Below are 111,435 nucleotides of genomic sequence, written 5' to 3'. Positions count from 1 at the left end.
CGAGCGCCCGGACCCCCATGCGCGCATGGAAGTGAGGCCCTGTGGTGTAGCGCCGGTCCGCGAGCGTCGCTTAGCCTGCCCCGATGCGTACCACGGGGGAACAGCGGGACGTGCGCCGCCGCCAGGTGGTGAAGTGGGTGGCCGGTGCCGGGATCGGGATCGGCCTCGCCAACGCCGCCGCCTGTGACATCCCCGGCGGTGCGCCGAAGGAGGCCAAGCCGCCGGTTCGCAAGCCACTGTGGACCTTCGCCCTGCTGGACGAGGACGGCGGCGGCAAGGGCGTCGCGCATGCGCCGGTGGTGCATCAGGACGGCGTGCTCTACGTCAGGTCGAAGAAGGACGGGCTGTACGCGGTCGACGCGGCCACCGGACGCGAGCGCTGGCACGCGCCTTTGACCGGCGCCCGTACCGGCGCACCGGCCGTGACGCCGGGCGCCGTGTTCATCGCGGCGGACGGCGGCGCCGTGCACGCGCTGCGCTCCGCGGACGGCGAGCCGGTGTGGCGCCAGGCCCCGGGAAGCCGCCTGCGTACACCCACCGCGGGGGACGTGTGGACCAGTGGTGCCGTCGCCCTGGTCAGTTTCCATCCGTACACCTACGACGAAGATCCCCACCCGCCGCCCAGTGTCCTGTACGCACTCGACACGAGGAAGGGGGAGCTGCTGTGGCAGACCGAAGCCTCGCTCCTGGAGGTGCGCGACGGCCTCGCGTACGTCAACACGCCTGACGCGAGCCTGACCGCGCTCGACCCACGCACCGGCACCGTCCGCTGGACGGCGCCGCCGGAGAAGTCGGGCGGCCGGCGCACCCTGGACGCCTTCGCCGCGGGGTTGCTCCTCGGGCGCAACGGCAACGTCGGCATCGGCTCGGAGCTGGTGGCGTACGACCCGCGCACCGGCAACGTCCGCTGGACGGCACCTGCGGCGCACACCTCGGTGCCCGTGGCGCATGGAGACGCCGTCTACATCAGCGCGCCCGGCCGCAGCAAGCGCGACGAACAGCGGCTACAGGCCCTCGACGTCACATCGGGCAGGCTCCGCTGGACCGCGCCCGCCTTCTCGACCAGGCTCTACGAAAGCCCCGTCATCGCCGCTGACGGGGACTGTGCCTATCTGTGCTGGAGCGAGGACGGCCTCGACGAGGATCGCACCACGCTGCGAGCCCATGACGCGGCCACCGGGCGTGAACGCTGGCGGAGCACCCGCCATGTCTCCTCCTACGCGGCGGACGCGGCCCCCGGGAACCGTCTGTTCATCTGCTACTTGTCGGACTGGTACTGCCATGACACCCGCACCGGCAAGGCCCTGTGGCGAGTGAGTGCGGGAGAGGCCACCACGGGACCGCCGCCACTCTCCGTCGACGGGATGCTGTACTTCGCCAGCGACGAGGGCATACACGCGCTACGCCCATGACATCGCAGCGCCGCAACCAGGCCGCCCACCCCTGCGATCGAGCCGACGAGCGCGCGGTGAACGACGCACAGGTAGCCGGTGCGCCCAGATCCTTACGCCCCGCGCCAACGCCCCCCACCCCAAACTTGTTCAGGCAGGGTTTCGTCGTACGGCCAGTGGCTACCTGATTGTCGCTCTCCGTATTCAGCTGAGCAGGCGGTCCAGTGTGTAGATGAGGAGGCCGATCAGGAACAGCACGGCTCCGACGGATGCCACGATCACCCCTGTGCGCCCGTTCATGAGGACCCGCAGTCATCGATCATGCCCATACCTCCGCCGATAGCGCCCAGGCCCGCTCCAGCGATCCCCAGCGATGCCGGGACGCCCAGGCCGCCCGTTCCCAGGGCCGAGCCGATCCCCCCGGCGACACCGAGGATGCCTCCCGAGGGTTGTACTCGTAGATGCCGGACTGGACGGTGGACTGGTTGATGAACTGCACCGGGCTTCCAAGGCCGGTGGTGGGGTCGTGCTCGGTGTAGGCGCTGCCCGTGGAGAGGGTGACCTGCTCGATGATGGGAAGCCGTTGGTCGGTTCGGCCGTGGACGTAGTCGACGCTCTCGCCCTTGTCGGTGGTCTGGTGGATCAGTTCGTCGGCGGTTGTGCCGGCGTAGATGTAGGTGCCGGTGCCATTGCTCGTCTTGGCGCCGGCCATGCGGCCAGCCGCGTCGTAGGTCACCGTTGGCAGGGCGGGGGTGGTCGTCAGGTTGCCCTGGCCGTCGTAGCCGTAACCGGGGGTGGCGATCTGGTTGGCGGCGTCGTAGGCCAGGTGCTGGGTTGTGGCGCCGTCCGATGCGGTCTTGCGGTTGCCGCGGGCGTCGTAGGTGTAGGTGTACGTCTTGCCACCTCCCGAGGTCGCGACTTTCGTCAGCCGGTTGCCTGTGTCGTAGCTGTAGCTGGTCGTCTTACCCGTCAGGTTGTCCTTACTCCACTGCAAGAGGCTGCGGTCGTCGCCCGCGGCGTTGGAGCAGGTGCCCGGGGTGCCGATCGCGCGGCAGTAGGTCGTGTCGAACTGGCGGGTCGGGGAGGTCGCAGGTCCCTGGTCGGCCCAGACGCGGCTGATGCGGCCGGTCGTGTCGTAGTCCTGGTGGACGCGGGCCTTGAAGGTCGAGGGTGCGTTCGTTGTCAGCTGGGTGAGCTCGTCGCCGTCGTCGTAGGCATAGGTGGTGGTGCCGCGGGCGTCGGTGGGGGTGGCCTGGTTGCCGTTCCTGTCGTAGCGGTAGGCCAGGGTGCCGCCACCGGAGGTCGCGGTGCGGGACGTCAGCCGGCCCAGATCGTCGTAGCCGTACGTGGTGGTCTCTGTCGCATCGGTGCGGGTTGGCGGTGGCCAGGCGGCCGAACGTGTCGTAGGTGTACGACGTGGCCTTCAGCGAGCCGCCGGCCGGGCTGATCGAGGTCGCCTGGTGGGTGGCGGCCTCGTAGCCGTAGGTGGTGCTGGTGGTGTTGCCCGGGTCGGTGGAGGTCTTCACCGTGCCGTCGGCGTTGTAGTCAACCTTCGCGGTGGAGGCGGTCGCGTCGGTGGTTGCGGTGAGGTTGCCGGCTTCGTTGTAGGTATAAGTCGACCTGTTCGACTGGGTGTCCGTCGACTCGGAGGGCAGGTATTTTGAGCCGGCCGCCGTGTTGCCGTAGGCCGCGGAGAACGACGCCCCGGTCGGTGACTCGGACTTCGTCAGGGACTCGCCGGTGTTCGCACCGAAGGTGTTGGTCGTGGTGCCCGCACCCGCTCCGGTGCCGTCGGTGGCCGTGGCCGTGTCGAAGTTCGCCGTGTACGTCTTGGAGCGCTCGCGGCCCTCGGCGCCGGTGGCCTTCTTCACCCGGCCCGACTTGTCGTCGGTCAGCTCGTAGCTGGTGTGCCGGACGGCGGTGATGGCCTGTGCTTGGTCGGTGTTGGGTGACGCCACCAGCGTCTTGGCCGGATCGGCGTACGACAGGCGGGTGACGGAGTCCCCCGGGGAGCCGACCGCTTTGTTCTCTTGCGTGATGGAGGTGACGCCGACCGAGCCGTAGGCGAAGCGGGTCACGCCTCCTCCTGGGTTGGTGATCGAGGTCAGCTTGTGAGCGGAGTAGCCGAACGACGTGGTGCGGCCGAGGGCGTCCTTGACGGAGGCGAGGTCGCCGGCAGTGTTGACGGTGTAGGTGACCGTGCGCTTCTCATGCGGTGGGTGCTCCCTTTCGTCAGGTCGCTCAGGAGAGATCGGCGGGGCGCTGAGAGGCCGGTCCGTAGAGGGCCGTCGGCTGACCGGTCATCAGGGCCCAGTACCTGTCGCCGAAGGACCAGTGCCACCACTCCGTGCCGTAGTTGACGAGCCCTGCGGCCGTGAGGGCACGGCTCAGGGTGGCGCGGTGCAGCCGGGCCTGGCGGGGGAGGCCGTCGGCGAGGGTGTAACAGGCACCCGCGCTCTCCTCCGGGCTGGCGTTGACCCGGGTACCCATGTCCAGCTCAGTACCGTCCGCATCGACGAGGGTCAGGTCAACGGCAGCGCCGGCGCTGTGGGGGGCGATCTCCGGTGGTGACACGTACCGGCTCGCCTGCGCCCGCAGCTCCTCCGCGCTCCACCCGGAGTTGGCGGCACGCAGCTCGGCCGCGTACTCCTCAAAGTACCGCTGCTGCAGGGCCGTTGGCCGGAACCCTTCGACGACGAGCAGGCGAAGGCCGTCGGGCAGGAGCGACTGAGCGTGCAGCAGCCGGTCGAGGACGCCGGAGCGGAGGTGCGCGAAGGCGTAGGCGGGATCGGAGCGACGGTCATCGAGGAGCAGTTGGCCGCCGGCGCGGACGTCGGCGAGGGGCTGGCCGTTGTCGGCGACGGGGATCGCGGTTACCCGCGGGTCGGACATCAAGACGATGGTCATTCAGGTCTCCCAGTCCCAGGTGTCGAAGTACGCCGGGATCCCGGCGTGGCATGCGGCCGCGACGGCCTCGAGCCGTGCGTGGTCCCGTCCCGGCATCAGCTCCTGCCACTCGGGCACTGCCAGGGCGCGCACGTGATCGTGCTCGTCCGGGTCCAGCACGATCCCGGCGAGCTGCCTGGCGGAGAGCCGGCCGCCGTCGAACACGAACCCGACCGTGGCCAGCGGCCAGTCCTTGCCGGGCAGCCCGAATACCGTGGCCAGGAGCTTCGGAGTCCCGCTACGCGAAGTCCGGTCTCCTCCCGGCACTCGCGCACTGCGGTCTCCCAAGGGCGCTCCCCGGCCTCGGCGACACCGCCGGGCCACTGCCAGGGGTGGGCGCTGGAGTATGTGGCGCGCAGCTGGACGGGACGGTCGTCTTCGTCGGTGAAGAACACCGCTCCGAAGACCGTCGCCTTCGGCAGGGTCGCGGCGAACTCCTCGGGAGGAAGCCACTTCCTGCTCACGATGTGCTCCGATGGGCGGGGAAGCGGGTCATGCGCATGAGCGCGGGGTCGGCCGCGAAGCCGAGTCCCTCGTACAGCGGGGCAGATCCGGCGCTGGCGTACAGCTCGTAGAGGGTGACGCCGTCGCGCTCGAGGTGGTCGAGGAGGGCGGCGAGCGCGGCCCGGGCGTGACCGCGGCGCCGGTGGGCGGGATCGGTGGCCACCGTGTGGATCCGTACGGCCAGCCCCTTGGGGTATTTCGGGGCCGGAAGGACGGCGTGCACCAGGCCGAGGGCGCAGGTCGAGAGCCCGCCGCCGGGCGCGTCGATGACGTAGGCGCGGGCGTCGCCGCCGTCCTGGAGGCGTAAGGCGAGCTGATCGGCGCAGGCGGCCAGCCAAGCTTCGTCGAGGGGTTCGCTGAGGATGTTCTCCGACCGCAGTCGGGTGATCTCGGCGGCATCCACGGGGGTGGCGAGGCGGGGCTCAGTCACGAGAACTTCCTTTCTCGGAAGGGTTGATGGAGTCGACGGGTTACAGGTCACGGGCGGCGTGGAGGCGGCGCCAGGTGCGGTGGCCGCGCTCGGTCACCTCGGGGTCGTGGTGGCGGGTGCGCCGTGCGGAGTCCGCCCCGTACCGGGCGGCATCGAGGAGCCGGTGGAACTCATCGTCCTCGATCGCGGCGAGCTCCACCCGGTGTACCAGAGCCAGGTACTGCTCGGTCGCCACCCGCTGCACCTTCGGCTCAAGCGCCCCTGTGGCGGCCGTCGACGCAGACCGCAGCAGGGACCCGAGTAACGCCGTGATCGCCACGACCATGAGTGCGGGCACCGCCTGGGTGAGACGCCCGTTGGTGCTGCCGCTCGCGAGGATGTGCCCGAGCATGCTGTTGATCGGACCGGGCCGACGGCCTGGGCGATGCCGCGGCCGGCCTCGGCGGCCAGGACCACGCGTAGAACCCGGGCATCGGCCAAGTGGGCCAGCCGCAGGCCGGTGCCCACCAGGCGCGGCAGCTGCCGTGCCCTCGCCGAGAGCCCGAGCGGGCCGTGCAGCGCGCCCACAGCACAGGCGGCTGTCAACACGGCGCTCGGCGGCCTGGAGGAGGTGGTGGCCGGACGTGGAATGTTCGAATATCGCGGGGGCTGCGGCCTGGTTCGGCATCGGACTCACGGGGTCGTGCTCTAAGAACGGCTCCCGGTCCGCCGTGTTGGGCTTGGCGTGCCTGCGATGGCGGTGCTGAAACTCGCTCGAACAGGGCCCTGTCACCCTGGCGGGGGATTGAGGGCGTCAGCCCTGTCGCCGGGCATGAGCTTCCGCGGGCATGGCGGGGAGGCCGGCGGCAAGGGGCGCCGAGCCATCGACGGTCCGCTGGAGAGCCGGGGGACAAGGGCCTCTGTCCCGAACTCCCCGGATTCTCCCCAGGGCTGATCGGTGGTCTGCCGAGCCGAGCAGTCGTTCGGGGAAATCCTTGGATCGTGAAGCGCGTTCGCCCGCTAGCCTGGGAAAATGCTCACAGAAGTGATCGCGACCCGCTACGTCACGCCCTTGCGTGAGGGCGGCTCGCTTCCGGGGATCGTCGAAGCCGACGACCTCGGAACCTACGTCATGAAATTCACCGGAGCCGGCCAGGGCCGCAAGACCCTGGTCGCCGAAGTCGTCTGCGGGCGCCTCGCCCAGCGGCTGGGCCTGCGGGTCCCGCGGCTGGTGCAGATGCAGCTCGACCCCGTCATCGGGCTCGCCGAGCCCGACCAGGAGGTCCAGGAGCTGCTCAAGGCCAGCGGCGGGCTCAACCTCGGCATGGACTACCTGCCCGGCTCGATCGGCTTCGACCCCCTCGCGTACCGGGCCGACCCGGTGGAGGCGGGGCGCGTGGTCTGGTTCGACGCACTGATCAACAACGTCGACCGGTCCTGGCGCAATCCGAACATGCTGGTCTGGCACGGGGACCTGTGGCTCATCGACCACGGCGCCACGATGATCTGGCACCACAACTGGCCCACCGCCCAGGCCGCGGCAGCCAAGCCGTACAACGCCTCCGACCACGTCCTGGCCCCCGTCGGCCCGGACATCGCGGCGGCCGCCGCCGAGCTGGCGCCGCGGGTGACCGAGGAGCTGCTCACCGAGGTCACCGCCGACGTGCCCGACGAGTGGCTGGTCGACGAGCCCGGCTTCGACTCCGCCGGCGCGGTGCGCCGCGCCTACGTGGAGGCGCTGCTGCCGCGCGCGGCCACGATCCACGAGAGGATCACCATGGAGGCGGAGGTCAGGCAGCGGTCCGGTCCGCCGGGCTGGCTCGCCGAGCGCCTCCCTCCCCAGTCGGACGAGAACAAGCAGAAGAGCGGCGACGAGTGACCAAGCGGGACGTGTTCGAATACGCGCTGGTGCGCGTGGTGCCCCGGATGGAGCGCGGTGAGTGCTTCAACGCCGGTGTCATCGTCTACTGCCGGGCGCACTCCTACGTCGCCGCCCGCACCCACCTGGACGAGGCGAAGCTCCTCGCGCTGGACCCCGGCGCCGACGTGGCGGGGGTCCGGGCAGCGCTGCGCGGGGTCGAGGGGCTCTGCGCCGGCGGCGAGGAGGCCGGACAGGCGGCGGGCGACGACGCGGGGCGCAGGTTCCGCTGGCTGATCGCCCCGCGCAGCACGGTGGTGCAGCCGGGGCCGGTGCACACCGGCCTCACGGCCGATCCCGCCGCCGAGCTGGAGCGCCTGCTGGACCTGCTGGTCCGCTGATTTCCGGGTGGGCCCGCGGCGCCGCCGCCGGGGGCCGTTGACACGGGGTGCCAGGGCTCCTAGCGTCTCCTCAGCTGAAGCTACTAAGCGGTTGCTCACCTCCGGGCGGCCGTTTCTCGAGGGCGAGGAGAACCAGCATGTCCACCACCGAGCAGCGCGTCGCGATCGTGACCGGGGCGGCCCGGGGCATCGGCGCGGCCACCGCCGTCCGTCTGGCGGCCGAGGGCCGCGCGGTCGCCGTACTCGACCTGGACGAAGCGGCGTGCAAGGACACCGTCGAGGCGATCACCGCGGCCGGCGGCAGGGCCCTGGCGGTCGGCTGCGACGTCTCCGACGCCGCCCAGGTGGAGGCGGCCGTCGAGCGGGTCGCGAGCACGCTCGGGGCTCCGACCGTCCTGGTCAACAACGCGGGCGTGCTCCGCGACAACCTGCTCTTCAAGATGAGCGACACCGACTGGGATACCGTCATGAACGTGCACCTGCGCGGTGCGTTCCTGATGGCGAGGGCCTGTCAGAAGCACATGGTCGAGGCCAAGTTCGGCCGCATCGTGAACCTCTCCAGCAGCTCGGCGCTCGGCAACCGGGGCCAGGCCAACTACGCGGCCGCCAAGGCCGGCCTCCAGGGCTTCACCAAGACCCTGGCGATCGAGCTCGGCAAGTTCGGCGTCACCGCCAACGCCGTCGCCCCCGGTTTCATCGTGACCGAGATGACCGCGCAGACCGCGGCCCGCGTCGGCATGGGCTTCGAGGAGTTCCAGGTGGCCGCCGCCTCCCAGATCCCGGTGCAGCGCGTGGGCCGTCCGGAGGACATCGCGAACGCCATCGCCTTCTTCACGGGCGAGGACGCCGGCTTCGTCTCCGGCCAGGTCCTGTACGTGGCCGGCGGCCCGCTCAACTGACGGTTCCACGAGAGGCGGGCGTACGTCATGACGGACAGCGACATCGACAGCAGCAGCAACAGCAGCAACGACGGCAGCAGCGCTGACAGCGGCAAGGTCGCGCTGGTCACCGGGGCGAGCCGGGGCATCGGCTACGGGATCGCCGAGGCGCTCGTCGCCCGGGGCGACCGGGTCGTGATCACCGGGCGCAACGAGGACGCGCTCAAGGAGGCCGTGGAGCGGCTCGGCGCGGACCGGGTGGTCGGGGTGGCCGGGAAGGCGCACGACGAGGCCCACCAGGCCTTCGCCGTGGAGCGCGCGATGGAGGCCTTCGGCCGCGTCGACTTCCTGGTGAACAACGCGGGCACCAATCCGGTCTTCGGGCCGATGGCGGACCTGGACCTCGGGGTGGCGCGCAAGGTCTTCGAGACGAACGTGATCTCGGCCCTGGGCTTCGCGCAGCGGACCTGGCACGCCTGGCAGAAGGACCACGGCGGTGCGATCGTGAACATCGCCTCCATCGCCGGCGTCTCCGCCTCGCCCTTCATCGGGGCGTACGGGATGAGCAAGGCGGCGATGATCAACCTGACCCTCCAGCTCGCGCACGAGATGGCGCCGCGGGTGCGGGTCAACGCGATCGCCCCGGCGGTGGTCAAGACCAGGTTCGCGCAGGCCCTCTACGAGGGCCGGGAGCAGGAGGCCGCGGCGGCCTACCCGCTCGGCCGGCTGGGGGTCCCGGAGGACATCGGCGGGGCCACCGCATTCCTGACATCTGCACAAGCGGAATGGATCACCGGACAAACTCTCGTCATCGACGGGGGAATGTTCCTCAATGCCGGTGTGCACTGACCGATAACCGGACGCATTTGCCTTCCGACGGGAGGCAAATGCGTACCGAATGCGCACGAAATCGGTCAAGTGCCTCACGAAACCTGCCCATTGGATTTGTGAGGCACTGCGGTAGGGTCTGCCGCACCCCTGGCTGATCGAGGAGCGTGCACGTGTTCAACCGGACCAGATGCCTGCAGATCGCTGCGGCCGTTGCGTCCATATCCCTGCTCGCCGGATGCGGCCTGTTCTCGGACGACGGCGGCGACACCGCGAAGCGGATCACCGTAGGCACCACGAGCGCGCCGAGCACCCTCGACCCGGCCGCGGCCTGGGACGGCTCCTGGGAGCTGTACCGCAACGTCTACCAGACCCTGCTGGCCTTCCCCACGGGAAGCACCAAGCCGCAGCCGGACGCGGCCCAGAACTGCGAGTTCACCGACTCGGCGAACACGGCCTACCGCTGCACCCTGAAGAAGGGGCTGAAGTTCTCCGACGGCGAGGCGCTGGACGCCAAGGCGGTCAAGCACTCCCTCGACCGCATCAAGACGATCAACCACAAGGTCGGTCCGGCGGGCCTCTTCAACACCCTGGACAAGATCGAGGCCCCGGACGCGCTCACGGTCGTCTTCCACCTGAAGACCCCCGACGCGACCTTCCCGTACGTACTGGGCTCGCCGGCCGCCTCCCTGGTCGCCCCGAAGGACTACCCCGCCAACAAGATCCGCAACGACGGCAGGATCACCGGCTCCGGCCCGTACGTCCTCACCTCGTACACGGAGGGCGGCGAGGCGGTCCTCGGCCGCAACGAGAGCTACACCGGCTTCGCCAACCGCCGTAACGACGGCGTGACGATCCGCTACTTCTCCGACTCCAAGAAGATGGTCGCCGCCCTCAAGGACAAGGAGATCGACGCCACCTACCGAGGGCTCTCCGCCGCGGAGATCAAGGACCTCCAGGCCCCCGCCTCGCACGCCCTCGGCGTGCAGGTCGTGGAGAACGTCGGGGCCGAGATCCGCTACCTGGTCTTCAACCCGAACGACCCGCAGGTCAACAAGCAGGCCGTGCGCCAGGCGATCGCCCAGGTCATCGACCGGGGCGCGATCGTCTCCAAGGTCTACCAGGGCACCGCCGAGCCGCTCTACTCGATGGTCCCCAAGGGCGTCGTGGGCCACAAGACCCCCTTCTACGACATCTACGGCAACCCCGACGTCGCCAAGGCCAGGAAGATCCTCACGACCGCGGGGATCACCCAGAAGGTCGAGCTGACCTTCTGGTACACCACCGACCGCTACGGTGCCTCCACCGCCGACGAGTTCACCGAGATCAAGCGGCAGCTCGAAGAGAGCGACCTGTTCAAGATCAACCTGCGCGGCCAGCCGTGGAAGACCTTTCAGGACGGCTACAAGAGCGGCCAGTACCCGGTCTTCGGCCGAGGCTGGTTCCCCGACTTCCCGGACCCCGACAACTTCATCGCGCCGTTCGTCGGCAAGGAGAACGCGGTCGGCACCCCGTACGAGCCGGCGCAGATCATGAACGAGCTGCTGCCCAAGTCCCGCCGCGAGGGCGACCGGTCGGCGGGCGTGAGGGAGTTCGAGGCCGCCCAGCAGATCTTCGCCCAGGACGTCCGGCTGCTGCCCCTGTGGCAGGGCAAGCTGTACGTCGGCGCGCGCGAGGACATCGCCGGCGCCGAACGGGCGCTGGACCCGCAGACCGCCATGCAGATGTGGGAGTTGTACCGCAAGACCAGCTGGTGATCCCGGCGGGACGACCGGGTCGCGGCGTTGTCAGTGGTCACCGGTAGGTTCAAGGCAGGTAAACGAACTTGTACCGGAGGTTGTCGACGTGACCCAGATGCTGCCCGAGTCCTGGCTCCCCGTCCTCGGCGGGGAGCTGGACCAGCCCTACTTCAAGGAGCTCACCGAGTTCGTAGAGAAGGAGCGGGCGAACGGGCCGGTCTACCCGCCCCGCGAGCAGGTCTTCGCGGCCCTGGAAGCCACGCCGTTCGACAAGGTCAAGGTGATGGTCCTCGGCCAGGACCCCTACCACGGCCCCGGCCAGGGCCACGGCCTGTGCTTCTCCGTGCGGCCCGGGATCAAGACCCCGCCCTCGCTGCGCAACATCTACAAGGAGATGAAGGAGGAGCTCGGCCTGCCGGTCCCGGACAACGGGTACCTGATGCCGTGGGCCGAGCAGGGCGTCCTGCTGCTCAACGCCGTCCTCACCGTCCGCGAGGGCGAGCCCAACTCGCACAAGGGCAAGGGCTGGGAGAAGTTCACCGACGCGGTGATCCGCGCCGTCTCCGAGCGCCCGGACCCGGTCGTCTTCGTACTCTGGGGCGCCTACGCCCAGAAGAAGATCCCGCTCATCGACGCGGAGCGGCACGTCATCGTCAAGGGCGCCCACCCCTCGCCGCTGTCGGCGAAGAAGTTCTTCGGCTCCCGGCCCTTCACGCAGATCAACGAGGCCGTCGCCGCCCAGGGCCATGAGCCGATCGACTGGCGGATCCCGGACCTGGGCTGACACCACCCCGCGCCTCGGCGTCAGAGCCGGTGCCTGCGGTTAGCTTCTTGATGATCGGACCGGACCAGGTCCGGCGGAGCGAGCCGGAGGCCCCGTTGACGGAGCAGCAGCAGGAGGCGTCGGAGGACGCCGTCATGACCAGGATCGGCCAGGCCGTCATCCTGCTGCACGCCGGTGACCGCGAGGAGGCCCGCAACCGGCTCGGCGAGATCTGGTCCGAGATCGGCGAGGCGGGCGACGCCCTCCACCGCTGCACGCTCGCGCACTACCTGGCCGACGCCCAGGACGACCCCGCCGACGAACTGTCCTGGGACCTGCGCGCCCTCGCCGCCGCCGAGGCGCTCCCCGGGCGGGCGGAGCGGCGGCCGCACACGGCGGTGCGGGTGTTCTACCCGTCGCTGCACCTGAGCCTCGCGGCCGACTACGTCAAGCTGCGCCGGCCCGAGGAGGCCCGGCTCCACCTCGCCCGGGCCCGGGCGGCCGCCGCGGCGCTGTCCGACGACGGCTACGGGAACGGGGTGCGGGCCGCCATCGCCCGGCTGGAGCGCAGGCTCGCGGCGGAACCCGGCCCGGCGCGCCCGGCGCCCCGGCCGTTCCCCGAGCAGTCTCCGTAGGCGGTGCCCCGGGACCGCTGCCCTGCCCCCGCACGCCCGGGGAGGCCGGCGCCGGCCGGCCTCAGCCGTCCTCGACGCCCGCGCAGATGCGGGCCTCCGGGCCGTCCGGGTCCCAGTTCCCGTGCCGGCGGCCCAGCGCGCACACGTCGGCCGCCCGGACCGGCAGCTCCCGCACCAGCCCGGGCGGCAGCCGCGCGTCGTGCCCCGGGGCGTGCGGACGGCTTTGGGAGCCCCCCTTGCCGCGCCCGCCCGGCTTCGCGGGCTCCGGGACCGCCGGCGCCTCGGGCGGGGCCTGAGCCGCCTCACCGGGCTCGGCATGCGGCCCGGGCGAGGTGCGCGCGGTGCCCCGGCCCGCGGCCGTCGGGGCCGACGGACGCACGCCGTCCCGCGGCACCGCCTTCAGCGCCTCCAGGGCGGGCGCCTGCACGACCACGGGCAGTGCCCCCGGCCCGCCGCGCGGCTCGTGCCGGGGCGGCGGCCCGTCGGAGGGGGCCGCCGCCGGCCGCATCGGGGTGGGGCTCACGTTCACGCAGCCGGAGACGGCCGAGACGGCACAGGCGGCTCCGAGGAGCAGCTTCGTCGAGGTTCGGGTGGGGTGCACCCGGGCAACTCTGCTGTGCGAGGACCCCGTTGTGAAAACCCTGAGCCGATATTCACCCCGCACGGGTGACGCGGAGGGGATGTCCGGGGGACACCGGACGGGGGCCCGGTCAGTCTCCGGTGGCGCCGTCGACGTGCTCGCGCACGAGGTCGGCGTGCCCGTTGTGGCGGGCGTACTCCTCGATCATGTGGGTGTAGATCCAGCGCAGGCTGAAGACCTCGCCCCGGTGGTGGCTCGCGGCGTCCGACACCGCGTCCAGGGAGCGGTTCGCGGCCGCCTGCCGCGCCAGTTCGACCTCGGTCTGCCAGACCCGCTCCGCCGCGGCCCAGGTGTCCCCGTCGGTGAACCGGAAATCCCCGTCCACGTTGTCGCGGGTGCTGTACAGCTCGGGCAGGTCCTCGCCGAGGGCGATCTCCCGGAACCAGTAGCGCTCCACCTCCGCCATGTGCCGTACGAGGCCCATCAGGCTCAGCGCGGAGGGCTGGAGCGGGGTGAGGCGCAGCTGGTCCTCGGTGAGCCCCTCGCACTTCCAGGCCAGGGTGGAGCGGTGGTAGTCGAGCCAGCCTTCCAGCATCTCCCGCTCGCCGGCGGTGGTGGAGGGTTCGGTGCGGTGCGATCCGTCGGAGGTCATCTCCCCATCCTGGTCGAACGCGCCTGCCCCCACCAGGGATTAAGCTGCGGAGTCCCATTCGGCACATACCAGGAGGCTCCCGGTGAAGGTCGGCGTCATCGGACTCGGCGACATCGCGCAGAAGGCGTACCTGCCCGTCCTCACCACCCGTCCCGGGGTCGAGCTGCACCTGCAGACCCGTACTCCGGCCACGCTCGAGCGGATCGGCGACGTCCACCGCATCCCGCCCGCGCGCCGCCACCTCGCGCTGGAGGCCCTCCTCGCCGAGGACCTCGACGCCGCGTTCGTGCACGCCCCGACCGAGGCCCACCCGGAGATCGTGGAGCGGCTGCTGGACGCGGGCGTGGCGACGTACGTGGACAAGCCGCTGGCCTACGAGCTCGCCGACTCGCGGCGCCTGGTGGAACGCGCCGAGGAGCGCGGGGTCGGTCTCTTCGTCGGTTTCAACCGCCGCCACGCGCCCGGCTACACGCTCTGCGCCGACCACCCGCGGGACCTGATCGTCATGCAGAAGAACCGGGTGGGGCTCCCGGAGGACCCCCGCACGCTGGTCATGGACGACTTCATCCACGTCGTCGACACCCTGCGCTTCCTGCTGCCCGGCGAGGCCGACCACATCGACGTGCGGGCCGTGGTGCGCGAGGGGCTGATGTCCCAGGTGGTGCTCCAGATGTCCGGCGACGGCTTCACCGCCCTGGGGATCATGAACCGGCGGTCCGGATCCGCGGAGGAGGTCCTGGAGGTCTCCGGGCAGGACTCCAAGCGCCAGGTGGTCAACCTCGCCGAGGTGGTCGACCACCGCGGCCAGCCCACCGTGCGCCGGCGCGGGGACTGGGTCTCCGTGGCCCGCCAGCGCGGCATCGAGCAGGCGGTGGACGCCTTCCTGGAGGCCGTGGAGAGCGGCAGGGTGCCCAGCGCCCGCGACGCCCTGCTCACCCACGAGCTGTGCGAGCGGGTGGTGCTGACGGCTCTGGAGCAGGCTTCGCCGGCCTGAGCGCCCGTACGCCGCCGGCCGCGCAGTACAGCCCCAGCGCGGCCAGGCAGGCACCCTGCGGCCAGTTCCCGAAGCGGACGAAGGGGGTGGTGCCCCGGGCGAGCGGCACCTCGTACACGGCCGCAGTGCTCGCGGAGGTGGGCAGGGCGGCCCCGATCCGGGCGCCCGACGGCCCGTAGACCGTGCTGACGCCCGTCAGGGTCGCGTGCACCACCGGCCGGCCGGTCTCGGCGGCGCGCAGGGCGGCCAGGGAGGCGTGCTGGGCCGGTGCCCAGCTGTCCTGGAACGTCGAGGTCGCCGACTGCGTGACGAGTACGCCGGCCCCCTCGCGGACCAGGTGCCGGCTCATGTCGGGGAAGGCCGACTCGAAGCACACCAGCGGCCCCAGCCGCACCCCGCCGGGCAGGTCCATGACCACCGGCGCCGTGCCGCGCATCCGGTCCTCGCCCGCCGCCTTCCCGACCGAGGTGGCCCAGCCCAGGACCGGGCGCAGGGGCACGTACTCGCCGAAGGGGACCAGCCGCATCTTGTCGTAGCGGTCGCCCGTCGGGCCCCCGGGGCCGACCAGCACCGAACTCTTGTATATCCCGGGCCGGTCCGAGCGCCGGGCGTCCACGTTGACCAGCAGCGGGGCGCCCAGCTCCGCGGACAGCGCCGCCAGCCGCCGGGACAGGTCCGGCCGCGCCGCCAGGTCCGCGCCGACGCTGCTCTCCCCCCACACCACCAGGTCCGGGCGGGCTCCCGCCAGGCCCCGCGTCAGCGCCTCACCCACCTCGAACCGCCGCTCCGGGCCGTCCGCCCCGCCCACCGGCCCCGGCTGTACGACGGCCACGCGCAGCCCGCCCGACACCTGCGGACCGGGCAGCCACAGCCACACCATCCCGGTCACCGCCGCACACCCCGCCACCGCCGCCACCGCCGGGACCCGCGCGCCCGGCACCGCGACCAGCAGCACCAGCGCGCAGTTCACCGCCACCACCAGCAGGCTCACCAGCCACACCCCGCCCACCGAGGCCAGCCGCAGCGCCGGCGGGACCTGCCACTGGCTGGCCCCGAGCAGTCCCCACGGCCCGCCCAGCCCCTGCCAGGATCGGGCCAGCTCCGACAGCAGCCACCCCGCCGGTACGAGGACCAGCCCGGCCGCCGCCCGACCCGCGCCCGGCGCCCCGCCCAGCAACCGCCGTACCAGCAGCGCCCAGGGGATCCAGAGCAGCCCGAGCAGCGCGGCCAGCGGGACCAGGAAGACGCCCAGGCTCGGCAGCAGCCAGTGGTGCACCGCCACGATGAAGCCCGCCCCGCCGAGCCAGCCCTCCAGCGCGGCCCGCCGCCCGGTGGGGGCGCAGCGCAGCAGCAGCATCCAGGGCACGAGGACGGCGTACGCGGACCACCACGCCCCCGGCGCCGGAAAGGCGAGGCAGGGCAGCGCCCCGGCGGCCGCCGCGGCCGCCGCACGCCACCACCGGGTCCGCCTCGTGAGCAGCATCGCGCGCCTCCGCTTCCAGTGTGGGACCGCCCTCGGCCGGGCGCGGCTCAGGCCGACAGGTGGCGCCACTTCTCGTGGACCGTGACCCCCGTGAGCCGCCAGCCGTCCGCGGTGCGGGCGAGGGCGAAGGAGTAGCGCCCGGCGGCGACGAAGTTGGGGGTCGTACCGCGGTCGTCGGCGCCCGCCAGCCGCATCGGGTTGAGGAAGTCCGCCCGGACCCGCGCCGAGTCCCCGGGACAGCCGCCCCGGTCCTCCAGCCGGATCAGCCGGTTGACGATCAGGTGCTGGCGGACGGGGAACAGCTTCATGGTCTCCGCGAGCCAGTCGGCGACCTCCCCGGCCGGGCCCTCGACCCCGCCCGCGGAGCTGTAGTCGGCCCGCCCGGCGGGGGTGAACAGGGCGCGGTAGGCGGCCCAGTCCCCGTCGTCGACGGCCACCGCGTACCCCGAGACCACCTCGTCGATGGCGAGCCGGTCCATCACGGTCGCAAGGTCCACACGCTGCGTCATCGGGTCAGTGTGGGGCTGCGCGGCGACGAGGCCAAGGGGCATGCGCCCATTGATCCGCAAGGCGGCGGATCAGTGGCCGGAATGCGCCTCCCGCTGCCGGATCACGACCAGGAACGCGTCACTGGCCAGGTCCATCACCACTTCCGCCGGAACGCCCTCGCGCGTCCGCTGCGCCGCGTACTCCTCGGCGGGCCAGCTCCCCCTCGGACTTCCCGCCGGAAAACGCTCCAGTACCACGCGGCCCATGGGGCACCCCCTGCTCCTCGCCTTCAGGTCTGTCACGCACAACGACGCGGGGGCCGCCCGGGAACGTTCCCGGGCGGCCCCCGCATCGACTTCGGGCCAGGGCCGCTACGAGCCCGACTCACCCGCGTGCGGGCTGAGCACACCCATGCCGATCAGCACGAACAGCGCGATGCCGAGCAGGATGCGGTAGACCACGAAGGGCATGAAGCTCTTGGTGGAGATGAACTTCATGAACCACGCGATGACCGCGTAGCCGACGAAGAAGGCGATCACCGTGGCGAAGATCGTCGGTCCCCAGGAGATGTGGCCGGGGCTCTCGATCACGTCCTTGATCTCGAACGCGCCGGAGGCCAGCACGGCCGGGATGGCCAGGAGGAAGGAGTACCGGGCCGCCGCCTCGCGGGTGAAGCCGAGCAGCAGGCCGCCCGAGATCGTCGCACCGGAGCGCGAGACGCCCGGGATCAGGGCCATCGCCTGGCAGACACCGAAGATCAGACCGTCCTTGACGCCCAACTCCCGGAGCGTCTTGCGCTGCTTGACCACCCGGTGCCGCCCGCCCTCCTCGTCGCGCGAGGCGAGCCAGTCCGCGAAACCGAGGACGAGGCCCATCACGATCAGGGTGGTCGCGGTCAGCCGCAGGTCACGGGCCGGACCGGTGATCTGGTCCTTGAACGCGACGCCCAGGACACCGATCGGGATCGAGCCGACGATGACCAGCCAGCCCATCTTGGCGTCCTGCTCGGAGCGCAGCGCCTTGGTGAACAGGGAGCGGAACCAGGTGGAGATGATCCTCGCGATGTCCTTGCGGAAGTAGATCAGCACGGCCGCCTCGGTGCCGATCTGGGTGATGGCCGTGAAGGCCGCGCCCGGATCGTGCCAGCCGGCGAAAGCCGCGGTCAGCCGCAGGTGCGCGCTGGAGGAGATCGGGAGGAACTCCGTAAGCCCCTGGACGAGACCGAGGATTAGGGATTCGAACCAGCTCATGTCGGGGTGCGCTCGTCCTTGTGATCGTCGGGCAGTTCGGTCCGATGCTAGGGCCCGTGGGGAGCCGCCGTGACCACTGGGGGGTGTGCGGGCGCGGACGCGCGGGCGGGGGCGGGCGCGAGGCTGTGCCGCTTGCGCCAGGCGACCGCGGCCGCGGCCGCTCCCGAGAGGGCGATGAACCCGGACGAGACGAGGAACGCGGGCGATCCGGGGGAGGAGGCGCTGGCTCCGGCGATCACGTACGCGGCGGTGTTCGGCACCGTCCCCAGGGCCGTCGCGAGCAGGAAGGGGAGCCAGCCGCACCGCGAGACGGCGGCGAGGTAGTTGGCCGCGGCGAACGGCACCCCGGGAAGGATCCGCACCGCGAGCATCGAGCGGAAACCGTGCCGGCTCAGCTGCGCGTCGGCCGCCTCCAGCCAGCGCCCGCGCAGATACGGACGCAACGCCTCCTGCCCCATGACCCGGCCCAGCCCGAACGCGACACCGGCGCCGGCCACCGTGCCGCCGACGGCCGCCACCAGCCCGAACGGGGCGCCGAAGACCGCCCCGGCGGCGAGGTTCAGCAGCGGCCGGGGCACGAACGCGGCCGTGCACAGGCCGTACGCGCCCGCGAACAGCAGCACCCCCGCGCCCACCGGCAGCCCCGGCGGCCAGCCCCGCGACAGCAGCCGCTGGGGCTCGTACAGCAGCACGCACACACCGGCCGCGGCCAGCAGCACGACGAGCAGCGACAGCCGGGCCATCGGCGCGAGGAGGAGGGACATCCGGGGAGACTAGCCGACCCGTGAGGCGCCCCGCCGTAATCCAGGCCTCATCCCGGCGCACCGCAGCGGTCCTCGCGGCACCGCGCCGTGGTGCGGTCAGCCGGGTTGCGTCAGACTGCCCACACCTGCGGCGTGACGGACGCGAGGGAACGGAACGAAGGGGCCGACATGGACGGCGGTACGGCACTGGTGCTCGGCGGCGGGGGGCTGACCGGCGTCGGCTGGGAGTCCGGGATCCTGTACGGGCTGGCCCGCGCCGGCGTGGACCTCAGCACCGCCGACCTGGTCGTCGGCACCTCGGCCGGGTCCGTGGTCGGCGCCCAGCTCACCGCGGGCCTCACTCCGCGGGAACTGTACGAGCGCCAGCTCGGCGGCCCGGCCGGGGAGATCCCGGCCCGGCTCGGGGCGGCGGTCTTCGCCCAGTACGCCCTGGCCATGCTGCGCTCGCGGGACGCCGGCGCCTACCGCCGGCGGGTCGGTGCCTTCGCGCTGGCCGCCGACACGGGCGCGGAGGCCGAGCGGCGCAAGGTGCTGGCGGCCCGGCTCGTCTCCCACGAGTGGCCCGAGCGCCGGTTCGTCGTCACCGCCGTCGACGCGCTCACCGGTGAGCCCGCCGACTTCGACCGGGAGAGCGGGGCCGGACTCGTCGACGCCGTCTCCGCGAGCTGCGCCGTACCGGGCGTGTGGCCGCCGGTGACGGTCGGCGGACGCCGCTTCATCGACGGCGGGGTCCGCTCGGCGACCAACGCCGACCTCGCCTCCGGGTACGCGCGGGTGGTGATCCTCGCGCCGATGGCCCTCGGTTCGGCCCTGGTCCCCTCACCCGCCGCCCAGGCGGCCCGGCTGCGGGCCGCCGGAGCCCGGGTGCTGCTCATCACCCCATCCCCGCAGGCCCGCAAGGCCTTCGGGCGCAACGTCCTCGACCCCGCGCGGCGGGAACCGGCCGCCCGCGCCGGCCTCGCGCAGGCCGCGGGGCACACCGCCGACGCGGCGGCCGTCTGGGCGGCCTGACAATGGTGGGGTGAGCGACGAACAGATCCCCGTGATCCGGGAAGTGGACCAGGGCACCGCCAAACTGATGCCGGACGTGGACCGGGAGCGGGCCTGGCTGCTCACCGTCGACGGGGCGCCCCAGTCGTACGTCGACCTCGACGAGCCCGAGCACCTGGAGTTCGAGTACGTACGCCGCCTCGCGCACGTGCTGGACTGCGCGGCGGAGCCGGGGGCCGCGCTGGACCTGCTGCACCTGGGCGGAGGCGCGCTCACCCTCCCGCGCTACGCCGCGGCCACCCGCCCGGGGTCACGGCAGGACGTGGTGGAGTTCGACGCCGCCCTGGTGGACCTGGTGGAGCGGCACCTGCCGCTGGCGCCCGGGGCGGGGGTGAGGGTGCACGCCGCCGATGCGCGGGACTGGCTGGAGGCCGCCGCGGGAGCGAGCGCGGACGTCCTGGTCGCCGACGTGTTCGGGGGCTCGCGGGTGCCGGCCCGGCTGACCTCGGTGGAGTACGCGCGGCAGGCGGCGCGGGTGCTGAGGCCCGGCGGCCTGTACGCGGCGAACCTGGCCGACGGCGCGCCGTTCGGCTTCCTCAAGGCCCAGCTGGCCACCTTCGCGGCCGCGTTCGCGCAGCTGGCGCTGATCGCCGAGCCGGGGGTGCTGCGGGGGCGGCGCTTCGGCAACGCGGTGCTGCTGGCCTCCGACGCGCCGCTGCCGGTGGCCGCCCTGGCCCGGCGCTGCGCCGCCGACGCCTTCCCCGCCCGGGTGGAGTCGGGGGAGGGGCTCGCCCGGTTCATGCGCGGGGCGCGTCCGGTGCCCGACGCGGAGGCGGTGCCCTCCCCGGCCCCGCCGGAGGGCGCCTTCAGCCTGGGATGACCACGGCGGCGGCCTGCGCGGGGGCCTGCTCCGCGGGGGCGGGGGCGCTCTTGCCGGGCGGGGGCTTGCGGGTGATGCGGCGCACTTCGGGGACGAACAGCACCAGGGCGGTGGCGGCGACCACCAGCCCCGCGCAGCCCCACAGCGCCGTCGTGCGGCCGAAGGCGGATTCGGCCGGGCCGGCCAGCGCGGTGGCGAGCGGGAGCATGGACAGCGAGCCGAACCAGTCGTAGGCGGAGACCCGGGAGAACTTCTCCTCCGGTATCTCCTGGTGCATCGTGGTCATCCAGTTCACGCCGAACACCTCGATCGCGGCGCCGCTGACGAGCATCACCGCGCACAGCCCCCACGCGGGCAGCGGCACCGCCAGCCCCGCCGAGGGCAGCGCCAGCGGGAACACGCACAGGGTGCCGACCAGCAGCAGGCGGCGCGGTTTCCACACCATCATCAGGAGCGCTCCGGCGATGGTGCCGGCGCCGAAGAAGGCCAGGGCCACGCCCCAGGGCGCCGGCCCGCCCAGCCGGTCGCGGGCGACGAGGGGCCCGTACACCGCCTCCGCCGCCCCGACGACGGCCACGACCACGGAGAACTGGAGCACGATGCTCCACAGCCAGGGGCGGGTGCGGAACTCCACCCAGCCCTCGCGCAGGTCGGCCAGCAGGCCCCCGCCGGGGGCCCGTTCGGCGACGGGGCCGACGTCGAGGAAGACGCGCAGCGCGCCGGCGGCCGCGAAGGACGCCGCGTCCACGGCCAGCACCCAGCCGGGGCCGATCGCGGCGATCATGGCGCCGCCCAGGGCCGCTCCGCCGATGCCGGCGCCGTTCACGGCCATCCGGAAGAGCGCGAAGGCCCGGTTGGAGTGTTCGCCGGAGACGCTGGCGAACAGCATGCCCTCGGCCGCCGGGTTGAAGAAGGCGGTGCCGGTACCGCACAGCGCGGAGAGCAGCATCATCTGCCACAGCCGGGGCTCGCCCGCGAGCACGAGCACGGCGAAGGCGGCCTGCGACAGGCAGTTGAGGGCGTTGGCCGCGACCATCACGTGGTGCCGCGGCAGCCGGTCGGCGAGGGCCCCGCCCACGAGCAGGAACAGGACGAGGGGCAGCGTACGGGCGGCGGCGACGAGCCCGACGTCCGCACCGGAGCCGCCCGCTTCGAGGACCGCGAAGGAGGCGGCGATCAGCGCGCCGTGGCTGCCGAGGTTGGTGACGACCGCGGAGCCCGTCAGGAGGGTGTAGTTGCGTCCGGCCCAGTCGGGCCGGCGGCGGGGGGTCCGGAGGACGGTACGGGGGCTCACCCCGGGACTATCCCCTGCCCCGGGCCGGGAATCCAAACGAAATAACGCAGAACGGATCGCCGGCCCGGGGATCCTGCGGCCACGGCGGGCCGCCCGGTCAGCCGCCGCTCAGGCGCACCGAGCTGAGGATCTTCTCGTACGTCGCCTGGTCCACCTCGCCGGGGACGCCGGCGGCGCCGTAGAGGACCCAGCTGGCGAAGTCACCCTTGGCGTTCCTGAAGCTGAAGGCGATGCTCTTGCCGTCCGAGGAGCACTTGTTCTCCTTGGGGACGTTGCTCACGGTCGCCGTGGCCACGTGCCCCTTGAGGCCGGAGGAGGAGGTGTACTCCTTGGGCTCGGAGATCTTGACGTTCTCCTTCGGCAGCTTCTGCGCGTACGCGGCGTACACCCAGGTGCCGGCTTCGTTGCGGGCGGCGTCGGCGGTGTCCTTCGCGCCCTGGCCGCCCTTGGTGCCGGTGCCGGCCAGGGAGGTGGTCTCCTCGCGGCCGTCCTTGTTGGAGTCCACCTTGCACCAGTCCTCCTTGAGGAAGGCGGGCGCGGAGAACATGACGAACGGGGAGCCGTCCTTCTTGGCCTCGTCCTCGAAGCCGGAGGCCATCCCGGAGCCCAGCACGTTCCACTCCGGCGGGACGTCGAAGGCGGTGCCGTGCTTCGGGTTGATGACCACCTTCCAGCCCGGGATCACCGGCTTGATGTCACCGCCGGCGCGCGGGTTGGCACCGCTGGGGGCCGGAGGCGCGACGGGGGCGACGGGCGCGGGGGAGGAGGCGGCCGGCTTGTTGCCGGCCTGGTTGCCGCCCTCGTCGTCCCGGGTCAGCACGAAGCCGGCGGTGGCGGCCGCCGTCACGACGACCGCGGAGGCGGCGACGATGGCCACGGTGCGCGTGGAGAAGGGGCTCCCGCCGGACTGCCGGGGCGGCTGCGCCGGCTGGGGGGCCTGGCCCCAGGGCTGGACCGGCGGCGGGGTCTGGTAGCCCGGCTGCGGGTATCCGTAGCCGGGCTGCTGCTCACCGAATCCCGGCTGAGGCTGCTGCTGGTACGGGTTCGGCTGTCCCGGCTGCTGCTGGTACGGGTTCTGGTTGGCGCCCTGGGGGTTCTGCTCTCCCCCGGGCTGCTGCTGTCCTGGCCACATGGCCGGTAACCATAGTGGGAGCCGTCGGCGGGAGCCACGTCCGCCCCCCGTCCCGGCTCTGGCCAAGCGCATCTACTCGTGGGTAACATCGCGTGTCATGAGCGCAGAACAGATGAACGTGGGCGAACTGCTCGCCCAGACCGTGCCGATGGCCCGCACCCTGAACCTCGAGTTCCTGGAGACCACTCCGGAGCGCGCCGTCGTCCGGCTGCCGGACCAGCCCGACTTCCACAACCACGTGGGCGGCCCGCACGCCGGCGCCATGTTCACCCTCGCCGAGTCCGCGAGCGGCGCCATCGTCCTGGCCGCCTTCGGCGACCAGCTCTCCCGCGCCGTGCCGCTGGCCGTCAAGGCGGAGATCGGCTACAAGAAGCTCGCCAAGGGCGTCGTCACCGCCACCGCCACCCTCGGCCGCCCGGCCGCCGACGTCGTGGCGGAACTCGACGCGGGCGGCCGCCCCGAGTTCCCCGTCACCATCGCCATCCAGCGCGAGGACGAGGCCGTCACCGGCGAGATGACGGTCGTCTGGACGCTGCGCCCCAACGCGTAGCCGTCGCCGCCCGCGGGCTGAGAGCGACAGCCGCCCCGGCGCGTCACGCCGCGGACGGGGCGCGGGCAGGGCACAGTGAAGGAGGGAGCGGTCCGGCGCGGGCCGCTCCCTTCGTGTTGTCCGGGGCCGGGACGGGGGGCGTCAGGGGGCGGTCGCCTCGAAGTGGCCGGAAAACGGCCCGGCGGGAGGTGTTCGCCGGTCGTTCGTCCCGAGAACGCCCGCTTTGGACGAAGGCTGTCCTGAGGAACGGATAGGCTGCCCGTTCGGCGTGTCTCGGGGGCGCGCCGGTGACGACGAGGGAGGACGTACCGGTGCACATCCAGGAATGGCTGGAGACGATTCCGGCGATCAGTGTCTATCTCCTGGTGGGGCTGGTCATCGGGCTCGAAAGCCTGGGCATCCCGCTCCCGGGCGAGATCATCCTCGTCAGCTCGGCCCTGCTCGCCTCGCAGCACGGGCAGATCGACCCGGTGGTCCTCGGCCTGTGCGCCATCGCGGGCGCGATCATCGGCGACTCCATCGGGTACGCGATCGGCCGCCGCGGCGGCAAGCCGCTGCTGGAGAAGCTCGGCCGGCGCTTCCCCAAGCACTTCGGGCCCGAACACGTGGCCATGGCCGAGCGGTCCTTCGACAAGTGGGGCATGTGGGCCGTCTTCTTCGGACGCTTCGTCGCCCTGCTGCGGATCTTCGCCGGGCCGCTGGCCGGCGTCCTGCGGATGCCCTACTGGCGCTTCCTCGTCGCCAACGTCCTCGGCGGCATCCTCTGGGCCGGCGGCACCACCGCCGTCATCTACTCGGTCGGCATCGTCGCGGAGCCCTGGCTGAAGCGATTCTCCTGGCTGGCGCTGCTGGTGGCCCTGCTGATCGGGCTCACCGTGACCCTGGTGCTGCGCGGCCGGATGAAGAAGGCGGCGGCCGAGGCCCGCGAGGCGGCCCCGGCGCCGGAGCCCGCCACCGCCCCGGCGGGCGCCTCGGACTGACCGGGAGTCCGGTTCGGGGGGCCCGGCTCGGGGGTCTCGTTCCTCAGCCGGACCTGGGGCCTTGGTCCTCGGACTGACCCGGGGCCCCGCCCTCGGGCCGACCCAGGGGTCCGGCGGGCTCGGGTCCCGGCGGGCGAGGGCGACCCGGGCCCCGGCCGGTCGGGGCGTCAGTCCCCGGGCGTCACCGAGGCGCGGTGCTGCTTGGCCAGCTCCGTGTACATCGCGGCGTTCACCTTGATGCCCTCGCGCTCCTCCTCGGTGAGCTCCCGCCGCACCTTGGCGGGGACGCCCGCGACCAGGGAGCCGGGCGGGACCACCATGCCCTGCGGCACCAGGGCCTGCGCGGCCACCAGCGACCCCGCGCCGATCACGGCGCCGTTCAGCACCGTCGCCCCCATCCCGATGAGGCAGTCGTCCTCCACGGTGCAGCCGTGCACGACCGCGTTGTGCCCGATCGACACGCGCTCGCCGATGGACACCGGGAAGCCGGGGTCCACGTGCACCGTGCAGTTGTCCTGCACGTTGCTGTCCGCGCCCAGGGTGATCGGGCCGCAGTCGCCGCGCAGCACCGCCGAGTACCAAAGGCTCGCGCCGGCGGCCAGGGTGACGTCGCCGACGACCACGGAGGTGGGCGCGGTGAAGGCCGTCGGGTCGACCGACGGCTTCCGGTCGCCGACTCCCGCGATGAGAGCCCCCTGGTGCGCCTGGTTCGGCTGATTCGTCATGGTCACTTCCCTCTGCTTCCGGATGCCGCGCTACCGGCACCGTAGGGCACGGCGCCCCGCGGCCCCGCGATGGGGTGAAGATCACAGGAACCCGGTCCGGACCTCCGGCGCGGCGCCCACTACCGTGGCCGGGTGCCGAAGAACCAGAACACGTTCTCATCCCTGGCGGCGCTGCGGCGCCGGATCGCCAGCCGCGCGGTGCACGCCGGCTGGCGCTGGATGCAGCAGGCCGGGGCGGTCACCGCGCGGCACCCGGGCCGGCTGCGCTTCGGCGCGATCGGCGAGGGCACCCGGCTCGCCTTCCCTCAGGGCACCGTCTTCGGGGAGCGCTGGATCCGGCTGGGCGCGCACTGCATCATCGCCGAGCAGGTCACCCTGACGGCCGGGATGATGCCGGACCTCGACCTCGGGGCGGACCCGGTGCTCGTGCTGGGCAACGGAGTGGTCCTCGGCCGCGGCAGCCACGTCATCGCCGACGCCCGGATCGCCATCGGCGACGACACCTTCTGCGGCCCCGGCGTGTACATCACCTCCACCAACCACAGCTACGACGACCCCCACGAGCCCGTCGGCCGGCAGTGGCCCCGCAGCGCCCCGGTGGAGATAGGGCCGGGCTGCTGGCTGGGCACGGGAGCGGTGATCCTGCCCGGCGCGAAGCTGGGCCGCAATGTCGTGGTGGCCGCGGGGGCCGTCGTACGGGGCGAGGTGCCGGACCACGCCGTGGTGGCGGGCGCCCCGGCCAAGGTCGTGCGCCGGTGGGAGCCGGAGACGGGCTGGCAGCCCCCGCTGCGCACCCCCGCGCCGGTGCCGATCCCCGACGGGATGACGCCCGAGCAGCTGCGCGGGCTGGCGCTGCTGGCGGAGGCCGAACAGTCCTGACGGGCTGAGGCTGTGGCTCCGTACCCTGCCGGGCGGGGAGGTCAGCCCGCGGCGAGCAGGACCGTGCCCGCCAGGGCCAGGCCGGCGCCGGCCGCCTGGACGCTGCGCAGCCGTTCCTTGAGCACGACGAAGGCGGCGAGCGCGGTGGCCACCGGGTAGAGCGAGGAGATCACGGCCGCCACGGTGACGGGGCCGTTCTGGGCGGCGAGGGAGTAGGTGCCGTTGGCGGCGACATCGGCCAGGCCCACGAAGGCCAGCGCCGGCAGCATGCTCCACAGCACCCGCGGACCGGTGCCCTCCGGCAGCGCGGGAACGCCGCGCCGGGTCTGGGCCAGCAGGGCGACGCCGCCCACGGTGACGTTCGTGACCCGCTGTACGAACAGGGCGAGGAACAGCCCGGTCACGGTGGTGGAGGCCTCGGCGATCAGGGCCATGACCGCGCCGAAGCCGAAGGCCGCGACGAGGGTCAGCACCACCGCCCGCCGCTGCACGGGGGCGCCGCGCAGTTCGGGACCGCCGGCCAGGACGACGCCGACGACGGCCACCGCGATGCCCGCGAACTGGCCGAATCCCGGCCGCTCGCCCAGTGCCAGCCCCACCCCGACCGGCACGACCACGCCGAGGGAGCCGAGCGGTGAGACCACGCCCATCGGGCCGAGCGCCAGCGCCTTGTAGAAGCTGAGCATCGCCGCCGGCCCGACCAGGCCCGCCGCCGCCGCGAACCACAGCTGCGGCCCGGCCTCGCTCCAGGCGCCGGTGGCGATCACGACCGCCCCGAGCACGACGACGGCGACGAGCTGCGAGACCACCAGTACCGTCAGCGCCGGTACGCGGCGCGTCAGCAGCCCGCCGCCGAAGTCGGACAGGCCCCACAGCAGGGCGGTGGCCAAGGCGAGGAGGGCGGTCATGGCAGGACCTCACAGTACAGTTCGGTGAACGGCGGAGTGCAGCATCGAATACACCGCAGCGTAGTTCAGTGTGCTGGACTGTGTCATCCAAAATATTGGACCCACAAGGGACGGAACGGTGTCGGACCTCGAACAGCTCACCCAGGCCCTCGCCCGCAACCTCAAGAGGTGGCGCGGCGAACGCGGTTTCACCCTGGAAGCGCTCGCCGCCCGGGCGGGCGTCAGCCGCGGCATGATCATCCAGATCGAGCAGGCCCGTACGAACCCCAGCGTGGGCACCACGGTCAAACTCGCCGACGCCCTCGGGGTGAGCATCACCACCCTCCTCGACTACGAGCGGGGGCCGCAGGCCCACGTGGTGCTGCCGGGGCAGGGGGTGCGGATGTGGTCGAGCGGGGCGGGCAGCGAGGCCCGGATGCTGCTCGGGGACGACCGGCGCGGGCCCGTCGAGATGTGGACCTACCGTCTGGAGGCCGGAGACGGCACGGCCTCCGACCCGCACCCGGCCGGAACCTTCGAGATGCTGCACGTCACGGCCGGGGAACTGACGCTCCACATCGGCGACGACCGGTACGTGGTCCCGACGGGCGGGGCCGTCTCCTTCGAGGCGGACCTCCCGCACGCCTACCGCAACGAGGGCGCCGCCCTCCTGGAGATGACCATGGCGGTCTCGATCCCGCCGGTCCAGGGCACCACCGCCCGCCCTTCCTAGGAGGCCGTGTCGTCGAAGTCCCTCCTGGCGGTGGCCTTGACGACACTCCCTAGAGCGCCGGGATCTCGATGGCGGGGCAGCGGTCCATCACCATCTCCACCCCGGCCCCGCGCGTCCGCGCGAAGGCGGCCTCGTCGACCACGCCGAGCTGGAACCAGACGGCCTCGGCGCCGATGGCCACCGCGTCGTCGGCGACCCGGCCGGCCAGGGCGCTGTTCACGAAGACGTCCACCACGTCGACCTTGAACGGGATCGCCTCCAGCGACGGGTACCCCGGCTCGCCGTGCACCGTCTCCGCCTTCGGGTGCACCGGCACCACGCGCTTCCCGAACCTCTGGAGCACCTGCGCCACCCCGTAGGCGGCCCGGTCCCGGTTGGAGGACAGGCCCACCACGGCCCAGGTGTCACCGAGCTCGGTGAGGATCTTGCGGATGGTCGCCTGGTCGCCGTACACGTGCGCCGCCTCCTGCTGGGGTCGTCCCGCCGAATCGTTCGGCTGGATCAACGGCGAGGACACCTCTCCGATTCCCGGACAGCGGGGCGCCGGCCGCTGTGTAGCCTCGTGATCCGTCCGGACGAACAGGGGGCAGGGGATGGACCTCGCCGGGAACCATGCTGCGATCCGGCTCCCCGAAGGGTCGTGGTGGGACTGGGACGTCGTCGCCTGGGACCGCGGACGGCTGACGCTCGCCGCCGGCCACGACCTGGCCTACCACCACGGCCTGGAGCTCGTCTTCCACGACCCGCTCTTCGTCGGCTGCCCCTCCGCCTTCCACGATGCGGCCTTCCGTGCCCCGTCGCCGGACGAGTTCACGCGGCTCACGCGTCGGCTCGGATGCGAACCGGCCGTCGTGGTCGCCTTCGAGGCCGACGCGGGCGGGCAGGAGCCCGTCTCCTGCCTCATCGCCGCCGAGCGGCTCGACATCGTCCGGGAAACCGTCCTGCGGTACTGGCGCGCCGACGCGGGGCCCGATCAGCGCTACGCGCCCTGGGTGCGGCCCCCCGGGCCCGAGGCTGGCCGGCCGGCACGGCTTAGGGTGGAGCGGTGAGCGCAGACATGTACGTGACGGTGGCCCGTGAGGGGATGCACGAGGCCGAGATCAACCGGTCGCGGTTCCTGTGCTCGCTCGCGCCCGCCGCGACCGAGCAGGAGGCGCAGGAGTTCATCGCGCGCATCCGCAAGGAGCACCCCACCGCCTCGCACAACTGCTACGCCTACGTGATCGGCGCCAACGCCTCCGTGCAGAAGGCCGGCGACGACGGGGAGCCCGGCGGGACCGCCGGGGTGCCCATGCTCCAGATGCTGACGCGGCGCGACGTCCGGTACGCCGTCGCCGTCGTCACCCGGTACTACGGCGGTGTGAAGCTCGGGGCCGGCGGGCTCATCCGGGCCTACGGCGGTGTCGTCGGCGAGGCGCTGGACGCCCTCGGGACCGTCACCCGCCACCGCTACCGGCTGGCCACCGTCACCGTCGACCACCAGCGGGCCGGCAAGACCGAGAACGACCTCCGCTCCACCGGCCGCGCGGTGCTGGACGTGCGCTACGGGGAGGCCGTCTCGATCGAGGTCGGCCTCCCCGAGGCGGACATCGAGGCCTTCCGGGCCTGGCTCGCCGACGCCACCGCCGGGACCGCCGGCTTCGAGCTCGGCGGCGAGGCCTACGGCGAGGGCTGAGCGCCGGGCCTGAGCGCCGGGCCTGAGCGCCGGGGCTCATGACCGGGGCGGTCGAGGAGCCGGTCGGTGTTGCGCAGGACGTGGCGGGTGCGGTCCGGGCAACGCATGCCGGGAAGTCGCCGGGGTGCCCGGGAGTCCGCAAGTACCCCAAGCCGTCAAGGGAGTTCGGCCACCCAGGCCCGCACCACCGCGCGGTCCCGCGAGGCGTCGGCCCGTTCCGCCCCCGGCGCGGGCGGAAACCCCCGGTCCGGCCCGGGCGCGGTCGCGGACCGGTTAGCCTGGAGGGTCGGTGCGGAGCCACGGAGGAGAGCAAGCGTGCGGGTCGGAGCGGTCGAGTGAAGTTCCTGCACACCTCCGACTGGCACCTGGGCCGGTCCTTCCACCGCGTCAGCATGCTCGGGGCCCAGGCCGCCTTCGTCGACCACCTCGTCGAAACCGTCCGGGAGCACGAGGTCGACGCCGTCCTCGTCGCCGGGGACGTCTACGACCGGGCCGTGCCCCCGCTGCCCGCCGTCGAGCTCTACGACCGCGCGCTGCACCGGCTCGCCGACCTCGGCGTGCCCACGGTGATGATCTCCGGGAACCACGACTCGGCCCGCCGTCTCGGTGTCGGCGCCGGGCTGATCGGCCGGGCCGGGATCCACCTCAGGACGGACCCCGCCGGCTGCGCCGACCCCGTGGTGCTGGCCGACGTACACGGTGACGTGGCCCTGTACGGGCTGCCGTACCTGGAACCGGCGCTCGTCAAGGACACCTTCGCCGCCGCGAAGGTCAGCCACGAGGCGGTGCTCGGCGCGGCCATGGACCGGATACGGGCCGACCTGGCCGGCCGGGCCCCCGGCACCCGCTCCGTGGTCCTCGCCCACGCCTTCGTCACCGGCGGGCAGGCCAGCGACAGCGAACGCGACATCGCCGTCGGCGGGGTCGAGGCCGTACCCGCCTCCGTCTTCGACGGGGTGGACTACGCCGCCCTCGGCCACCTCCACGGCTGCCAGACGATCAACGAACGGGTCCGCTACTCCGGTTCCCCGCTCGCCTACTCCTTCTCCGAGGCCGCCCACCGCAAGACCATGTGGCTGGTCGACCTCGGCCCGGACGGGGAGATCACCGCCGAGCGGATCGACTGCCCCGTGCCCCGCCCCCTCGCCCGGCTGCGCGGACGGCTCGACGACCTGCTGGAGGACCCCGCGCACACCGCGTACGAGGCCTCCTGGATCGAGGCCACCCTCACCGACCCCGTCCGGCCCGACGAGCCCATGGCCCGGCTCGCCGCCCGCTTCCCGCACACCCTCAGCCTCGCCTTCGACCCCGAAGGCCGCGAGGAGGACGGCACGGCCTCCTACGCACAGCGCCTCAAGGGCCGCAGCGACCAGGAGATCGCCGAGGACTTCGTCGCCCACGTCCGCGGCGGCGGCAGCGCCGACGAGGCCGAGCGGGCCGTACTGCGGGGCGCCTTCGAGGACGTACGCGCCGAGGACGGCCGCCTGGAGGCCGGCCGATGAGGCTGCACCGGCTCCAGGTCACCGCCTTCGGACCCTTCGCCGAACCCCAGACCATCGACTTCGACGCCCTCTCCGGCGCCGGGATCTTCCTGCTGCACGGCCCCACCGGCGCCGGCAAGACCTCCGTCCTCGACGCCGTCTGCTACGCCCTCTACGGATCCGTCCCCGGCTCCCGCCAGGCCCCCGGCACCACCCTGCGCAGCGACCACGCCGCCCCGGCCACCCCGACCGAGGTCACCCTCGAACTCACCGCGGGCGGCCGCCGCCTGGAGATCACCCGGCGCCCGGAACAGGACCGTCCCAAGAAGCGCGGCACCGGCACCACCAAGGACAAGGCGCAGTCCTGGCTCCGCGAGCACACCGGGGACGGCTGGACCGCCCTCAGCCGCTCCCACCAGGAGATCGGTGAGGAGATCGAACAGCTCCTCGGGATGAGCCGCGAACAGTTCTGCCAGGTGGTCCTGCTGCCGCAGGGGGAGTTCGCCCAGTTCCTGCGGGCCGGGGCCGAAGCCCGCGGCCGGCTCCTCGGGCGGCTCTTCGACACCCGCCGCTTCGCTGCCGTCGAGACCCTGCTCGCCGAGCGCCGGCGCGCCGCCGAGGCCCGGGTGCGGGCCGGCGACGAGAAGGTGCTCGCCGCCGCCCAGCGGCTCGCGCAGGCCGCCGGGGACTGCGCCGACCTGCGGGCCTGGCCGCTGCCGGGCCACCAGCCCGGCGACCCGGGGCTCGCGGAGGCCGTCCGGGCCTGGGCGGCCGTCGCCCGCTGCTCCGCCCGGGAGCGGCTCACCGTCGCCGAGTACGCGCTGGCCGCCGTCGAGGGACGGCACGCCGCCACCCGGCGCGACGCCGAGGAGGCGCGGGAACTCGACCGGCTCCAGCGCCGCCACGCCGAAACCGCCCGCCGGGCGGCCCTGCTGGAGGAGGCCGGGCCGGAGCGCGAGCGCGTACGGGCCCTGCTGGACCGGGCCCGCCGGGGCGCCCTCGTGGCCCCCGCCCTGGAACTGCGCGGCGCAGCCGCCGCCGCCCACCTCACCGCCGCGCACGCCGAGACCCTGGCCCGCGCCGAACTCCCCCCGGCCCTCGCCGGAGCCGGCACCGAGCAGCTCGCCGCCGTCGAGCAGCGCCTGCGCGAGGACCTCGGCGCGGCCGGCGCCGCCCAGCGCGCGGAACAGCGCAGCGCCGAGATCGGCCGCGAGCGCGCCATGCTGGAGCGGGAGTCCCGGGACGCCGACGAGCGGTACCAGGAGTCCGCCGAGTGGCTCGCCCGCTGGGAGGCCACCCGGGCCGGCCTCCAGGAGCGCCTCGACTCCGCGCAGCAGGCCCTGACCCTCGCGGAGCAGCTCGCGGGGCGCCTCGAGCCGGTCCGGATGCAGCTGACCGCCGCCCGGCGCCGCGACGCCCTCGCCGCCGACGCCGAAGCCGCCGCGGGCGAACTGCTGCGGGCGCGCGAGGAGGCGTCCGCCGCCCGGGAGAGCTGGCTGGAGCTGAAGGAGGCCCGGCTGCGCGGCATCGCCGCCGAACTCGCCGAGGCCCTGACCGCCGGGCAGCCCTGCACGGTGTGCGGCTCCGAAGAGCACCCCGCTCCGGCCCGCCCCGCCCCCGGGCACGTGGACCGCGCCGCCGAGGACGCCGCCCACGCCCGCTTCGAACAGGCCGAGGAGCGCAGGGCTGCCGTCGAGCGCAGGCTCGCCGCCGTCCGGGAGGCCGAGGCCGAGGCCGCCTCCGCCGCCGGTGACGCCACCACCGCCGAACTCCTCGCCCTCACCGCCGACCTGAGCGCCCGCCACGCCGCCGCCCACGCGGACGCGGCCGCACTGCACGCCGCCCGCGAGCGCCTCGCCCGCGCCGAGCGGGAGTACGAGGCGCGCAGCTCCGACCGGCTCGAAGCCGAACGCCGCGCCGCCGCCCGGGCCTCCCGGCGCGAGGCCCTCGACCAGGAGCAGGCCTCCCTCGAAGCCGAACTGGTCCTCGTACGGGCCGACTCGCCCAGCGTCGCCGCCCGCGCTCGCACCCTCGAGGACCGCATCCGGATGGTCACCACCGCCGCCGCCGCGCTGCGCCGGGCGGAGACCACCGCGGCCCGGCTGAAGGAGGCCGACGACCAGCTCGCCGACGCCGCCTTCCGGGCCGGCTTCGAGACCACCGAGGCCGCGGCCGACGCCGTGCTCCCCGAGTACGAACGCACCGCGCTCCAGCACCGCCTGGACGCCTGGCAGGCCGAGGAGGCCATGCTGGCCGACCGCCGCGCCGAGCGGGACACCGCCGACGCGGCCGCCCTGCCCCCCGCCGATCCGGCCGCGGCCTCGGCCGCCGAGGAGCGGGCCGCCGCGCGGCTGCGCGCCGCCGCCTCGGCCGTCGACGCCGCCCGGGTGCGCTGCACCGAGCTGGACCGGCTCTCCCGTCAGGCGGAGCAGGAGCTGCGCGCCCTCGGCCCGCTGCGCGAGGAGTACGAGCGCGTGGCCCGCCTCGCCGGGCTGACCGCGGGCACCTCCGCCGACAACGAGCGCAAGATGCGGCTGGAGGCGTACGTCCTGGCCGCGCGGCTGGAGCAGGTCGCGGCCGCCGCGACCGTACGGCTCCTGCGCATGTCCGGCGGCCGCTACACCCTCGTGCACTCCGACGCCCGGGCGAGCGGACGCGGGCGCTCCGGCCTCGGGCTGCACGTGGTGGACGCCTGGACCGGCAGCGAGCGGGACACCGCCACCCTCTCCGGCGGCGAGACCTTCTTCTGCTCCCTGGCCCTGGCCCTGGGACTGGCCGACGTGGTCACCGACGAAGCCGGTGGCATGCGCCTGGACACCCTCTTCATCGACGAGGGCTTCGGCAGCCTCGACGAGCAGGCCCTGGACGAGGTGCTCGACGTACTGGACTCCCTGCGCGAGCGGGACCGCAGCGTCGGCATCGTCAGCCACGTCGGCGACCTGCGCACCCGGGTCCAGGCCCAGCTGGAGATCGTCAAACAGCGCGGCGGCTCGGTGGTGCGCCACCGCACGGCGGGCGTCACGGACTGAGCGGGCGCCGGGCGAGCGGGGACGAGTACACGATGCTGGTGGTCACCGGACCCAGCCCTGCGATACGGCCCGTGACCTCCTCCAGATGGGCCATCGAACGGGCGGCCACCTTGAGGACGAAGCAGTCGTCCCCCGTCACGTGGTGGGCCTCCAGGATGTCCGGGGTGGCGTCCAGGAAGTCGTGGAACGGCTTGTAGTTGCCGTGCGGATAGCGCAGCCGAACCAGCGCCAGAATGGACCTGCCCAGCTTCTCGTGGTCGACCACCGCCGTGTAGCCGCTGATGATCCCGGCCTCCTCCAGCCGGCGGACCCGCTCGGTGACGGCGCTCGCCGACATCGACACGGTACGGGCCAGCTCGGTGAAGCTGGCGCGGCCGTCCTGCTGGAGGGCCGCAAGGATGCGCCAGTCGGTGGCGTCGGGGGAATACGCGGTCATGGGGCAGGTCTAACAGGGGAATCCCCGGAGGAACAAGGCGAAGGGCGGGGAATCCCACTTCCCGGTTGGATCAACAGTTCGTAGATTTTGAGCCATGACGACGACGCAGAACCTGACCGGCGCCCCCGCCACCGCCAACCCCGTGTTGCGGGTCCCCCCGGCCCGGCCGGCCGCCGCGGCCGCGTACTTCGCCGCGAGCCTGGCCTTCCACGCGGACGTGTCGGACGTCGCCGCCGCCTTCAGGGCCCACCGCGAGCAGGGCGCCGACCTCGGCTTCCAGCTGGTCGACTCCCGCTCCACCCCCTCCTGGGACCAGGCCCACGTGCCCGGCGCGATCCACCTGCCCACCGCGCTGATCCCCAAGCAGGCCGAGAAGCTCCTCGACCGGAACGTCCCCGTCGTCACCTACTGCTGGGGGCCCGGCTGCAACGGCGGCGCCCGCTCCGCCCTGGCCCTCGCCGAACTCGGCTTCCAGGTCAAGGAGATGCTCGGCGGCATCGAGTACTGGATCCGCGAGGGCTTCGAGGTCGAGACCTGGCAGGGCTCGCAGCAGCGCGCCGCGGCCGACCCGCTGACCGCCCCCACCGACTCGGACGACTGCGGCTGCTGAACCGGCCGAGGCCGACGGGCCGCCCGCCCCCGTGGGGGAGCGGGCGGCCCGTCGGCCCGTGCGGGCGGTCAGAGCCGCGAGAGCTCGTCCACCAGGTCGTCCAGGCCCAGCGAACCCTGCGACAGCGCCGCCATGTGCCACGCCTTCAGGTCGAACGAATCGCCGTGCGCGGCCCGCGCGTTGTCGCGTCCCAGCAGCCAGGCCCGCTCACCCAGCTTGTAGCCGATGGCCTGCCCGGGCATCGACAGGTAGCGGGTCAGCTCGCTCTCGACGAAGTCCGCCGGCCGGCCGCTGTGCAGACCGAAGAACTCCTGCGCCAGGTCGACCGTCCAGCGCTCGCCCGGGTGGAACGGCGAGTCCGCCGGGATCTCCAGCCCCAGGTGCATGCCGATGTCCACGATCACCCGCGCGGCGCGCATCATCTGGCAGTCCAGGTACCCCAGGCGCTGCTCGGCGTCCTTGAGGTAGCCCAGCTCGTCCATGAGCCGCTCCGCGTACAGGGCCCAGCCCTCGGCGTTGGCGCTGACCAGCCCGACGCTCGCCTGGTAGCGGGAGAGCTGGTCCGCGACGTGCGTCCACTGCGCGAGCTGGAGGTGGTGGCCCGGAACGCCCTCGTGGTACCAGGTGGAGACCAGGTCGTACACGGGGAAGCGGGTCTGGCCCATCGTCGGCAGCCAGGTGCGGCCCGGGCGGGAGAAGTCCTCCGAGGGGTTGGTGTAGTACGGGGCCGCCGCGCCGCCGGACGGGGCGATCATCGACTCGACCCGCTTGACCCGCTCGGCGAGGTCGAAGTGGGTGCCGTCGAGGTTCTCGATGGCCTCGTCCATCAGGCCCTGGAGCCAGGCGCGGACTTCCTCGACCCCCTCGATGTGGGTGCCGTGCTCGTCCAGGTGCCGCAGGGCGTCCCACGGGTCGCCGCCGTCCGGCAGGATCTTGGCGGCCTCGGTCTTCATCTCGGCGAGCAGCCGGTGGTACTCGGACCAGCCGTAGGCGTACGCCTCGTCCAGGTCGAGGTCCGTTCCGTTGAAGTACCGCGACCAGCGGGCGTAGCGCTCGCGGCCCACCGGGTCCGGCGCGTCGGCGACGGCCGGTGCGTACACGTCCCGCATCCAGTCGCGCAGTTCGGCCACGGCGGCCGTCGCTGCGGCCGCCGCCGCGTCCAGCTCCGCGCGCAGGGACTCGGGGCCGGCGGCGGCGAACTCGCCGAAGAAGTCCCGGGAGTCCCCGCCGTCCTGCCCGGCCCAGGTGGTGAGCTGCTCCACGAAGGTGGCCGTGGGACGGGGACTGCCGTACAGCCCGCGCTCCAGGCCGAGCGCGAGGCTCTCCCGGTAGCCGGCGAAGCAGGCCGGCACGGCGCGCAGCCGCTCGGCGATCGCCGCCCAGTCCTCCTCGGTGTCGGCCGGGGTGAGGGTGAAGACCTCGCGGACGGCGTGCGCGGGGGAGTGGATGTTGCTGACGGCCCGCAGGTCCTCGTCGGCCTCGTGGACGGCGAGTTCGGCGTTCAGCCGCTCGCGCAGCAGCCGGGCGCAGCGGCGTTCGGCGTCGCTGTCGGCGCCGGGCAGCCGCTCGGCGGCGTCCAGCCGGGCGAGCGTGGTGCGCAGCAGGTCGCCGAGGGCGGCGCGGCCCGCGGGGGAGTAGTCGGGCAGCCTGCTCGAGCTGGCGGCGATGCCGAGGTAGGTGCCCTGGATCGGGTCGAGAGCGATGAGGTCGTCGACGTAGGCGTCGGCGACCTGGCGGGGCAGACGCGCTGCGCTGTCGGTGTGGAGGGTGTCGGACATGCGGACATCTTCGTACGCGGAAGGCCCTCCCGTCATCACCATAACCGCTCAGCCTCCTGTCGGAGGGGCTGAGCGGCCATGGGGCGTCGCGGCGCGGCCCGTTGGTCAGTGACGGGGGTCGCGCCGGGTTCCGTACGGGGCCTGCGCGCTCGGGACCTCGTACGGCGGGCGTGAGACGGCCGGGGTCGCGGCCAGCCGGGCCGTGATCACCAGGGTGCCCTCCTCGATCTGGTAGTCGAGGGGGAGGCCGAGACCGCGCATCGCCGCGACCATGCCGGTGTTGGAGGCCTGGGTGACGGCGTACACGCTGTCGCACCCGGCCTCCACGGCCATCGCGATGAGGCGGCGCAGCAGCTGCGAACCGATGCCGCGGCGCTGCCAGTCGTCCTCGATGAGCAGCGCGATCTCGGTCTCGTCGCCGTCCCACAGCAGGTGGCCGAGGGCGACGAGCCTGCCGGAGGCGGTGGTCGCGGCGAGGGTGCGGCCGAAGCGCGGGCTGAGCAGGTGGCCGAGGTAGCGGTCGGCGTCGGCGACCGGGCCGTGGTAGCGCAGGCCGAGGGTGCGCCGGCTGCACCGCTCGTGCATCGCGAGGGCGGCTTCGAGGTCGCCGCCGTCGGCGCGGCGCACGGTGATCTCGTTGCCCTCGGGCAGGGTCAGCACGTCCTGGCTCCGGGGGACCCGCGGCCCGAGGCGCGCGTCGAGCTCGACGAGGGCACGGGCGCGGGCGAACTCGGTCGGGGTGAAGGGCAGGTAGGGCCGCTCCACGGTGATCGCGCCGCCCGACGGGTCGCGCAACCGCATCACGGTCGACTCCAGGACGCCCTCGACGGGGGCGTCGGCGCCCGCGTTGGGGCGGCCCGAGAGGGTGGTGGCGGGGATCGACTGGATGGTGCAGCGGCCGAGCAGCTGGCGCAGCGCGAGGGGGAGTTCGGCGGCGTCCAGGGCGGTGCGGGTGGCCAGGCCCAGGACCCGGGTGGGGGTGTCGACCAGGTCGTGGGCGTCGGCCCGCTCGATCCAGGTGCTGCGGCCGCCGGCGTGGGCGACGGCCCGGGTCAGGTGGGCGGAGGCGAGCTCGCGCGGGGAACGCAGCAGGAACTCGTCGACCGTTCCGCCCTCGGGCAGGGGGTGGGTCTGGAGGGTCAGGATGTCGACGCCTTCGCGGGCGAGCGCGGTGCAGAGCGAGGCCAGGCTGCCGGGCTCGTCGCGCACGGTGGTCCGCATCCGCCACAACGCGGGGTCGGCGGGCGCCGTCGCCGTGGCGGGGTGCGGATCGGAGGGGGCCTTGCCCGCGGGAGGCGGCGCATGGCTGTGCCGGCGCGCCCACCAGGTGTGGAAGGCCGCCGTGACCAGGAGCGCGACGGCCGAGGCGACCAGCAGGACCGGGCCGTCCGGGCCGTGCGCGACGAGGTTGGCGATGCCGTCGGCGACCGCGACGGCGCAGAAGAGGGCGGCGAGTTCGACGAGGTCCCGGCGCCAGTGGTGGCGGTGGGGGCGCTGGGCGGGGGAGGCAGGGTTACGGTCAGTCATGCATCCCACTGTCGCCCGGGGGTGTTGCGTGATCACGAACGGCCTGTGACCGACTGGTTAAGTGTCCGTCTGGCCGGTTTCACCGGGTTTACCGGCGGATTTTCGCCACGGACACGGCCCGCGGGCCGAGGCGGGGGCGTTCGGCGCGGCCGCCCCGCTCACGCCTGCCCGACGCGCCCCGGCTGGAGGACCTTCGTGAACAGGACGCCGCCTCCCTGGCGGCGCAGCCGGACGGTCAGCTCCCCGCTGCCGCCGTCGATCTCGACCTCGCCGTAGTACGGGGGGTGCTCGGCCGGGGACATGTTGGCGACCGGCGCCGACCGGACGAACTCCGCGCGCGGCCCGAAGGTGGCGTCCAGCCGGCCGGCCGGGAAGCCGCCCGCGCCGATCGGCCCGGAGACGAACTCCCAGAACGGCGCGAAGTCAGGGAAGGCGGCGCGCTCGGGCGCGTAGTGGTGGGCGGCGGTGTAGTGGACGTCGGCCGTGAGCCAGAGGGTGCCCGTGATGTGCCGGTGCTTGATGTGGCGCAGGAGGTCGGCGATCTGGAGCTCGCGTCCCAACGGCGCCCCCGGATCGCCCTGGGCCACCGCCTCGAAGTCCACCGACCCGTCCGGGACGACGACGCCCAGCGGCATGTCGGCGGCGATGACCTTCCAGGTGGCCCGGGAGCGCGAGAGCTCCCGCTTCAGCCACGCCAGCTGCTCTTCACCGAGGATGCCGACCGGGTCCTCGGTCTGCCGGCCCGGCGAGTTGGCGTCGCGGTGGGTGCGCATGTCCAGGACGAACACGTCGAGCAGCGGGCCGTGCCGCAGCACCCGGTACATCCGCCCCTCGGCGCGTCCGCCCCGCAGGTCCGTGACCGGGAAGTACTCCCCGAACGCCTGACGGGCGCGGGCGGCCAGGGTGTCGACGTCCTTGACGGTGTAGCGCGGGTCGTCGAGCAGCTGCCCCGGGTACCAGTTGTTGCGCACCTCGTGGTCGTCCCACTGGGCGAGGACGGGGACCCGGGCGTAGAAGTCGCGCAGGTTGCGATCGAGCAGGTTGTAGCGGAAGTTCCCGCGGAACTCCGCCAGCGTCTCGGCGACCTTGGACTTCTCCTCGGTGGTGACGTTGTGCCAGACGCGGCCGTCGGGCAGCGGCACGGCCGCCCTGACGGGTCCGTCCGCGTAGACCGTGTCCCCGCTGAAGAGGAAGAAGTCGGGCTCGTGCAGCCGCATCTCGTCGAAGACGCGGTATCCGCCCAGTTCCGGGTTGATGCCCCAGCCCTGGCCCGCCAGGTCCCCCGACCACAGGAAGCGCACGTCCTGGCCGCGGGAGACGGGAGTCGTGCGGAAGCTGCCGCGCACCGGCTCGCCGGAGCGGCGCGGGTCGTCGGGGTCGGTCAGCACGACCCGGTAGTGGACGAGCCGGCCGGGCGGCAGGTCGCGCAGGGTGGCGGTGCCGGTGTGGTCGGTGGCGGGGCCGAGGAAGGGACCGCCGTGGCGGCGCACGCCGTAGCGGAACGACTCGCTCGGGGAGGTCTCGACGTACATCCGGGCGGGCCGGTCGGAGCGGGTCCAGACGGTGGCCGAGTGCGGGGTGATCTCCCCCGACTGGATCCCCCAGAGCGCGGCCGGCCGGCCGGCTCGGACGAACCCGGGGGCGCGGCGGGACGAGGCCCGCGCGGGCGCGGCCGGCGCCGTGGACAGGGCCAGGCCCAGCGGGACGGCCAGGGAGCCGCCGAGCAGGGTCCGTCGGGTGTGCGGCATCGGTGCCATGGGTGCGTCTCCAGGGGCCGGCGGGGGCGGGCCGGACCAGTGTGCCGTCGCACACGGGACCGACCGCGTCGCCCACGCGAACCGCGGATGAACAGCCGCCGGCCGGTCAGGCGGGGTACCCGGTTGCCGAAGCCGCCGTGTCCAGGATGACGCGTGCCACCAGCGCCGGGTCGTCGTTCATCGGGACGTGGCCGCAGCCCGGGAGCCGGACCAGGCGGGCGCCGGGGAGCGTGCGCTTGGCCCGGAGGCCCTGGCGGCTCAGGAGCAGCCGGTCGTGCTCGCCCCAGGCGATGGTGACGGGCAGTCGGGGCAGGTCGCCGGTGAAGCGTACGGAGCCGCCCGCGGCCAGCGTCTGCTCGAAGCCGGTGGCCTGCCGCAGGGCGAGCGTCTCGGCGACCACCGCCGCCGGGGCGCGGAGCGCCGGGCGGGCGTAGATCGTGCCGGTGAGGGCGGCCCGGCCGGGACCGCTGCGCGAGAGCCGCTCCAGGGTGGACAGGGGCAGCGTCCTGGCCCCGGCGCGCATCGCGCGCAACGCGGTGAAGGCGTAGCGCCGTTCGGACTCTGTCCAGAACCCGGCGGGGGAGAGGGCGGTGACCGAGCGGGCGAGACCGCTGCGCCCCATCTCCAGGGCGAGCAGCCCGCCGAGGGAGTTGCCCGCGACGTGCGGGCGCTCGACGCCGAGCGCCGCGCAGAGCGCTCCGAGGGCCGGGGTGACGGTGGCGAGGTCGTACGGGACGCCCGCGGGCAGCGGCCCGGAGGCGCCGAAGCCCGGGAGGTCGACGGCGATGACGTCGTGGCCGGCGGCCAGGATGCCGGTCACCGGGTGCCAGGCCTGGAGGTGGTGGCCGATGCCGTGGAGCAGGAGAAGCGGTTCGCCGGCGCCCTTGCGTTCGTAGGCGACGGTTGCGGTGCGGGGGCCCAGCGGCGAATCGATCGTGAAGGAGACCGTGGCGGTCATGCTGCTCCTCGTCGGGTGGACGCGTGTGAGACAGGCCGTCAGTAACGACGGGTTCCATGATTACCGCCCGGTAGCCCCCGGCTACAAGCCCTCGTACAGCTCGCGCGACGTCCTCGCGACATCCTCTCGACGTGCGGGTGCCGAGCGAGAACATCCTGTGAACGGCTTGCTACATATGCCCGATCTGCCCGGCAAAGCGGCCAGGATTGGTCTTGACCAAGGGGGTGCACCGTCCTATCGTCGCGGATAGTGCAGGAACCTTTAATAAACAAGGGCGCGGAACTGCGGCGCGAAAACGCCGCTGGAACACGGCGATGCCGGACACGGTGACAGCGGCGATTGCAGGAGGAGTCAGGGTGGGGACGACGCAGCTCGAATCGGTGCCGGAGCCGAAGTACTGGCACCTGAAGACCGTGCTCAGCGACGCGCTGGACCAGGACTTCGCGGTCGGTGAGATCCTCCCGAACGAGCGTGAGCTCGCCGCGCGCTTCGGAGTCGCCCGCGCCACCCTGCGGCAGGCCCTGGAGCAGCTCGAACTCGAAGGCCGCCTCCAGCGCCGCCGCGGAGTCGGCACCACCGTCGCCCCGCCGCGCGTGGGCGTGGCCGTCGGAAACGCCCGGCACGGCTGGCCCGGCGAGGGTGTCGACGGCTGGGAGGCGGTCGACGCGGTCGAGGCCGTGCCCGCCGCCGCCGTGCTCGCGCTCCTGGGAACCGAAGCCGGCCGGCCCGTGCACACCGTGCGCCGGACCCGCGTCACCCAGGGCCAGGCCGTCGCCGCCGAGCTGCTGTACGTGCCCGCCGCCTCCGTGCCCGGGCTCTCCGCCATCGACGCCCCGGCCGGGCCCGCCCGGGCGCGGGCCGTGCTGCGGGAGCTCCAGCGGCTCTCGCTGGAGGGGCAGGACCGCTCGGTCGAACTGGGCTCCGCCCGGGCCGACGACGCCAAGGAGCTGGACCGGCTGCCCGGCGCGCCCGTGCTCCTGGTGACCACCCGCTACTTCACTGCCGCGGGCACCGCCGCCGTCTCGGTGGCCACGTACCGCGCCGACACCTGCCGCCTGACCTTCGGCGACTCCGGCGTGGAGATCACGGAAACCCGCGCCGCGTCCTGACCCGGCACGCCGCCGCAACCCCGGGCGCCCTACGGGCCCCGGGGTTTCCGCTGCCCCGGCCCGGCCGGCGGCCTCCCGGCGCTGGCCGCCGCCGGGCCGGAACGCGCCGGGCCGGGATACGACGGCGGGAATGCGACGGCCCGGCATGCGGCCCGCCGAACGGCGACCGGCCGGAAAGCCGCGGGCTGGCAGGCGACCGGCCGGAAAGCGGCGGGCTGGCAGGCGACCGGCCGGAAAGCGGCGGGCCGGTATGCGACGGCGGGAATGCGGCGCGCAGGACGCCGCCGGGAGCGCAGGGGGCCCGCGCCGGAAAGCGTCGGGCCGGTATGCGACCGGCCGGGATGTCCCCGGTCGGAGTGGCGCCGCCGGGAGGTCGGCGGTCGGGCGTCGACCCGTACAGGCGGGAGCGGGGCCGGCTCGGCGGTCGGGCGCCGACGCGTACAGGCGGGCGCGGGGCCGGGAGGTCGCCGGGGCAGGCGGGGAGCGGGGCCGGTGCGAACCCGGGGGTTCGGCTCGGCCGCCCGGGCCGCCTCCGGCCCCGCGCCCGCCCCGGTGGTCAGCGGCGGGCGGTGACCGTCTTCTCCACCGCGAACAGTTCCTCCTCGACGTGGTCCAGCGCGAGACGCAGGGCGCCCGTGGCCACGGCGGCTTCGCCGAGCAGGGACAGCGCCACCCGCGGCGGGCGCAGGCAGTAGCGCTCCAGTTCCCGGCGCAGGGGGTCCAGGACCCCGTCCAGGCCGGCCGCCCAGCCGCCCACGACCACGAGCTCCGGATCCATCGCCAGCACCAGCGCCGCCACGTCGTGCACGAGCCGCTGGAGGAATCGTTCCACCGCGGCCACCGCGCGCTCGTCGCCCCGCTTGGCCATCGCGAACACCTCGGCGACCGCCGGTTCGTCCAGCGGGTGGAGGGGTTCGCCGGTCGTCGACAACAGCCGCTCGGGGGTTGCCTCCCGTCCGAGCAGGTGCAGTGCGCCGATCTCGCCCGCCGCGCCGCCGAAGCCCCGGTGCAGCCGGCCGCCGATCAGCGAACCGGCGCCCGGGCTGAGCCCGGCCATCACGAACACCATGTCGTCGGTGTCGCGCGCGGCGCCCTTCCAGTGTTCGGCGACCGCCGCAGCGTTGGCGTCGTTCTCCACCTGGACCGGACAGCGGAACGAGCGCCGCAGCCGCTCGCCCAGCGGCAGTCCCGTCCAGCCGGGCAGGGCCGTACCGAGGCGAACCGTTCCGTCGGCCTCCACGATGCCCGGGCTGCCGACCCCGACCGCCCGCAGGGAGTCACGCGGGATACCGGCCCGGCGCAGCAGATCGGCGACCGCCGCCCGCACACGCTCCAGGCGCTCATCGGCCGAGGCCGTCTCGGCGACGTCCTTGGTGCCGGCTCCGATGACCCGGCCGTCGAGTCCCGACAGCAGTACGGCGATCCGGTGCGAGCCGATCTCGATGCCGAGCAGATGCCCCGCCTCGGCGCGGAACCGGAACCTTCGGGCGGGCCGGCCCTGCCGCCGGGCGCCTTCCTCGGCGACCGCCTCGACCACCAGCCCGGTGCCCATCAGCCCCTCCACGACCCCCTCCACGGTCGGCCGGGAGAGCCCGGTCACCCGCGTGAGGTCGGTGAGGCTCGGCGATTCGGCCGCCCGCAGTGCGCGCAGCACCACGGCCGAATTGATGCGCCGGAGCAGAGAGGGATCCCCGCCGGTCAGCTGCCCCAACGTGTGTCCTCCCAGCTAACGACCCTGTCAGCCGGATCGTACTGCGCCCCCGCCGCGGCGGCGAGAAGCGGCCCCCCGTGAGCGGAGAACGGCTCCCCGGCTCAGGCGGGCGAGACGAATCCGGACTCGTACGCCGTGATCACCGCCTGGGTCCGGTCGCGAGCCCCCAGCTTCCCCAGGATCGCGCTGACGTGAGACTTCACGGTCTCCGTGCCGACGATCAGCTCACGGGCGATCTCCACGTTGGTCAGCCCCCGCGTCATGAGGCGCAGCACTGCCTCCTCGCGCTCGGTCAGCGCGGCCCGCTCCAGCACCGCGCGGGCCTCCCGGTTCCCGTACTCGGCGGCGAGGGCCCGCACGGCGGCGGGAAAGAGCAGGGTCTCTCCCTCCGCCACGAGCCGCACCGCATGCACGATCTCCGAGGGCCGGGCCCGCTTGAGCAGGAAGCCGTCGGCTCCGGCGCGCAGGGCCTGGTAGACGTACTCGTCGTTCTCGAAGGTCGTGACCACCAGGATCTTCGGCGGGGAGTCCACCGACCGCAGGACAGCCCGGGTCGCCTCGATCCCGTCGAGCAGCGGCATGCGCACGTCCATCGCCACGACGTGCGGCCGCAGTTGGCGCACGAGGGGGATGACGGACGCCCCGTCCGCGGCCTCACCCACCACCTCGATGTCGGGCTGGGCCTCCAGGACGGCGCGCAGACCCGCGCGCACCAGGGGTTCGTCGTCGACGAGCAGTACGGTAACCGGCATCCGGTCAGGGTATTCGCTCCAGCGGAAGCCGCGCGCGCACCCGCCAACCACCCTTGTGCGGGCCCGTTTCGGCCTCGCCGCCGAGCAGTGCGGCCCGCTCCCGCATGCCGCGAAGCCCGCTCCCGCGGCCCGTCGTGACGGCCGGGGACACCGGCAGTGGATTCGTCACCTCCAGATCCAGTCGGCCGGCGCCCATGTCGATCCGCACACGGATGGGCACGGGGCCGCAGTGGCGCAGCACGTTGGTCAGCGCCTCCTGCAGGATCCGGTACCCCTCGCGGGTGACGGGACCGGGCAACTTCTCCAGCGGCCCCGTCAGTTGCGCGTCCACCGCCGCACCCGAGGCGCGGGCCGACTCCAGCAGCCGGTCCGCCTCCACGAGCGTCGGCCGCTGCGACGGTGGCTGCCCCGACTCCCGCAGCACCATCAGGACCCGGTCGAGGTCCTCCAGCGCGGCCCGGCCCGTCTCCTCGATCGCCTTCAGCGCGCGGTCGGTGAACTCCGGGTCGCCGGCCGCCCTCGCCGCACCCGCCTGCACCACCGCCACCGTCAGGGCATGCCCGATGGAGTCGTGCAGCTCCCGCGCGATCCGGGTCCGCTCCAGCAGCTGTTCCGTACGCGCCTCCAGCGCGGTCAGCCGCTCGGCGGCGGACGGCCCCAGCAGACGCCGCGCTATGGCGGTGATCAGTTCGCCGAGCAGCACCACGACGACGACCAGCAGGACCAGCGGCACGGGAGCGAGCAGGGCCGCGGCCCAGCGCTCCGGGACGAAGGGGACCATGGGGTCGGAGTTCAAGGGGCGCCCGAGCGCGATCGCGGTCAGCTCCGCGGCCGTGACCGGGAGCCAGACAGTGGCGAACATGGCCGCGCCGGCCACGAGCAGCCGTATCTCCAGCCACAACACGGTCCGCCACCGGTCCGCCCAGCGCGCCGACGGAGCCGTGCCGATGAGGCTGTCGTCGCTGCCCCGGTCCTGCGGAGTGAGCAGGAACTGGGCCTGGAGCCCCTCCGCCAGCCGCACCCACGGGACGAACCCGAAAGGTATGACGATCAGCAGCGGCATCCACGGCGAGGACGGGTGGATGAACATCCACAGGGCGAGCAGCAGCAGCGGGACGCACAAGTGCAGCCAGCGCGAGTACGTCACCGGCCGCAACGGGGCACGGAGAAGTCGGATCATGCCTCCCATCGTGGCAGGGGAGGACCCGGGGCCGTCTCCCCCACGTGGGGGAGACGGCACCCCCGCGCGGGGGAGGGAAGGGGCGGGGCCGGACGGCGAATCTTGAGTCATGAACCGCATCGAGATCCGCGAACTGACCAAGTCCCACGGCTCCCACCGGGTCGTGGACCACCTCACCTTCGACGTCATGCCGGGCAGGGTCACCGGATTCCTGGGACCCAACGGCGCCGGCAAGTCCACCACCATGCGCCTGATCCTCGGCCTGGACCGGCCGTCCTCCGGCAGGGCCACCATCGCCGGAAGCCGGTTCACCGACCTGCGCAGGCCGCTGCGCCAGGTGGGCGCGCTCCTCGACCCACAGGCGGCCCACGCCGGACGGAAGGCCCGCGACCACCTCCTCGCCCTCGCCGTCAGCAACGGCATCCCGCCCGCCCGGGTCGACGCGGTCCTCGAGCAGGCCGGCCTCGCGGCGGTCGCCCGCCGCCGGATCGGCACCTTCTCACTCGGCATGCGCCAGCGCCTGGGCATAGCCGCCGCACTGCTGGGGGACCCGGGCGTCCTGCTCCTGGACGAGCCGACCAACGGCCTCGACCCGGAGGGGATCATATGGATCCGTGAGCTGATGCGCGGCCTTGCCGCCGAAGGGCGCACGGTCTTCGTCTCCAGCCACCTCATGGCCGAATCCGCCTCCTTCGTCGACCACCTCGTCGTGCTCGGGCAGGGCCGGCTGCTCGCCGACAGCTCCCTGGAGGAGTTCATCGACGCCCGCAGCACGCCCCGGGTGCGGCTGCGGACCCCGGACCCGGACCGGTTGGCGTCCGCCCTGGCCCGCGAGGGCCTGGACCTGGCCGACGCCGGGGAGGGGCGCTGGACCGTCGAGGGCATACGCGCCGAACGGGTCGGGACCCTCGCAGCCCGAGAGGGCATCGCCGTACTGGAACTCGCCGACGAGCGGGCCTCACTGGAGCAGGCCTACCTCGAACTGACCGCCGACCGCACCCCCTTCTCCGCCACCGCCGCCTGAACCGATGGGAGCCACCGACATGACCGCCGCAGCCCTGCCCACCGTCCCCGTCCTGCACTCGGAATGGATCAAGATACGGTCCGCCCGCGCGGTCCTCGGATCGCTGATAACCGTCTTCGCGGCCACCGTCGGCATCACGGTGCTCACCGCCGCCGCGATCGGGACCTCGGAGCCCGGCGCCCTCGGCGAGGACCGTCTGCTCGGGGCCTTCTTCGGAATCAACTTCGGTCAGATAGCGGCCATCGCCTTCGGCGCGACCGCCTTCGCAGGGGAGTTCCGTGGCGGAGCCCTGCGGGTGTCGCTGACCGCCGTACCCAACCGGACCCGGCTCTATCTGTCCAAGGCCGCCGCCGTGGCCGGACTCGCCTTCGTGGTCGGGCAGATCACCGGTCTCGTCACCTTCGTGGCCGGGCAGGCGCTCATGGGGGAGTACGCCCTCTCCCTGGGCGACCCCGGGGCACTGCGTGCCATCTTCGGCAGCGGGATCTACCTGACCCTGATCGCCCTGCTGTCGGCCGGCCTGACCGCGCTGGTGCGCAGCGGCACCCTGGTGATGAGCCTGCTCATACCCTTCCTGCTGATCCTGCCCTTCGTGGTGGGCCAGGTCGTGGGCGGTGCCATGCAGTTCATGCCCGACCGGGCGGGCCAGCTGGTGATGCGGACCCACGCGGAGGGCTCGCTCGGTCCGTGGAGCGGGCTCGCGGTGACCGCGCTGTGGGCCCTCGTCGCCCTGGGGGCGGGCTGGCTGGCCGTACGGCGGCGCGACGCGTGACGCCGGGCCAGTTGTCAGTGCCCCGGCCGATACTGACGGCATGACCACGGCAGAGCACCTCGAGACGATCGACCGGCTCCGGGCGCAGGGATTCCCGCCCGAGCCGGCTGTGTCCGGCGATCAGAGCAGCGGCCCGGGGTACCGCCTCGTCCAGCTCAGCCGGACCCGGGACTTCTGGGACGACGACGGTTCCGGCCGGGAGGAGGCGGCCGATCAGATCAGTGCCGAGTACGGGGCGCTCACCCAGGCCCTGACCGACCGGTGGGGACCGCCGCAGGTCTTCGGACTGGCGTCGCTGCTGGACCGGGGGCTCGACGGGGAGGAGATACCGGAGCCGTGGAACGAGCTGTGCAACACCACCGACCACGTGCACCTGTGGCGGGTCGAGGGCCGGTGGCTGCTGATGTGCGTGGCGCAGTGGGACAAGGAGTTCCCCTTCATGCTGCTGGCAGGGGTCACCGTGGTCGACCCGCCGTAGCAGGCGGCGCGCCTCAGACGCCGCCGGACTCCGCGGCCGCCCGCAGGCGGGCGAACTCCTCCGCCATGGACGCGGCCGTCCAGTGGGCGTTCAGGCCGCTGGGGTTGGGCAGGGCCCAGATACGGGTGTTGCCGATGGTGCGCTCCTGAGGGCCGATCACGGCCTTGCGCTCGCCGAAGGCCGTGCGGTACGCGGTCACGCCGACCACGGCCAGCCACTGGGGGCGCAGGAGCTCCACCTTCGCGGTCAGGATCCGGCCGCCCTCGAGGAACTCCTCGGCGCTCAGCTCGTCGGCACGGGCGGTGGCCCGGGCGACGACGTTGGTGATGCCGAGGCGGTAGGTCAGCAGCTCCTCCTGCTCCGCGGGGGCGAGCCTGCGGGGGGTGAAACCCGACAGGTGCAGGACCGGCCAGAAGCGGTTGCCGGGGCGGGCGAAGTGGTGGCCCGTCGCGGCGGAGAGGAGGCCCGGGTTGATCCCGCAGAACAGCACGCGCAGACCGCCCGCGACCACGTCCGGGACGACGCGGCCGCGGGCGGCTTCGAGCTCTTCGGGGGTCAGAGGATCGACCCGGGGGCGTAGCCGGCGGCCTCCGGGTGCTCCTTGGCGATGGCCTCGATGCGGGAGACCACGGCGGCCACCTGGTCGCCCGCGGCACCCGTGAAGGAGAGCTTGTCGGCCATGAGGGCGTCCAGCTGCGCACGGTCCAGCGGCATCCGCTCGTCGGCCGCCAGCTTGTCCAGCAGCTCGTTGCGCTCGGCGCCCTGCTCGCGCATGGCCAGGGCGGAGGCGACGGCGTGCTCCTTGATGACCTCGTGCGCGGCCTCGCGGCCCACACCTGCCCGCACCGCGCCCATCAGCACCTTGGTGGTGGCGAGGAAGGGCAGGTAGCGGTCCAGCTCGCGGGCCACGACGGCGGGGAAGGCGCCGAACTCGTCGAGGACCGTGAGGAAGGTCTCCAGCAGGCCGTCGAAGGCGAAGAACGCGTCGGGCAGCGCCACGCGGCGCACGACCGAGCAGGAGACGTCGCCCTCGTTCCACTGGTCGCCGGCCAGCTCGGCCGTCATCGAGGCGTAGCCGCGCAGGATGACCATCAGGCCGTTCACGCGCTCGCAGGAGCGGGTGTTCATCTTGTGCGGCATCGCGGAGGAGCCGACCTGGCCGGGCTTGAAGCCCTCGGTGACCAGCTCGTGGCCGGCCATCAGGCGGATCGTCTTGGCGATGGAGGAGGGGGCGGCCGCCAGCTGCACCAGGGCGGTGACCACGTCGTAGTCGAGCGAGCGCGGGTAGACCTGGCCGACGGAGGTGAACGCCTGCGAGAAGCCGAGGTGGGAGGCGATCCGCTGCTCCAGGTCGGCCAGCTTGGCGGCGTCGCCGCCCAGCAGGTCGAGCATGTCCTGGGCGGTGCCGACCGGGCCCTTGATCCCGCGCAGCGGGTAGCGCTCGAGGAGGTTTTGCAGGCGGTCGTAGGCCACCAGCAGCTCGTCGGCAGCGGTCGCGAAGCGCTTGCCCAGGGTGGTCGCCTGCGCGGCCACGTTGTGGGAGCGGCCGGCCATGACCAGCTCGGCGTGCTCGCCGGCGAGCTTGCCGAGGCGGGCCAGGACGGCGACCGTGCGGTCCCGGGCGAGTTCCAGCGAGAGCCGGATCTGCAGCTGCTCGACGTTCTCGGTGAGGTCGCGGGAGGTCATGCCCTTGTGCACGTGCTCGTGGCCGGCGAGGGCGTTGAACTCCTCGATCCGGGCCTTTACGTCGTGCCGGGTGACCTTCTCGCGCTCGGCGATGGAGGCGAGGTCGACGGTCTCCAGGACGCGCTCGTAGTCGGCGAGGGCGGCGTCGGGGACCTCGATGCCGAGGTCCTTCTGGGCGCGCAGCACGGCGAGCCACAGCCGCCGCTCCAGCGTGACCTTGTACTCGGGGGACCACAGGACGGCGAGCTCCGCGGAGGCGTAGCGGCCGGCCAGGACATTGGGGATGCGGGGCTTGGCTGTCACGTGTAGGGATTCTACTTGGGGTGCGGCTGTGCGTTTACGCAGGTAGGGGCAGCCCCGGGGATTGTGGCTTGCTACGAGTGCGGCGGTGTGCCGTACGGCAGCAGCTCCGGCCGCTTGGCGGGGCGTCCGTCCCCGGACGAGCGGCCCGTCAGCCGGCGCCCGATCCACGGCAGCAGGTGCTGCCGGGCGAAACGCAGGTCCTCGGCCCGGCGCACGGGCCACCCCGGGGGCGCCGCCGGCGCCAGGGGCACCCGCCAGTCCTCCTCGGCGGGCAGCCCGAGAGTCTGCCAGACGGCCTCCGCCACCCTGCGGTGCCCCTCCGCCGTCAGGTGCAGCCGGTCGACGTCCCACAGGCGCGGGTCCGCGAGCGCGGGAGCCCCGTACAGGTCCACCAGCAGCGCCCCGTGCCGCGCGGCGAGCTCTTCGAGGATGCCGAAGAGCTCCTCCATGCGCGGCCGGAAGCGTTCCATCACCGGCCCGTTGCGGCCGGGCGAGCGCATCAGGACCAGGTGCTTGCAGGAAGGCGCCAGGAGTTCCACCGCGCTCTCCAGATGAGCCCTGACCCGCCCCATGTCCACCTTGGGGCGCAGTGCGTCGTTGAGCCCGCCCACCAGGGTCACCAGGTCCGCGCCCATCGCGGCGGCGGCCGGGGCCTGCTCCTCGGTGATCTGCCCGATCAGCTTTCCGCGCACCGCCAGGTTCGCGTAGCGGAAGCCCGGCTGGCGAGCGGCGAGCCGGGCGGCCAGCAGGTCGGCCCAGCCCCGGTAGGAGCCGTCGGGAAGGAGGTCGGACATCCCCTCGGTGAAGGAGTCGCCGACCGCGACGAAACTGGTGTAGGACGCATTCATCTCCATGGCGGAGCGATGCTACCGCGCGGTAGGCGCGCGTCCTACGCCGAGGCGGGCTTGCCGAACAGCTCGCGCAGCACGTCCTCCATCGTCACCAGGCCCGTCATCGTCCCGTCCGGACCGAGGACCGCGGCCAGGTGCGTACGGCTGCGCCGCATCGCGGTCAGCACGTCGTCCAGCGGGGTCTCCGCCCGTACCTGCGCGATCGGGCGCAGCGTGGACAGCGGGAAGGGCTCGTCCCGCTCCAGCACGTCCAGGGCGTCCTTCACGTGTAGGTACCCCAGGATCCGCTGCCGGCCGTCGACCACCGGGAAGCGGGAGTACCCCGACCGGGCCGACAGCCCCTCCAGCTCCGCCGCGGTGACGCCCTGCCTGGCGGTGACGACCCGGTGCACGGGCAGCACCACATCGGCGACGGGGCGGCGGCCCAGCTCGAGGGCGTCGTGCAGCCGCTCGCTCGCCCGGTCGTCGATGAGCCCCGCGTCGCTGGAGTCCTTCACGATCCGGGCCAGTTCGTCGTCCGAGAACGTCGCCGTGACCTCGTCCTTCACGTCCACCCGCAGCAGCCGCAGCAGGGCGTTGGCGAAGGCGTTGATCGCGAAGATCACCGGCTTCAGCGCCCGGGTCAGAGCCACCAGCGGCGGCCCCAGCGCCAGCGCGGTGCGCACCGGCTCGGCCAGGGCCACGTTCTTCGGCACCATCTCGCCGAACAGCATGTGCAGGTAGGTGGCCAGGGCCAGCGCCACCACGAAGGAGATCGCGTGCGTCACCCCGGACGGCACCCCGACCGCGTCGAGCAGCGGGCTCAGCAGGTGCGCGATGGCCGGCTCGGCCACCACGCCCAGCACCAGGGTGCACAGGGTGATGCCCAGCTGGGCCGCCGCCATCAGGGCCGATACGTGCTCCAGGCCCCACAGCACCGCGCGGGCGCGCCGGTCGTCCTGCTCGGCGTACGGCTCGATCTGGCTGCGCCGGACCGAGACCAGCGCGAACTCCGCGCCGACGAAGAAGGCGTTGACGACCAGCGTCGCCAGGCCGATCAGCAGCTGGATCGCGGTCATCGGGTCTCCTCCGCCGCTTCGTCGCCGACGGCTTCGGCCGGCTCGTGCAGGAGCACCCGGGCGGCCCGGCGCCCGCTGGCGTCGACCACGTCCAGGGACCAGCCGTCGAGCTCCAGACGGTCGCCGACGGCCGGGATCCGGCCCAGTTCGGTCGCTATCAGCCCGGCGAGGGTCTCGTACGGGCCTTCCGGCACCCGCAGCCCGATGCGCCGGAGCTGGTCGGTGCGCGCGGCGCCGTCGGCCGAGTACAGGGCGCGGCCCGCCTCGTCCGTGCCGGCCGGGGCCAGGTCCGGGGTCTCGTGCGGATCGTGCTCGTCGCGCACCTCGCCGACGACCTCCTCGACGATGTCCTCGAGGGTGGCCACTCCGGCCGTGCCGCCGTACTCGTCGATCACCACGGCCATCGTCTGCTTGCCGGACAGCCGGTCCAGCAGCCGGTCCACGGTCAGCGACTCCGGTACGAGGAGCGGCTCGCGCAGCAGCTGCGCCACCGGATGGCGGTGCCGCTCCTCGGCGGGCAGGGCCAGGACGTCCTTGATGTGGACGATGCCGACGACCGTGTCGAGGCTGCCCCGGTAGACGGGGAAGCGCGACAGGCCGGTGGCCATGGTCGCGTTGGCCACGTCCTCGGCGGTGGTCTGCACGTCCAGGGCGGTGACCTGGACGCGCGGGGTCATCACGTTCTCCGCGATCAGGTCGGCGAGGTTCAGGGTCCGCACGAACAGCTCGGCGGTGTCCTGCTCCAGCGCGCCGGCCTTGGCGGAATGCCGCGCCAGGGCCACCAGCTCCTGGGGGCTGCGGGCGGAGGCCAGCTCCTCGGCGGGCTCCATGCCGAAGCGCCGGACCATGTGGTTGGCCGTCGTGTTCAAGTGGCTGATCAGCGGCTTGAACGCGCGGGCGAAGACCCGCTGCATGGTCGCCACGCGCTTGGCGATCGCCAGCGGCGAGGAGATCGCCCAGTTCTTGGGGACCAGCTCGCCGACCACCATCAGCACGACCGTCGACACGACCGTGCCGAGGACCAGGGCCGTGGAGGACGCGGCGCCGGCCGACAGGCCCATGTCCTCGAACGGGCCGGTCAGCAGAGCGGCGATCGAGGGCTTGGAGATCATGCCGATGACCAGGCCGGTCACGGTGATGCCGAGCTGGGCGCCCGAGAGCTGGAAGGTGAGGGTGCGGACGGCGGCCAGGGCGCTGTCGGCCCCCCGCTCGCCCCGCTCGACGGCCCGTTCGAGTTCGCTGCGCTCCACGGTGGTCAGCGAGAACTCGGCCGCGACGAAGACTCCGCAGGCGAGACAGAGCAGCAGCGCCACGACGAGCAGGAGTACCTCGGTCATCGGTCGTTCACCTCCGTCCCATGGTCGGTCAGGAGGAGGGGGGCCGCGCGGTGTCGCGTGGCGGGAGGTCGGGAACGGGGAGGCTCGCCCATGGGCGCAGGCTCACACCTTTCGTATGCGATCGGGGAAGGAACCGTCGATCGCATGGTAAAGGAAAGGCAAAGGAGGTGGCGCGTCCTTTTGGGCGAGCGGGCGCGGACGGTCACCTGCGCACAGCCCGGACGAAGCGGCTGCGGTATCAGTCGTCCAGCCGGCGGGCCGAGCCGATGACGCAGTACGAGGTGGGCAGGGCCGGCCCGCGTTCGGGCAGGCGGAAGGAACGGTGCGAGACGATCCGGAAACCGGCCGCCTCCACCGCGGCGAGCGGATCGCGCGCGGTGTGGCAGCCGCCGAACAGGCGCGGCCACACCGTCCGGTCGAGCGCCCGCTGGACGGCGGCCATCCCCGGGCCCGGGGCGAGCCCGTGTTCCAGGAAGCGCAGCTCGGCACCCGGGCGGAGCACCCGGTGGAGTTCGGCGAGGGTGCGCGGCAGGTTGCGTACGGTGCACAGCACCAGCGAGGCGACGGCGACGTCGAAGGCCTCGCTCTTGACGGGGAGCGCCTCGGCGACCCCCGGGACGAGGTCCACCGGAACGTCGGCGCGCAGCGCGGCCGCGGCGGCGAGCCGGCGCAGGGTGCGCTCCGGCTCGATGGCGACGACCTCGGAGACGGCGGACGGGTAGTGCGCGAAGTTCAGGCCGTTGCCCGCGCCGATCTCGATGACGCGGCCCGACGCACCGTGCAGGAGCTCGCGGCGCAGGGCGCTGATCCCGGCGCGGGACTCGGCGGCGGTGCTGGCGCGGGCGTAGAACCGGGCGAAGTACGGGTGGTGCACGGGGTCGGGAGCGGGGGTGGGCATGGCGGGCCTCCGGGCGCGGATCGGCGGCGGACGGACGACACGGCTGCGCGTGCCCTTCGGGGCTGTTCCCCAGCCGGGCCCGTCCCGAAACCGGCCGTGCCCGAGCGGCGGAGGCGATAATCGGCACTTCTGCCACCGCACTTGGCGCGGGGCGACCGAGGAGAGTGCGACCTTGACATCCCGTACGGCCACCGTCCGCCGCCCGTCCGCCGCCGCCCTGCTCGCGACCGCCGCGTTACTGCTGGCCGGCTGCGGATCGGCCCCGGATCCGGCCACGGAACCGCCCCCCGGAACCGTCCCGGCCGCGCCCCCGGCTACGGCCCCCCGGGTGGAGGCCTCCACCGCCGGTCCCCATGCCGCCTTCTTCGCGGAGGTGGCCGCCCGCTGCGCCGGAGCCACCGCCCCGCCCGCATCCGCCTCCGCCGGAACCGGGGCGGCCCCGCAGGACCCGGAGTCGCGCAAGTACGCCGAGAACCACGCGTACCGGCAGCAGACGGAGCTGAGCCCCGCGGCGCGCTGCCGGGGGGAGGCCCACGCCGCCCGGATCCGGGCGGCGCTGGCCGCCACGCCCGTGACGGGCGCCGCCGAACTGACGGCGCTGCTGCGCGGCCTCGGCTACCCCGCCGGCGGCGGTGACGTGTTCGAGGGGAGCGGCGCGGGCGGACCGGGCTTCGCGCTGCCGGTCCCGGGCGGCGGCCCCTGCGTCTCGGGCCGGGCCGGCACCCCCGCCCGCGTCGAGACGCACGGCGTCTACCTGGAGGGCGGCTGCAAGGAGCCGACGGGGGGCCACTGAGCCCGGCCCCTCACCCGAGGCCCTGCGGTTCGGCCGCTGAGCCGGCTTCTCAGCCCAGGGCCTGCGGTTCGGCCGCTGAGCCGGCCCCTCAGCCCAGGCCTTGCGGTTCGGCCGCTGAGCCGGCTTCTCAGCCGAGGCCCTGCGGCCGCTGAGTCCGGCTCCCCAGCCCAGGGCCTGCGGTCCTGCCACTGAGCCTGCCGCTCAGCTGAGGCCTTGCGGTCCGGCCGCTGAGCCGGCTTCTCAGTCCAGGGCCTGCGGTCCTGCCACTGAGCCTGCCGCTCAGCTGAGGCCTTGCGGTCCGGCCGCTGAGTCCGGCTCCTCGGCCGAGGCCCTGTGGTCCGGCCGCTGAGTCCGGCTCCTCGGCTGAGGCCCTGTGGTCCGGTCCCTAGCCCAGGCCATGCGATCCGGTTCCTCAGCCCCGCCGCTCAGCCCGAGCCCGAGCCCGTCCGCTTTCGCCTCGCCCGCCCCCCCGTCGGCTTCGCGTCAGGCCGGCCACTCGGCGAGGAAGGACTCCGCCGACCAGGTGCCGCCCAGCGGCGCCCCCAGCCACCCCGGCGCCGCCGCGCGGAAGGCGGCCGGCTCCAGCCCGCCGGCTCCCTCCGGCACGGCCCCCAGCAGCGGGAGCCCGGACTTCGGCAGGTCGGCGAGGTTGCACCGGGAGGCCAGATCGGGTGCCGCGGGCCAGCTGCCGACGACCACCCCGAGCGCGCGGACCGCCCTGGCTTCGAGGGCCTCCGCCGTGAGGTCCGCGGTGTTGAGCGTGCCGAGCCCCGAGGGCGCCACCACCAGCACCGGAGCCGCCATCAGCCGCGCCGCGTCCGCGAGGGTGTGGCCGTCCTCGTCGAACCGTACGAGCAGCCCGCCCGCGCCCTCCACCAGCACCAGGTCGTGCTCGGCGGCCAGCCGTGCGGCCGCCTCCGCGATCTCGGCCGGGGCCAGCGTCCGCAGGCCCGCGCGCCGCGCCGCGGTGTCCGGGGCCAGGGGCTCGGGGTAGCGGGCCAGTTCCCGCGCGGTGACGGCCGGGCCGGCGAGGCGTACCACCTCGGCGGCGTCCCCGGGCTCGTCCGGGCCGACCCCGGTCTGGGCCGGCTTGAGCACGGCCACCGAGCGGCCGGCGGCCAGGGCGGCCGACGCGATCGCCGCGGTGACCACCGTCTTGCCGATCTCCGTGCCGGTACCGGACACCACGATGACGGACATCTCAGCCTTCCTGCGCCGCTGCGACGGCCGCGCGGCAGATCCGGGCGACGTCGGCGTCGCCGGTGACGAACGGGGGCATGGTGTAGATCAGGTCGCGGAACGGACGCAGCCAGACGCCCTCCCTGACCGCCGCCCGGGTCGCCGCCCACACGTCGACCGGGTGGTCGAGCTGGATCACGCCGATCGCGCCCAGCACGCGTACGTCCTTGACCCCGGGTACGGCAGAGGCCTCGGCGAGCCCCTCGCGCAGGCCCGCCTCGATCCGCTTGACCTCGCCGGCCCAGTCCTGGCCGAGCAGCAGGTCGACGGAGGCCAGGGCCACGGCCGTGGCGAGCGGGTTGCCCATGAAGGTCGGCCCGTGGGCGAGCACCGGCACCTCGCCCCGGGAGATCCCGTCGGCGACCCGCTCGGTGCACAGGGTCGCCGCCAGGGTGAGGTAGCCGCCGGTCAGGGACTTGCCCAGGCACATCACGTCCGGGGTGATCCCCGCGTGGCCGGCGGCGAAGAGCGCGCCCGTACGGCCGAAGCCCGTCGCGATCTCGTCCAGGACCAGCAGCACCCCGTACTCGTCGCACAGCTCCCGCAGCACCCGCAGGTAGCCCGGGTGGTGGAAGCGCATGCCGCCCGCGCCCTGCACGACCGGTTCCACGATCACCGCGGCCAGCTCGTCGGCGTGCGCGGCGACCAGGGAGCGCAGGTGCTCCACGTACGCCGGGTCCACGGGGGTGTCGAAGTCCCCGGGCGGGGCGTCGGCGAAGACCTGCCGGGGCAGGTGGCCCTGCCACAGCTCGTGCATACCGCCGTCGGGGTCGCACACGGCCATCGGCTGCCAGGTGTCGCCGTGGTAGCCGCCGCGCCAGGTCAGCAGCCGGGTCTTGCCGGTGCGGCCCAGGGAACGCCAGTACTGCAGGCACATCTTGACGGCGACTTCGACGGCGACCGACCCCGAGTCGCAGAGGAAGACGTGCTCCAGCCCCTCAGGGGTGATCTCCACCAGCCGGGCGGCCAGCCGGACGGCGGGCTCGTGGGTGAGCCCGCCGAACATCACGTGGGACATCCGGCCCAGCTGCGCCGTCGCGGCCTCGTTCAGCACCGGGTGGTTGTAGCCGTGGATCGCCGACCACCAGGAGGACATGCCGTCGACCAGCTCGTCCCGCCCCTGCGCGGGGGAGGCGAGCCGCAGCCGGACCCCGGAGGCGGAGGAGACCACCAGGGCCTCCTGCCGTCCGGGCATCGGGCCGTACGGGTGCCAGACGTGCTGCCGGTCCAGTGCGAGCAGCTCGGCCGTGTCCGACGAGGGGGCGAGCGGGTCGTGCAGGGGGAACCGGTCAGGCATTGGGGGCGATGTCCGTCCCCGCGCCGCGCCGGCGCACCGCCACCAGCTCCGGACGCACGTCGCCGGCCTCCGCCTGGGCGGGAGCGGCCGCCGGGGCCTCCTCGGCGTGGCCGGAGCAGCCGCCGCAGGCCGAGCCGCAGCCGGCGGCCTCGGCGTCCGCCGCCGGTCCGCAGCCGGAGCCCGCCGCCGAGCCGCACGGGCCGCCCGCGGGGGCGGCGGCCGCCACGTCGGCGCGGTGCGCGGGAAGGGTGGTCGTACCGGCGCCCTCCACCTCGAAGCCGGCGTCCGCGATCATGTCGAGGTCGGCCTGGCCTGCCTGGCCCTCACTGGTGAGGTAGTCGCCGAGGAAGATGGAGTTGGCCACGTGCAGGGCCAGCGGCTGCATCGAGCGCAGGTGCACCTCGCGGCCGCCGGCGATCCGCACCTCGACGTCGGGGCAGACGAAGCGGACCATCGCGAGGATCCGCAGGCAGCGCTGCGGGGTGAGGTTCCACTCCTTGGCCAGCGGGGTGCCCTCGAAGGGGATCAGGAAGTTGACCGGCACCGAGTCCGAGTCCAGCTCGCGCAGCGCGTAGACCACGTCGACCAGGTCCTCGTCGCTCTCGCCCATGCCGGCGATCAGGCCGGAGCAGGCCGACAGGCCCGCCGCGTGCGCCTTCTGCACGGTGTCGACGCGGTCGGCGTACGTGTGGGTCTTGGTGATGCCCCCGTAGGTGGCCTCGGAGGTGTTGAGGTTGTGGTTGTAGGCATCCGCCCCCGCCTCGCGGAGCTTCTCGGCCTGGCCGTCGGAGAGCAGACCCAGACAGGCGCAGACCTCGACGCCCTCGTTCTGCTCCTTGATGGCCGCGATCGTCTCGCCGACGCGGGCCACGTCGCGGTCGGTCGGACCGCGCCCGCTCGCCACGAGACAGACCCGCTTGGCGCCGCCGGCGACGCCGGCCGCGGCGGCCTGGGAGGCCTCGTCCGGCTTCAGCCAGGTGTACTTGAGGATCTCGGCCTTCGATCCCAGGCGCTGGGAGCAGTACGAGCAGTCCTCGGGGCAGAGCCCCGACTTCAGGTTGACCAGGTAGTTCAGCTTGACGCGGCGCCCGAACCACTGGCGGCGCACCTTGCCGGCCGCGGCCACCACGTCGAGCAGTTCGTCGTCGGAGGTCGCCAGCACGGCGAGCGCCTCTTCGCGGGTCGGCAGCTCGCGCCGCAGTCCCTTTTCCACCAGGGTGTTCAGCAGGTCCATGCGCCCGATCCTGTCCCACGCGACCACTCCCGGCCAAGGAGAGAACGGACAACATGGCCGGAAGGGAGTGTGTGGATCGCCACACCAGTCCCTCGGGTCACGGCGGATAGGGTCGAGCAGATCTGTCGACTGCCGACAAAACGCGAGACACATCGTGAGACGCGACGCGAGGACCGCCGATGACCCAGCACACCCCGCAGCCCGAGGACGTCTTCGCCTGGATCGACGGCGCGGAGCGCGACCGCGAGCGGGCGGGACTGGTCCGCACCCTGCGGCCGAGGCCGGCCTCCTCGCCCCTGCTGGACCTGGCGAGCAACGACTACCTGGGCCTGTCCCGGCACCCGGAGACGGTGCGCGGGGCCTGTGAGGCGGCCGAGCGGTGGGGTGCCGGAGCGACCGGGTCGCGCCTGGTCACCGGAACGACCGAGCTGCACGCCGAGCTGGAGCGGGAGTTGGCCGACTTCGCCGGTTTCGAGGCGGCCCTGGTGCTTTCGTCCGGATACGCGGCGAACCTGGCCGCGGTGACCGCGCTCAGCGGCCGGGGCACCCTCGTCGTCTCGGACGCCGGGAACCACGCCTCGATCGTGGACGGCTGCCGGCTCTCACGGGCCGAGGTGGCGGTGACCCCGCACGGGGAACCGGAGCCGGTCCGCAAGACGCTGGCCGCGCACGGGGGCCGTGCCCTGCTGGTGAGCGACTCGGTGTTCTCCGTCGACGGGGACGCCGCTCCGCTCGCCGCCTACCACGCCGCCTGCCGGGCCGAGGGCGCGGCCCTGGTCGTGGACGACGCGCACGGGCTGGGGGTGCTGGGCGAGGGGGGCCGCGGCGCGCTGTACGCGGCCGGGCTCGCGGGCGCGCCCGGGGTGGTCGCCACGATGACCCTCTCGAAGTCGCTGGGCAGTCAGGGCGGCGCGGTGCTGGGGCCGGCCAAGGTGATCCGGCACCTGGTCAACACCGCCCGCGCCTTCATCTTCGACACCGGGCTGGCCCCGGCGGCCGCCGGGGCGGCGCTGGCGAGCCTGCGCCTGCTGCGCCGGGAGCCGGAACGCGCGGACCGGGTCCGGGAGGTGGCCGCCGAGCTGTACGGGCGGCTCACCGCGTCCGGCCTGACCGCGGCCCGGCCGGACGCGGCCGTGGTGTCGGTACGGGCCCCGTCGGCTTCGGCGGCACTGCGCTGGGCCGCCGACTGCCGCGAGGCAGGTCTGTCCGTGGGGTGCTTCCGTCCGCCGTCGGTGCCGGACGGCATCTCCCGGCTGCGGCTGACCGCGCGGGCCGATCTCACGGGGGACGAGATCAGCCGGGCCGTCAGCACGGTCCTCGCAACCGCTCCGGCCGGAGCCGCGGACCGCTAGCCGTGTCTTTCGGATCGTGCCGGGGCCCGATCCCGAAGCCACGACCGGGGCGTCACGTCATCCGTGCACGTCCGCCCGTACGGAGGCGAGGAAGCCGTCCCAGGCCGGCCCGGTGAAGAGCACGGCCGGGCCGTCCGTCCGCTTGGAGTCGCGGACGGCCAGCAGGCCGCCGGCCAGGGCGGCCGCTTCCACGCAGTTGTTCATTCCGGTGCTGCGGCTGCTCCGCCGCCACCGCGCGCTGTTCAGAAGTCCGCTGGTGGATAAGGGGGTTGCGGACACGGGGGTGCCTCCTTACGCGTCGTCAGCGAGTGAGCTGATCAGATCCGACGAGTCACGGGGCGGGAGGGCGTGCGCCTGGATGGTGCGGAACGCGGCGCTGTACGCGTCCAGGTCTTCCTTCCGCTCCAGATAGAGGCTACTCGTCAAATGGTCGAGTACCACCACATCCAGATCGGCGATGTTCGGAAATGAGAAGATGACGAACGGTCCGGTCAGGCCGAGATGGCCCCCCACGGTGAACGGCAGGACCTGCAACCGCACTTGGGGCAGCCGCGCCACCTCCACCAGATGCCTGAGCTGCTCCGCCATCACCCCCGGTCCGCCGATCTGCCGGCGCAGCACCGCCTCGTCCAGTACGGCGGCGAGCTCCAGCGGCGGATCGGCCCGCAGCACCGCCTGCCGGGCCAGCCGTACGTCGACCAGCGCGTCCACCTTCGGCTCCGGCAGCCCGCCCAGCGCGGCGCGGGTCACGGCCCGCGCGTAGCCGGGGGTCTGGAGCAGGCCCGGCACCACGGAGAGCTCGACGGTCCGCGCCGACCGGGCTCCGGCCTCCAGGCTGATGAAGTCCCGGTACTCCTGCGGGAGCAGGCCCCGGTAGTCGTGCCACCACTGCCGCCCGCGCGCCGCGTCCCCGTTCGCCGCGGGGCCGGCCGCCGACGCCCCGAGGGCTTCGAGCAGCGCGCGCTGCTGGGCGCTCACCACGTCCCCGTAGGCGTCCAGCAGCAGCCGGATGTCCTCCGCTTTCACGCCACTTCGGCCCGTCTCGATGCGGCTGACCTTCGACTGGTGCCAGCCGACGATGCGGGCCACCTCACCGCTGGTGAGTCCGGAGCGGTCGCGCAGCGCGCGCAGCTCCTCGCCGAGTTTGCGCCGACGTACCGCGGGGCCGTGCTGCATACCCGCTCTCCTTCCACCGGCACACCTCGCACCAGTCTGCCGTCCACATACGCTCTTCCGTAGCAGAGTTCACCGCATCGAGCGACAGATATATGCAGATCATGGGGGAACGGCGGAAACGGCGGCACGATGAGTGGCACTCTGGCGCTCAGCGTAGATCCGGGGCGGCTGCGCCCCGGTGGGAAAGGGACGTCGCCATGGCAGATCAGCTGGAAGCATCCGTCACTCTGCCGAGCGAACCGGTATCGGTCGCCGCCGCCCGCCGCTACGTGGCGCAGGTCCTGGACGACTGGGGACTGCCGCAGGACGCGGACACCGCCGACACCGTACGGCTGATCGTCTCGGAACTCGCCACCAACTCGGTGCAGCACACCTTCGGCCAGTCACCCACCTTCACCGTCGACGTCCGCCTCGAACGCGAGGAGTGGCTGCGCGTCGGGGTGACCGACAGCCATCCGCGCTGGCCCAAGCGGCTGCCCGCCGCCGTCCAGCAGGACAACGGCCGCGGGATGGTCATCATCCGCTGGCTCGCGGCCGAGGCGGGCGGCCGGCTCTCGGTCAGCCCCACCGAGGACGGCGGGAAGACCGTCTGGATCACCCTGCCCTGGCCCGCCGACGCCTCCGCGCGCACCCTCAGGGGCTGCTGACGCACTGCGGGGCCTTCCGGCCCGGCCGTATACATCACGCCCCGCCGGGACCGGGGCGGCTTCGCACCGGGTGCCCTCCGGAAACACGGGTTAACGCGGCGGAAAACTACGGGCCCTACGGTATGGTCCTCCGTCTTCCGCCAATGATCACCCACGTGCCGGTAAAGCCGCGGTGATCGGGACGGAAAGCCTCGCCCTGGATTGGGCAAGACACGCTTGGCACGGATAAGCGCAGGTCAACAAAGTGTTGACGGCCGGTACGGTCGCCCCCGGCGCGATGAAGACCATGTCCCGGAAGCTTGGTGATGCAGGTGCAACTGACACCCCACGAACAAGAGAGACTCCTGATCCACGTCGCCGCCGACGTGGCCGAGAAGCGCAGGGCGCGCGGGGTCCTCCTCAACCACCCGGAGGCCGTCGCCCTGATCACCTCGCACCTCCTCGAAGGGGCCCGGGACGGGCGGACGGTGGCCGAGCTGATGGCGTCCGGCCGCACCGTGCTCACCCGCGCCGAGGTCATGGAGGGGATCCCCGAGATGATCCACGACGTCCAGGTCGAGGCGACCTTCCCCGACGGCACCAAGCTCGTCACCGTCCACGACCCGATCGTCTGAGGGAGAACAGCCGATGATCCCCGGCGAGATCGCCTACGGGGACGGACCGGTGCGCCTCAACGAGGGCCGCCCCGTCACCCGCCTCACCGTCCTCAACGCCGCCGACCGGCCCGTCCAGGTCGGCTCCCACTACCACTTCGCCGAGGCCAACCCCGGCCTCGACTTCGACCGGGCCGCCGCGCACGGCCTGCGCCTGAACATCGCCGCCGGCACCGCCGTCCGTTTCGAACCGGGCATCCCGGTCGCCGTGGAGCTCGTACCGCTCGGCGGCCTGCGCACCGTACCGGGACTGCGCGGCGAGACCGGAGGGCCGCTCGATGGCTGAACTCCCGCGCCCGGCCTACGCCGACCTCTTCGGGCCGACCACCGGCGACCGGATCCGGCTCGCCGACACGGCCCTCTTCGTCGAGATCGAGCAGGACCTCAGCGGAGGACCGGGGAACTCCGGAGACGAGGCCGTCTTCGGCGGCGGCAAGGTCATCCGCGAGTCCATGGGACAGGCCCGCACCACCCGCGCCGAAGGCGCCCCCGACACCGTGATCACCGGTGTGGTCATCCTCGACCACTGGGGCATCGTCAAGGCCGACGTCGGCATCACCGACGGCCGCATCTGCGGCATCGGCAAGGCCGGCAACCCCGACACCATGGACGGGGTCGACCCCCGCCTCGTCATCGGCCCCGAGACCGAGATCATCGCGGGCAACGGCAAGATCGTCACCGCCGGCGCCATCGACGCCCACGTGCACTTCATCTCCCCGACCGTCGTCGAGGAGGCGCTCACCTCCGGCATCACGACGCTCGTCGGCGGCGGCACCGGTCCGGCCGAGGGGTCCAAGGCCACCACCGTCACCCCCGGACCCTGGCACCTGGCCCGCATGTTCGCCGCGCTGGAGGCCTACCCCGTCAACATCGGCCTGCTCGGCAAGGGCAACACCATGTCCCGCGAGGGCATGCGCTCCCAGCTGCGCGGCGGAGCCCTCGGACTGAAGATCCACGAGGACTGGGGCGCGACCCCCGCCGTCATCGACGCCTGCCTGGGCGTCGCCGACGAAACCGGCGCCCAGGTCGCCATCCACACCGACACCCTCAACGAGGCCGGCTTCGTCGCCGACACGCTCGCCGCCATCGCCGGGCGGACCATCCACTCGTACCACACCGAGGGCGCGGGCGGCGGCCACGCTCCCGACATCATCACCGTGGTCAGCGAGCCCAACGTCCTGCCCAGCTCCACCAACCCCACCCGGCCGCACACCGTCAACACCGTCGAGGAGCACCTCGACATGCTGATGGTCTGCCACCACCTCAACCCGGCCGTCCCCGAGGACCTTGCCTTCGCCGAGTCCCGGATCCGGCCCTCCACCATCGCGGCCGAGGACGTCCTGCACGACCTCGGAGCGATCTCCATCATCTCCTCCGACTCCCAGGCCATGGGCCGCGTCGGCGAGGTCGTGCTGCGCACCTGGCAGACCGCCCACGTGATGAAGGAGCGGCGCGGGTTCCTGCCCGGGGACGGCCCCGCCGACAACCACCGCGCCCGCCGCTACGTCGCCAAGTACACGATCAACCCCGCCGTGGCCCAGGGCCTCGCCAGGGAGATCGGCTCCGTCGAGGTGGGCAAGCTCGCCGACCTGGTGCTGTGGACCCCCGCCTTCTTCGGGGTCAAGCCCGAGCTGGTCATCAAGGGCGGCCAGATCGCGTACGCGCAGATGGGCGACGCCAACGCCTCCATCCCCACCCCCCAGCCGGTCCTGCCCCGGCCCATGTACGGGGCCATCGGCCGCGCGCCCGCGCTCAACTCGGTCAACTTCACCGTCCAGGCCGCCCTCGACGACCACCTTCCCGAACGGCTCGGCCTCGACAAGCGGTTCACGGCCATCGAGACCACCCGCAAGCTGGGCAAGTCGGACATGCGCAACAACGACGCCATGCCGAGGGTGGAGGTCGATCCCGACACCTTCACCGTCACCATCGACGGCGAGGCGGTGGAGCCGGCGCCCGCCGCCGAACTGCCCATGGCACAGAGATACTTCCTCTTCTGATGGGGCCCCGCCGCCCGAAGGGCCCCGAACGATGAGCCTCGCCGCGCTGCTCGTGCTCGCGGACGGCCGCTTCCCCGCCGGAGGGCACGCCCACTCCGGCGGGGCGGAAGCCGCCTGCAAGGCCTGCCGCATCCACGACGCCGCCTCCCTCGCGCAGTTCTGCCGGGGCCGGCTGCACACCGCGGGCCTCACCGCCGCCGGACTCGCCGCGGCCGCCGCCCTCGGCCTCGACCCGGCGCTGCTCGACGCCGCCGCCGACGCCCGCACCCCCTCGCCCGCGCTGCGCACCGCCGCGCGGCGGCTCGGCCGGCAGCTGCTGCGCGCCGCCCGGGCCACCTGGCCCGCCGCCGAACTGGACGCGCTGGCCTCCGCCTTCCCGCGCGGGGCGCACCAGCCCGTGGTCCTCGGCGTCACCGCCAGGGCCGCCGGGCTCGGCGCGCTGGACGCGGCGCACGTGGCGGCGTACGAAAGCGTGAGCGGGCCGGCCACGGCGACGGTGCGGCTGCTGGGCCTGGACCCGTTCGAGGCGAGCGCCGTCCTGGCCGGCCTCGCGCCCGAACTCGACGCCGTCGCCGCGCGCGCGGCGGAGGCCGCCCTGCTCGCCCGTACCGAGGGCCCGGACGCCCTGCCCGCGGCCTCCTCACCGCTGCTGGACATCGCGGCGCAGGCGCATGCCGACTGGGCGGTACGCCTCTTCGCGTCCTGAGCGCCCCCACCCCCCCTTCTAGGAGACCTGCCGTGCACCTCGACCACGACGTGACCTATCCCCACCGCCACACCCACGGCGCCGCCCCGCTGCGCGCCGACGGGACCCGCCGCGCCCTGCGCGTCGGCCTCGGCGGACCCGTCGGCTCCGGCAAGACCGCCACCGTCGCCGCGCTCTGCCGGACCCTGCGCTCCGAACTGTCCATGGCGGTCGTCACCAACGACATCTACACCCGCGAGGACGCCGAGTTCCTGCTGCGCGAGGCCGTCCTGCCGCCCGAGCGGATCAGCGCGGTGGAGACCGGGGCCTGCCCGCACACCGCGATCCGCGACGACATCTCCGCCAACCTGGAGGCCGTCGAGGAGCTGGAGGAGACCTTCCTGGGCAGCGCCCCCCTCGACCTGATCCTCGTCGAATCCGGCGGCGACAACCTGACCGCCACCTTCTCCCGGGGCCTGGTCGACGCCCAGATCTTCGTCATCGACGTGGCCGGCGGCGATGACATCCCCCGCAAGGGCGGACCGGGAGTCACCACCTCCGACCTCCTCGTCGTCAACAAGACCGACCTCGCGCCGTACGTGGGCTCCGACCTGGAGCGGATGGCCCGTGACGCCGCCGCGCAGCGCGGCGGACTGCCCGTGGCGTTCCAGTCGCTGCGGGGCGGCGAGGGCGTGGCCCCGGTGGCCGACTGGGTGCGCGAGCGGATCGCCGCCTGGGCCGTACGGTGACCAGCGCGCCCCCCGCGGCCCGGCCCCCCGCCGGCCTGCACCCGGCCGCCCTGCGCGCCACCGCCCGCATCCGTGCCGTCGCCGACGGGCGCGGCGGCACCGCCCTGCCCCTGCTGGCCGGGGAGGGGCCGCTCGCCCTGCGCCGCACCCGGGGCGAGGGAGCCGAGGCGGGAGTGATGCTGGTCGGCGCCATGAGCGCCCCCCTCGGCGGCGACCACCTCACGGTGGAGGCCGAGGCGGGGCCGGGCGCCCGCCTCGCCCTGCGCGCGGCGGCCGCCACCCTGGCCCTGCCCGGCCGCACCGGCGAGGCCGCGCGGTACGACGTACGGCTGACGCTGGCCGCCGAGTCGGCGGTGCGCTGGCTGCCCGAGCCGCTCGTCTCCGTGCGCGGCAGCGACCTGCGCGCCACCACCCGCGCCGAACTGGCCCCCACCGCGCGCCTGCTGCTGCGCGAGGAACAGGTCCTGGGACGCACCGCGGAAGCCCCCGGCCTGCTGCGCAGCCGCCTCACGGTCACGCGGGGCGGCCGGCCCCTGCTGGACCAGGAGCTGACCTGCGGCCCCGGCGCACCCGGCGGCTGGGACGGCCCGGCCGGAACCGCTGGACACCGCGCCCTGGGCCAGCTCCTGGTCGTCGACCCGCGCTTCGGGGCCGACCCGCCCCGGGCGGCCGTACTGGGGGAGTTCGCGGCGGCCACCCCGCTGGCCGGCCCGGCCGTCCTCGTGACCGCCCTCGCCCCGGACGCGCTGCGGCTGCGCGAGCTGCTCGACGAGGCGTCGCGCACCTACGGCTGGTGACGGGGGGACAGATACGGGGCAATGGGACACCGCTCAGCGGTACACACCTTTCCGGTTATCGGGTTGGCAAAGAAGTCGACCGTGCTCTGTTGCCGGGTACCGGTCAGACGAAAGGATCCCCCTGGCCCAATCCCGCCGCTCCGGGCGGCACATGACCAGGGGGATCAACCACGTGATACGCAATGCGACGCTGGGGAGCGCCGCCACTCTCATCACCGGCGCACTGGCGGCAGGCCTGCTGCTCGCGCCGCCGGCCTCGGCGGCTCCGGCCGGCCGGGACAACGGCGGCGCCGAGGCGGTCGGCGTCCAGATCGCCGCCGCCCGCGCCGCCCGCGCGGGCATCGACTGGAAGGACTGTCCTGCCGACTGGGGCTTCGAGAAGCCGATCCAGTGCGGCTGGGTGAAGGTCCCGCTCGACTACTCCAAGCCCTTCGGCAAGACCATCGAGCTCGCCGTCGACCGCGCCGTCAGCACGGGCGCCAAGGAGGAGCGCCAGGGCGCCCTCGTCTACAACCCGGGCGGACCGGGCGGTTCCGGCATGCGCTTCCCGCGCCGGGTCACCACCAAGAGCCCGCTGTGGGTCAACACCTCCAAGGCGTACGACTTCGTGGGCTTCGACCCCCGCGGCGTCGGCCACTCCGCGCCCATCTCCTGCATCGACCCGCAGGAGTTCGTCAAGGCCCCCAAGGCCGACCCGGTCCCCTCCAACGAGGCCGACAAGCGCGCCCAGCGCAAGCTCGCCGCCGAGTACGCGGACGGCTGCAAGGAGCGCAGCGGCGAGATGCTGCCGCACATGACCACGCCGAACACCGCGCGCGACCTGGACGTCATCCGGGCCGCCCTCGGCGAGCAGAAGCTGAACTACCTCGGCGTCTCGTACGGCACCTACCTGGGCGGGGTCTACGCGACCCTCTTCCCGACCCACGTGCGCCGCATGATCGTCGACAGCGTCGTCAACCCGGCGCAGGACAACATCTGGTACCAGGCCAACCTGGAGCAGGACGTCGCCTTCCAGATGCGCTGGAACGACTGGCAGGACTGGGTCGCCAAGAACGACGCGGTCTTCCACCTCGGCGACACCCGCGCCAAGGTCGAGGCCAAGTACCAGGAGCTGCGCGCCAAGGCCAAGGCCAACCCGCTCGGCGGGGTCGTCGGCCCGGCCGAGCTGATCGGCTTCTTCCAGGGCGCCCCGTACTACGACTCCTCGTGGGTCCCGGTCGCGCAGGCGTTCAGCGCCTGGGCCGCCGGTGACGAGAAGCCGCTGATCGAGGCCATCGCCCCGGACATGTCCGACACCAAGGGCAACGCGGCGTCCGAGAACGGCAACGCCGTCTACACCGCCGTCGAGTGCGCCGACGCCAAGTGGCCCACCAGCTGGGCCAAGTGGGACCGGGACAACACCGAGCTGCACAAGAAGTACCCGTTCCTGACCTGGTCGAACGCGTGGATGAACCTCCCCTGCGCGACCTGGAAGTCCAAGCAGAGCACCCCGATCGAGGTCGGCGCCAAGCGCGGGATCGCCCCGGTCCTGATCGTCCAGTCCGAGCGTGACGCGGCCACCCCGTACGCGGGCGCCGTCGAGCTGCACCGCCGCCTGGCGGGCTCGCGCCTGATCACCGAGCAGAACGCCGGCTCGCACGGCGTGACCAGCCTGGTGAACCCCTGCATCAACACGCGGGTGGACGCCTACCTGCTCACCGGCAAGGTCGACGCCCAGGACGTGAAGTGCGCCCCGCACGCCACGCCGGTGCCGCCCGCCCCGGCCGCGGCGAAGTCCCTCGCCGCCGACGCTCCGGCCGCCGCGCTGCCGCAGCACGAGGAGCTCCCGGCCGTCCGCTAGGACCCGGAGGCAACGGCACGACCCCGTGACACGGGCGGAAGGAGGCTCAGCGCGTCAGGCGCCGGGCCTTCTTCCGCTTCTCCTCCTCCTCGGCCTTGACCTCGCCCGCGTACCGGTCGACGTACTCCTGGCCGGACAGGCCCAGGATCGCGTACATGATCTCGTCGGTGACGGCGCGCAGCACCGCCCGCTCGCCCTCCATCCCCGCGTACCGCGAGAAGTCCAGCGGAGCCCCGAAGCGGATCGTCACCCTTCGGATCTTGGGGAGCTTCTGCCCGGGCGGCTGGATCTCGAAGGTTCCGAGCATCGCGCAGGGCACCACCGGCACCCCCGCGCCCAGCGCCATCGCGGCGACCCCGACCTTGCCCTTGTAGAGCCGCCCGTCGTGGGAGCGCGTGCCCTCGGGGTAGATGCCGAGCAGCTCGCCCTTGGCCAGGACGCCGAGCCCCTCGCGCAGCGCCGCCTGCCCGGCCTCCTTGCCGGAGCGGTCCACCGGGATCTGCCCGGCGCTGCGGAAGAAGGCCGCGGTCAGCCGGCCCTTGAGGCCGGGGCCGGTGAAGTACTCGGCCTTGGCGAGGAAGGTGATCCGGCGCGTGAGGATCGCGGGCATCAGGAAGTGGTCCGAGAAGGACAGGTGGTTGCCCGCGACGATCGCGGCCCCGTCCGCGGGGATGTTCTCCAGCCCCTCGATCCGCGGCCGGAACAGCAGCCGCAGCAGCGGACCGAGCAGTACGTGCTTGAGCAAGTGGTAGAACACCTGGCCGCTCCCGTCGATGCCCCTATGTCACGGCCATCCTACGGACAGTCAGGCGGGGGCCGGGAGGGTCAGGAGCTGCGCGAAGCGGCCAGCCCGACGGTCAGCAGGCCCAGCACCACCCAGCCGAACCACAGCCAGCCGTTGCTGCCGATCGCCACCGAGTACGTGGAGACGGCCACCAGGGCGGCGAAGGTCGTCACGGCCATCGCCTTAACGGATCCGGTCATGCCCCATGGTGGCGCCTGATGCGGCTCCCGCGCTACTGGCCGCGCCCTTGGAGCGAGGCGAGATACGCGTTGTAGGCCGCCAGCTCCTTGTCGCCGTCCCGGTCGGCGGCCCGGTCCGAGCGCTTCGCGATCCGCTGCTCCGAGTGGTACCACTGGTAGATCAGGGCGATCAGCACCAGCACCGAGGGGATCTCGCTGAACGCCCAGGCGATGCCGCCGCCCCACTGCTGGTCGAGCAGCGGGTCGATCTCCAGGGAGGCCGGCGGGTTCGCGTACGTCTTGATCATCGGCTCGCTCGCCATCATCAGGGCGATGCCGAAGAAGGCGTGGAAGGGCATGCCCGCGAACAGCTCCAGCATGCGCATCACGTAGCCGGGGCGGTGCGGGCCCGGGTCCACGCCCATGATCGGCCAGAAGAAGATCAGGCCGACGGCGAGGAAGTGGACCATCATGCCGATGTGCCCGGCCCTGCTCCCCATCAGGGAGTCGAAGATCGGGGTGAAGTACAGCGCGTAGAGGCTCGCGATGAACATCGGGATGGTGAAGGCCGGGTGCGTGACGATCCGCATGTACCGGCTGTGCAGCAGCATCAGGAGCAGCTCGCGCGGCCCCTTGGTGCCCCGGGCCGCGGGCGGCAGCGCCCGCAGGGCCAGTGTCACCGGCGCGCCGAGCAGCAGCAGGATGGGGGTGACCATGCTGATCACCATGTGCTGGACCATGTGCACGCTGAACATGACCATGCCGTAGTCGTTCAGCTTGGTGCACATCACCAGGACCACCGTCAGCACGCCGGCGACGAAGGCGACGGTACGGCCGAGCGGCCAGGAGTCCCCGCGGCCCCGCAGCCGCAGCACGCCCCACCCGTAGAGGGCGAGCCCGATCAGGGAGCCGAACAGGAAGAAGGCGTCGAAGGAGAACTCCAGCCCGCGCCCGAGAGTGAACGGCGGCAGGTCCATGTTCATGTCCATGCCGTGACCGCTGTGATCCATCTCTTCACTCCCTTGACTGTGGCGCCCCACCACAGTAGTGCCGCCCCCGGACGCGATCGCGTCCGGGGGCGGTCTCAGAAGGGGGGAAACATCACAGAACGGTCTGGGCCTCGTCGTAGCGGGCCGTGGGGACCGTCTTCAGGGTCGAGGTGGCCTCGGCGAGGGGGACCATCACGATGTCCGTGCCGCGCAGCGCCGTCAGCATGCCGAACTCACCGCGGTGCGCCGCCTCCACCGCGTGCCAGCCGAAGCGGGTGGCCAGGACCCGGTCGTACGCGGTGGGCGTGCCGCCGCGCTGGACGTGGCCCAGGATGACGGGACGGGCCTCCTTGCCCAGGCGCCGCTCCAGCTCGACGGCCAGGATGTTGCCGATGCCGGCGAAGCGCTCGTGGCCGTACTGGTCGGTGCCGCCCGCCTCGTACTCCATGGTGCCGGGCCGGGGCTTGGCGCCCTCGGCGACGACGACGATCGCGAAGCGCTTGCCCGCCGAGAACCGCTCGCCGACGATCTCGGTGAGCTCCGCGATGTCGAAGGGGCGCTCCGGGACGACGATGGCGTGGGCGCCGGCCGCCATGCCCGAGTGCAGGGCGATCCAGCCGGTGTGGCGGCCCATGACCTCCACGACCATCACGCGCTGGTGCGACTCGGCGGTGGTCTTCAGGCGGTCCAGGGCGTCGGTGGCGACGCCCACGGCCGTGTCGAAGCCGAAGGTGACGTCGGTGGAGGCGATGTCGTTGTCGATGGTCTTCGGGACGCCGACGATGGGCAGACCGCCCTGCGCGAGCAGGTTGGCGGCCTTCAGGGTGCCTTCGCCGCCGATCGGGATGATGGCGTCCAGGCCGAGGTCCGCGACGTGCCCGCGCGCCCGCTCCACGCCGTCGCGCAGGTGCGCGGGCTGGACCCGGGAGGAGCCGAGGATGGTGCCGCCCCGGGCCAGGATGCCGGCGACGGAGTCCAGGTCGAGCTTGCGGTAGTCGCACTCCAGGAGGCCGCGCCAGCCGTCGTGGAAGCCGATGATCTCGTCGCCGTGGTCGACGACGGCGCGGTGCACGACGGAGCGGATGACGGCATTGAGGCCGGGGCAGTCGCCGCCGGAAGTGAGCACACCAATGCGCATGGCAGGAAGAACCTTTGCAACGTGGGCCGACGACCGGACCACGTCGTCCGGTTGGAACTACCCGTCACCCTACAAGCGGATTCCCGGTGGACTGAACCATCCTCCACAGGATGGTCGCAACAAGCGGAAGATCGTACGAACGCACGTCGGCCCGGACTCCCCGAGGGGAATCCGGGCCGGATGCCGTGCGGCGGGGGCGGCGAAGCCCCTACGCGGGCTGCGTGGCCGCCGCGATGCGCTCCGCGCGCAGCGCCTCGTACCAGCGGTCGTCTATGGCCGGCAGCGCGTTCACGTCGAGGGCCAGCTTCAGCAGCAGGTCCGCGATGAGCGGGTTGCGGGCCATCACGGGGCCGTGCATGTACGTCCCGAAGACGGTGTCGTTGTACGCGCCCTCGGTGCCGTCGCCGCTGCCGTTGCCGCGGCCGAGCCGGGTGCGGGCGAACGGCTTGGCCGTCGGGCCGAGGTGCGTGACGCCCTGGTGGTTCTCGAAGCCCGTCAGCGGGGGCAGGTTCAGGCGCGGGTCGATGTCGGCCAGCACGTCGCCGACGCACCGCTCGCCCTCGCCGCGCACGGTCACCACGTCCAGCAGGCCGAGGCCCTCCTGGCGCTGGCCCTGGTCGTTGACGAACTCCTTGCCCAGGATCTGGTACCCGGCGCAGACGGAGAAGACGATCGCACCGTTCGAGACGGCGCGCTCCAGGCCGCCGTCGCGCAGCAGCCGCTCGGCGGCCAGCCGCTGGGGCCGGTCCTCGCCGCCGCCGATCAGGTAGATGTCGCCCGAGGTGGGGATGGGCTGGTCGCTGCGCACGTCCACGCGCTGCACGTCCAGGCCGCGCTGGCGCGCCCGGCGCTCCACGACGAGGGCGTTGCCCTGGTCTCCGTACGTGCTGAGCAGGTCGGGGTAGACCCACACCAGACGCAGGCTGTTGTCGCTCATGCTCTTGTCCTTCGAAGGTCTGGGTACTAGTTGCCGACGCGGCGGCGCACGTCCTGGAAGGCGGTGTAGTTGGCGATCAGCTCGATCTGCCCGGGGGGTGCCAGCTGGACGGCCTCGTCGATGCTCTCGCAGACCCGGAAGTCCAGGCCCGCGACCTCCAGGCGGACCGCGAGGTCCAGCTTGCGGTCGCCGATCACGAAGATCGGGTGCCCGGCCAGGCGCGGGTAGTCCACGTCCCACAGCCAGGAGGTGTCGGTGCCGTCGGCGCCGCGGGCGTTCACCGAGAGGATCACCGGCGCCGGGGGCCCGTCGATCAGCGAGAACGTCTCGAGCCAGCCCGCGGGGTTCTTCGCGAGCAGCAGGCGCAGCTCGCGGCCCATGAAGCTGACCACGTCGTAACGGCCGGCGACGGCCTGCACCTGGTACATGCGCTCCAGCGCGACCTGCGGCGGCACGCCGAAGACGGCGGCCACGGCGGCCGAGGTGGCGGCGTTGGCCTTGTTCGCGCGGCCGGGCAGCTGGAGGTGGATCGGCCAGGCGCTGCCGTGCGGGTCCAGGACGTGGTCGCCGGAGAGCACCCAGCTCGGGGTCGGGCGGCGGAAGCCGCACTCACCGCAGAACCAGTCGTCGCCGGGGCGCTGCATGACGCCACCGCAGGAGGGGCACGACCAGGCGTCGTCCTTCCACTCCTGGCCGGCGGCGACCCACACGACGTTCTGCGACGAGGACGCCGACCAGACGATCAGGGGGTCGTCGCAGTTGGCGACGACGACCGCCTTGGAGCCCTGGAGCCCCTCGCGCCACTTCTCGGCGAGCATGCGGGTCTCGGCCGCGCGGTCCAGCTGGTCGCGGGAGAGGTTCAGCAGGGCGATCACCTTGGGGGTGACGTCCCGGGCCACCCCGGCCAGGTACTTCTCGTCCACCTCGATGACGCCGTACCTGGCGTCCGAGCCGCCGGCCAGGGCCGAGGTGATGCCCGCGGGCATGTTCGCGCCCAGCGCGTTCGAGACGACCGGACCGCTGGCCCGCAGGGCCTCAGCGATCAGCCGGGTCGTCGTGGTCTTGCCGTTCGTCGCGGAGACGAGGACGACATCGAGATGCTGCGCCAGCGCGCCGAGAAGATCGGGGTCCAGCCTGAGTGCGACCTTGCCTCCGATCACCGATCCGCTTCCGCGTCCCGCGGCCCGCGACACCGCCGCCGCGGCCTTGCCCGCCGTCACGGCCAGCTTGGCCCGCGGCGAAAGCGGCTCCGTGTTGCCTGCCATCGTCCCTTGTCCTCCTAGCGTCGGTCGCCCCAGCCTATCCAGTACCGGCCGGGGCCTTGACCGCGGCGCCCCCGGTCCGCCGCGGATCTCCTCATATATTCGCCCGTCGTACCCTTACGGCCATGCGACAGCGCCCCCTCCCCGGTACCACCGGTTCCGTTCGTCCCATGAGTCTCCTGGGTGACCCGGTGCTCCACTCGCCCTGTGCGGAGGTCACCGGCTTCGGCCCCGAACTCGACCGGCTCATCGAGGACATGTTCGCCACGATGTACGCCGCCCAGGGCGTCGGCCTCGCCGCGAACCAGATCGGGACCGGGCAGCGGGTCTTCGTCTACGACTGCCCCGACGACGAGGACGTCCGTCATGTGGGACACGTCGTCAACCCCCGGCTGGTGGAAGCCGACGGGGACGCGTTCCGCGGCCCCGAGGGCTGTCTGTCGCTGCCCGGCCTGGAGGCGGGCACGGTCCGCTTCGACCGGGCGGTCGTGGAGGGGGTCACCTCCGACGGGGCCCCGGTGCGGATCGAGGGCACCGGGTTCTTCGCCCGGTGCCTCCAGCACGAGTGCGACCACCTCGACGGCACGGTCTACGCGGACCGGGTGACCGGGCTGCGCGCCCGCCGGCTGCGCCGTGCCATCCGCAAGGCCCCGTGGGGCGGCGCGCCCGCGTAACCGTTCAGAAGCCGGGGCCGTCCGCCCGGTTGCCGGCGGTGGCCAGGCGGCCCCAGAGCAGGTCGGTGAGGCCGGCCACCAGCGCCGCCCGGCCGCAGGGGCGTTCGCCGAGCCACCAGTCGCCGGCGGCGTGCATCATGCCGACGATGCCGTGGCCCCAGATTCGGGCGAGCTGTGCCCCGTCGGGGCCGAGGTCCACGCGCTCCCCGACCACCTCGGCCAGCTCCTCCCCGAGCCGGCGCAGCAGGGGCGCGGAGTGCAGGCCGACGTCGAAGCCGCGCTCGCTGCTCTGCGAGTCCTCGGCGGGGTGCATCAGGAACCGGTAGACCTGCGGGCGGGCCTCGATGGCGGCGAGGTAGGTGTCCAGGGTGGACTCGACCCGCCGTCGGCGTTCGGCCGGGGCGTCGAGCGCGGCCCGCAGCGAGTCGAGCAGGGCGTCGGTGTGCCGGACGGCGAGCGCCTGGTAGAGGCCCGCCTTGTCGCCGAAGTGCCGGTAGAGGATCGGCTTGGTGATGCCCGCTTCGGCCGCGATGGCGTTCATGGAGGCCTTGGGGCCGTCCCTGAGTACGACGCGGTCCGCCGCCTCGAGCAGTTCGCGCCGGCGGCGTTCTCCCGCTCCCGGCTCGCCCGCCTGCTGACTGGTCTCCATGACGTGTTTCTCTCCCCGCCCTTGCGATGGTGCGTGACGCCCACGCAACGTAACACCCCACACGGCCCCGTCACCGAATCCGGCTGCGCTTGACAGTGCTTACCAGCCGGTAACAGACTGTGGCCACGGTGAGGGTTACCGGCAGTAACGGTAACCGTGTGAGAACAGCTGGAGGGGACATGGCGGAGTTCACCATGGAGCTCAACGACGACCAGAAGCAGGTCCGCGACTGGATCCACGGCTTCGCCGCCGACGTGATCCGGCCCGCGGCCGCCGAATGGGACGAGCGGGAAGAGACTCCGTGGCCCGTCATCCAGGAGGCGGCCAAGGTCGGCATCTACTCCCTGGACTTCTACGCCCAGCAGTTCTTCGACCCGACCGGCCTCGGCATCCCCATGGCGATGGAGGAGCTGTTCTGGGGCGACGCGGGCATCGCGCTGTCCATCGTCGGCACCGGCCTCGCGGCCATCGGCGTCGTCGCCAACGGCACCGAGGAGCAGATCGGCACCTGGATCCCGCAGATGTACGGGACCCCCGACGACGTCAAGGTCGCCGCCTTCTGCTCCTCCGAGCCGGACGCCGGGTCGGACGTCGGCGCGATGCGCACCCGGGCCGTCTACGACCAGGCCAAGGACGAGTGGGTGCTCAACGGCACCAAGACCTGGGCCACCAACGGCGGCATCGCCAACGTCCACATCGTCGTCGCCGTCGTCGACCCGGAGCTCGGCACCAAGGGGCACGCCTCCTTCATCGTGCCCCCGGGCACCCCGGGGCTCACCCAGGGCCAGAAGTTCAAGAAGCACGGCATCCGCGCCTCGCACACGGCCGAGGTGGTCCTGGAGGACGTACGCGTGCCCGGTTCCTGCCTGCTCGGCGGCAAGGACAAGCTGGACGAGCGCCTCGCGCGGGCCCGTGAGCGGGCGGCGGCGGGCGGCGGCGAGCGGGTGAAGAACGCCGCCATGGCCACCTTCGAGGCCTCCCGGCCGGCCGTCGGGGCGATGGCCGTCGGCACGGCGCGCGCGGCGTACGAGGTCGCCCTGGACTACGCGAAGACCCGTACCCAGTTCGGGCGCCCGATCATCGACAACCAGGGCGTGGCCTTCCAGCTCGCGGACATGCGCACCCAGATCGACGCGGCCCGGCTGCTGGTGTGGCGGGCGTCCTGGATGGCGGTCGCGGGCAAGCCGTTCACCTCGGCGGAGGGCTCCATGTCGAAGCTGTTCGCGAGCGAGGTGGCGAAGAAGGTCACCGCCCAGGCGGTCCAGATCCTCGGCGGCAACGGTTTCACCCGGGAGTACCCGGTGGAGCGCATGCACCGCGACAGCGCGATCTACACGATCTTCGAGGGGACGAGCGAGATCCAGCGCCTGGTGATCGCGCGCACCCTCTCCGGCATGCCGATCCGCTAGCGCCGTGCGGAGGGCCCGCGGGTGCGGCTGCCCCCCGGGCGTCAATGCCGCGGGGTCAGGCAGTTCACGGTCCAGCCGTCGCCGCCGTACTCCGGGGCGGAGAGGAAGTCGCCCGGGGCGCGGGACTCCCCGGCGGCCGGCCGCTTGCTGGCCCTCAGGGGTGCAGCAGGCGGGCGAGGACCCGGGTGAACAGGAGGCGGCCCGCCCGCGCCACCAGGGGGTCCAGGGCGCGGGGGAGGAAGCGCACGCGGAGGGCCTCGCGCCAGTGGACCTCCGTCCCCCCGCCGGGGACCGGGCGGAGCTCGATCTCCGCCCAGCCCGTGACGGTCCGGCCGCGCTTCTCCAGCCGGACCAGCCGCGGCGGCTCCCAGCGGACGACCTCCATCGGGTCGTCGAACGTGATCCTGCCCACTCCGGTGCGCGCGGTGAAGCGCGTCCCGACGCCCGACGGCGGCTGCGCGTCGATCACCGTCCGGGTCAGCGGCACCTCCTCGCCCTGGCGTTCCCAGTCCGTCAGCCGCCTCCAGGCCTCGGCCGGCGGGAGGGACGTACGGCGAATGATCCGGATCACGGGCATGAGCGCATGGTAAGCGGGCATACACACCCTGAACCGGACCCCGAATACGGGTTCCGCCGGGGGTGGCGATCGGCAATACTCGCCGCCACCGTGGATCGCGGATTCGACCGGGTGACCACCGGCCCTCCCGCCCCACACTGCGAGGAGGTGCGCCATGTGCTCCCACCAGCCCCCCTGCCCGCCCGCCGACAGCGCCGACCACGAGGCCGCCCGCGTCGTGGCCTCCCATCCCGAACAGGGCTGGAGCCTGCTCTGCAACGGGGTGGTCATCTTCGACGACACCGGGGAACTGCTCCCCGAAGGCCGGACGGTGGAACCCCGTCGCCCGGCCCTGGTCTGAGCGAGGAGGCAGCATGCGCCAGCAGCTGATCCGCAAGCCCGTCCCCAAGCCCGCCCCCCGAGACCTGGACCTGCGCACACCGTCGGGCAGACCCCTCCCGTACTGACGGGAGTCCGGGTGACAGGCGGCCCGCCGGCTGGGGCTCAGCCGGTGGGTGCCGCCGCACCACCGCGGAACGCGGTCTCGTACGCCGCGTCGCCGATGGCCGCCCTGGCCTGCCGCTCGCCGAGGTCCCGCAGGGCCGTCAGCGCCGGCGAGCCCATCTGCGGCCGCCCCACCGTGCGCCACCAGGCGTGCCCGGTGCCGAGCAGCCGTGCGGCCAGCTCACCGTCGCCGAGGGCCGCCACCGCCGCCGCGAGCAGGTCCAGGCCCAGCGCGATGCCGAAGCGGTCGCCCAGCAGCCGCTTGCCGGACAGCATGGCCCGTACGTGCCGCGCGGCCTCGCCGTGCTGGCTCAGCCCGAGCGCCGCGAGGGCCAGGACGTAGTCCGCGTACGCCCGCAGCCAGCGCTCGCCCAGCTCCGCGCACGCCTCCCGCAGCCCACGCGCCTCCTGCGCGGCCTCCTCGAAGCGCCCGAGGTCGTACAGGGCGAACGCGGTCGCCAGCCGGCACAGCAGCCACCCCGCCCCGCTCGTCGGCCCGCCGTGCGCCGCCCGCGCCCCGGGCCCCGCCAACGCGAGCGCCTCCACCGGGTCGCCCGGCATCAGGACCGACACCGCGCACAGGTACGCGGCGCGCAACTGCCGCTCGGGCTCGCCGAGCAGCGCCGCCTCCCGGGCGCAGTCGGCGCCCACCCGCCGGGCCGCCTCCATGTCGCCCTGGGCCAGCATCGTCAGGCCGAGCGCCCACAGGGCCTGGGCGCGGGCGGCGCCCGCGGGCGGGGCCCCGCCGAGGGCGCGTTCCAGGACGGCCCGGCCCTCGTGGACGTGCCCGCACGAGAACCAGAAGAACCACAGGCCGCCGGCCATCTCCAGGGCCGCCGGGGGATCCGTGCCGAGCAGGTGCTCGAGGGCCGTGCGCAGCTGCGCGTGCTCGGCGCTCATCCTGCGGTACCAGTCCACCTGGCCGGGCCCCAGCCAGCCCCGCTCGGCGGCGCCGGACAGCGCGGCGTACCAGTGGGCGTGCCGGTCGGCGACGGTCCGTACCTCGTCCAGTTCCGCCAGCCAGTCGTGCCCGAACTCCCGGATGGTGTCGAGCATCCGGTAGCGCGCCCCGGCGCCCCGCTCCTCGGAGCGCCGTACGACGGACTTCGCGACGAGCCCCTCCAGCACCCGCTCCACCCGGGCGGCGGGCAGCGGCCCGCCGGAGCACACGGCCCGGGCGGCGGCGACGTCGAAGTCCCCGCTGAACACCGAGAGCCGGGCCCACAGCAGCCGTTCCACCGGCTCGCACAGCTCGTGGCTCCAGCCGATCGCGGTCCGCATGGTCTGGTGCCGGGGCGGAAGGGCGGCGCGGGGGCCGCAGAGCACCTCGAAGCGCGCGCCGAGGCGCTGCGCCATCTGCTCCAGGCTCCACAGCCGCATCCTCGCCCCGGCCAGCTCCAGGGCGAGCGGGATGCCGTCCAGCCGGCGGCACACCTCGGCGGCGGTCCGGGCCCCCGCGGGGTCGGCGAAGAGGGGGGAGGACTGCGGGCTCGCGGCCAGGGCGCTGGCCCGGAAGAGGGCCAGCGCCTCGCTGTCGGGGCCCTCGCAGGGCAGCGGGCGGACTTCGAGCACCGTCTCGCCCGGGGAGTCGAGCCGCTCCCGGGAGGTGGTCAGCACCGTCAGTCCGGGTGCGGACTGCAGGAGTTCGCCCGTGAGGTGGCGAACTTCGGCCACCATGTGCTCGCAGGTGTCGAGGACGAGGAGCAGGGTCTTGTCGGCCATCCACGCGCACAGCTCCTCGTCGGGGCGGTGGGCGGCGTGGTCGGCGAGGCCGAGGGCGTGGGCGACGGTGGTGGTGAGCAGGGCGGGGTCGCGCAGCGGCGAGAGCTCCACCCACCAGATGCCGTGGGACCAGAGCCCGTGGGACCGGATCCCGTGGGGCCGCATCCCGCGGGGACGGGAGCGGCTGAGGCGGGTGGCGGCCCGCAGGGCGAGCCGGGTCTTGCCGACGCCGCCGACCCCGGTCAGGGTGACGAGTCTCCGCTCCTCCAACAGGCCCTCCAGGTCCGCCAGTTCGGCCTCGCGGCCGATGAAGCCGGCTGTTTCCGGCGGCAGGTTCCCCGGCATGCCGCCCGGGTCTGGCGCAGGGCCCCCGCATGCGGAGTCTGCCTGATTGTGGTTGACCGAGTACTCACCGAACACGGATGTATTGTGCGCGATCTTCTTTCGCGCCACGGCCGTTCGGCCGGGATCCGCGGCGGCGCGGTGCCCGCGGGGTGTCAGCCGGCCAGCAGGATCCGCCGTTCTTCGGAGAAGGCCCCCCAGTTGCCGTCGGGCAGCCGGGCGCGCAGTTTCAGGGTCCAGACCGTGCCGCCGGGCTCGGTGGTGGTCAGCCGGTAGGAGGCCCGGCCCTGCGGTACGGCCCCGGCCCCGAACTGGATGACGGTGACGGGCCGGTCGTTGACGTACAGCTGGTACTCGCTCGTCGCGCGGCCGGTGTCCGGGGCGGTCCAGGCCAGCTCGACCGTGCCGGGGGAGGCGGTCGCGGTGAACGAGCCGGGCGCGGTCTGGGGGGCCTGTCCGGGATCGGCCGGGGTGGTCACCGCCGCCGGCGGTCCGTCGGGGGAGGAGTTGTCGGAGCCGTCGCGGGCGCGGACGGTGAACTCGTAGGCGGTGCCCGGCTGGAGGCCGGTGACGGTGGTGCCGGTGTCGGTGCCGGAGGCGGTGTGGACGCGCACTCCGGCCTGGTAGACGTCGTACGCCGTCACGCCGGTGTCGTCCGTCGCCGCGCCCCAGCTCAGCCGGACGGCGCGGGGGCCCTCGGGGCGCCCGGTGGTGGCGGGCGGGGCGGTGGGGGCCTGGTGGTCCTCGGCCTTCGCTGCGGGGGTGGTCACCTCGGCGGGGGCGCTGAGCGGGGAGCGGTTCCCGGCTCCGTCCTCGGCCCGGACGGTGAAGGAGTAGGCCGTCCGCGGGGTGAGGCCGGTGATGTCCGTCATCGTCTTGTCGGCGGGCAGCTCCCGCACCAGCCGACCGTCTTGGAACACCTGGTAGCCGCTGACCCCGTCCGCGGTGTCGGGTGCCCGCCACATCACGTGGACCGAAGTGGCGCTGCCGGCCTGTGCGGTGAGGCCGGCGGGAGCGCGCGGGGGCTCGGTGTCGCCGTCCGCGCCGCACGCCGTCAGGGTCGCCGCCAGGCCGAGGGCGAGCGCTGCCCATGCCCGGCGCGGGGGAGGGGTGCCTCGCACGGGATGCCTTCCTCTAATGGTCTAGACATATATGGCACGGGGGAGGCGGCTCCACAAGGCCCTGGCGGGCCGGCGCGGCCGCCGGGCGCCGGTCTGGGCGGGTTCGTACGCATCCGCTCCCGTCCGGCGTCATTGCGGCCCTGGGACGGGCGCCCCGCGCTCCCTGCGCATCGAAGCCGGCGTCGCCTTCCAGCAGCCCCGTCTCTCGGCCGACCCCCGCCTCAGCCCGTACGACCTCGTCGGGGCACCGCCGAGTCGGCCGACCGGGTCGGCCTCGGCGCCGGCCTCCTCGCCCGGCGCCCTCAGGAGGTCAGCGACGGCCGGCTGCAACGCGCCTGCGTGGCCCGGGCGCTGGTGCCGCGGCCGCGCCGGAGCGACATCGCGGACGGCCGGGCGACTGTTGCGCCTTCGTGAACCGTCCGGCGCATCCATGGACTCCTCGGACAGCGCGACCTAGCGTCTGGCGGCGGCGCGACATCAGACGCAACGTCAACAGCCCCGTCCGGCAAGGAGGACGCCCCGATGTTCCGAAGAGCGCTGAACTGCGCCGTGGTCCCCGCCCTGGCCGCCCTGACGGTGATCGGCCCGATCGCCCCGGCCCAGGCCGACGAGATCCCCCAGGCGCCCGGCCACCGCCTGGTCAGCCACTACGAGGGCGCCCCCGCGGCCGCCGCTCCGCTGCCGGGCGCGGCCCCGCCCCAGCACCCCTTCCTCGCGCCCAACGGCCGCAGCGGCATGCACTCGGACGCCGCCGGCAGCGCCACCTCGCCGTGGTCGGGCCCGCTGGGGAAGGACCCGCAGGTGACCAGCGAGAAGATCGCGGCGCTCGGCGGCGAGTGCGCCACCGCCACCTTCGACTCCGGCGGCCGCCTCGTCACGGTCTGCGGCACCTTCTCCGGCTTCAAGGTCAAGCTCCTGGAACCCCGCACGCTCGCCACGCTCGCCGAGTACCAGCTCCCGCAGCGTCCCTCCACGGTCGAGGCGATCACCTCGCTCGACTTCGCGAAGATCTTCAAGGACACCTCGGGCGGCGCCTATTTCTACCTGGACGACCAGGACCGGGCCGTGCTCGCCGACTCCCGCCAGCACGTGCTGCGCCTCGCCCACGCGTGGCACCCCGACGCGTCGGGCGGGAGCTGGAAGTTCACCGTCACCGACGACTGGGACCTCACCGGCCAGGTGCCGCACGACTGCGTCGGCTGGACCAACCTGCGGCCCAGCGGCACCTGCGACCCGGTCACCTCGGTCATGCCCGACTGGGACGGCCGCATCTGGTGGGTCACCCGCCAGGGCCGGGTGGGCACCGTGGACCCGGCGAGCGGGCGGATCCGCTCCATCCGGCTGGAGGGCGAGGAGATCCAGAACTCCTTCTCCGTCGCCGAGGACGGCGTCTCCATCGTCACCGACCACGCCCTGTACGGGTTCCGCACCCGCCCCGACGGCACCCCCGAGGCCCAGTGGCGCCAGACGTACGACCGCGGGACGGGAACCAAGCCCGGCTCCGTCAACCAGGGTTCGGGCACCACCCCGGACCTGTTCGGCGACGGCTACGTCGCCATCACCGACAACGCCGACGACCGGATGAACGTCCTGGTCTACCGGCGCGGCGCGGACGTCCCCGCCGACCGGCGGCTGGTCTGCCGGGTGCCCGTCTTCGGACCCGGGGCCTCGACCACCGACAACTCCCTGATCACCTGGGGCAACAGCATCGTCGTCGAGAACAACTACGGCTACGAGAACCCGGCCTCGCTGCTGCTGGGCAAGTCGGTCGTCGGCGGCGTCACCCGCATCGACGTCCGCGCCGACGGCAGCGGCTGCGACACCGTGTGGGAGAGCCCGGTCCGTGCTCCCTCCGTGGTGCCGAAGCTCTCCACCGGCAACGGGCTGCTCTACTTCTACGAGAAGGAACCCAGCGTCTGGGGCATCGACTCCTGGTACCTCACCGCGGTGGACTTCCGCACCGGGGAGCGGCGCTGGCGGCGGCTGACCGGCACCGGCCCCCTGTACGACAACAACTGGGCGCCGATCACCCTCGGCCCCGACGGCACGGCCTACGTCGGCGTGTTCAACGGCATCGTCGCGGTCCGCGACCGCGGCTGAACCGGCCCCGGCCCCGGCCCCGGCTCCTCCTCGGCGCGGGGGCCGGGTCAGCCGCCGGGCCGCCACAGCGGGTGCTCGCGCTCGGCCCACCACCGCGCGACCGAGCCGGTGCGCAGGCCGCGCCGGGCCTCCGGATCCCCCAGGGCCTTGCCGATGTGCCCCGCCAGTACGACGGCCAGGGCCAGCGCCAGCCAGTCGTGCACGAAGGTGGCACCGGTGCGCAGCACGAGCGGGGCGAGGCCCGTGAACCACATCGGCAGCCCGGTGCCCAGCATCACCAGCACCGCCCCCGCCAGCCACGCCGCGTACAGCTTCTGCCCGGCGTTGAACTTCCCGGCGGGCCTCGGCCCCCGGCGCCGCAGCGCCGAGCGCAGCCAGACGCGGTCGTGCGGGCCGAAGCGGTTGAGCACGCGCAGGTCGGCGCGGAAGGCGCGGGAACCCAGTCCCACCAGCAGCGGCGCGGCCAGTGCCGCCCCCGACCACGTGTGGACCGTGACGACGAGATGCCGGCGCCCCACCAGCTCGGCGAGCGGTGCCAGGTACAGGCAGCCGGCGGAGATCACGCAGACGCCCATGAGGGCGGCCGTGGCCCGGTGGACCCAGCGCTCGGCGCGGCCGAACCGGTGTACGCGGTCGGCCCCTTCAGACGGTCGGGGCATCGTCGCGTCCGTTCGACCTGCCGACCCAGGCGTCGACGTCATATCCGAGCCCCTCCCAGTAGCCGGGTTCGACGTCGCGGGTCACGGTGATCCCGGAGAGCCACTTCGCCGACTTGTAGAAGTACATCGGCGCGACGTACAGCCGCGCGGGTCCGCCGTGGCTGTGGCTCAGCGGCCGGTCCTGCATCCGCAGGGCCACCATGACGTCGTCGCGCCGGGCCTGGGGGAGGGTGAGGCTCTCCGTGTAGGTCCCGTCGAAGCAGCTGAAGCGGATGGCCCGCGCCCCGGGCCGCACCCCCGCGGCGTCGAGCAGCCGCGACACCGGCACCCCCTCGAAGGAGGTCCCGGGGACGCGCCAGCCGGTGACGCACTGCACGTCGCGCACGACCCGGGTCTGGGGCAGCGCGCGCAGGGCGTCGAGGCCGTACGCCGCCGGGCGCTCCACCAGGCCGTCGACGGTGAGCCGGTAGTCGGCCGGGCCGCGCTCGGGCACGGAGGCGGCCACCGAGTAGTACCGGAACCCGCCCCCGTCGGGCAGCAGCCCGGTGATGCCGGTCGGGTCCTTGCCGGCGGCGGCACCGAGCCCCGCCTCGACCCCCCGCCGCAGCCAGGGCGCGGCCGCCAGCCCGGCGGCGCCGAGCCCGACCATGCCGAGCACCAGGCGCCGCCCGACGGGGGCGCCGTGGCCGTCGGGCCCGGCCTGCGGGCCGGGCCCCGCCGTCTGTCCGGTGCTTCCCTCTGTGTTCACCCGCCGATTCGACCACCGGCCCCGCCCGGGCGCCAGAGCGGACGGCCGCACGTCAGGATTCCGTCACATCCCGGCGGCGGGGGCGGTGCCCGCGCCCCCCCCGCTACACGGCGGATTCGAGCCGCCGGTCCGCCAGGCGGTCCCGGCCCGGCGGGGCGGGCGGCCCGGCCTTCACCAGGTCGAGGCTCGCCTCCAGGTCGTCCAGCGCGAGACGCGCGGCGGCGATCCGCTCCCGGACCTCGTCGGCCGGACCCGTGGCGTTCGCCGCGCGCTCGCGGGCCCGCGCGTCCGCCTCCTCCATCTCCCGCGCCTCGTCGAGGGAGTTGAGCACCACGCCGATCAGGACGTTCACCAGGACGAAGGAGGCGAGGAGCGCGTACGAGGCGTAGTAGAGGATGCTGAACCGGGAGATCTCCAGCCCGGCCCGGACCGCGTCCGTCAGCCCGTCCAGGGTGGTGAGCAGGAACAGCGTGAGCGCGGCCCGCCCGATCGAGCCGTAGTGCTGCGGGTCGGAGGCGGCGAAGCAGACCCAGCCGACCATGGCGTACACGTACACCACCAGCGCGCCGATGAACAGGAAGCTGGCCGTGCCCGGCAGGCTCCGCCCGACCGCGAGCAGCAGGATCCGCAGGTGGGGGAGGAAGCGGGCGGTGCGCAGCACGCGGGCGAGGCGCAGCAGCCGCAGCACGGTGGTGTTCTCGCGCAGGAACGGCAGGAAGGCGGAGGCCACGATCAGCAGGTCGAAGATGTTCCAGGGATCCCGGAAGAATGCTTTCGGCCGGTCGGCGTGCGCACCCACGCGCAACAGCATCTCCAGCGTGAAGAGGGTCAGGCAGGACTCCTCCGCGATCCGGAGCACCTGGCGGTGCGAGGCGGCCAGCCCGCTGTACGTCTCCACGCCCATCAGTGCCGCGTTGAGCAGGATCACCGCGAAGACGCCCATCCCGAACGACGGGGCCTCGGTGATGCTGCGGCAGCGGGCGGCCAGTCGCCTTCGGCCGGTTCCGGCCGGAGTGGGGTCCGTCATCTCGCTCCTCGTACTCGTGTCGCTCGTGGTCGGCGTCGCGCGGACCGGCGCGTGGCGGGGGCGTACGCGCCGGTCCGTACCTCCTTCTAACGCCGTGCGGACGAACGGGTTTCAGAACGCTCGCGCAGGGGCGCCGCCACGGGCCGGACCCTGCCCGGGGCTTACGTCCCCGGGCCGATGTCCCTTCTGCGCGGGCTGGTTACTGTCGCGACATGGACAGAACAACACTCACAGCCAGCCCGCCCGCGGCACCGGACGCGGGGGCGGGTCCGGCCGTCCGCGCATGGGCCGGGGCCGCCGCCCACCTCCTCGTCGCGGGCCTGGTCATCGGCCTCGCCTCCAGCACCCCCTGGCCGGTGCTCGCCTGCACCCTCCTGCTCGCCGCCGGCCTGCTGGCCGGGCTGGTGCGGCGCAGGCCCCTCGCGGCGCTGGCCGTCACCCTGCTCAGCGGGACGCTCGTGGCCTTCTCCGTGCCGCACCACGGACCGGAGCACCTGCCGGTCTACCTCCCGGCTGAGCTGGTCCTCGGCGTCGTCGCCGCCACGCGTTCGCGCCGCACCGCCCTCGTCGCCGGCGCAGTCTGCGGAGCGGTCGTGCTGCCGGCCGTCGCCCTGCTGGTCTCCGGGCCCGCCGTGGGCGGCGCGGCCCTGGTCGCGGTCCTGTCGGGATGCCTCGCCTGGCTGGCCGGGCTGTCGCTGCGCCAGCGCCGCGAGCACGCGGTGGAACTGCGCGGCAGGGAGGTCTCCGAGGCCGTCACCGCCGAACGCCTGCGCATCGCCCGCGAGCTGCACGACATGGTCGCGCACAGCATCGGCGTGATCGCCATCCAGGCGGGCGCCGGAAGCCGGGTCATCACCACCCGGCCCGACGAGGCCCGCGACGCGCTGACCGCCATCGAGACCACCAGCCGCGAGACCCTGGCGGGGCTGCGCCGGACCCTGGTCGCCCTGCGCCGGGCCGAGCCGGACCCGGACGGCGGCGACACCGCGACCGGACCCGCGCCGGGGCTGGCCGACCTCGACGCGCTGGCGGCCTCCCCGGCCGCGGCGGGCGTCCGGGTGGACGTCCGCAGGACCGGCGAGCCGCGCCGGCTCCCGCCGGAGATCGAGCTGTCGGCGTACCGCATCGTGCAGGAGGCGCTCACGAACGTGGTCCGGCACGCCGGCGCCGCGCAGGCCCGGGTGACCGTCGGCTTCCGGGACGAGGAGCTGACGGTGGAGGTCGTCGACGACGGCAGGGGAGCGGCCGGACGCGCGGCGGAGACCGGTTTCGGCATCACCGGCATGTACGAGCGGGTCAGCCTGCTCGGCGGCCGCTTCAGCGCCGGCCCCCGCCCCGAGGGCGGATTCCGGGTCGCGGCGGAGCTGCCCCTGCCCGCGGTGGCGGAGGCGGCCCGATGAACGCGGCTCCGGTGCGCGTCCTGCTCGTGGACGACCAGCCGCTCATCCGCTCCGGGCTGCGGATGCTCATGGCCGACAGCGAAGGGCTGGAGGTGGTCGGAGAGGCCGGCACCGGCGGGGACGCGGTCCGGCTGGCCGCCGAGCAGGGCCCCGACGTGGTGGTGATGGACATCAGGATGCCGGGCATGGACGGCATCGAGGCGACCCGCCGGATCACGAGCGGCCCGGGCGCGCCCCGGGTGCTCGTCCTGACGACCTTCGACGAGGACGAGCACGTCTACGGGGCGCTGCGCGCCGGCGCGAGCGGCTTCGCCGTCAAGGACATGGCCCTGGACGAGATCCTGGCGGCCGTCCGCCTGGTGGCCGCCGGGGACGCGCTGCTCGCCCCGGCCGTCACGCGCCGTCTGATCGCCGACTTCGTACGGGCGCCGGTCGCCCGGGAGCGGCCGCCCCGGGTGGTCGAGGGGATCACCGACCGGGAGCGGGAGGTCCTCACCCTGGTCGGGCGGGGCAGGTCGAACACGGAGATCGCCGAGGAGCTGTTCATCTCCGTGGCCACCGCCAAGGCGCACGTGGCGCGCCTGTTCAGCAAGCTGGGCGCGCGCGACCGGGTCCAGCTGGTGATCACGGCCTACGAGGCGGGGCTGGTCACCCCGTCGGGCCGATGACCCGCGTGCCCGCGGGCGAGCGGCGCAAAGCGGCCGGGCCGGGTCCCTCGGGGACCCGGCCCGGCCGTCCGTGTACGCGGGGGGAGGTCAGGAACGCGGACCGCGCTCCTGCTGCTCGGAGCGCCGCGCGGCCTCCTCCGCCTGCTTCTCCTTGATCCGCACGCTCTCCTTGCGGACCTCGGCCTGGGTGGCGCGCTCCTTCTGCAGCCACTCCGGGTTCTCCTGCTTGATCGCCTCGATCTGCTCGGTGGTGAGCGCCTCGGTGACTCCGCCGCGCGCGAGACCGGCAATGGACACGCCGAGCTTCGAGGCGACCACCGGGCGGGGGTGCGGGCCGTTGCGCCGCAGCTCCACCAGCCAGGCCGGCGGCTCGGCCTGGAGTGCGTTCAGCTCGGTGCGCGAGACGACACCCTCCTGGAACTCTGCGGGGGTGGCCTCGAGGTACACACCCAGCTTCTTCGCCGCGGTCGCGGGCTTCATCGTCTGGGTGCTCTGGTGGGACGTCATGGTGTCAAGGGTATCGAGCGTGTGCGCTACCTCCGACCACGACCGGTAGCCTTGCGGGGTGACAGGCTCGGATGTACCCCCTTCGTTCCGGCTCGCCTACGTCCCGGGAGTGACACCCACGAAGTGGGTGCGGATCTGGAACGAGCGGCTGCCCGACGTCCCGCTGGCCCTCGTCGGCGTGGCCGCCGCCGAGGTGTTCGCCGCGCTGCGCACGGGTGACGCCGACGCCGGGTTCGTACGGATGCCCGTGGACGGGGCGGACCTCAGCGCGATCCCGCTCTACACCGAGACGACCGTCGTGGTGGTCCCGAAGGACCACGTGGTGGCCGCCGTGGAAGAGGTCACCACCGGGGACCTGGCCGACGAGATCGTGCTCCACCCCCTCGACGACGTCCTGGAGTGGGAGGACCTCCCCGGACAGCCCGCGTTCGAACGGCCCGCCACCACGGCGGACGCCGTCGAGCTGGTGGCCGCGGGCATCGGCGTCCTCGTCGTCCCCCAGTCCCTCGCCCGCCTGCACCACCGCAAGGACCTCACCTACCGGACGGTCACCGACGCCCCCGCGTCGCGGGTCGCGCTGTCCTGGCCGCAGGAGAAGACCACCGACCTCGTGGAGGAGTTCATCGGGATCGTCCGCGGACGGACCGTGAACAGCACGCGCGGCCGCCCGCCCACCCCGCCGCAGCCCAAGCAGCGCAAGGCGGCCGGGAACGCCGCCGGCAAGGCCGGCGGCAAGACGGGTGCCGGCAAGACCGGCGGCAGGACCGCGGGCGGGCCCGCGGCCCGCTCGGGCGGGAAGCCCGCCGCCAAGCGGGGCAAGCCGCGCGGTCGCCGCTAGGGGGTGTCCGGTCCCCGCGTTGCGTCGCGGGGCTCCGGGGGGCAGGGTCGGTGGGGCGGCTCCCTCGCAGGAAGGTCGGACCATGCCCATCGCCACCGTCAACCCCACGACCGGCAAGACGCTGCTCTCCTTCGACGCCCTCGACGCCGCCGGCATCGAGCGCTGCCTGGCCCTGGCGGCGAGCACGGCCGCTTCCTACCGGCACACCGCCTTCGCCGAGCGTTCCGCGCTGCTCTGCCGCGCGGCGGACCTGCTGGAGGCGGAGGCCGAGGACGTCGCCCGCACCATGACGGTCGAGATGGGCAAACCGCTCGCCGCGGCCCGCGCGGAGGCGGCCAAGTGCGTCAAGGCGATGCGCTGGTACGCCGCCCACGCCGAGTCCCTCCTCGCCGACGAGCAGCCCGCCGACGCCGACGTGCGCGACGCGGGCGCCTCGGCCGTACGGGTCCGCTACCGGCCCCTGGGCGTGGTGCTCGCCGTCATGCCGTGGAACTTTCCCCTCTGGCAGGTCGTGCGCTTCGCCGCGCCCGCGCTCATGGCCGGCAACGTGGGCCTGCTCAAGCACTCGTCGAACGTCCCGCAGACCGCGCTGTACCTCGGCGACCTCTTCCACCGGGCGGGCTTCCCCCAGGGCTGCTTCCAGACCCTGCTCATCGGCTCCGGCCCCGTCGAGGGCATCCTGCGCGACCCCAGGGTGGCCGCGGCCACCCTCACGGGCAGCGAGCCGGCCGGGCGCGCGGTGGCCTCCGTCGCCGGGGACGAGGTCAAGAAGACCGTCCTGGAGCTCGGCGGCAGCGACCCGTACATCGTGATGCCGTCGGCCGACGTGGCCCGCGCGGCCCGTACGGCGGTCACGGCGCGGGTGCAGAACAACGGCCAGTCCTGCATCGCCGCCAAGCGGTTCATCGTCCACGAGGACGTCTACGAGGAGTTCGCGCGGCTCTTCACGGACGGCATGCGGGCCCTGACCGTGGGCGACCCGATGGAGGAGTCCACCGACGTCGGCCCGCTGGCCACCGAGAGCGGCCGCGCCGACGTGGAGGAGCTGGTCGACGACGCCGTACGGCAGGGCGCCGCCGTCCTGTGCGGCGGCCGCCGCCCGCCCGGCCGCCCGGACGGCTGGTTCTACGAGCCGACGGTCCTGGCCGACGTCACCCCGGCCATGCGCATCGACCTGGAGGAGACCTTCGGCCCCGTCGCCACCCTGTACCGGGTGGGCAGCCCCGAGGAGGCCGTGGAGCGGGCCAACCACACGCCCTTCGGTCTCAGTTCGAACGTCTGGACCCGGGAGGACGCCGAGCTGGAGCGCTTCGTGCGCGACCTCGAAGCCGGCGGGATCTTCGTCAACGGCATGACCGCCTCCCACCCGGCCCTGCCCTTCGGCGGCGTCAAGCGGTCCGGGTACGGGCGCGAGCTGTCCGGGCACGGCATCCGGGAGTTCTGCAACATCACGACGGTCTGGCAGGCCGCGGACCAGGGCTGACGGGTCAGCCCTCCATCAGTCCCAGGACGTGTTCGGTGACCATGTCCAGGATCTCGGCGGCGGCCTTCTCGTCGCCGAGGACCAGCACGCTGAGGGTCAGCCCGTCGGTCATGGCCGCCAGGTACCGTGCCAGCGCGGGGGCCGGGACCTTCGGGACGAGCCCCATCTCCCGGCACAGCTGGCCGATCAGCTCCTCGTAGGTGTGGCAGTACAGCTCGTACTGGCGCCGCGCCAGGTGCTCGAAACCGGGCTGGCGCAGGGCGTACTGGGTGAGTTCGTAGGTGAGCATGTGCTCGCCGGGCTGGGCGCCGACGTGGTCCCAGTACGCCTGGAAGCCGGCCCGGACCGTCTCGCGGAGGGTGGGCTTCGGCCGGATCGCCTCCTTCACCACCGTGATGTAGTGGGCGGTGATCGCCTCGATGACGGACTCCAGCAGCTCCTGCTTGGAGTCGAAGCAGTAGTGGAAGACGCTCAGGGACACGCCCGCCTCGGCGGCGATCGACCGGGTCGTCGTGCGGGCGACGCCGTCGCGGGTCATCGCGCGGATCGCCGCCTCGGTGAGCTGGGTGCGCCGCTCGGCCGACGGCATCCGTGCCATGGAACTCCTCCCGGGGGTGCGGGCGCTGCGGGGTGCGGGCGCCGGGGGGCGGGCGGGGGGGGCGGCCCCCCCCCCCGGGGAGCTGCCGGAGACGCCCCCCACGCGGAGGGAGTACCCCCACTGGGTGGCCCGTTGGACCCCCTGGACGCGCAGGTACCGGGCGGTCACCCCGGCGAACCGGGCCGTGTCCAGGCCGCCGTCGCCGTCGGTGGTGGACCAGACCGTCTGCCAGTTCGTCCCGTCCGTGGAGGTCTCGAGCCGGTACGCCTTCGCGTACGCCTGCTCCCAGTCGAGGGTGACGCGCCCGATCCGGCTCGCGGAGCCCAGGTCGATGCGCAGCCACTGGCCGTCGTTCCACTCACTGGCCCAGCGGGAGCCCGGGTCGCCGTCCACGGCCCGGCCGGGCGAGTAGTCGACGAACGGGTTCCACCACTGCGAGGACGACGCCGAGGCGGAGGAGCCGGCGGCGAGGTTCACCCCGGACCTGTGCCGCTCGGACGCCCCCCAGGTGCCGAGGTAGGACTCGGCGCCCCGGAACAGGTCGTCCACCACGTCCTGGCCGCCGACGAGTCGGATGTCCTCGATCCAGTCGGGGACCAGGCCGTAGTGCGAGGCGCCGTCGGTGTTGAGGTCCCAGGTGCGCTGCCCGGTGGTCTGCTTGTCGACGACGGAGCCGCCGTCGGTGCTGCGGAAGGGGTACTTCACCGGATTCGGCGTGTTCGCGCCCCGCGGGCCGGGCCAGCCGCCGACGCCGTTCATGTCGGTGCCGTAGCCGTAGCCCACCTTGTACTTGTCGCGCAGGGCGTCCGTGCGCTTGGCCTCCGCGCTGAAGGCCTCGGAGCCGCTCATGTACTGGGCGGCGAAACCGCCCAGCTTGTAGAGCCGCTCGGTCCAGCCCAGGTCCATCCAGCTGTGCGAGGAGATGACGCCCGGGTACGACTCGGACTCCAGGATGTCGAAGGAGCGGCCCGCGGCCTTGACGCTCATGTGGTCGACTTCCAGCATCATCCCGCGCTTCATCATGCCGCGGACGGCGTACTCGCCGAGCTCCGTCAGGCCGCGCTTGTTGCAGCGCGCGTCAGCGGAGTACGAGGGGACCGACACCCCCGCCGGGAGCTCCTTCTGCGCCGACGGAGCCGCTGCGAGACCGATCGGGTTGTCCTGCTGCGGGCCGGAGCACTGCTCCGTCTGCCAGAAGGTGCCGGTCGACAGGAACTGGCCGACGTTGATCGCGGTGCCGAGCGCGCCCTGGTCGAAGCGGACCCCGCACAGGGCGTTGTCGAACTTGTGGCACAGGAACATGCTGCGCACGCCCAGCTTGTGCAGCTCGTCCAGGCCCCGGTCGATGTCGTCCTTGCCGCACTGCGCGACGTCCAGGACCTGCTTGCAGCCGAAGGGCTCGGAGGTCTCGACGCCGAGGACGACGGCCAGCTTCCCCTGCTTGATCACCTCGCGGGCCTGGTCGGAGTCGGTGACGATGCGGAACCAGCCCTTGCCCGCGCCGCCGTACATCCGGTCGACGTAGGCCTGCATGTCGTACGTCTTCTGCGCCTCGAGACGGATGGCGGTCATCTCGTCGCAGCCGCGGTCCTTGAAGAAGTAGACCGAGCAGATCACCCCGTTGGTGACGAGGTCGTTGACCAGGACCCGCTGGCCGCCGCGCCAGGCCCGCTCGACCCAGGCGTAGTAGTTCTGCTGGTGGGTGAGCGAGTCGTGGGCGGGCCAGTCCTTGAAGGTGGGCCAGCCGTTGGGGTCGTGCTTGCCGTCGCCGCCCTTGGTGATGAAGTCGAAGACCGCGAGGGTGCCGTCGGGATAGTGCTCGGGGCAGTCCTTGAGGGCGTCCGCGACGCCCAGTTCGGAGAAGGGCTTGCCGCAGATGAGGCGGCCGCCGAAGCCCTCGTTGGACATCAGGTGGTCGTGCGCGTCGACGAAGCCGCGCACCCGGCCCTGCGCGTCGGTGCCCTTGAAGGGTTCGCCGGTGACGTTGACGTCCGAATCGGGCTGGGGCCGTGCGGTGGGGTTCCACCAGCCGGCGTCGGCCGTGGAGCCGGCGTCGGCGGAGGAACTGGGCGCGGGCCCGAGGAGCATGGCCAGCGCGGCGACGAGCGGGGTCAGGAGGGCGGCGCGGCGGCGCCGGCGGCGCGCCGCGCCGGGGTACGGCCGCGGGGGCGGGTCAGGGGTCAAGGTCATCACTCATGTCTTCGGTCGGCGGATGCGGCGCGGTCGAATCCAGGAATCAATTGTCATGCCCCGCACAAGGGTGGGTCGAGAATCCCGACTGGCCCCGAAGGAGTCAAGAGTCCGGGACGGATGACCTGATGGACCGTCGGACCCGGGTGCGGCCGAGGCGTGCCGGCCCGGACGGCGGCCGTGCCCGGCGGTCCGCGGCCGGGCCGCTTATCGTCGGGGTATGAGCACTACGGTCGTGGTGTACGAGTACGAGGGCACGGCGGGAGCGGCGCCCGGTGGCGGGGCGGCGGTCCTGCGCGTGCACGCGGCCCCCGCCGCCCCCGGGCAGAGCGCCGTGCGGGGCCCGAGGACGCTGTGCGGCAAGGACACCTTCGCCATGGGGACGGCCCCGTGGCAGCCCTCCGGGCAGCCCGGCTCCGCCTGGTACCCCCCGGAACACGCGGACCGGATCTGCCCCGCCTGCGACGACGCGGTCGGCGAGGGGTGATCAGCGGCCGGGGGCCATGTCGTAGGTGACCCACATGGTCCGCCGGGCCACCTGGTCGTACTTGGAGCGCGCCCGGTGGTTGTCGTCGGCGGTGATCCACCGCACCACGCTCCAGCCGCGCTCGGCGGCGATCTCCCGCAGGGCACCCAGCAGCAGGTCGGCGGCGCCCGAACCGCGGTGCCCGGGGGCGACGAACAGGTCGTCCAGGAAGCAGCCGACCGTCGCGGACAGCGGGCGGGCGAAGGGACGGTAGTGCGCCAGCCCCAGCAGCCGCCCTTCGGCGTCCTCGGCGACCAGGGCGTTCACCTCGTGCCCGGCGTCGTTGACCCACGCCCACACCGTCGAGGCCGCCTCCTCGGTCTGCTCCACCCCGTAGAAGTCGGCGTACCCCCGGTACAGGGCGCGCCACTGGGCGAAGTCCCCGGGCTGGACGGGACGGACCTTGATGTCGGACATGTGCGGCACTCCTTGATCGGCGGACCGGGGCAACGTAACAACCGCGAACCGCGCCGATCTGTCCACGGTGGTGCGGGCGCCGCCCGGGTTTTCGACGGGGAGGCGGAAGGGGAACGCGGCGGAGCCCGGTCCGGCGGGGGCCGGACCGGGCTCCTGGGGCAGGGGGCCGTCAGCTCGTCCGGAGGGTGACGTCGTCCACCACGAAGGAGGTCTGGAGGGACTGGTCCTCCACCCCCTTGAACTGGAGGACCACGGTCTTCCCGGCGAAGGGGGAGACGTCGTAGCTCTTCAGGACGTAGCCGGAGCCGGCGTCCTGGTTGGAGAGGGTCTCCAGGGTCTGGCCGCCCACCGACACCGTGAAGGTGTCGTAGGCGACGTCCTCGGTCTCGTCCGTGTCGATGTGCAGGTAGAAGGAGAGCCGGGCCGAGGGGCAGCCGGCGGGGATGGTCAGGGACTGCGAGGCGCTGTCCGTGCGGGAGGAGCCCCAGCCGTTCAGCCAGGCCATGTACGAGCCGCCGTGCGGCAGCTGGCCGGACTGGTTGGTGATGACCCCGGAGGTCGCCGACCAGGGGCTGGAACCGCTCTCGAAGCCGCCGTTGGCGACGACCTGGCTCGGCGTGCAGGTGCCGCCGCCCCCGCCGACGGTCAGCGTGTACGTGGTGGTGTGGGTGGCGGTTCCGGTGCCGGTGACGGTCAGCGTGTGCGTGCCGGGGGCGGTGCCCGCGGCGACCTGGACGGAGAGGGTGGCGGACTGGCCGGACTGCACCGAGGCCGGGCTGAGGGACGCGGTCACGCCGGCGGGCGCGCCCGAGACGGACAGGGCGAGCGTCTGGGGGCTGCCGCTGACGGTGGCGGTGTTCACCGTGGAGGTGACGCTGCCGCCCGGGTTGGCGGAGCCGGCGGCCGGGCTGGTGCTGATCGAGAAGTCGGGCGCCGGGCTGGTGCCGCCGACGGCCTGCTTCCAGATGGTGTAGGCGACGCCGTCGGCGCTGCGGTCGAGGACCGTGGCGTTGATGTTGGACGGCGTGTCGCAGGAGCTGTGGTAGCAGGAGTCGTACGCCGCGTTCGCGGTGCCGCCCCACTTCGCCGCCTGTGCGGAGGTCTTGCGGGCGCTCGCCCCGGCGGCGTAGCCGGAGGTGGGGATGCCCGCCTGCTGGAAGGAGTAGTCGTCACTGCGGCCCTGGCCCTCGGTGTTCTCCTCCGGGGCGAGGTTCAGCGAGGTCCAGTAGGCCTTCAGGGGCGCGGCCGTCGTGGAGTTGACGTTGTTGATGAAGTAGCCGCCGTTGGGGGAGCCGACCATGTCGAAGTTGTAGTAGCCCTTGATGGCGCTGCGCTCGGCGCTGCTGAGCCGGCCGACGTAGTACTCGGAGCCGTTGAGGCCCTGCTCCTCGTCGGTCCACCAGGCGAAGCGCACGTGCCGGGTCATCGTCGGGTTCTTCTGCGCCAGGACGAGGGCGTTCTCCAGCAGGGTCGCGGAGCCGGAGCCGTTGTCGTTGATGCCCGGACCGGCCGAGACGCCGTCGAGGTGGGCGCCGAACATCACGGTCTGGTCGGCGGGGCCGCCCGGCCAGTCGGCGATGAGGTTGTTCGACGGGTAGGTGCAGGAGGTGCAGTTCTGCTCGGTGACGGTGTAGCCGGCGGCCTGGAGCTTGCCCTTGACGTACGCGAGGGACTGGGTGTGGCCGCCGCTGCCGGCCCGGCGGTTGCCGCCGTTCTGCGAGGCGATCGTGCCGAGCTGGGCCAGGTGCGCCTGGACGTTGGCGACGCTGATGTCCGGCGCGGTGGGGTCGGGCTGGGTGCCGCCGACGGTGAGCGCGTAGTCGACGGTGTGCGCGAGCGTGCCGCCCTGGGCCTTGACCGTGAGGGTGGAGGCCCCGGGCGCCGCGTTCGAAGAGGCGGAGAGGGTCAGCGTCGAGGACTGCCCGGACTGGACCGTGGCTGGGGCGAAGGAGGCGGTGATCCCGGCCGGCAGGCCCGTCGCGGAGAGGGTGAGCTGCTGGGCGGAGCCGCTGGTGGTGCTGGTGGTGACGGTGGTGGTGACGGAGCCGCCCTGCTGGACGGTGCCGGAGGCCGGGTTCAGCGCCAGCGAGAAGTCGTTCTGGCCGCTCGGGCTGCAGGTGGGGTCGGCGCTCTGGGCGGGCACGCTGATGGCGTCCCAGGCGGCCTTGGTCCGGTTGAACAGGTTGCAGGTGGCGTCGAGGGACTTGGCCGAGGAGAGCGTCGCCGTCCGGTACTTCTTGTAGGACATGCTGCTCGTCTTGAGCAGCATGCCGCCGTAGAAGATCTTGCCGGCGTTCTGCACGCCGACACCGGTCAGCGCGGACTGGTTGCAGGTGCTGCTGTCGGGCTTGCCGCCGCCCGGGCTGGTGCCCTCGGCCAGCAGGTAGAACCAGTGGTTCAGCGGCCCCGCGGCCGCGTGCACCTCCGTCCCGGGTATCGCCGAGCTGTAGCACGCCGGGTCGTTGTTGACGGCCGGCGGGTTGTACATGTTGCGGATCGGGCCGCGGCCCTGGAGGTTGATGACCTCGCCGACGGTGTAGTCGGGGGTGTCGTACGGGGCCGGCTCGTTGATGAAGGCCTCGGTCAGCGCCCCGAAGATGTCACCGGTGGCCTCGCCCAGACCGGCCTCCTGGCCGCTGGTGCCCCCGGGGGTGTTGGAGTCGATGGCGTGTCCGTACTCGTGGGCGACGACGTCCACGCCGGCGATCCACTCGTTGGCACTGTTGTGGCCGATGGTGACCGAGCTGCCGTCCCAGTAGGCGTTGAGGTCGCTCAGGCCGACCTTGCCCGGGAAGCTGCGCCCGTTGCCGCTGACGCCGTTGCGGCCGAGCCACTGGCCCAGCATGTCCCACTGCTTCTGCGCGGCGAACATCAGGTCCGTGCAGCCGGTCTCCTTGGAGGTCGGGTTGCCGGTGCCCCAGGAGTCGGAGGACTTCGTGAAGACGCTCCCCGTGCTGTAGTCCGCGCAGCTCAGGCCCGGGCGGTTCGGGTCGCGCAGGGAGTACGAGCCGCCGGACGCGGTGGTGTCGATCGCGATCGGTCCCGGGCCGTTCCACTTGCTGTTGCCGGTGCCGGCGACGACGTCGTCGTAGCGGTCGACGACCTTGCCGGTGCGGGCGTCCACGAAGACGTGCAGCCTGCTGGGCGCCGTACGAGTGCGGCCCGACAGCACCGTCTCCCAGGCCAGCACGGGCTTGTCGTCCTTGAGCCGGACCACGAGCCGGCTGCTCTCGACCCGGTCGGTCTTCTCCAGCTCGGCCCGCGAGGCGGCCTCGGCCGCCTTCGCGCCGATGTCCGGGGTGGTCGCCACGTCGATGACGGTGGTGGAGGCCGACTGGAGCGCCCGGACCCGGCCCTCGCCGTCCGCGAGGACGACCGCGTCGCCGCCGACGACCGGCAGGCCCCGGTAGCTGCGCTCGTAGGCGACCGAGTACAGGTCCTGCACCCAGGGGGTGACCAGGCGCCGCTCGTACTGCTGCCGGGCGGAGTTGACCAGGGTGTCGAGGCCGCTGCGGACGGCCGCGTCCGCGGCGGCCACGGCCCGGTCGGCCTTTGAGGGGCGGGGCGGCACGGGGTCCGGCTGCTGCGCGGCCGATGCGGTGCCGGCCAGCGCGCCGGCGAGGCTCGCGGTCAGCGCGAGGGCTGCCACGGACGCCGTCCATCTGGTGGGCTGCACGAGTCCACTCCGATCGTGTGTGGGGGGTGGCTGCTGTACGCCGTCGCCGAGTATGGGCGTGGACATGGCAAGATTGGGACATCTCTGCGGGCATAAGGCGCGGGTTATGGTGCGCCGCAGTGGCGCTTCGTAAGCTGCCCGGATGCAGCTGGAGTTGAGGCACCTGCAAGCCGTCTGCCGGATCGCGGAAGCGGGCAGTCTGGGCGAGGCGGCCAGGCGGCTCGGGATCTCACAGCCGGCGCTCTCCGCCCAGTTGCGCCGGATCGAGGCCGTCACGGGCGGCGAGCTCTTCGTCCGGGGCCGCCGCGGGGTGGAGCCCACCGCCCTCGGGCACTTCGTCCTGGCCAAGGCGCGCCGCGTGCTGGGCGAGATGGACGCCCTCGGCGCCGAGGCCCGCGCCCTGGCGGCCGACGCCCCGCTCAGGCTCGGCTGCATCCTGCTCGTCCTCCTGGACGGCCTGCTCGCCCGGACCGACCTGGCCCTCTCGGGGCGCGAGGTCACCGTGGACCTGGAGGACTCGGTCACGGCCCTGGTGCGGATGCTCGGCGCCGGCCAGTACGACGTGATCGTGTACGGCGAGGTGAACGACTACGAGGTCCCGCTGCCCGCGGGCGTCCTGGCCAGGACCGTCGTCCCGCAGGAGCCGTTCTGCATCCGGATGTCCTCCGGGCACCGCCTGGCGGGGCGCGAGCTGCTGGACCTGGCCGACCTGGCCGCCGAGCAGTGGATGACCCTGGTGGAGGACGACGACGGAGGCCCCGAGGCCCTCATCGAGGCCTGCGCCAAGGCGGGCTTCACCCCCTCGCTGCGCCACCGGATCACCGACCGCCAGATGCGGCACGACCTGATCGCCGCGGGCCGCGCCATCGCCCTGTGCCAGCCCACGGCCCCGGCGGTGGCGGGGACGGTGATGCGGCCGCTGGCCGGCACCCCCGTCACGGGCCGGATCCGGCTCGCCTGGAACCGCTCGGCGGTCCCGGCGCAGCAGGCCGAGCTGCTCTACCGCGCGGCGGTCGAGGCGTACCTGGCGAACGTGGACAACAACGACTTCCACCGGGCGTGGTGGGACGCCCACCCGGAGGCGCGGCCGGTACTCGGCTGACCCGCGCCGGGAGCCGCCCGCGCCCGGGGGCGCGGGGCCTCGCCGACGCTCAGGCGGTCCCCCTTGAAGGAACGTTCCGGCGGGGGGTTAGCATATGAGCGCCGCCTAGCTCGAAAGATAACGTCTGTGACTGTCAACGAGGACTCGTTCGCCAACTGGAAGACCCGCGAGGAGATCGCGGAGTCGATGATCCCCATCATCGGGAAGCTGCACCGGGAGCGGGACGTCACGATCCTGCTCCACAGCCGCTCCCTGGTGAACAAGTCGGTCGTGAGCATTCTCAAGGCCCACCGGTTCGCCCGCCAGATCGACGGCGAGGAGCTGTCGGTCACCGAGACGATGCCGTTCCTCCAGGCCCTCGCCGCCCTCGACCTGGGCCCGTCCCAGATCGACATCGGCATGCTCGCCGCCACGTACAAGACCGACGACCGCGGTCTGTCGGTCGAGGCCTTCACCGCCGAGGCCGTCGTCGGCGCCACCGGTGAGAACAAGATCGAGCGCCGCGAAGGCCGCGACGTCGTCCTCTACGGCTTCGGCCGCATCGGCCGCCTCGTCGCCCGCCTGCTCATCGAGAAGGCCGGCTCCGGCAACGGCCTGCGCCTGCGCGCCATCGTCGTGCGCGGCGGCGGCGAGGCGGACCTGGTCAAGCGCGCCTCGCTGCTGCGCCGCGACTCGATCCACGGCCAGTTCCAGGGCACCATCACCGTGGACGAGGCGACGAGCACGATCATCGCCAACGGCAACACCATCAAGGTGATCTACGCGAACGACCCCTCCGAGGTCGACTACACCGCGTACGGCATCAAGGACGCCATCCTCATCGACAACACGGGCAAGTGGCGCGACCGCGAGGGCCTCTCCAAGCACCTGCGCCCCGGCATCGACAAGGTCGTCCTGACCGCCCCGGGCAAGGGCGACGTCCCGAACATCGTCCACGGCGTCAACCACGACACCATCAAGCCGGACGAGCAGATCCTGTCCTGCGCCTCCTGCACCACCAACGCGATCGTCCCGCCGCTGAAGGCGATGGACGACGAGTACGGTGTGCTCCGCGGCCACGTGGAGACCGTCCACTCGTTCACGAACGACCAGAACCTGCTGGACAACTACCACAAGGCCGACCGCCGCGGCCGCTCCGCGCCGCTCAACATGGTCATCACGGAGACGGGCGCCGCCTCCGCCGTCGCCAAGGCGCTGCCCGACCTCAAGGCGCCGATCACCGGCAGCTCGATCCGCGTCCCCGTCCCGGACGTCTCGATCGCCATCCTGAGCCTGCGCCTGGGCCGCGAGACCACCCGCGAGGAGGTCCTCGACTACCTGCGCGGCGTCTCGCTGCACTCGCCGCTCAAGCGCCAGATCGACTTCACCACCGCTCCGGACGCGGTCTCGATGGACTTCGTCGGCTCGCGCCACGCGTCGATCGTCGACGCCGGCGCCACCAAGGTGGACGGCGACAACGCGATCCTCTACCTCTGGTACGACAACGAGTTCGGCTACTCGTGCCAGGTGATCCGCGTCGTCCAGCACGTCTCCGGGGTGGAGTACCCGACCTACCCGGTCCCGCAGGTCTGATCCCGCCCAGCGCGTGATCCGGTGCCCCGTCGGCTTCTGCCGGCGGGGCACCGCTGCGTCCGGACACCGGTGGGGACACCTTTCCGGCCGCCTTGGCCGGAAGGGTCGCACGGGCGGCCGGACGGCCTGCCCTTCCGGTGGGATCGGGCCACCGGTCCGTGCGAGGTGCGGCACGGGGGCTGGATCTCCGCTCTAGCGGTTCATATGCGCGGTGGGGGATCCTGGAAAAGGCCGGACGGACCGCCGGACGCCATCCGGAAAGAGGCCGTGCAAGGCAATTCCGCAATTCCGTGCAGGGTAATTCCGCAATGTGGTCCCACCGCCTCGGCGTCAATCGGTCGTGCCGCGTGCGGAGTACGGCCATGCGGCTTCCGTTCACCGGGTCATCCGGCTGTCCGGCCATGCGGAATTCCAGTCATGCGGCAGTGCGGTCATTCGACCGTTCGGCCATCGGATCCGCCCGGCGCGGATTCCGCCCAGTGCACCTTCGGCTTTCGCCTCCACTCATGGGAGACATGCATGTCCGACATCGCGCGCACCCCCGAATTCGACATCCAGGACCTGGAACTCGACCTGGACGACCTCACCGTGACCTCCATGCGGGACACCGTCGCGCTGCCCGAGGGCGGGGCGTCATGGGGTTCCTGTTCCTGCCAGGGCTCGTCCTCCTGCGCGCAGCCGACCACGGAGCCCATCCCCTCCTGACCGCGCGACCCCCCGCCTCCACCCCCCACGCGCTTCCCGCCGCACCCGAGTGCGGCGGGAAGCCCCCGCGCGCGCCCGCACACCCACCACCGACAGGACGGGGACGACCATGCCGCAGCCGGACCCCACGCCCGTCGCGGCCGGCCGTGGCGGCGACGGCTACCGCGTGCGGTCCGCGCCGTACGCGCTGGTCCGCGCCACCGTCCTGACCCACCCCGCCCAGCACCCGGACGCGGCGGAGTTCCGGGCCCGGCTCGGCCGCCTCCGGGACACCGAGCGGCAGCTGCTGGAGACCGCCGGGCCGCTCTGCGACGACCTGTACGACAGCCGGGACGGCCATCCGGCCCAGCTCCACCGCGATGTCGTCCTCCCGCTGCGCCGCGCCCTGCACAACGGACGCGAACCCCGGCCGGCCCTGCTGGACCGCCTCGGAGACCTGCCGGCCCGCGTCCCCCGGCTCGCCGCGTGGACCGCGCTGCGGGCCCGGCGCGCCGCACTCCACGCCGAGCTTGGTCCCGCCGCCGAGCGGGCCCTGGCCGCCGAACGCGCCTCGCTGGCCGCCCTGTGCCGCGAACCGGCCCTGGCCAAGGCCGTCGCCCTCACCAGCGCGGACCTGCTGCGGGCCGTGGAACGGGCCGCAGCCGGCGCGCAGGACCGCCGGGCCCGCAAGGAGGAGCCCTCGGTGTTGCGCTACGCCCTGCGGGCCAGCACCAAGACCAGCCCGCTGTCCTGGTTCACCGCCGTCGGCTGGGCTCCACTGCCCGGCACCCCGGGCGCCCGCCCCGTCCCCGCCTGGGGCGCCCCGGCCCTGTTCGACGGCCCCCTGCGCTCCGTCGTCAAGGCCAACCGCACCCTGACCACCGCCCTCACCCTCGCCCTCCTCGACGCCCCGGACCGCCGGGCCGCCCTGCCCCACCGCATCACCAGCACCGCCCGCGTCAGCGGCGGCCGGGCGGCGTACTCCCGCGACCGGACCTCCTTCGCCGGCGGCCGCTACCTCGTCGCCGCCGAGGACGAGGCGCACCTGCCCCTCACGGGCCCGCTGCGCCTGATCACCGAGCACGCCGCGGCCCCCGTGCCGCTCGAAGAGCTGACCGGGCTGCTCACCGCGGCCCTGAGCGGCGCCGCCGACGCCCGCGCCGCCGCCGCCTTCCTCGGCCGGCTCACGGAGGCGGGCCTGCTGGTGCCGGGCGACCCCTTCCCGCCCGACGACCCGGATCCGCTGGCCCGTACCGCCGCCTGGCTGCGCACCTCCGCCGGCCCCGACGACGCCGTCCGCGCCGAGCGCGTCGCCGCACTGGCCCACGGGACCGCCGAGTTCGCCACCGCGCCCGCCGCGCGGCGCCCCGCCCTGCTCTCCGCCCTCTCCCGGGCCTGGACGGCGGAGCTGGCCGCCGCCGGACGGCCCGTCCCGCCCGGTGCCGCCCCGCTCACCGTGCTCTCCGAGGACGTCGTCGCCCCGCGCCCGCTCGCCGTCGACGGCTTCCTCGACGGCGCCGACCACCGGGCACTCGCGGAGGTCACCGCCCTCGCGGAGCTCTTCGACCTCGGGCACCTCGTACGCCGCCTCGTCCGCGACCGCTTCGTCGCGCGCTACGGCCCCGGCGGGAGCTGCCCCCACCCTTGGGAGTTCGGGGCCGACGTCGCCGGGGCCTGGGAGAGCGCCGGGCGGCTCACGGCCCTCGACCCGGCCGGCCCGGCTCCCCTGCCCACCGGGACCGACGCCCTGGCGGACCTGCGGACGGAGATCACCGAGGGCCTGCGCGCGCGTGCGGCCGCCGGGGGGGCGGCCGCACAGGACGAGCTGGTGCTGCCCGCCGAACTCGTACGGAAGCTCGGCGAACGGCTGCCCGGCTGGGCCGTCGAGCGGCCGCTCAGCTACGCGTACTTCCTCCAGCGCGACCCGCGCCGGGGCCTGCTCTGCGTCAACCACGTGTACGGCGGCTGGGGCCGCTTCACCAGCCGCTTCCTCGACGCCCTCGGCCCGGACGCCACCGCCGCGGTCTCCCGCCAGATCCGGCGCGGGCTCGGGCCCGGCGCCCGGGCCGCGCAGATCCGGCCCGTCGGCGGGTTCAACGCCAACCTCCACCCCCTGCTCGTCCCCGAGGAGGTGGGCCCCGACCGCCGCTGGGCCGCCCTCGGCGAAGCCGACCTGGACCTCGTCCACGACGAGCGCGCCGACCAGGTCCGCTTCCGGCTGCGGAGCACCGGCGAACTCCTCGACGTCCTCTACCCCGGCTTCCTCGCCCCCGTCCTGCTGCCCCGGCGCATCGGCGCCCACCTGAGCGACCAGCCCCACGGCATGGTCGACTTCGGCCCCCTCGTCCCGCGCCACACCCTCCCCGCCCCCGGCGGCCCGGTCACCCGCACCCCCCTGCTGCGCCACCGCCACGTCGTGCTCCGCCGCCGCCGCTGGCTGCTGCCGCCCGGCGTGGTGCGCGAGCTGCGCGCCGACCTCGGCGCCGAAACCGTCCCCGCCCGGGCCGCCGCCCGCTGGCGCGCGCTGCTGGACCTCCCCGAGCAGCTCTTCGTGCACCCGGCCGCCCCCGCGCCCACCGGGCGCGCCGCCGAGGACTTCCTGAGCGGGCTCAGCCGCCCCAAACCGCAGTTCGTGGACCTCGGCAACGCCCTGCACCTGCGCTGCCTGGCCAAGTGGCTCTCCCGCCACGGTGCCGGCGCGGTCCTCGAAGAGGCACTGCCCGCACCCGGAGGACAGACCGGGCCCGCCCGCGCGGTGGAACTCGTCCTGGAGGTCTACCGGGCCGGGCGGGCCCGGTGACCCGCCCCCCGACAGCAGAGGAAGCAGCCATGCCGGCACACCCCAGCGGCGGCCTCGACGTGGTCGCCTACCACCACCACCCCGTCAAGGCCCCGCTGCTGCGCGAGGTGGTGCTGCCGCTCGCCGCGTCCTGCGCCCGGCAGGGACTGGCCGCGCACGTCGAACGGCACTGGCTGCACGGCCCCCACCTGCGGCTGTGCCTGCGGGGCCCGGACGCGCGGGTGGAGGCCGCCGCCGCGACGGCCGCGTCCCGGATCCGCGACTGGCTGCGGCTGCACCCCTCGCGGAGCGACCGCACCGAGGCGCAGCTGCTGGAGGCGGCGGCCGAAGCCGGGCGCGCCGAACTGATACCCCCGCCCTACGGGCCGCTCACCCCGGACAACACGGTCCGGACCGAGCCCGCCGACCGGTCCTCCGTACGCGCCCTGCTCGGCGACGACGGCGCCCGGCTGCGGGACGACCTGCTGCGGGGCGGCCTCGGTGCGCTGCGGGCCGGAGCCGCCTTCCTCGCCGCCCGCGCGGACACCGCGCCGGCGCGGCTCCGGCTCGCGGTGACCGCCCTCGCCGCGCACGCGGGCTCCCACCCCGCGGGCCTGGCCGGCGGGCACTGGTCGTACGTGTCCCACCTGGAGGACTTCCTCCTCCACGACGACCCGGACGGACGGCTGCGGGCCTCCTTCGACGGCCACTGGGAGCGTGCCGGGGACGCCGTGACCGCGCTCGTCGGGCAGGTCGCCGGCGGCGGTGCCCAGGACGGGGCGGCGGAGTGGGCCGCCTTCTCCGCCGCCGCCCGGGAACTGACGCGGAGCCGCTACGAGTCCGGCGCCGACCTGCACGGCAGCCCGCCCGCCTACCGGGACCGGGCCGCCGCCACGGGGGACCGGGCGGCGGCCGAGCGCTGGAACCCGGACACCCGCACCCGCTACAGCGCCTTCCACCGGCTGCTGCGCCGCGCCGACCCGCAGGGGGCGATGTTCGCCGACCCGGACTACCTCGTGTACCGGACCTGCACCAACGCCCTCTACCGGCTCCTCGCCATCTGCGACGTCCGCCCGCTGGAGCGGTACCTGGCGGCGCACCTGGTCGTGCGTGCGGTCCCCGCCCTGACTGGCTGCGACTGGCGTACGGAACTCGGCGCGGCCGCCGACGCCGCGGAGCGCCGCGCATGACGGCCACCGGGGACGGCGCCACGGGCGGTGCCGCCGCGCCCCGTACGGTGCCCAGGCTCCGCCCGGGCGTCGCCGTGACCCCGCTGCGGGGCGGGCTGCACCTGCGGGGCCGGGCCGGCAGCGTCACCCTGGAGGGCAGTACCGCGCTGCCCGCCCTGTGGCAGTGGCTGGAGCGGCCGCTGCGGGAGGGCCGCCTCGAAGACCTCCTGGAGGCCGCGGAAGCCGGCCCGGCCCTGCGCGCCGCCGTGGAGACCCTCCTCGGGCAGCTGGAGGCCCACGGCCTGCTCGTCGCCGAGCCCGCCGGGCAGGCGCCCGCGGACCCGGCGTACGAGGACCACGGACGCGACCCCGTCGCGCTGTGGCTCCGGGCGAGCGCCCGGGATCCCGCCGCCGCACGGGCCGCGCTCGCCGCGGCGCGGGCCGAGGTGGCGGCCGGCCCCGGGGGCGGGGACCTGGCCGAGGCCGCCGGGAGCGCGCTGGAGGCGGGTGGACTGCCCGTCGCCCGCACCACCGACCCGGCACTGCCCGCGGGCCGCATCCTGCTCCGCGTCCACGGCACCGGACCGGTGCGCGCCCTCGCGGCGGGGCTGTGCGCCGGGGGCGGCTACGCGACCGCCCCCGGCAGCCCGGCCCAGGCCCGCTCCGACGCGGCGGCCCTGGAGGCGCGCCTCGGCCCGGCGGGCGACGGCTTCGGCGACGGTGACGGTGACGGCTTCGGCGACAGCGACGGCCCCGGCGGCGGGGACCCGGCGCTGGCACCCCTGCTCGGGGGAGCGGCGGCGCACCGGCTGCTGTGCGCGGCCGCCGGGCTCCCCGACCCGGCGGGCGAAGCCGGGGACGAGCGGCTGCTGCCCGGGCTCCCGGCGGTCCTCCTCGCCGGCACCGGGCCGCTGCGGGCCGACTACCGGACCTGGCTCGGGCCCGGCCGGCTGGACGCCGGCCGGCGGACGGACCTCGCCCCGGCGGCCACCCTCGGGGAAGCGCTGCGGCGGCTGGCGGCCCTGGGCGACGAGCGGTGCGGGGCCCTGCCCGCGCCGGTCCCGGCGGACCTTCCGCAGCTCCCCGTCCCGCTCGCCGTCTGTGAACTCCCCGGGAACGGGCCGGCGGGCGGACGCCTGATCGCCGGAGCGCCGAGGCTGGACCTGGCCCGGCTGGAGGTGTTCTGCCGGGCGGCGGAACGGCTGCTGGGCGGCGGAGGGTCCACCATCGGCGCGAACCCGGGCCACGCCCGGGGCCGGGCCCTGCGCGCGGCGGCCGCCCGCCGCGCGGCCGCCGCCGGCCGGGCCGGGTCGCCGGACGCCGGTGAGGGGGTGGCGGAACCCCCCGCCGCGGCCGCGTGGTCCGGGCATCCGCAGTTCCGGCACTGGTGGACGACCCTGACGGCCCGTCTGGAGGTGGAGGCCCGCCTGGAGGTGGTCCGGCTCGGCCCCGGCGAGGTGTACCACGCCGCGGTCCGCCGGGCCGGGGCCTCCCCGGTGCTGGGCGAGGCCGTGGAGGCCGACCCCGGCAACGCGGCGGCCTTCGCGGTGCTCGCCGCCGTGACCGCCGTCCGCACCGGGAGCGCGGGCGGCGGCGGCCGTACGCCGCCCTCCGGTGGCGCGGTCGCCGCGCTGGCCGCCGCCGGCGCCCGCACGGCCGGCTGGGAGGACACCGGCTGGACCGGCCGCTGGATGGCGCAGACGGCCGGACGCGAGGAGGCCTTCCAGGCCGCCCTGACCCGGCTGACCCGGCAGCCCCGACCGTCCCGTCCACCCCGGGGCGACGGGACCCCGGCCCCCGTCCGGGACCGCGGACTTCTCGCCCGGCTCCGGGCCTTCGGCTTCACCGTCCTGCACATCCCCGAGGAGCCGTGATGACCGCGACAGCCCGCCCCGCGCCGCCCGCGGCCGCCCTCTTCGCCTCCCTGCCCGTCCCGGTCCTCGACGCCGAAACCGCGAAGTCCGCCACCGCCGGCCCGGCCGCCGTCCTGCTGACCGAGTGGACCCCGGGGCTCGCCGAGGAGCTGAGCCGGCACGCGCTGGCCCACCCGGTCGCCCTGGTCCCCGTACGCTTCGACGGGCCGCTGGCGGTGGTCGGGCCGCTGCTCGCCCCCGGCGCCGCGGCCTGCCTGGCGTGCGCCGAGCACCAGCGGCTGGCGACGGCCGGCGGACGCGTGCCCCGGCAGAGCCCGGAGCTGGCACTGGGCGGCGTACCGTCCCCCGCGCTGGCCGGGGCCCTCTGCGCCCTCGTACGCGACCTGCTGGACGGCCACGCCCGGCCGCGGCCCGGCGCGGAACCGCCCGCGGCCACCGTGTACCTCCTCCACCAGGGGCGCGGGACCTGGTCCAGCCACCAGGTGCGCCCGGTCGGCGGCTGCGCCGTCTGCCACCCGCTGCCCGCCGACTCCGCCAGCGCGGCGGTCCCCCTGCCCGCGGCCCCCCGGCCGCTGCCCGACCCGTACGTGCTGCGCGCCCCCAACCCCCGGACCGGCGGCGGCCGGTTGCGCGCGGCCCTGCACGACGACCGGTTCGGGCCGGTCCGCGCGCTGTTCCGCACCGAGGACTCGGCCTTCTGCCTGACCACCGCCTTCGTGACCGACGGCCGCCCCGTCGACGACGGCGGCTACGGCCGGGCCGACGACTTCGCCGGCAGCGAGCGGATCGCCCTCTTCGAGGCCGTCGAGCGGTACGCCGGGATGCGGCCGGCCGGCCGGCGCACCGACCTGCGGGCCTCCTTCGCCGCACTGGGCCCCGGACGCGCCCTCGACCCGGAGCGGCTCGGACTACCCGACCCCGCCCACCACGGGCATCCGGCCTCGCCGACCGTCCCGTACACGCCCGGCCTGGAACTGGACTGGGTACGGGGCTGGTCCCTCACCCGGCAGCGCCCGGTGGCCGTCCCCGAGCACGTGGCGTACTGGGACGTGCCCGGCGAGGCCCGGCCGCGCGTGGTGTACGAGTCCTCCAACGGCTGCGGCCTGGGCAACAGCCCCGAAGAGGCGGCCCTCTACGGCCTGTTCGAGGTGGCCGAGCGGGACGCCTTCCTGATGGCCTGGTACGCGGCCACCCCGCTGCGCCGCGTGGAGGTGCCGCCGGACGACCTCGGGACGGCCCTGCTCGCGGACCGGGCGGCCCTGGCCGGCTACCGGCTCCGCCTCCTCGACGCGACGAACGACTTCGGCATCCCGGCGGTCGTGGCCGTCTGCCGCTACGAGGGCTCCCACCCGGACGCCCCGCGGATGTTCCTCGCCGCGGGCGCCCACCACGACCCGCGCACGGCGATCCGCTCCGCCGTGGCCGAGGTCGTCACCAACGTGCTGGAGTCCGCGCAGCGCGCGCTCGCCGCGGACGGGCCGCGCGACCCGGCGCGGCTGCGGCCGATGCTGGACCGGCCCGAGCTGGTGGTCTCCCTCGACGACCACGTCGGGCTGAACGCCCTCCCCGAGGCGGCCCCGCGGCTGGAGTTCCTCTTCGCCGACACCCCGTGCCTGAGCGCCGCCCGGACCTGGCCGGGGGCGCCCGAGCCGGTGGACGACCTCTCCGCCCTGCTCACGGCGACGGTGGAACGGCTCGCGGCGGCCGGGCTGGAGGTGGTCACCGTCGACCAGAGCGAACCGGGGCTGCGCGACCGGCTCGGCCTGCACTGCGTGAAGGCCGTCGTACCCGGCTCGCTGCCGATGACCTTCGGCCACGTCAACCGCCGCACCCGGGGGCTGCCCCGGCTGCTGGAGGTGCCCCACCGGCTGGGCCGCACGGACCGCGTGCTGCGCCACGAGGACCTGGCGCTGCACCCGCACCCCTTCCCCTGAGCGACTCCCGAACCGCAGTACCCCCGAACCGCACCTCCCCCAGCCGCACTTCCCGCCCAGCCGAACGAGGACCGGACGTGACGACCACCGACACCTGGCACAGCCACCACCTCTTCCTGCACTCCGCCACCGAGGACACCGACGCGTTCCTGGTCGGCGCCGCGGCCCCGCTCCTCGACGGCCTCGTGGCGGCGGGGGAGGCCGGCGCGTGGTTCTTCATCCGCTACGGCGAGGGCGGACCCCACGTGCGCATCCGGGTCCGCGGCCTGAGCGCGGCGGCCGCCGCCGAACTGCCCGGGGAGCTGGCCCGGGCCGCCGAGGAGGTGCCCGGCGTACCCGGCCCGTGGCCGTCGCGCCACGGCGACGTGCGCGCCGTGGCCTACGCACCCGAGACCGGGCGCTACGGCGGGCCGCGGGCGCTGCCCGTCGCCGAGGAGGTCTTCGCCGCCTCCACGCACGTCGCCCTGGACGCCCTGCGGGCGCTGTCACGAAGGGGCGGGCCGGGAGCGCGGCTGACCCTCGCCGCCGACCTGGTCCACACGACGGTGTGCGCCCTCGGCATGGACCCGCTCACCGGGGCCCGCTGGCTGCGCCGGCACGCCGCCGGCTGGCGGTGGGTCACCGGGCTGGAGCTGCTGCCCGCGGCGTCCGTGCACGCGCGGGTCAACTCCGTGCACGCGGCGCAGCGTACGGGCCTGCGGCGGCGGGCCGCGGACCTGCGGGAGCGCCTCGGGACGGGCACCGCGGCGCCCTGGCTCGGCCGGTGGGCGGCCCGGGTCCGGGAGGCCGACGAGCAGCTGGCGGACCTGGGGGAGGAGCTGCGGGCCTGGGTGTGGGGCTCCCAGCTGCACATGCTGCTCAACCGGCTCGGGGCCACCCCCGACGAGGAGCGGGCGGTGTGCCGGCTGGCCGCCCGCACCCTGCTGGAGACCGACGAGCCGCCCGGGTTCTTCCCGCCCGGGCACACCGCCGCCGACCTCCAGTACCTGGAGCGGAGCAAGTTCCAGATCGGCCGCGGCGAGGACACCGCGCTGCGCCCGCTCCCGGACGGCCCGGCCCGGCCCGCACCAGCCGGCCCTGAGCTGCCCCTGCCCGCCGACCCGCTGCCCGAGGTGTCGCTGGGCGCCGCCCTGGCGGCCCGCAGCTCGCTGCGGGGCCCGCTGCGCGGACCGCTGGACGCCGGAACCCTGGGCTCCCTCCTGTGGCACTCCCTGTCCGGCGACGCCCCCGCCGGACCGGGGCAGCCGTCCCCGTCCCCGGGCCACCGCCCCTACCCGAGCGCGGGCGCCCTGTACACCGCCCGGGTGCGGGCGCTGGTGCTGGATGTGGCGGGGGTCCCGGCGGGTACGTACGACTGCCTCCCCGAGCGGCGCGCCCTGCGCCGCATCGGCCCGCCGCCGGAGGTGGCCGAGCTCAAGGCGCTCTCCACGTACCTGTCCCGCCCGGACACCGACCCGGACTGGATCGGCGTCGACGCGGCGCCGGTGGTCCTGGCCGTCTACGCGGACCTCGGCCTGCTGCGCCGCCGCTACGGCCTGCGCGCCCTGCGCCTGGCCCTGCTGGAAACCGGTCACCTCACCCAGAACCTGCTCCTCACCGGCGCCGCGCTGGACCTGGCCGGCACCCCGCTGGGGGGCTTCCACGACGACCTGGCGCACGAACTCCTCGGCCTGGACGACACGGAACAGCCGCTCCAGTACCTGCTGCCGCTCGGGCGCCGCCCCCGCTGACCCGCTTTGTGCGAAGGCACGGACGAGACCTCCCGCGCGGGGGAGATCCCATGGTTTTCCCCAGTAGGTCTGGTCGGTCCCGCCCCGATACGTTCGCCGGGTTCCGGAAGCGGTGGTGGAGGGGGAAGTCGTGGGAGCTGTGGCGGCCGTACTGGCGGCGGCGGTGCTGTGGGGGACGGTGGGTCCGGCCCAGCTGTGGGCCGACACCGGCGTGCACCCGGTGTCGCTCGGAGCCTGCCGGATGCTGCTGGGCGGGCTGGTGCTCAGCCTGCTGACGGTGCGTCCGGCCGGACTGCGCACGCTGCGCCGGCCCGGGGTGGGACGGTGGCTGGGGCTGGCCGTGCTGGTGACGGCGGCCTTCCAGGTCTGCTTCCTCCAGGCGGTGGAGCGCGGCGGGTCGGCGCTGGCGACGGCCGTCGCCTTCGGGACGGTGCCCCTGGCCGGCGGGCTGTGCGGCCGGTGGCTCTCCGGCGAGCGCCTGACCCGCCGCTGGCTGGGGGGGACGGGCTGCGCGGTGCCCGGCATCGGGCTGCTGCTGCTGCCCGGCAGCGGGGCGCGCGCCGATCTGCTCGGCGTGGTCTTCGCGGTGGTGGCGGGGGCGTCCTTCGGCGTGTACATCGCCGCGACGAAGGTGCTGGCCGCGCGCAGCGCGGACCTGGGCGCCGCGGCCCCGGTCAGCGTGCTGTGCGCGGGGCTGCTGGTCTCCCCGTACCTGCTGGTGGCCCCCGAGGGGCTGGCCGCGGGCCGCTCGCTCGCGCTGATCGGCTGGCTGGGCCTCGGCACGACCGCGCTGGGCTACCTGCTGTTCACCCGGGGCGTCGGCCGGCTCAGCGCCGCCACGACGGGGACGCTGAGCCTGACCGAACCGCTGGTCGCGACGGTGCTGGGCGTCGCGGTGCTGGGCGAGCGGCCCGCGCCGCCCGCGGCGGCCGGCGCGGCGCTCCTGCTGCTCGGGCTGGTCCTCGTGTCCCTGCCGGGGCGGCGCCGCGCCGGCCGGCCGCG

The 111,435-nt window shown here is 73.8% G+C and carries 105 protein-coding genes and 3 pseudogenes; 53 read left to right on the top strand and 55 right to left on the bottom strand.

Annotated elements, in window-relative coordinates:
* The first annotated feature begins 83 nt into the window (after positions 1-83).
* A complete protein-coding gene (locus tag AB0D45_RS09070; protein ID WP_362456265.1) occupies positions 84-1,412 on the top strand; it encodes a PQQ-binding-like beta-propeller repeat protein in 1,329 nt (442 codons plus the stop codon).
* 298 nt (positions 1,413-1,710) lie between these two features.
* On the opposite strand, the gene AB0D45_RS09065 is transcribed toward AB0D45_RS09070, so the two are convergent.
* The 6 genes and pseudogenes from AB0D45_RS09065 to AB0D45_RS09040 form a co-directional block, all read right to left on the bottom strand.
* On the bottom strand, positions 1,711-2,385 hold the full coding sequence (locus AB0D45_RS09065; protein WP_362456262.1) for a hypothetical protein: 675 nt from the start codon (positions 2,383-2,385) through the stop codon (positions 1,711-1,713).
* Positions 2,386-2,986: 601 nt separating this feature from the next.
* Positions 2,987-3,643: pseudogene (locus tag AB0D45_RS09060) on the bottom strand (RHS repeat domain-containing protein); the annotation flags it as partial.
* Complete coding sequence (locus AB0D45_RS09055; protein WP_362456260.1) at positions 3,633-4,298, bottom strand: M15 family metallopeptidase; 666 nt, start codon at positions 4,296-4,298, stop codon at positions 3,633-3,635. The gene AB0D45_RS09055 and the pseudogene AB0D45_RS09060, both read right to left, overlap by 11 nt.
* A gap of 95 nt (positions 4,299-4,393) precedes the next feature.
* The gene (locus tag AB0D45_RS09050) at positions 4,394-4,732 is read right to left on the bottom strand and encodes an NUDIX hydrolase (RefSeq protein WP_362456315.1); all 339 of its coding nucleotides are present in this window, start codon (positions 4,730-4,732) and stop codon (positions 4,394-4,396) included.
* Positions 4,733-4,797: 65 nt separating this feature from the next.
* On the bottom strand, positions 4,798-5,271 hold the full coding sequence (locus tag AB0D45_RS09045) for a GNAT family N-acetyltransferase (protein WP_362456258.1): 474 nt from the start codon (positions 5,269-5,271) through the stop codon (positions 4,798-4,800).
* 40 nt (positions 5,272-5,311) lie between these two features.
* On the bottom strand, positions 5,312-5,662 hold the full coding sequence (locus AB0D45_RS09040; protein ID WP_362456255.1) for a hypothetical protein: 351 nt from the start codon (positions 5,660-5,662) through the stop codon (positions 5,312-5,314).
* 621 nt (positions 5,663-6,283) lie between these two features.
* Between AB0D45_RS09040 and AB0D45_RS09035 the strand changes: the two genes are divergently transcribed.
* From AB0D45_RS09035 to AB0D45_RS09005, 7 genes are all read left to right on the top strand, one after another.
* Entirely contained in the window at positions 6,284-7,129 is an 846-nt protein-coding gene (locus tag AB0D45_RS09035) for a HipA family kinase (protein WP_362456252.1), read from the top strand.
* Entirely contained in the window at positions 7,126-7,509 is a 384-nt protein-coding gene (locus AB0D45_RS09030; RefSeq protein WP_361610184.1) for a DUF3037 domain-containing protein, read from the top strand. Before AB0D45_RS09035 ends, AB0D45_RS09030 begins: the two co-directional genes overlap by 4 nt.
* Positions 7,510-7,646: 137 nt before the next feature.
* Positions 7,647-8,408 carry a 3-oxoacyl-ACP reductase FabG gene (fabG, locus tag AB0D45_RS09025; RefSeq protein ID WP_362456249.1) on the top strand — a complete coding sequence of 254 codons (762 nt, stop codon included), beginning with the start codon at positions 7,647-7,649 and terminating at the stop codon, positions 8,406-8,408.
* Between the two features lie 27 nt (positions 8,409-8,435).
* The gene (locus AB0D45_RS09020) at positions 8,436-9,236 is read left to right on the top strand and encodes an SDR family oxidoreductase (protein WP_362456246.1); all 801 of its coding nucleotides are present in this window, start codon (positions 8,436-8,438) and stop codon (positions 9,234-9,236) included.
* 152 nt (positions 9,237-9,388) lie between these two features.
* Positions 9,389-10,972, top strand: coding sequence for an ABC transporter substrate-binding protein (locus tag AB0D45_RS09015; protein WP_361610179.1), 1,584 nt, complete (start codon positions 9,389-9,391; stop codon positions 10,970-10,972).
* 97 nt (positions 10,973-11,069) lie between these two features.
* Positions 11,070-11,738 carry a uracil-DNA glycosylase gene (locus AB0D45_RS09010; RefSeq protein WP_361610191.1) on the top strand — a complete coding sequence of 223 codons (669 nt, stop codon included), beginning with the start codon at positions 11,070-11,072 and terminating at the stop codon, positions 11,736-11,738.
* Between the two features lie 50 nt (positions 11,739-11,788).
* On the top strand, positions 11,789-12,352 hold the full coding sequence (locus AB0D45_RS09005) for a hypothetical protein (RefSeq protein ID WP_362456243.1): 564 nt from the start codon (positions 11,789-11,791) through the stop codon (positions 12,350-12,352).
* Positions 12,353-12,413: 61 nt separating this feature from the next.
* On the opposite strand, the gene AB0D45_RS09000 is transcribed toward AB0D45_RS09005, so the two are convergent.
* Positions 12,414-12,953, bottom strand: a complete 540-nt coding sequence (locus AB0D45_RS09000) for a hypothetical protein (protein WP_362456241.1) — start codon at positions 12,951-12,953, stop codon at positions 12,414-12,416.
* Positions 12,954-13,062: 109 nt separating this feature from the next.
* Positions 13,063-13,584: a DinB family protein gene (locus AB0D45_RS08995; RefSeq protein WP_362456239.1), complete on the bottom strand. Its 522-nt coding sequence runs from the start codon at positions 13,582-13,584 to the stop codon at positions 13,063-13,065.
* Positions 13,585-13,666: 82 nt separating this feature from the next.
* Here AB0D45_RS08995 and AB0D45_RS08990 point away from each other — a divergent pair, with 82 nt between their 5' ends.
* Positions 13,667-14,578, top strand: coding sequence for a Gfo/Idh/MocA family oxidoreductase (locus AB0D45_RS08990; RefSeq protein ID WP_361611086.1), 912 nt, complete (start codon positions 13,667-13,669; stop codon positions 14,576-14,578).
* On the opposite strand, the gene lnt is transcribed toward AB0D45_RS08990, so the two are convergent.
* The 5 genes from lnt to AB0D45_RS08965 form a co-directional block, all read right to left on the bottom strand.
* Positions 14,517-16,061 carry an apolipoprotein N-acyltransferase gene (gene lnt, locus AB0D45_RS08985; protein ID WP_362456237.1) on the bottom strand — a complete coding sequence of 515 codons (1,545 nt, stop codon included), beginning with the start codon at positions 16,059-16,061 and terminating at the stop codon, positions 14,517-14,519. The genes AB0D45_RS08990 and lnt overlap by 62 nt on opposite strands.
* Positions 16,062-16,108: 47 nt before the next feature.
* Positions 16,109-16,570 carry a nuclear transport factor 2 family protein gene (locus AB0D45_RS08980; RefSeq protein WP_362456234.1) on the bottom strand — a complete coding sequence of 154 codons (462 nt, stop codon included), beginning with the start codon at positions 16,568-16,570 and terminating at the stop codon, positions 16,109-16,111.
* A gap of 69 nt (positions 16,571-16,639) precedes the next feature.
* The gene (locus tag AB0D45_RS08975; protein ID WP_362456231.1) at positions 16,640-16,816 is read right to left on the bottom strand and encodes a hypothetical protein; all 177 of its coding nucleotides are present in this window, start codon (positions 16,814-16,816) and stop codon (positions 16,640-16,642) included.
* 105 nt (positions 16,817-16,921) lie between these two features.
* Entirely contained in the window at positions 16,922-17,800 is an 879-nt protein-coding gene (locus AB0D45_RS08970) for an undecaprenyl-diphosphate phosphatase (RefSeq protein WP_362456228.1), read from the bottom strand.
* A gap of 47 nt (positions 17,801-17,847) precedes the next feature.
* Positions 17,848-18,564: a VTT domain-containing protein gene (locus AB0D45_RS08965; RefSeq protein WP_362456225.1), complete on the bottom strand. Its 717-nt coding sequence runs from the start codon at positions 18,562-18,564 to the stop codon at positions 17,848-17,850.
* Positions 18,565-18,732: 168 nt separating this feature from the next.
* Between AB0D45_RS08965 and AB0D45_RS08960 the strand changes: the two genes are divergently transcribed.
* Both AB0D45_RS08960 and AB0D45_RS08955 read left to right on the top strand, forming a co-directional pair.
* Complete coding sequence (locus AB0D45_RS08960; RefSeq protein ID WP_361607451.1) at positions 18,733-19,575, top strand: patatin-like phospholipase family protein; 843 nt, start codon at positions 18,733-18,735, stop codon at positions 19,573-19,575.
* A gap of 67 nt (positions 19,576-19,642) precedes the next feature.
* A complete protein-coding gene (locus AB0D45_RS08955; protein ID WP_362456312.1) occupies positions 19,643-20,434 on the top strand; it encodes a fused MFS/spermidine synthase in 792 nt (263 codons plus the stop codon).
* Here the strand turns inward: AB0D45_RS08955 and AB0D45_RS08950 are convergent.
* Both AB0D45_RS08950 and AB0D45_RS08945 read right to left on the bottom strand, forming a co-directional pair.
* A complete protein-coding gene (locus AB0D45_RS08950) occupies positions 20,421-21,728 on the bottom strand; it encodes an MFS transporter (protein WP_362456222.1) in 1,308 nt (435 codons plus the stop codon). The two genes, AB0D45_RS08955 and AB0D45_RS08950, sit on opposite strands and share 14 nt — an antisense overlap.
* A 97-nt stretch (positions 21,729-21,825) precedes the next feature.
* The gene (locus AB0D45_RS08945) at positions 21,826-22,860 is read right to left on the bottom strand and encodes a hypothetical protein (protein WP_362456221.1); all 1,035 of its coding nucleotides are present in this window, start codon (positions 22,858-22,860) and stop codon (positions 21,826-21,828) included.
* Positions 22,861-22,972: 112 nt separating this feature from the next.
* Here AB0D45_RS08945 and AB0D45_RS08940 point away from each other — a divergent pair, with 112 nt between their 5' ends.
* Positions 22,973-23,410 (top strand): DUF4442 domain-containing protein, encoded by a 438-nt coding sequence (locus tag AB0D45_RS08940; protein ID WP_042800586.1) that lies wholly within the window; start codon positions 22,973-22,975, stop codon positions 23,408-23,410.
* 311 nt (positions 23,411-23,721) lie between these two features.
* Positions 23,722-24,390, top strand: coding sequence for a DedA family protein (locus AB0D45_RS08935; RefSeq protein WP_362456309.1), 669 nt, complete (start codon positions 23,722-23,724; stop codon positions 24,388-24,390).
* A 167-nt stretch (positions 24,391-24,557) separates the two neighbouring features.
* Here AB0D45_RS08935 and AB0D45_RS08930 read toward each other — a convergent pair whose 3' ends face one another.
* A complete protein-coding gene (locus AB0D45_RS08930) occupies positions 24,558-25,115 on the bottom strand; it encodes a gamma carbonic anhydrase family protein (RefSeq protein WP_361607460.1) in 558 nt (185 codons plus the stop codon).
* Between the two features lie 132 nt (positions 25,116-25,247).
* Here AB0D45_RS08930 and AB0D45_RS08925 point away from each other — a divergent pair, with 132 nt between their 5' ends.
* A complete protein-coding gene (locus tag AB0D45_RS08925) occupies positions 25,248-25,994 on the top strand; it encodes an acyltransferase (protein ID WP_362456219.1) in 747 nt (248 codons plus the stop codon).
* A 41-nt stretch (positions 25,995-26,035) separates the two neighbouring features.
* Here the strand turns inward: AB0D45_RS08925 and AB0D45_RS08920 are convergent, their stop codons facing one another.
* Positions 26,036-26,902: an EamA family transporter gene (locus AB0D45_RS08920; RefSeq protein ID WP_362456217.1), complete on the bottom strand. Its 867-nt coding sequence runs from the start codon at positions 26,900-26,902 to the stop codon at positions 26,036-26,038.
* Positions 26,903-27,020: 118 nt separating this feature from the next.
* Here AB0D45_RS08920 and AB0D45_RS08915 point away from each other — a divergent pair, with 118 nt between their 5' ends.
* A complete protein-coding gene (locus AB0D45_RS08915; protein ID WP_362456216.1) occupies positions 27,021-27,614 on the top strand; it encodes an XRE family transcriptional regulator in 594 nt (197 codons plus the stop codon).
* Between the two features lie 49 nt (positions 27,615-27,663).
* On the opposite strand, the gene AB0D45_RS08910 is transcribed toward AB0D45_RS08915, so the two are convergent.
* Positions 27,664-28,068, bottom strand: coding sequence for a CoA-binding protein (locus AB0D45_RS08910; RefSeq protein ID WP_362456307.1), 405 nt, complete (start codon positions 28,066-28,068; stop codon positions 27,664-27,666).
* A gap of 139 nt (positions 28,069-28,207) precedes the next feature.
* Between AB0D45_RS08910 and AB0D45_RS08905 the strand changes: the two genes are divergently transcribed.
* The 4 genes from AB0D45_RS08905 to AB0D45_RS08890 all read left to right on the top strand — a co-directional run bounded on the left by AB0D45_RS08905 (position 28,208) and on the right by AB0D45_RS08890 (position 33,799).
* Complete coding sequence (locus AB0D45_RS08905; protein ID WP_362456214.1) at positions 28,208-28,663, top strand: hypothetical protein; 456 nt, start codon at positions 28,208-28,210, stop codon at positions 28,661-28,663.
* Positions 28,664-28,671: 8 nt separating this feature from the next.
* On the top strand, positions 28,672-29,289 hold the full coding sequence (locus AB0D45_RS08900) for a YigZ family protein (protein ID WP_362456304.1): 618 nt from the start codon (positions 28,672-28,674) through the stop codon (positions 29,287-29,289).
* A gap of 335 nt (positions 29,290-29,624) precedes the next feature.
* The gene (locus tag AB0D45_RS08895) at positions 29,625-30,791 is read left to right on the top strand and encodes an exonuclease SbcCD subunit D (RefSeq protein WP_362456212.1); all 1,167 of its coding nucleotides are present in this window, start codon (positions 29,625-29,627) and stop codon (positions 30,789-30,791) included.
* Positions 30,788-33,799, top strand: coding sequence for an SMC family ATPase (locus AB0D45_RS08890; protein ID WP_362456210.1), 3,012 nt, complete (start codon positions 30,788-30,790; stop codon positions 33,797-33,799). Before AB0D45_RS08895 ends, AB0D45_RS08890 begins: the two co-directional genes overlap by 4 nt.
* On the opposite strand, the gene AB0D45_RS08885 is transcribed toward AB0D45_RS08890, so the two are convergent.
* On the bottom strand, positions 33,789-34,235 hold the full coding sequence (locus tag AB0D45_RS08885; protein WP_362456208.1) for an Lrp/AsnC family transcriptional regulator: 447 nt from the start codon (positions 34,233-34,235) through the stop codon (positions 33,789-33,791). The two genes, AB0D45_RS08890 and AB0D45_RS08885, sit on opposite strands and share 11 nt — an antisense overlap.
* A 94-nt stretch (positions 34,236-34,329) precedes the next feature.
* Between AB0D45_RS08885 and AB0D45_RS08880 the strand changes: the two genes are divergently transcribed.
* Complete coding sequence (locus AB0D45_RS08880) at positions 34,330-34,845, top strand: rhodanese-like domain-containing protein (RefSeq protein ID WP_362456206.1); 516 nt, start codon at positions 34,330-34,332, stop codon at positions 34,843-34,845.
* 68 nt (positions 34,846-34,913) lie between these two features.
* On the opposite strand, the gene AB0D45_RS08875 is transcribed toward AB0D45_RS08880, so the two are convergent.
* From AB0D45_RS08875 to AB0D45_RS08860, 4 genes are all read right to left on the bottom strand, one after another.
* Positions 34,914-36,623 carry a DUF885 domain-containing protein gene (locus AB0D45_RS08875; protein WP_362456204.1) on the bottom strand — a complete coding sequence of 570 codons (1,710 nt, stop codon included), beginning with the start codon at positions 36,621-36,623 and terminating at the stop codon, positions 34,914-34,916.
* 105 nt (positions 36,624-36,728) lie between these two features.
* Complete coding sequence (locus tag AB0D45_RS08870; RefSeq protein WP_362456202.1) at positions 36,729-38,150, bottom strand: GNAT family N-acetyltransferase; 1,422 nt, start codon at positions 38,148-38,150, stop codon at positions 36,729-36,731.
* A 158-nt stretch (positions 38,151-38,308) separates the two neighbouring features.
* Positions 38,309-39,898: an alkaline phosphatase D family protein gene (locus AB0D45_RS08865; RefSeq protein ID WP_362456301.1), complete on the bottom strand. Its 1,590-nt coding sequence runs from the start codon at positions 39,896-39,898 to the stop codon at positions 38,309-38,311.
* Positions 39,899-40,013: 115 nt separating this feature from the next.
* Positions 40,014-40,865 (bottom strand): alpha/beta fold hydrolase, encoded by an 852-nt coding sequence (locus tag AB0D45_RS08860; RefSeq protein WP_362456200.1) that lies wholly within the window; start codon positions 40,863-40,865, stop codon positions 40,014-40,016.
* A 356-nt stretch (positions 40,866-41,221) separates the two neighbouring features.
* On the opposite strand from AB0D45_RS08860, the gene AB0D45_RS08855 reads away from it, so the two are divergent.
* Positions 41,222-41,974, top strand: a complete 753-nt coding sequence (locus tag AB0D45_RS08855) for a GntR family transcriptional regulator (RefSeq protein ID WP_362456198.1) — start codon at positions 41,222-41,224, stop codon at positions 41,972-41,974.
* A 556-nt stretch (positions 41,975-42,530) separates the two neighbouring features.
* Here the strand turns inward: AB0D45_RS08855 and AB0D45_RS08850 are convergent.
* The 3 genes from AB0D45_RS08850 to AB0D45_RS08840 all read right to left on the bottom strand — a co-directional run bounded on the left by AB0D45_RS08850 (position 42,531) and on the right by AB0D45_RS08840 (position 45,617).
* Entirely contained in the window at positions 42,531-43,685 is a 1,155-nt protein-coding gene (locus AB0D45_RS08850) for an ROK family transcriptional regulator (protein ID WP_361606273.1), read from the bottom strand.
* Positions 43,686-43,786: 101 nt separating this feature from the next.
* On the bottom strand, positions 43,787-44,437 hold the full coding sequence (locus AB0D45_RS08845; protein ID WP_362456196.1) for a response regulator transcription factor: 651 nt from the start codon (positions 44,435-44,437) through the stop codon (positions 43,787-43,789).
* Positions 44,438-44,441: 4 nt separating this feature from the next.
* A complete protein-coding gene (locus AB0D45_RS08840) occupies positions 44,442-45,617 on the bottom strand; it encodes a histidine kinase (protein ID WP_362456194.1) in 1,176 nt (391 codons plus the stop codon).
* A 109-nt stretch (positions 45,618-45,726) separates the two neighbouring features.
* On the opposite strand from AB0D45_RS08840, the gene AB0D45_RS08835 reads away from it, so the two are divergent.
* Genes AB0D45_RS08835 through AB0D45_RS08825 form a run of 3 tightly spaced genes read left to right on the top strand, consistent with a single transcriptional unit; the run spans position 45,727 to position 47,891 of the window.
* Positions 45,727-46,641, top strand: coding sequence for an ATP-binding cassette domain-containing protein (locus tag AB0D45_RS08835; protein ID WP_362456192.1), 915 nt, complete (start codon positions 45,727-45,729; stop codon positions 46,639-46,641).
* A gap of 19 nt (positions 46,642-46,660) precedes the next feature.
* Entirely contained in the window at positions 46,661-47,413 is a 753-nt protein-coding gene (locus AB0D45_RS08830; protein WP_362456190.1) for an ABC transporter permease, read from the top strand.
* A 40-nt stretch (positions 47,414-47,453) separates the two neighbouring features.
* A complete protein-coding gene (locus tag AB0D45_RS08825; protein ID WP_362456188.1) occupies positions 47,454-47,891 on the top strand; it encodes a hypothetical protein in 438 nt (145 codons plus the stop codon).
* A gap of 13 nt (positions 47,892-47,904) precedes the next feature.
* Here the strand turns inward: AB0D45_RS08825 and mug are convergent, their stop codons facing one another.
* The 6 genes from mug to AB0D45_RS08795 form a co-directional block, all read right to left on the bottom strand.
* Positions 47,905-48,450: a G/U mismatch-specific DNA glycosylase gene (gene mug, locus AB0D45_RS08820; protein WP_361606321.1), complete on the bottom strand. Its 546-nt coding sequence runs from the start codon at positions 48,448-48,450 to the stop codon at positions 47,905-47,907.
* Positions 48,447-49,880, bottom strand: coding sequence for an adenylosuccinate lyase (gene purB / locus AB0D45_RS08815; RefSeq protein WP_361606291.1), 1,434 nt, complete (start codon positions 49,878-49,880; stop codon positions 48,447-48,449). The genes mug and purB overlap by 4 nt, the downstream gene beginning before the upstream one ends.
* A gap of 71 nt (positions 49,881-49,951) precedes the next feature.
* On the bottom strand, positions 49,952-50,734 hold the full coding sequence (locus AB0D45_RS08810; RefSeq protein WP_362456186.1) for an SGNH/GDSL hydrolase family protein: 783 nt from the start codon (positions 50,732-50,734) through the stop codon (positions 49,952-49,954).
* A 35-nt stretch (positions 50,735-50,769) separates the two neighbouring features.
* On the bottom strand, positions 50,770-51,789 hold the full coding sequence (locus tag AB0D45_RS08805) for a hemolysin family protein (RefSeq protein ID WP_362456184.1): 1,020 nt from the start codon (positions 51,787-51,789) through the stop codon (positions 50,770-50,772).
* A complete protein-coding gene (locus AB0D45_RS08800; RefSeq protein ID WP_361606300.1) occupies positions 51,786-53,126 on the bottom strand; it encodes a hemolysin family protein in 1,341 nt (446 codons plus the stop codon). Before AB0D45_RS08800 ends, AB0D45_RS08805 begins: the two co-directional genes overlap by 4 nt.
* Before the next feature lie 238 nt (positions 53,127-53,364).
* Positions 53,365-54,024, bottom strand: coding sequence for a class I SAM-dependent methyltransferase (locus tag AB0D45_RS08795; RefSeq protein WP_362456182.1), 660 nt, complete (start codon positions 54,022-54,024; stop codon positions 53,365-53,367).
* Between the two features lie 172 nt (positions 54,025-54,196).
* Between AB0D45_RS08795 and AB0D45_RS08790 the strand changes: the two genes are divergently transcribed.
* Entirely contained in the window at positions 54,197-54,817 is a 621-nt protein-coding gene (locus tag AB0D45_RS08790; protein WP_362456180.1) for a hypothetical protein, read from the top strand.
* A gap of 483 nt (positions 54,818-55,300) precedes the next feature.
* Here AB0D45_RS08790 and bioD read toward each other — a convergent pair whose 3' ends face one another.
* The 3 genes from bioD to bioB are packed head-to-tail and all read right to left on the bottom strand — an operon-like array spanning position 55,301 to position 58,587.
* Positions 55,301-56,017: a dethiobiotin synthase gene (bioD, locus tag AB0D45_RS08785; RefSeq protein ID WP_362456178.1), complete on the bottom strand. Its 717-nt coding sequence runs from the start codon at positions 56,015-56,017 to the stop codon at positions 55,301-55,303.
* A 1-nt stretch (position 56,018) separates the two neighbouring features.
* Positions 56,019-57,353 (bottom strand): adenosylmethionine--8-amino-7-oxononanoate transaminase, encoded by a 1,335-nt coding sequence (locus AB0D45_RS08780; RefSeq protein ID WP_362456176.1) that lies wholly within the window; start codon positions 57,351-57,353, stop codon positions 56,019-56,021.
* Complete coding sequence (gene bioB, locus AB0D45_RS08775; RefSeq protein WP_362456174.1) at positions 57,346-58,587, bottom strand: biotin synthase BioB; 1,242 nt, start codon at positions 58,585-58,587, stop codon at positions 57,346-57,348. The genes AB0D45_RS08780 and bioB overlap by 8 nt, the downstream gene beginning before the upstream one ends.
* Positions 58,588-58,766: 179 nt before the next feature.
* Here bioB and AB0D45_RS08770 point away from each other — a divergent pair, with 179 nt between their 5' ends.
* Positions 58,767-59,939: an 8-amino-7-oxononanoate synthase gene (locus tag AB0D45_RS08770; protein WP_362456172.1), complete on the top strand. Its 1,173-nt coding sequence runs from the start codon at positions 58,767-58,769 to the stop codon at positions 59,937-59,939.
* Between the two features lie 57 nt (positions 59,940-59,996).
* Here AB0D45_RS08770 and AB0D45_RS08765 read toward each other — a convergent pair whose 3' ends face one another.
* The gene (locus tag AB0D45_RS08765) at positions 59,997-60,218 is read right to left on the bottom strand and encodes a DUF397 domain-containing protein (RefSeq protein WP_361610794.1); all 222 of its coding nucleotides are present in this window, start codon (positions 60,216-60,218) and stop codon (positions 59,997-59,999) included.
* A gap of 12 nt (positions 60,219-60,230) precedes the next feature.
* Positions 60,231-61,115, bottom strand: a complete 885-nt coding sequence (locus tag AB0D45_RS08760; protein WP_362456170.1) for a helix-turn-helix transcriptional regulator — start codon at positions 61,113-61,115, stop codon at positions 60,231-60,233.
* A gap of 197 nt (positions 61,116-61,312) precedes the next feature.
* Between AB0D45_RS08760 and AB0D45_RS08755 the strand changes: the two genes are divergently transcribed.
* The 8 genes from AB0D45_RS08755 to AB0D45_RS08720 all read left to right on the top strand — a co-directional run bounded on the left by AB0D45_RS08755 (position 61,313) and on the right by AB0D45_RS08720 (position 68,486).
* Positions 61,313-61,762, top strand: a complete 450-nt coding sequence (locus AB0D45_RS08755) for an ATP-binding protein (RefSeq protein WP_362456168.1) — start codon at positions 61,313-61,315, stop codon at positions 61,760-61,762.
* A 311-nt stretch (positions 61,763-62,073) separates the two neighbouring features.
* Positions 62,074-62,376 (top strand): urease subunit gamma, encoded by a 303-nt coding sequence (locus AB0D45_RS08750; RefSeq protein WP_361610790.1) that lies wholly within the window; start codon positions 62,074-62,076, stop codon positions 62,374-62,376.
* Between the two features lie 13 nt (positions 62,377-62,389).
* Positions 62,390-62,701, top strand: coding sequence for an urease subunit beta (locus AB0D45_RS08745; RefSeq protein WP_351293897.1), 312 nt, complete (start codon positions 62,390-62,392; stop codon positions 62,699-62,701).
* A complete protein-coding gene (locus AB0D45_RS08740; protein WP_362456166.1) occupies positions 62,694-64,415 on the top strand; it encodes an urease subunit alpha in 1,722 nt (573 codons plus the stop codon). Before AB0D45_RS08745 ends, AB0D45_RS08740 begins: the two co-directional genes overlap by 8 nt.
* Before the next feature lie 31 nt (positions 64,416-64,446).
* The gene (locus tag AB0D45_RS08735) at positions 64,447-65,121 is read left to right on the top strand and encodes an urease accessory UreF family protein (RefSeq protein WP_362456164.1); all 675 of its coding nucleotides are present in this window, start codon (positions 64,447-64,449) and stop codon (positions 65,119-65,121) included.
* 32 nt (positions 65,122-65,153) lie between these two features.
* Positions 65,154-65,849, top strand: a complete 696-nt coding sequence (ureG, locus tag AB0D45_RS08730; protein WP_362456162.1) for an urease accessory protein UreG — start codon at positions 65,154-65,156, stop codon at positions 65,847-65,849.
* Entirely contained in the window at positions 65,846-66,646 is an 801-nt protein-coding gene (locus AB0D45_RS08725; RefSeq protein WP_362456160.1) for an urease accessory protein UreD, read from the top strand. Before ureG ends, AB0D45_RS08725 begins: the two co-directional genes overlap by 4 nt.
* 172 nt (positions 66,647-66,818) lie before the next feature.
* Positions 66,819-68,486, top strand: a complete 1,668-nt coding sequence (locus AB0D45_RS08720; RefSeq protein ID WP_362456158.1) for an alpha/beta hydrolase — start codon at positions 66,819-66,821, stop codon at positions 68,484-68,486.
* A 46-nt stretch (positions 68,487-68,532) separates the two neighbouring features.
* Here the strand turns inward: AB0D45_RS08720 and AB0D45_RS08715 are convergent, their stop codons facing one another.
* The 6 genes from AB0D45_RS08715 to AB0D45_RS08690 all read right to left on the bottom strand — a co-directional run bounded on the left by AB0D45_RS08715 (position 68,533) and on the right by AB0D45_RS08690 (position 73,778).
* Positions 68,533-69,243 carry a lysophospholipid acyltransferase family protein gene (locus tag AB0D45_RS08715; protein WP_361609854.1) on the bottom strand — a complete coding sequence of 237 codons (711 nt, stop codon included), beginning with the start codon at positions 69,241-69,243 and terminating at the stop codon, positions 68,533-68,535.
* A gap of 68 nt (positions 69,244-69,311) precedes the next feature.
* A complete protein-coding gene (locus AB0D45_RS08710) occupies positions 69,312-69,470 on the bottom strand; it encodes a hypothetical protein (RefSeq protein WP_361609853.1) in 159 nt (52 codons plus the stop codon).
* Between the two features lie 32 nt (positions 69,471-69,502).
* Positions 69,503-70,459 (bottom strand): cytochrome c oxidase assembly protein, encoded by a 957-nt coding sequence (locus tag AB0D45_RS08705; RefSeq protein WP_361609852.1) that lies wholly within the window; start codon positions 70,457-70,459, stop codon positions 69,503-69,505.
* Between the two features lie 91 nt (positions 70,460-70,550).
* On the bottom strand, positions 70,551-71,576 hold the full coding sequence (locus AB0D45_RS08700; RefSeq protein WP_362456156.1) for a 6-phosphofructokinase: 1,026 nt from the start codon (positions 71,574-71,576) through the stop codon (positions 70,551-70,553).
* Between the two features lie 208 nt (positions 71,577-71,784).
* Positions 71,785-72,513 carry a glutamine amidotransferase gene (locus tag AB0D45_RS08695; RefSeq protein ID WP_362456155.1) on the bottom strand — a complete coding sequence of 243 codons (729 nt, stop codon included), beginning with the start codon at positions 72,511-72,513 and terminating at the stop codon, positions 71,785-71,787.
* Positions 72,514-72,539: 26 nt separating this feature from the next.
* The gene (locus tag AB0D45_RS08690; RefSeq protein WP_361609849.1) at positions 72,540-73,778 is read right to left on the bottom strand and encodes a MurT ligase domain-containing protein; all 1,239 of its coding nucleotides are present in this window, start codon (positions 73,776-73,778) and stop codon (positions 72,540-72,542) included.
* Positions 73,779-73,900: 122 nt separating this feature from the next.
* Here AB0D45_RS08690 and def point away from each other — a divergent pair, with 122 nt between their 5' ends.
* On the top strand, positions 73,901-74,449 hold the full coding sequence (gene def, locus AB0D45_RS08685; protein WP_362456154.1) for a peptide deformylase: 549 nt from the start codon (positions 73,901-73,903) through the stop codon (positions 74,447-74,449).
* 4 nt (positions 74,450-74,453) lie between these two features.
* On the opposite strand, the gene AB0D45_RS08680 is transcribed toward def, so the two are convergent.
* A complete protein-coding gene (locus AB0D45_RS08680) occupies positions 74,454-75,098 on the bottom strand; it encodes a TetR family transcriptional regulator (RefSeq protein WP_362456153.1) in 645 nt (214 codons plus the stop codon).
* Positions 75,099-75,277: 179 nt separating this feature from the next.
* On the opposite strand from AB0D45_RS08680, the gene AB0D45_RS08675 reads away from it, so the two are divergent.
* Positions 75,278-76,507, top strand: a complete 1,230-nt coding sequence (locus AB0D45_RS08675; RefSeq protein ID WP_361610722.1) for an acyl-CoA dehydrogenase family protein — start codon at positions 75,278-75,280, stop codon at positions 76,505-76,507.
* A gap of 154 nt (positions 76,508-76,661) precedes the next feature.
* On the opposite strand, the gene AB0D45_RS08670 is transcribed toward AB0D45_RS08675, so the two are convergent.
* Entirely contained in the window at positions 76,662-77,084 is a 423-nt protein-coding gene (locus tag AB0D45_RS08670; protein ID WP_362456152.1) for an SRPBCC family protein, read from the bottom strand.
* Positions 77,085-77,238: 154 nt separating this feature from the next.
* Between AB0D45_RS08670 and AB0D45_RS08665 the strand changes: the two genes are divergently transcribed.
* Positions 77,239-77,424, top strand: coding sequence for a DUF5999 family protein (locus AB0D45_RS08665; protein WP_125815414.1), 186 nt, complete (start codon positions 77,239-77,241; stop codon positions 77,422-77,424).
* Between the two features lie 143 nt (positions 77,425-77,567).
* On the opposite strand, the gene AB0D45_RS08660 is transcribed toward AB0D45_RS08665, so the two are convergent.
* Together AB0D45_RS08660 and AB0D45_RS08655 are read right to left on the bottom strand one after the other, a co-directional pair.
* Positions 77,568-79,634, bottom strand: a complete 2,067-nt coding sequence (locus tag AB0D45_RS08660; RefSeq protein WP_362456151.1) for an NB-ARC domain-containing protein — start codon at positions 79,632-79,634, stop codon at positions 77,568-77,570.
* Between the two features lie 152 nt (positions 79,635-79,786).
* Positions 79,787-80,752 carry a fibronectin type III domain-containing protein gene (locus AB0D45_RS08655; RefSeq protein ID WP_362456149.1) on the bottom strand — a complete coding sequence of 322 codons (966 nt, stop codon included), beginning with the start codon at positions 80,750-80,752 and terminating at the stop codon, positions 79,787-79,789.
* Between the two features lie 151 nt (positions 80,753-80,903).
* Between AB0D45_RS08655 and AB0D45_RS08650 the strand changes: the two are divergent.
* Positions 80,904-81,121: pseudogene (locus AB0D45_RS08650) on the top strand (ABC transporter ATP-binding protein); the annotation flags it as partial.
* Between the two features lie 153 nt (positions 81,122-81,274).
* Positions 81,275-82,852, top strand: a complete 1,578-nt coding sequence (locus AB0D45_RS08645) for a hypothetical protein (protein WP_362456147.1) — start codon at positions 81,275-81,277, stop codon at positions 82,850-82,852.
* A 47-nt stretch (positions 82,853-82,899) separates the two neighbouring features.
* On the opposite strand, the gene AB0D45_RS08640 is transcribed toward AB0D45_RS08645, so the two are convergent.
* The 3 genes from AB0D45_RS08640 to AB0D45_RS08630 all read right to left on the bottom strand — a co-directional run bounded on the left by AB0D45_RS08640 (position 82,900) and on the right by AB0D45_RS08630 (position 85,286).
* A complete protein-coding gene (locus AB0D45_RS08640) occupies positions 82,900-83,511 on the bottom strand; it encodes a cytochrome b/b6 domain-containing protein (RefSeq protein ID WP_362456145.1) in 612 nt (203 codons plus the stop codon).
* Positions 83,495-84,259 (bottom strand): molybdopterin-dependent oxidoreductase, encoded by a 765-nt coding sequence (locus AB0D45_RS08635; RefSeq protein WP_362456143.1) that lies wholly within the window; start codon positions 84,257-84,259, stop codon positions 83,495-83,497. Before AB0D45_RS08635 ends, AB0D45_RS08640 begins: the two co-directional genes overlap by 17 nt.
* A gap of 103 nt (positions 84,260-84,362) precedes the next feature.
* Positions 84,363-85,286, bottom strand: coding sequence for an ion transporter (locus tag AB0D45_RS08630; RefSeq protein ID WP_362456141.1), 924 nt, complete (start codon positions 85,284-85,286; stop codon positions 84,363-84,365).
* A 212-nt stretch (positions 85,287-85,498) separates the two neighbouring features.
* Here AB0D45_RS08630 and AB0D45_RS08625 point away from each other — a divergent pair, with 212 nt between their 5' ends.
* Both AB0D45_RS08625 and AB0D45_RS08620 read left to right on the top strand, forming a co-directional pair.
* Positions 85,499-86,686 carry a sensor histidine kinase gene (locus tag AB0D45_RS08625; protein ID WP_362456139.1) on the top strand — a complete coding sequence of 396 codons (1,188 nt, stop codon included), beginning with the start codon at positions 85,499-85,501 and terminating at the stop codon, positions 86,684-86,686.
* Positions 86,683-87,354, top strand: coding sequence for a response regulator transcription factor (locus AB0D45_RS08620; protein WP_362456137.1), 672 nt, complete (start codon positions 86,683-86,685; stop codon positions 87,352-87,354). The genes AB0D45_RS08625 and AB0D45_RS08620 overlap by 4 nt, the downstream gene beginning before the upstream one ends.
* Before the next feature lie 87 nt (positions 87,355-87,441).
* On the opposite strand, the gene AB0D45_RS08615 is transcribed toward AB0D45_RS08620, so the two are convergent.
* Positions 87,442-87,861 carry a DUF5997 family protein gene (locus tag AB0D45_RS08615; protein ID WP_362456135.1) on the bottom strand — a complete coding sequence of 140 codons (420 nt, stop codon included), beginning with the start codon at positions 87,859-87,861 and terminating at the stop codon, positions 87,442-87,444.
* 58 nt (positions 87,862-87,919) lie between these two features.
* Between AB0D45_RS08615 and AB0D45_RS08610 the strand changes: the two genes are divergently transcribed.
* Positions 87,920-88,699 (top strand): LysR substrate-binding domain-containing protein, encoded by a 780-nt coding sequence (locus tag AB0D45_RS08610; RefSeq protein ID WP_362456133.1) that lies wholly within the window; start codon positions 87,920-87,922, stop codon positions 88,697-88,699.
* Positions 88,700-88,781: 82 nt separating this feature from the next.
* Positions 88,782-90,182 carry an NADP-dependent succinic semialdehyde dehydrogenase gene (locus AB0D45_RS08605; protein WP_362456131.1) on the top strand — a complete coding sequence of 467 codons (1,401 nt, stop codon included), beginning with the start codon at positions 88,782-88,784 and terminating at the stop codon, positions 90,180-90,182.
* A gap of 4 nt (positions 90,183-90,186) precedes the next feature.
* Here the strand turns inward: AB0D45_RS08605 and AB0D45_RS08600 are convergent, their stop codons facing one another.
* Positions 90,187-90,780: a TetR/AcrR family transcriptional regulator gene (locus tag AB0D45_RS08600; protein WP_362456298.1), complete on the bottom strand. Its 594-nt coding sequence runs from the start codon at positions 90,778-90,780 to the stop codon at positions 90,187-90,189.
* 90 nt (positions 90,781-90,870) lie between these two features.
* A pseudogene (locus tag AB0D45_RS08595) lies at positions 90,871-92,868 on the bottom strand (discoidin domain-containing protein); the annotation flags it as partial.
* A gap of 322 nt (positions 92,869-93,190) precedes the next feature.
* Here AB0D45_RS08595 and AB0D45_RS08590 point away from each other — a divergent pair.
* Complete coding sequence (locus AB0D45_RS08590; RefSeq protein ID WP_361608399.1) at positions 93,191-93,457, top strand: hypothetical protein; 267 nt, start codon at positions 93,191-93,193, stop codon at positions 93,455-93,457.
* On the opposite strand, the gene AB0D45_RS08585 is transcribed toward AB0D45_RS08590, so the two are convergent.
* Complete coding sequence (locus AB0D45_RS08585) at positions 93,458-93,913, bottom strand: GNAT family N-acetyltransferase (protein ID WP_362456129.1); 456 nt, start codon at positions 93,911-93,913, stop codon at positions 93,458-93,460.
* A gap of 169 nt (positions 93,914-94,082) precedes the next feature.
* Positions 94,083-97,589: a M28 family peptidase gene (locus tag AB0D45_RS08580; RefSeq protein ID WP_362456127.1), complete on the bottom strand. Its 3,507-nt coding sequence runs from the start codon at positions 97,587-97,589 to the stop codon at positions 94,083-94,085.
* Between the two features lie 142 nt (positions 97,590-97,731).
* Between AB0D45_RS08580 and AB0D45_RS08575 the strand changes: the two genes are divergently transcribed.
* The 9 genes from AB0D45_RS08575 to AB0D45_RS08535 all read left to right on the top strand — a co-directional run.
* The gene (locus AB0D45_RS08575) at positions 97,732-98,691 is read left to right on the top strand and encodes a LysR family transcriptional regulator (protein WP_362456125.1); all 960 of its coding nucleotides are present in this window, start codon (positions 97,732-97,734) and stop codon (positions 98,689-98,691) included.
* A 126-nt stretch (positions 98,692-98,817) separates the two neighbouring features.
* The gene (locus AB0D45_RS08570) at positions 98,818-100,263 is read left to right on the top strand and encodes a glyceraldehyde-3-phosphate dehydrogenase (RefSeq protein WP_361608407.1); all 1,446 of its coding nucleotides are present in this window, start codon (positions 98,818-98,820) and stop codon (positions 100,261-100,263) included.
* A 519-nt stretch (positions 100,264-100,782) separates the two neighbouring features.
* On the top strand, positions 100,783-100,968 hold the full coding sequence (locus tag AB0D45_RS08565; protein ID WP_362456123.1) for a thiazolylpeptide-type bacteriocin: 186 nt from the start codon (positions 100,783-100,785) through the stop codon (positions 100,966-100,968).
* A 109-nt stretch (positions 100,969-101,077) separates the two neighbouring features.
* Positions 101,078-103,747 (top strand): lantibiotic dehydratase, encoded by a 2,670-nt coding sequence (locus tag AB0D45_RS08560; protein WP_362456121.1) that lies wholly within the window; start codon positions 101,078-101,080, stop codon positions 103,745-103,747.
* A 29-nt stretch (positions 103,748-103,776) separates the two neighbouring features.
* Positions 103,777-104,916 carry a hypothetical protein gene (locus AB0D45_RS08555; protein WP_362456119.1) on the top strand — a complete coding sequence of 380 codons (1,140 nt, stop codon included), beginning with the start codon at positions 103,777-103,779 and terminating at the stop codon, positions 104,914-104,916.
* Positions 104,913-106,769, top strand: coding sequence for a hypothetical protein (locus AB0D45_RS08550; RefSeq protein WP_362456117.1), 1,857 nt, complete (start codon positions 104,913-104,915; stop codon positions 106,767-106,769). The genes AB0D45_RS08555 and AB0D45_RS08550 overlap by 4 nt, the downstream gene beginning before the upstream one ends.
* A complete protein-coding gene (locus AB0D45_RS08545) occupies positions 106,769-108,703 on the top strand; it encodes a TOMM precursor leader peptide-binding protein (protein WP_362456115.1) in 1,935 nt (644 codons plus the stop codon). The genes AB0D45_RS08550 and AB0D45_RS08545 overlap by 1 nt, the downstream gene beginning before the upstream one ends.
* 77 nt (positions 108,704-108,780) lie before the next feature.
* Complete coding sequence (locus tag AB0D45_RS08540) at positions 108,781-110,433, top strand: thiopeptide-type bacteriocin biosynthesis protein (protein ID WP_362456113.1); 1,653 nt, start codon at positions 108,781-108,783, stop codon at positions 110,431-110,433.
* Between the two features lie 130 nt (positions 110,434-110,563).
* The coding region (locus AB0D45_RS08535) for an EamA family transporter (RefSeq protein WP_362456111.1) at positions 110,564-111,435 on the top strand (872 nt) is incomplete at its 3' end.

This window comes from Streptomyces sp. NPDC048352 (assembly GCF_040651895.1).
Taxonomy (GTDB): domain Bacteria; phylum Actinomycetota; class Actinomycetes; order Streptomycetales; family Streptomycetaceae; genus Streptomyces.
This window is presented reverse-complemented; position numbering and strand designations above follow the sequence as displayed.

Bases quoted from the DNA above. Each gene is read 5' to 3' on its own strand.
- AB0D45_RS08645 (WP_362456147.1), top strand. From the start codon at position 81,275: ATGTTCCGAAGAGCGCTGAACTGCGCCGTGGTCCCCGCCCTGGCCGCC.
- fabG (WP_362456249.1), top strand. From the start codon at position 7,647: ATGTCCACCACCGAGCAGCGCGTCGCGATCGTGACCGGGGCGGCCCGG.
- AB0D45_RS08590 (WP_361608399.1), top strand. From the start codon at position 93,191: ATGAGCACTACGGTCGTGGTGTACGAGTACGAGGGCACGGCGGGAGCG.
- AB0D45_RS08615 (WP_362456135.1), bottom strand. From the start codon at position 87,861: ATGACGTCCCACCAGAGCACCCAGACGATGAAGCCCGCGACCGCGGCG.
- AB0D45_RS08840 (WP_362456194.1), bottom strand. From the start codon at position 45,617: ATGATCCGACTTCTCCGTGCCCCGTTGCGGCCGGTGACGTACTCGCGC.
- AB0D45_RS08955 (WP_362456312.1), top strand. From the start codon at position 19,643: ATGCCGGACGTGGACCGGGAGCGGGCCTGGCTGCTCACCGTCGACGGG.
- AB0D45_RS08625 (WP_362456139.1), top strand. From the start codon at position 85,499: ATGGACAGAACAACACTCACAGCCAGCCCGCCCGCGGCACCGGACGCG.
- AB0D45_RS08780 (WP_362456176.1), bottom strand. From the start codon at position 57,353: ATGCCTGACCGGTTCCCCCTGCACGACCCGCTCGCCCCCTCGTCGGAC.
- AB0D45_RS08680 (WP_362456153.1), bottom strand. From the start codon at position 75,098: ATGGAGACCAGTCAGCAGGCGGGCGAGCCGGGAGCGGGAGAACGCCGC.
- AB0D45_RS09070 (WP_362456265.1), top strand. From the start codon at position 84: ATGCGTACCACGGGGGAACAGCGGGACGTGCGCCGCCGCCAGGTGGTG.
- AB0D45_RS08930 (WP_361607460.1), bottom strand. From the start codon at position 25,115: ATGACGAATCAGCCGAACCAGGCGCACCAGGGGGCTCTCATCGCGGGA.
- AB0D45_RS09040 (WP_362456255.1), bottom strand. From the start codon at position 5,662: ATGCTCGGGCACATCCTCGCGAGCGGCAGCACCAACGGGCGTCTCACC.
- AB0D45_RS08740 (WP_362456166.1), top strand. From the start codon at position 62,694: ATGGCTGAACTCCCGCGCCCGGCCTACGCCGACCTCTTCGGGCCGACC.
- AB0D45_RS08800 (WP_361606300.1), bottom strand. From the start codon at position 53,126: ATGACCGAGGTACTCCTGCTCGTCGTGGCGCTGCTGCTCTGTCTCGCC.
- AB0D45_RS08560 (WP_362456121.1), top strand. From the start codon at position 101,078: ATGCCGCAGCCGGACCCCACGCCCGTCGCGGCCGGCCGTGGCGGCGAC.
- AB0D45_RS08710 (WP_361609853.1), bottom strand. From the start codon at position 69,470: ATGACCGGATCCGTTAAGGCGATGGCCGTGACGACCTTCGCCGCCCTG.
- AB0D45_RS08860 (WP_362456200.1), bottom strand. From the start codon at position 40,865: ATGACCGCCACGGTCTCCTTCACGATCGATTCGCCGCTGGGCCCCCGC.
- AB0D45_RS08670 (WP_362456152.1), bottom strand. From the start codon at position 77,084: ATGCCCGTGATCCGGATCATTCGCCGTACGTCCCTCCCGCCGGCCGAG.
- AB0D45_RS08675 (WP_361610722.1), top strand. From the start codon at position 75,278: ATGGCGGAGTTCACCATGGAGCTCAACGACGACCAGAAGCAGGTCCGC.
- AB0D45_RS09010 (WP_361610191.1), top strand. From the start codon at position 11,070: ATGCTGCCCGAGTCCTGGCTCCCCGTCCTCGGCGGGGAGCTGGACCAG.
- AB0D45_RS08975 (WP_362456231.1), bottom strand. From the start codon at position 16,816: ATGGGCCGCGTGGTACTGGAGCGTTTTCCGGCGGGAAGTCCGAGGGGG.
- AB0D45_RS09005 (WP_362456243.1), top strand. From the start codon at position 11,789: ATGATCGGACCGGACCAGGTCCGGCGGAGCGAGCCGGAGGCCCCGTTG.
- AB0D45_RS08970 (WP_362456228.1), bottom strand. From the start codon at position 17,800: ATGAGCTGGTTCGAATCCCTAATCCTCGGTCTCGTCCAGGGGCTTACG.
- AB0D45_RS08805 (WP_362456184.1), bottom strand. From the start codon at position 51,789: ATGACCGCGATCCAGCTGCTGATCGGCCTGGCGACGCTGGTCGTCAAC.
- AB0D45_RS08660 (WP_362456151.1), bottom strand. From the start codon at position 79,634: ATGCCGGGGAACCTGCCGCCGGAAACAGCCGGCTTCATCGGCCGCGAG.
- AB0D45_RS08830 (WP_362456190.1), top strand. From the start codon at position 46,661: ATGACCGCCGCAGCCCTGCCCACCGTCCCCGTCCTGCACTCGGAATGG.
- AB0D45_RS08665 (WP_125815414.1), top strand. From the start codon at position 77,239: ATGTGCTCCCACCAGCCCCCCTGCCCGCCCGCCGACAGCGCCGACCAC.
- AB0D45_RS08835 (WP_362456192.1), top strand. From the start codon at position 45,727: ATGAACCGCATCGAGATCCGCGAACTGACCAAGTCCCACGGCTCCCAC.
- AB0D45_RS08630 (WP_362456141.1), bottom strand. From the start codon at position 85,286: ATGACGGACCCCACTCCGGCCGGAACCGGCCGAAGGCGACTGGCCGCC.
- AB0D45_RS08700 (WP_362456156.1), bottom strand. From the start codon at position 71,576: ATGCGCATTGGTGTGCTCACTTCCGGCGGCGACTGCCCCGGCCTCAAT.
- AB0D45_RS08885 (WP_362456208.1), bottom strand. From the start codon at position 34,235: ATGACCGCGTATTCCCCCGACGCCACCGACTGGCGCATCCTTGCGGCC.
- AB0D45_RS08600 (WP_362456298.1), bottom strand. From the start codon at position 90,780: ATGGCACGGATGCCGTCGGCCGAGCGGCGCACCCAGCTCACCGAGGCG.
- AB0D45_RS08905 (WP_362456214.1), top strand. From the start codon at position 28,208: ATGGACCTCGCCGGGAACCATGCTGCGATCCGGCTCCCCGAAGGGTCG.
- AB0D45_RS08995 (WP_362456239.1), bottom strand. From the start codon at position 13,584: ATGACCTCCGACGGATCGCACCGCACCGAACCCTCCACCACCGCCGGC.
- bioB (WP_362456174.1), bottom strand. From the start codon at position 58,587: ATGGACCTGCTGAACACCCTGGTGGAAAAGGGACTGCGGCGCGAGCTG.
- AB0D45_RS09035 (WP_362456252.1), top strand. From the start codon at position 6,284: ATGCTCACAGAAGTGATCGCGACCCGCTACGTCACGCCCTTGCGTGAG.
- AB0D45_RS08640 (WP_362456145.1), bottom strand. From the start codon at position 83,511: ATGCCCCGACCGTCTGAAGGGGCCGACCGCGTACACCGGTTCGGCCGC.
- AB0D45_RS08555 (WP_362456119.1), top strand. From the start codon at position 103,777: ATGCCGGCACACCCCAGCGGCGGCCTCGACGTGGTCGCCTACCACCAC.
- AB0D45_RS08795 (WP_362456182.1), bottom strand. From the start codon at position 54,024: ATGCCCACCCCCGCTCCCGACCCCGTGCACCACCCGTACTTCGCCCGG.
- AB0D45_RS08565 (WP_362456123.1), top strand. From the start codon at position 100,783: ATGTCCGACATCGCGCGCACCCCCGAATTCGACATCCAGGACCTGGAA.
- AB0D45_RS08880 (WP_362456206.1), top strand. From the start codon at position 34,330: ATGACGACGACGCAGAACCTGACCGGCGCCCCCGCCACCGCCAACCCC.
- def (WP_362456154.1), top strand. From the start codon at position 73,901: ATGCGACAGCGCCCCCTCCCCGGTACCACCGGTTCCGTTCGTCCCATG.
- AB0D45_RS08575 (WP_362456125.1), top strand. From the start codon at position 97,732: ATGCAGCTGGAGTTGAGGCACCTGCAAGCCGTCTGCCGGATCGCGGAA.
- bioD (WP_362456178.1), bottom strand. From the start codon at position 56,017: ATGTCCGTCATCGTGGTGTCCGGTACCGGCACGGAGATCGGCAAGACG.
- AB0D45_RS08965 (WP_362456225.1), bottom strand. From the start codon at position 18,564: ATGTCCCTCCTCCTCGCGCCGATGGCCCGGCTGTCGCTGCTCGTCGTG.
- AB0D45_RS09020 (WP_362456246.1), top strand. From the start codon at position 8,436: ATGACGGACAGCGACATCGACAGCAGCAGCAACAGCAGCAACGACGGC.
- AB0D45_RS08920 (WP_362456217.1), bottom strand. From the start codon at position 26,902: ATGACCGCCCTCCTCGCCTTGGCCACCGCCCTGCTGTGGGGCCTGTCC.
- AB0D45_RS08980 (WP_362456234.1), bottom strand. From the start codon at position 16,570: ATGACGCAGCGTGTGGACCTTGCGACCGTGATGGACCGGCTCGCCATC.
- AB0D45_RS08690 (WP_361609849.1), bottom strand. From the start codon at position 73,778: ATGGCAGGCAACACGGAGCCGCTTTCGCCGCGGGCCAAGCTGGCCGTG.
- AB0D45_RS08825 (WP_362456188.1), top strand. From the start codon at position 47,454: ATGACCACGGCAGAGCACCTCGAGACGATCGACCGGCTCCGGGCGCAG.
- AB0D45_RS08845 (WP_362456196.1), bottom strand. From the start codon at position 44,437: ATGCCGGTTACCGTACTGCTCGTCGACGACGAACCCCTGGTGCGCGCG.
- AB0D45_RS08695 (WP_362456155.1), bottom strand. From the start codon at position 72,513: ATGAGCGACAACAGCCTGCGTCTGGTGTGGGTCTACCCCGACCTGCTC.
- AB0D45_RS08900 (WP_362456304.1), top strand. From the start codon at position 28,672: ATGTACGTGACGGTGGCCCGTGAGGGGATGCACGAGGCCGAGATCAAC.
- AB0D45_RS08870 (WP_362456202.1), bottom strand. From the start codon at position 38,150: ATGACTGACCGTAACCCTGCCTCCCCCGCCCAGCGCCCCCACCGCCAC.
- AB0D45_RS08960 (WP_361607451.1), top strand. From the start codon at position 18,733: ATGGACGGCGGTACGGCACTGGTGCTCGGCGGCGGGGGGCTGACCGGC.
- AB0D45_RS08755 (WP_362456168.1), top strand. From the start codon at position 61,313: ATGGCAGATCAGCTGGAAGCATCCGTCACTCTGCCGAGCGAACCGGTA.
- AB0D45_RS08865 (WP_362456301.1), bottom strand. From the start codon at position 39,898: ATGCCGCACACCCGACGGACCCTGCTCGGCGGCTCCCTGGCCGTCCCG.
- AB0D45_RS08620 (WP_362456137.1), top strand. From the start codon at position 86,683: ATGAACGCGGCTCCGGTGCGCGTCCTGCTCGTGGACGACCAGCCGCTC.
- AB0D45_RS08770 (WP_362456172.1), top strand. From the start codon at position 58,767: ATGACCCAGCACACCCCGCAGCCCGAGGACGTCTTCGCCTGGATCGAC.
- AB0D45_RS08940 (WP_042800586.1), top strand. From the start codon at position 22,973: ATGAACGTGGGCGAACTGCTCGCCCAGACCGTGCCGATGGCCCGCACC.
- AB0D45_RS08745 (WP_351293897.1), top strand. From the start codon at position 62,390: ATGATCCCCGGCGAGATCGCCTACGGGGACGGACCGGTGCGCCTCAAC.
- AB0D45_RS08735 (WP_362456164.1), top strand. From the start codon at position 64,447: ATGAGCCTCGCCGCGCTGCTCGTGCTCGCGGACGGCCGCTTCCCCGCC.
- AB0D45_RS08705 (WP_361609852.1), bottom strand. From the start codon at position 70,459: ATGGATCACAGCGGTCACGGCATGGACATGAACATGGACCTGCCGCCG.
- AB0D45_RS08945 (WP_362456221.1), bottom strand. From the start codon at position 22,860: ATGTGGCCAGGACAGCAGCAGCCCGGGGGAGAGCAGAACCCCCAGGGC.
- AB0D45_RS08760 (WP_362456170.1), bottom strand. From the start codon at position 61,115: ATGCAGCACGGCCCCGCGGTACGTCGGCGCAAACTCGGCGAGGAGCTG.
- AB0D45_RS09055 (WP_362456260.1), bottom strand. From the start codon at position 4,298: ATGACCATCGTCTTGATGTCCGACCCGCGGGTAACCGCGATCCCCGTC.
- AB0D45_RS08550 (WP_362456117.1), top strand. From the start codon at position 104,913: ATGACGGCCACCGGGGACGGCGCCACGGGCGGTGCCGCCGCGCCCCGT.
- AB0D45_RS08585 (WP_362456129.1), bottom strand. From the start codon at position 93,913: ATGTCCGACATCAAGGTCCGTCCCGTCCAGCCCGGGGACTTCGCCCAG.
- AB0D45_RS08605 (WP_362456131.1), top strand. From the start codon at position 88,782: ATGCCCATCGCCACCGTCAACCCCACGACCGGCAAGACGCTGCTCTCC.
- lnt (WP_362456237.1), bottom strand. From the start codon at position 16,061: ATGCTGCTCACGAGGCGGACCCGGTGGTGGCGTGCGGCGGCCGCGGCG.
- AB0D45_RS08875 (WP_362456204.1), bottom strand. From the start codon at position 36,623: ATGTCCGACACCCTCCACACCGACAGCGCAGCGCGTCTGCCCCGCCAG.
- AB0D45_RS08810 (WP_362456186.1), bottom strand. From the start codon at position 50,734: ATGGAGATGAATGCGTCCTACACCAGTTTCGTCGCGGTCGGCGACTCC.
- AB0D45_RS08890 (WP_362456210.1), top strand. From the start codon at position 30,788: ATGAGGCTGCACCGGCTCCAGGTCACCGCCTTCGGACCCTTCGCCGAA.
- AB0D45_RS08545 (WP_362456115.1), top strand. From the start codon at position 106,769: ATGACCGCGACAGCCCGCCCCGCGCCGCCCGCGGCCGCCCTCTTCGCC.